110 protein-coding genes, 1 tRNA gene and 15 pseudogenes (2 of these 126 only partly in view) are annotated in these 111,016 nt (G+C 59.4%); 53 read left to right on the top strand and 73 right to left on the bottom strand.

The features are described from left to right. A protein-coding gene (locus ACN9MO_RS34150; RefSeq protein WP_425988863.1) for a nucleoside kinase crosses the window boundary here: on the bottom strand, positions 1-27 show its start. It extends 492 nt beyond the left edge of the window; the window shows 27 of its 519 coding nt (coding positions 1-27); its start codon is at positions 25-27; its stop codon lies beyond the left edge, outside the window. Between the two features lie 251 nt (positions 28-278). Beyond that, positions 279-1,175: a LysR family transcriptional regulator gene (locus ACN9MO_RS34145; protein ID WP_425988860.1), complete on the bottom strand. Its 897-nt coding sequence runs from the start codon at positions 1,173-1,175 to the stop codon at positions 279-281. 137 nt (positions 1,176-1,312) lie between these two features. Between ACN9MO_RS34145 and ACN9MO_RS34140 the strand changes: the two genes are divergently transcribed. From ACN9MO_RS34140 to ACN9MO_RS34130, 3 genes and pseudogenes are all read left to right on the top strand, one after another. Next, on the top strand, positions 1,313-2,284 hold the full coding sequence (locus ACN9MO_RS34140; RefSeq protein ID WP_425988857.1) for an MBL fold metallo-hydrolase: 972 nt from the start codon (positions 1,313-1,315) through the stop codon (positions 2,282-2,284). Between the two features lie 35 nt (positions 2,285-2,319). Beyond that, a complete protein-coding gene (locus ACN9MO_RS34135) occupies positions 2,320-2,889 on the top strand; it encodes a pyridoxamine 5'-phosphate oxidase family protein (RefSeq protein WP_113133904.1) in 570 nt (189 codons plus the stop codon). Between the two features lie 257 nt (positions 2,890-3,146). Next, a pseudogene (locus ACN9MO_RS34130) lies at positions 3,147-3,479 on the top strand (tyrosine-type recombinase/integrase); the annotation flags it as partial. Between the two features lie 56 nt (positions 3,480-3,535). Here ACN9MO_RS34130 and ACN9MO_RS34125 read toward each other — a convergent pair. Beyond that, complete coding sequence (locus tag ACN9MO_RS34125; protein WP_057248379.1) at positions 3,536-4,195, bottom strand: TetR/AcrR family transcriptional regulator; 660 nt, start codon at positions 4,193-4,195, stop codon at positions 3,536-3,538. Positions 4,196-4,283: 88 nt separating this feature from the next. Between ACN9MO_RS34125 and ACN9MO_RS34120 the strand changes: the two genes are divergently transcribed. The 3 genes from ACN9MO_RS34120 (at position 4,284) to ACN9MO_RS34110 (ending at position 5,580) form a co-directional block, all read left to right on the top strand. Beyond that, positions 4,284-4,745: an NAD-dependent epimerase/dehydratase family protein gene (locus ACN9MO_RS34120; RefSeq protein ID WP_425988854.1), complete on the top strand. Its 462-nt coding sequence runs from the start codon at positions 4,284-4,286 to the stop codon at positions 4,743-4,745. A gap of 164 nt (positions 4,746-4,909) precedes the next feature. Next, positions 4,910-5,314, top strand: coding sequence for a hypothetical protein (locus tag ACN9MO_RS34115; RefSeq protein WP_425988851.1), 405 nt, complete (start codon positions 4,910-4,912; stop codon positions 5,312-5,314). Positions 5,315-5,367: 53 nt separating this feature from the next. Further along, entirely contained in the window at positions 5,368-5,580 is a 213-nt protein-coding gene (locus tag ACN9MO_RS34110) for a nuclear transport factor 2 family protein (protein WP_425988848.1), read from the top strand. An 863-nt stretch (positions 5,581-6,443) separates the two neighbouring features. Here the strand turns inward: ACN9MO_RS34110 and purU are convergent. The 11 genes from purU to ACN9MO_RS34055 all read right to left on the bottom strand — a co-directional run bounded on the left by purU (position 6,444) and on the right by ACN9MO_RS34055 (position 16,564). After that, entirely contained in the window at positions 6,444-7,328 is an 885-nt protein-coding gene (gene purU, locus ACN9MO_RS34105) for a formyltetrahydrofolate deformylase (protein WP_057248383.1), read from the bottom strand. 19 nt (positions 7,329-7,347) lie between these two features. Beyond that, positions 7,348-8,232, bottom strand: coding sequence for a bifunctional methylenetetrahydrofolate dehydrogenase/methenyltetrahydrofolate cyclohydrolase FolD (folD, locus tag ACN9MO_RS34100; RefSeq protein ID WP_425988845.1), 885 nt, complete (start codon positions 8,230-8,232; stop codon positions 7,348-7,350). Continuing rightward, positions 8,229-9,422, bottom strand: a complete 1,194-nt coding sequence (locus tag ACN9MO_RS34095) for an NAD(P)/FAD-dependent oxidoreductase (protein WP_425988843.1) — start codon at positions 9,420-9,422, stop codon at positions 8,229-8,231. The genes folD and ACN9MO_RS34095 overlap by 4 nt, the downstream gene beginning before the upstream one ends. Positions 9,423-9,473: 51 nt before the next feature. After that, positions 9,474-10,475 (bottom strand): inositol 2-dehydrogenase, encoded by a 1,002-nt coding sequence (gene iolG / locus ACN9MO_RS34090; RefSeq protein ID WP_113133751.1) that lies wholly within the window; start codon positions 10,473-10,475, stop codon positions 9,474-9,476. Positions 10,476-10,493: 18 nt separating this feature from the next. After that, positions 10,494-11,318 (bottom strand): 3-methyl-2-oxobutanoate hydroxymethyltransferase, encoded by an 825-nt coding sequence (locus ACN9MO_RS34085; RefSeq protein WP_192495038.1) that lies wholly within the window; start codon positions 11,316-11,318, stop codon positions 10,494-10,496. A gap of 5 nt (positions 11,319-11,323) precedes the next feature. After that, positions 11,324-12,103: a TIM barrel protein gene (locus ACN9MO_RS34080; protein ID WP_112996358.1), complete on the bottom strand. Its 780-nt coding sequence runs from the start codon at positions 12,101-12,103 to the stop codon at positions 11,324-11,326. A gap of 4 nt (positions 12,104-12,107) precedes the next feature. Further along, positions 12,108-12,419, bottom strand: coding sequence for a MocE family 2Fe-2S type ferredoxin (locus ACN9MO_RS34075; RefSeq protein WP_057248471.1), 312 nt, complete (start codon positions 12,417-12,419; stop codon positions 12,108-12,110). A 56-nt stretch (positions 12,420-12,475) separates the two neighbouring features. Beyond that, positions 12,476-13,303 (bottom strand): ATP-binding cassette domain-containing protein, encoded by an 828-nt coding sequence (locus tag ACN9MO_RS34070; protein ID WP_057248389.1) that lies wholly within the window; start codon positions 13,301-13,303, stop codon positions 12,476-12,478. 8 nt (positions 13,304-13,311) lie between these two features. Beyond that, the gene (locus ACN9MO_RS34065) at positions 13,312-14,334 is read right to left on the bottom strand and encodes an ABC transporter permease (RefSeq protein WP_057248390.1); all 1,023 of its coding nucleotides are present in this window, start codon (positions 14,332-14,334) and stop codon (positions 13,312-13,314) included. Between the two features lie 118 nt (positions 14,335-14,452). Beyond that, positions 14,453-15,424, bottom strand: coding sequence for a substrate-binding domain-containing protein (locus tag ACN9MO_RS34060; RefSeq protein ID WP_057248472.1), 972 nt, complete (start codon positions 15,422-15,424; stop codon positions 14,453-14,455). Positions 15,425-15,541: 117 nt separating this feature from the next. Continuing rightward, positions 15,542-16,564 (bottom strand): sterol desaturase family protein, encoded by a 1,023-nt coding sequence (locus ACN9MO_RS34055; RefSeq protein ID WP_057248391.1) that lies wholly within the window; start codon positions 16,562-16,564, stop codon positions 15,542-15,544. Positions 16,565-16,858: 294 nt separating this feature from the next. Here ACN9MO_RS34055 and ACN9MO_RS34050 point away from each other — a divergent pair, with 294 nt between their 5' ends. After that, positions 16,859-17,887 (top strand): LacI family DNA-binding transcriptional regulator, encoded by a 1,029-nt coding sequence (locus ACN9MO_RS34050; protein WP_425988836.1) that lies wholly within the window; start codon positions 16,859-16,861, stop codon positions 17,885-17,887. A gap of 197 nt (positions 17,888-18,084) precedes the next feature. Here the strand turns inward: ACN9MO_RS34050 and ACN9MO_RS34045 are convergent, their stop codons facing one another. The 11 genes from ACN9MO_RS34045 to ACN9MO_RS33995 all read right to left on the bottom strand — a co-directional run bounded on the left by ACN9MO_RS34045 (position 18,085) and on the right by ACN9MO_RS33995 (position 28,761). Then, on the bottom strand, positions 18,085-18,996 hold the full coding sequence (locus ACN9MO_RS34045; protein ID WP_425988833.1) for a homocysteine S-methyltransferase family protein: 912 nt from the start codon (positions 18,994-18,996) through the stop codon (positions 18,085-18,087). A gap of 20 nt (positions 18,997-19,016) precedes the next feature. Next, positions 19,017-19,460 (bottom strand): Lrp/AsnC family transcriptional regulator, encoded by a 444-nt coding sequence (locus tag ACN9MO_RS34040; protein WP_057248394.1) that lies wholly within the window; start codon positions 19,458-19,460, stop codon positions 19,017-19,019. Further along, a complete protein-coding gene (locus ACN9MO_RS34035; RefSeq protein ID WP_425988830.1) occupies positions 19,457-20,203 on the bottom strand; it encodes a phosphotransferase in 747 nt (248 codons plus the stop codon). The genes ACN9MO_RS34040 and ACN9MO_RS34035 overlap by 4 nt, the downstream gene beginning before the upstream one ends. Before the next feature lie 59 nt (positions 20,204-20,262). Then, on the bottom strand, positions 20,263-21,654 hold the full coding sequence (locus ACN9MO_RS34030) for an aspartate ammonia-lyase (RefSeq protein ID WP_425988827.1): 1,392 nt from the start codon (positions 21,652-21,654) through the stop codon (positions 20,263-20,265). A gap of 13 nt (positions 21,655-21,667) precedes the next feature. Beyond that, on the bottom strand, positions 21,668-22,888 hold the full coding sequence (locus tag ACN9MO_RS34025; RefSeq protein ID WP_425989400.1) for a trans-sulfuration enzyme family protein: 1,221 nt from the start codon (positions 22,886-22,888) through the stop codon (positions 21,668-21,670). 146 nt (positions 22,889-23,034) lie between these two features. Then, positions 23,035-23,724, bottom strand: coding sequence for an ABC transporter permease (locus tag ACN9MO_RS34020; protein WP_425988824.1), 690 nt, complete (start codon positions 23,722-23,724; stop codon positions 23,035-23,037). An 11-nt stretch (positions 23,725-23,735) separates the two neighbouring features. After that, a complete protein-coding gene (locus tag ACN9MO_RS34015; RefSeq protein ID WP_425988821.1) occupies positions 23,736-24,458 on the bottom strand; it encodes an ABC transporter permease in 723 nt (240 codons plus the stop codon). A 112-nt stretch (positions 24,459-24,570) separates the two neighbouring features. Continuing rightward, complete coding sequence (locus ACN9MO_RS34010) at positions 24,571-25,341, bottom strand: transporter substrate-binding domain-containing protein (RefSeq protein WP_057248400.1); 771 nt, start codon at positions 25,339-25,341, stop codon at positions 24,571-24,573. Positions 25,342-25,382: 41 nt separating this feature from the next. Further along, positions 25,383-26,162, bottom strand: coding sequence for an ABC transporter ATP-binding protein (locus ACN9MO_RS34005; protein WP_112996366.1), 780 nt, complete (start codon positions 26,160-26,162; stop codon positions 25,383-25,385). Positions 26,163-26,290: 128 nt separating this feature from the next. Then, positions 26,291-27,700 carry an aldehyde dehydrogenase family protein gene (locus ACN9MO_RS34000; protein ID WP_425988819.1) on the bottom strand — a complete coding sequence of 470 codons (1,410 nt, stop codon included), beginning with the start codon at positions 27,698-27,700 and terminating at the stop codon, positions 26,291-26,293. Beyond that, positions 27,700-28,761: a homoserine dehydrogenase gene (locus ACN9MO_RS33995; protein ID WP_425988817.1), complete on the bottom strand. Its 1,062-nt coding sequence runs from the start codon at positions 28,759-28,761 to the stop codon at positions 27,700-27,702. Before ACN9MO_RS33995 ends, ACN9MO_RS34000 begins: the two co-directional genes overlap by 1 nt. A gap of 229 nt (positions 28,762-28,990) precedes the next feature. Here ACN9MO_RS33995 and ACN9MO_RS33990 point away from each other — a divergent pair, with 229 nt between their 5' ends. The 4 genes from ACN9MO_RS33990 (at position 28,991) to ACN9MO_RS33975 (ending at position 32,161) form a co-directional block, all read left to right on the top strand. After that, the gene (locus ACN9MO_RS33990; protein ID WP_057248404.1) at positions 28,991-29,458 is read left to right on the top strand and encodes an Lrp/AsnC family transcriptional regulator; all 468 of its coding nucleotides are present in this window, start codon (positions 28,991-28,993) and stop codon (positions 29,456-29,458) included. A gap of 263 nt (positions 29,459-29,721) precedes the next feature. Beyond that, positions 29,722-29,976 carry a type II toxin-antitoxin system HicA family toxin gene (locus ACN9MO_RS33985; protein ID WP_425988815.1) on the top strand — a complete coding sequence of 85 codons (255 nt, stop codon included), beginning with the start codon at positions 29,722-29,724 and terminating at the stop codon, positions 29,974-29,976. Beyond that, on the top strand, positions 29,973-30,329 hold the full coding sequence (locus ACN9MO_RS33980; RefSeq protein WP_057248406.1) for a type II toxin-antitoxin system HicB family antitoxin: 357 nt from the start codon (positions 29,973-29,975) through the stop codon (positions 30,327-30,329). Before ACN9MO_RS33985 ends, ACN9MO_RS33980 begins: the two co-directional genes overlap by 4 nt. Positions 30,330-30,826: 497 nt before the next feature. Beyond that, complete coding sequence (locus tag ACN9MO_RS33975) at positions 30,827-32,161, top strand: TadE/TadG family type IV pilus assembly protein (RefSeq protein ID WP_425988812.1); 1,335 nt, start codon at positions 30,827-30,829, stop codon at positions 32,159-32,161. A gap of 311 nt (positions 32,162-32,472) precedes the next feature. On the opposite strand, the gene ACN9MO_RS33970 is transcribed toward ACN9MO_RS33975, so the two are convergent. Continuing rightward, positions 32,473-34,119, bottom strand: coding sequence for a caspase family protein (locus ACN9MO_RS33970; protein ID WP_425988810.1), 1,647 nt, complete (start codon positions 34,117-34,119; stop codon positions 32,473-32,475). A 225-nt stretch (positions 34,120-34,344) separates the two neighbouring features. Between ACN9MO_RS33970 and ACN9MO_RS33965 the strand changes: the two genes are divergently transcribed. Beyond that, positions 34,345-34,420 (top strand) — tRNA-Ile (locus ACN9MO_RS33965). Positions 34,421-34,527: 107 nt separating this feature from the next. Here the strand turns inward: ACN9MO_RS33965 and ACN9MO_RS33960 are convergent. The 8 genes and pseudogenes from ACN9MO_RS33960 to ACN9MO_RS33925 all read right to left on the bottom strand — a co-directional run. Continuing rightward, positions 34,528-34,944 carry a thermonuclease family protein gene (locus ACN9MO_RS33960; RefSeq protein ID WP_244495533.1) on the bottom strand — a complete coding sequence of 139 codons (417 nt, stop codon included), beginning with the start codon at positions 34,942-34,944 and terminating at the stop codon, positions 34,528-34,530. Positions 34,945-35,090: 146 nt separating this feature from the next. Next, positions 35,091-35,282: a DUF6494 family protein gene (locus tag ACN9MO_RS33955; protein WP_057248410.1), complete on the bottom strand. Its 192-nt coding sequence runs from the start codon at positions 35,280-35,282 to the stop codon at positions 35,091-35,093. Between the two features lie 227 nt (positions 35,283-35,509). Beyond that, positions 35,510-35,638 carry a hypothetical protein gene (locus ACN9MO_RS33950; RefSeq protein ID WP_255571387.1) on the bottom strand — a complete coding sequence of 43 codons (129 nt, stop codon included), beginning with the start codon at positions 35,636-35,638 and terminating at the stop codon, positions 35,510-35,512. A gap of 53 nt (positions 35,639-35,691) precedes the next feature. Then, entirely contained in the window at positions 35,692-36,237 is a 546-nt protein-coding gene (locus tag ACN9MO_RS33945; RefSeq protein WP_162733700.1) for a class I SAM-dependent methyltransferase, read from the bottom strand. Positions 36,238-36,515: 278 nt separating this feature from the next. Beyond that, positions 36,516-36,590, bottom strand: a pseudogene (locus ACN9MO_RS33940) (HAD family hydrolase); the annotation flags it as partial. A gap of 167 nt (positions 36,591-36,757) precedes the next feature. Then, positions 36,758-37,198 carry an ion channel gene (locus tag ACN9MO_RS33935; RefSeq protein WP_246806013.1) on the bottom strand — a complete coding sequence of 147 codons (441 nt, stop codon included), beginning with the start codon at positions 37,196-37,198 and terminating at the stop codon, positions 36,758-36,760. 446 nt (positions 37,199-37,644) lie between these two features. Further along, a complete protein-coding gene (locus ACN9MO_RS33930) occupies positions 37,645-38,313 on the bottom strand; it encodes a hypothetical protein (protein WP_375293075.1) in 669 nt (222 codons plus the stop codon). A 54-nt stretch (positions 38,314-38,367) separates the two neighbouring features. Continuing rightward, positions 38,368-38,538, bottom strand: a pseudogene (locus tag ACN9MO_RS33925) (OmpA family protein); the annotation flags it as partial. A gap of 380 nt (positions 38,539-38,918) precedes the next feature. Here ACN9MO_RS33925 and ACN9MO_RS33920 point away from each other — a divergent pair. Continuing rightward, positions 38,919-40,727, top strand: coding sequence for a hypothetical protein (locus ACN9MO_RS33920; RefSeq protein ID WP_057248414.1), 1,809 nt, complete (start codon positions 38,919-38,921; stop codon positions 40,725-40,727). Between the two features lie 505 nt (positions 40,728-41,232). Here ACN9MO_RS33920 and ACN9MO_RS33915 read toward each other — a convergent pair. Then, positions 41,233-41,670, bottom strand: a complete 438-nt coding sequence (locus ACN9MO_RS33915) for a YybH family protein (RefSeq protein WP_234793078.1) — start codon at positions 41,668-41,670, stop codon at positions 41,233-41,235. Between the two features lie 602 nt (positions 41,671-42,272). Between ACN9MO_RS33915 and ACN9MO_RS33910 the strand changes: the two genes are divergently transcribed. The 5 genes and pseudogenes from ACN9MO_RS33910 (at position 42,273) to ACN9MO_RS33890 (ending at position 46,024) form a co-directional block, all read left to right on the top strand. Then, on the top strand, positions 42,273-42,494 hold the full coding sequence (locus ACN9MO_RS33910; protein ID WP_246805995.1) for a hypothetical protein: 222 nt from the start codon (positions 42,273-42,275) through the stop codon (positions 42,492-42,494). A gap of 463 nt (positions 42,495-42,957) precedes the next feature. Next, positions 42,958-43,269 carry a co-chaperone GroES gene (locus ACN9MO_RS33905; protein ID WP_057248415.1) on the top strand — a complete coding sequence of 104 codons (312 nt, stop codon included), beginning with the start codon at positions 42,958-42,960 and terminating at the stop codon, positions 43,267-43,269. Positions 43,270-43,317: 48 nt separating this feature from the next. Further along, positions 43,318-44,952 carry a chaperonin GroEL gene (gene groL, locus ACN9MO_RS33900; protein ID WP_057248416.1) on the top strand — a complete coding sequence of 545 codons (1,635 nt, stop codon included), beginning with the start codon at positions 43,318-43,320 and terminating at the stop codon, positions 44,950-44,952. A gap of 9 nt (positions 44,953-44,961) precedes the next feature. Continuing rightward, positions 44,962-45,194, top strand: a pseudogene (locus ACN9MO_RS33895) (hypothetical protein); the annotation flags it as partial. Positions 45,195-45,286: 92 nt separating this feature from the next. Beyond that, positions 45,287-46,024 (top strand): NYN domain-containing protein, encoded by a 738-nt coding sequence (locus tag ACN9MO_RS33890; protein ID WP_425988805.1) that lies wholly within the window; start codon positions 45,287-45,289, stop codon positions 46,022-46,024. Between the two features lie 271 nt (positions 46,025-46,295). Here ACN9MO_RS33890 and ACN9MO_RS33885 read toward each other — a convergent pair whose 3' ends face one another. The 3 genes and pseudogenes from ACN9MO_RS33885 to ACN9MO_RS33875 form a co-directional block, all read right to left on the bottom strand. Next, positions 46,296-46,556, bottom strand: a complete 261-nt coding sequence (locus tag ACN9MO_RS33885; RefSeq protein WP_057248419.1) for a hypothetical protein — start codon at positions 46,554-46,556, stop codon at positions 46,296-46,298. 49 nt (positions 46,557-46,605) lie between these two features. Continuing rightward, a pseudogene (locus ACN9MO_RS33880) lies at positions 46,606-46,802 on the bottom strand (hypothetical protein). A 38-nt stretch (positions 46,803-46,840) separates the two neighbouring features. Then, complete coding sequence (locus ACN9MO_RS33875; protein WP_057248420.1) at positions 46,841-47,122, bottom strand: hypothetical protein; 282 nt, start codon at positions 47,120-47,122, stop codon at positions 46,841-46,843. Positions 47,123-47,638: 516 nt separating this feature from the next. On the opposite strand from ACN9MO_RS33875, the gene ACN9MO_RS33870 reads away from it, so the two are divergent. From ACN9MO_RS33870 to ACN9MO_RS33860, 3 genes are all read left to right on the top strand, one after another. Next, positions 47,639-47,980: a hypothetical protein gene (locus tag ACN9MO_RS33870; protein ID WP_425989397.1), complete on the top strand. Its 342-nt coding sequence runs from the start codon at positions 47,639-47,641 to the stop codon at positions 47,978-47,980. A gap of 58 nt (positions 47,981-48,038) precedes the next feature. Then, complete coding sequence (locus tag ACN9MO_RS33865) at positions 48,039-48,161, top strand: hypothetical protein (RefSeq protein WP_113737019.1); 123 nt, start codon at positions 48,039-48,041, stop codon at positions 48,159-48,161. 160 nt (positions 48,162-48,321) lie between these two features. Continuing rightward, entirely contained in the window at positions 48,322-50,100 is a 1,779-nt protein-coding gene (locus ACN9MO_RS33860) for an SLC13 family permease (RefSeq protein WP_425988801.1), read from the top strand. A gap of 461 nt (positions 50,101-50,561) precedes the next feature. On the opposite strand, the gene ACN9MO_RS33855 is transcribed toward ACN9MO_RS33860, so the two are convergent. The 6 genes from ACN9MO_RS33855 to ACN9MO_RS33830 form a co-directional block, all read right to left on the bottom strand. Then, positions 50,562-51,137, bottom strand: coding sequence for a DUF1003 domain-containing protein (locus ACN9MO_RS33855; RefSeq protein WP_057248422.1), 576 nt, complete (start codon positions 51,135-51,137; stop codon positions 50,562-50,564). A 497-nt stretch (positions 51,138-51,634) separates the two neighbouring features. After that, positions 51,635-52,948, bottom strand: a complete 1,314-nt coding sequence (gene nhaA / locus ACN9MO_RS33850; RefSeq protein ID WP_112997092.1) for a Na+/H+ antiporter NhaA — start codon at positions 52,946-52,948, stop codon at positions 51,635-51,637. A 51-nt stretch (positions 52,949-52,999) separates the two neighbouring features. Beyond that, complete coding sequence (locus ACN9MO_RS33845; protein WP_192495043.1) at positions 53,000-53,812, bottom strand: transglutaminase-like domain-containing protein; 813 nt, start codon at positions 53,810-53,812, stop codon at positions 53,000-53,002. Then, entirely contained in the window at positions 53,806-54,096 is a 291-nt protein-coding gene (locus ACN9MO_RS33840) for a DUF1488 domain-containing protein (protein WP_425989394.1), read from the bottom strand. The genes ACN9MO_RS33845 and ACN9MO_RS33840 overlap by 7 nt, the downstream gene beginning before the upstream one ends. A gap of 351 nt (positions 54,097-54,447) precedes the next feature. Then, positions 54,448-54,597, bottom strand: a complete 150-nt coding sequence (locus ACN9MO_RS33835) for a hypothetical protein (protein ID WP_327078044.1) — start codon at positions 54,595-54,597, stop codon at positions 54,448-54,450. Between the two features lie 105 nt (positions 54,598-54,702). Then, positions 54,703-55,098, bottom strand: a complete 396-nt coding sequence (locus ACN9MO_RS33830) for a hypothetical protein (protein WP_425988796.1) — start codon at positions 55,096-55,098, stop codon at positions 54,703-54,705. Between the two features lie 197 nt (positions 55,099-55,295). Between ACN9MO_RS33830 and ACN9MO_RS33825 the strand changes: the two genes are divergently transcribed. Both ACN9MO_RS33825 and ACN9MO_RS33820 read left to right on the top strand, forming a co-directional pair. Continuing rightward, on the top strand, positions 55,296-55,664 hold the full coding sequence (locus ACN9MO_RS33825; RefSeq protein WP_425988793.1) for a hypothetical protein: 369 nt from the start codon (positions 55,296-55,298) through the stop codon (positions 55,662-55,664). A gap of 84 nt (positions 55,665-55,748) precedes the next feature. After that, positions 55,749-55,958, top strand: a pseudogene (locus ACN9MO_RS33820) (leucine zipper domain-containing protein); the annotation flags it as partial. Positions 55,959-56,158: 200 nt separating this feature from the next. On the opposite strand, the gene ACN9MO_RS33815 reads toward ACN9MO_RS33820, so the two are convergent. From ACN9MO_RS33815 to ACN9MO_RS33795, 5 genes are all read right to left on the bottom strand, one after another. Then, positions 56,159-56,320: a Thivi_2564 family membrane protein gene (locus tag ACN9MO_RS33815; RefSeq protein WP_176707576.1), complete on the bottom strand. Its 162-nt coding sequence runs from the start codon at positions 56,318-56,320 to the stop codon at positions 56,159-56,161. Positions 56,321-56,483: 163 nt separating this feature from the next. Continuing rightward, positions 56,484-56,753, bottom strand: a complete 270-nt coding sequence (locus tag ACN9MO_RS33810) for a hypothetical protein (protein ID WP_057248426.1) — start codon at positions 56,751-56,753, stop codon at positions 56,484-56,486. Positions 56,754-56,826: 73 nt separating this feature from the next. Then, positions 56,827-57,321 (bottom strand): DUF1097 domain-containing protein, encoded by a 495-nt coding sequence (locus ACN9MO_RS33805; protein WP_057248427.1) that lies wholly within the window; start codon positions 57,319-57,321, stop codon positions 56,827-56,829. Between the two features lie 114 nt (positions 57,322-57,435). Then, positions 57,436-58,335, bottom strand: coding sequence for an SDR family oxidoreductase (locus tag ACN9MO_RS33800; protein ID WP_057248428.1), 900 nt, complete (start codon positions 58,333-58,335; stop codon positions 57,436-57,438). A 109-nt stretch (positions 58,336-58,444) separates the two neighbouring features. Continuing rightward, complete coding sequence (locus ACN9MO_RS33795; RefSeq protein WP_057248429.1) at positions 58,445-59,185, bottom strand: SDR family oxidoreductase; 741 nt, start codon at positions 59,183-59,185, stop codon at positions 58,445-58,447. Between the two features lie 107 nt (positions 59,186-59,292). On the opposite strand from ACN9MO_RS33795, the gene ACN9MO_RS33790 reads away from it, so the two are divergent. Next, positions 59,293-60,192, top strand: a complete 900-nt coding sequence (locus tag ACN9MO_RS33790) for a LysR family transcriptional regulator (RefSeq protein WP_057248477.1) — start codon at positions 59,293-59,295, stop codon at positions 60,190-60,192. A gap of 312 nt (positions 60,193-60,504) precedes the next feature. Further along, positions 60,505-60,792: pseudogene (locus ACN9MO_RS33785) on the top strand (transposase); the annotation flags it as partial. A 1,043-nt stretch (positions 60,793-61,835) separates the two neighbouring features. Here the strand turns inward: ACN9MO_RS33785 and ACN9MO_RS33780 are convergent. The 3 genes from ACN9MO_RS33780 to ACN9MO_RS33770 all read right to left on the bottom strand — a co-directional run bounded on the left by ACN9MO_RS33780 (position 61,836) and on the right by ACN9MO_RS33770 (position 66,719). Beyond that, positions 61,836-63,566: an adenylate/guanylate cyclase domain-containing protein gene (locus ACN9MO_RS33780; RefSeq protein ID WP_057248431.1), complete on the bottom strand. Its 1,731-nt coding sequence runs from the start codon at positions 63,564-63,566 to the stop codon at positions 61,836-61,838. A gap of 530 nt (positions 63,567-64,096) precedes the next feature. After that, positions 64,097-65,707 (bottom strand): GMC family oxidoreductase, encoded by a 1,611-nt coding sequence (locus tag ACN9MO_RS33775; protein ID WP_425989391.1) that lies wholly within the window; start codon positions 65,705-65,707, stop codon positions 64,097-64,099. 214 nt (positions 65,708-65,921) lie between these two features. Further along, the gene (locus tag ACN9MO_RS33770) at positions 65,922-66,719 is read right to left on the bottom strand and encodes an alpha/beta fold hydrolase (protein ID WP_057248433.1); all 798 of its coding nucleotides are present in this window, start codon (positions 66,717-66,719) and stop codon (positions 65,922-65,924) included. A gap of 144 nt (positions 66,720-66,863) precedes the next feature. Between ACN9MO_RS33770 and ACN9MO_RS33765 the strand changes: the two genes are divergently transcribed. Further along, on the top strand, positions 66,864-67,331 hold the full coding sequence (locus tag ACN9MO_RS33765) for a MarR family winged helix-turn-helix transcriptional regulator (protein ID WP_057248434.1): 468 nt from the start codon (positions 66,864-66,866) through the stop codon (positions 67,329-67,331). A gap of 29 nt (positions 67,332-67,360) precedes the next feature. Here the strand turns inward: ACN9MO_RS33765 and ACN9MO_RS33760 are convergent, their stop codons facing one another. Both ACN9MO_RS33760 and ACN9MO_RS33755 read right to left on the bottom strand, forming a co-directional pair. Beyond that, the gene (locus tag ACN9MO_RS33760; RefSeq protein ID WP_057248435.1) at positions 67,361-68,140 is read right to left on the bottom strand and encodes an SDR family oxidoreductase; all 780 of its coding nucleotides are present in this window, start codon (positions 68,138-68,140) and stop codon (positions 67,361-67,363) included. Beyond that, a complete protein-coding gene (locus tag ACN9MO_RS33755) occupies positions 68,137-68,466 on the bottom strand; it encodes a nuclear transport factor 2 family protein (RefSeq protein WP_112997101.1) in 330 nt (109 codons plus the stop codon). The genes ACN9MO_RS33760 and ACN9MO_RS33755 overlap by 4 nt, the downstream gene beginning before the upstream one ends. Before the next feature lie 137 nt (positions 68,467-68,603). On the opposite strand from ACN9MO_RS33755, the gene ACN9MO_RS33750 reads away from it, so the two are divergent. After that, the gene (locus tag ACN9MO_RS33750) at positions 68,604-69,515 is read left to right on the top strand and encodes a LysR family transcriptional regulator (protein WP_425988785.1); all 912 of its coding nucleotides are present in this window, start codon (positions 68,604-68,606) and stop codon (positions 69,513-69,515) included. 24 nt (positions 69,516-69,539) lie between these two features. Here ACN9MO_RS33750 and ACN9MO_RS33745 read toward each other — a convergent pair. Continuing rightward, positions 69,540-69,710, bottom strand: a pseudogene (locus ACN9MO_RS33745) (Rrf2 family transcriptional regulator); the annotation flags it as partial. A gap of 35 nt (positions 69,711-69,745) precedes the next feature. Here ACN9MO_RS33745 and ACN9MO_RS33740 point away from each other — a divergent pair. From ACN9MO_RS33740 to ACN9MO_RS33730, 3 genes and pseudogenes are all read left to right on the top strand, one after another. Then, positions 69,746-70,235: pseudogene (locus ACN9MO_RS33740) on the top strand (HIT family protein). Between the two features lie 303 nt (positions 70,236-70,538). After that, on the top strand, positions 70,539-70,829 hold the full coding sequence (locus ACN9MO_RS33735) for a hypothetical protein (RefSeq protein ID WP_425988782.1): 291 nt from the start codon (positions 70,539-70,541) through the stop codon (positions 70,827-70,829). A gap of 153 nt (positions 70,830-70,982) precedes the next feature. Continuing rightward, positions 70,983-71,996: a methyltransferase gene (locus tag ACN9MO_RS33730; protein ID WP_113737996.1), complete on the top strand. Its 1,014-nt coding sequence runs from the start codon at positions 70,983-70,985 to the stop codon at positions 71,994-71,996. Positions 71,997-72,053: 57 nt separating this feature from the next. On the opposite strand, the pseudogene ACN9MO_RS33725 reads toward ACN9MO_RS33730, so the two are convergent. After that, a pseudogene (locus tag ACN9MO_RS33725) lies at positions 72,054-72,781 on the bottom strand (LysR family transcriptional regulator); the annotation flags it as partial. A 145-nt stretch (positions 72,782-72,926) separates the two neighbouring features. Here ACN9MO_RS33725 and ACN9MO_RS33720 point away from each other — a divergent pair. The 4 genes and pseudogenes from ACN9MO_RS33720 to ACN9MO_RS33705 all read left to right on the top strand — a co-directional run. Next, positions 72,927-73,589, top strand: coding sequence for a TetR/AcrR family transcriptional regulator (locus ACN9MO_RS33720; RefSeq protein WP_162261273.1), 663 nt, complete (start codon positions 72,927-72,929; stop codon positions 73,587-73,589). Positions 73,590-73,627: 38 nt separating this feature from the next. Beyond that, positions 73,628-74,131 carry a hypothetical protein gene (locus tag ACN9MO_RS33715; protein ID WP_244495529.1) on the top strand — a complete coding sequence of 168 codons (504 nt, stop codon included), beginning with the start codon at positions 73,628-73,630 and terminating at the stop codon, positions 74,129-74,131. Beyond that, entirely contained in the window at positions 74,128-74,721 is a 594-nt protein-coding gene (locus ACN9MO_RS33710; RefSeq protein WP_057248441.1) for an OmpA family protein, read from the top strand. Before ACN9MO_RS33715 ends, ACN9MO_RS33710 begins: the two co-directional genes overlap by 4 nt. A gap of 58 nt (positions 74,722-74,779) precedes the next feature. After that, positions 74,780-74,890 (top strand): annotated as a pseudogene (locus tag ACN9MO_RS33705) (IS30 family transposase); the annotation flags it as partial. 349 nt (positions 74,891-75,239) lie between these two features. Here ACN9MO_RS33705 and ACN9MO_RS33700 read toward each other — a convergent pair. Beyond that, positions 75,240-75,788, bottom strand: a complete 549-nt coding sequence (locus tag ACN9MO_RS33700; protein WP_057248443.1) for a TetR/AcrR family transcriptional regulator — start codon at positions 75,786-75,788, stop codon at positions 75,240-75,242. A gap of 111 nt (positions 75,789-75,899) precedes the next feature. On the opposite strand from ACN9MO_RS33700, the gene ACN9MO_RS33695 reads away from it, so the two are divergent. The 7 genes and pseudogenes from ACN9MO_RS33695 (at position 75,900) to ACN9MO_RS33665 (ending at position 82,154) form a co-directional block, all read left to right on the top strand. Further along, complete coding sequence (locus tag ACN9MO_RS33695; protein ID WP_218374236.1) at positions 75,900-76,688, top strand: SDR family NAD(P)-dependent oxidoreductase; 789 nt, start codon at positions 75,900-75,902, stop codon at positions 76,686-76,688. 55 nt (positions 76,689-76,743) lie between these two features. Beyond that, a complete protein-coding gene (locus ACN9MO_RS33690; protein ID WP_425988775.1) occupies positions 76,744-77,838 on the top strand; it encodes an alkene reductase in 1,095 nt (364 codons plus the stop codon). A gap of 188 nt (positions 77,839-78,026) precedes the next feature. Then, on the top strand, positions 78,027-78,845 hold the full coding sequence (locus tag ACN9MO_RS33685) for an oxidoreductase (protein ID WP_425988773.1): 819 nt from the start codon (positions 78,027-78,029) through the stop codon (positions 78,843-78,845). A 49-nt stretch (positions 78,846-78,894) separates the two neighbouring features. After that, positions 78,895-79,758: an alpha/beta fold hydrolase gene (locus ACN9MO_RS33680; RefSeq protein WP_218374234.1), complete on the top strand. Its 864-nt coding sequence runs from the start codon at positions 78,895-78,897 to the stop codon at positions 79,756-79,758. Positions 79,759-79,789: 31 nt separating this feature from the next. After that, positions 79,790-80,794, top strand: a complete 1,005-nt coding sequence (locus ACN9MO_RS33675; RefSeq protein ID WP_425988770.1) for an NADP-dependent oxidoreductase — start codon at positions 79,790-79,792, stop codon at positions 80,792-80,794. Positions 80,795-80,822: 28 nt separating this feature from the next. Next, positions 80,823-81,409, top strand: a pseudogene (locus ACN9MO_RS33670) (ATP-binding protein); the annotation flags it as partial. A gap of 508 nt (positions 81,410-81,917) precedes the next feature. Beyond that, positions 81,918-82,154, top strand: coding sequence for a hypothetical protein (locus ACN9MO_RS33665; RefSeq protein ID WP_218374232.1), 237 nt, complete (start codon positions 81,918-81,920; stop codon positions 82,152-82,154). A 402-nt stretch (positions 82,155-82,556) separates the two neighbouring features. Here ACN9MO_RS33665 and ACN9MO_RS33660 read toward each other — a convergent pair. From ACN9MO_RS33660 to ACN9MO_RS33635, 6 genes and pseudogenes are all read right to left on the bottom strand, one after another. Next, a pseudogene (locus ACN9MO_RS33660) lies at positions 82,557-83,160 on the bottom strand (LysR family substrate-binding domain-containing protein); the annotation flags it as partial. A gap of 140 nt (positions 83,161-83,300) precedes the next feature. Further along, entirely contained in the window at positions 83,301-83,831 is a 531-nt protein-coding gene (locus tag ACN9MO_RS33655) for a universal stress protein (protein ID WP_218374231.1), read from the bottom strand. A gap of 49 nt (positions 83,832-83,880) precedes the next feature. Beyond that, positions 83,881-84,660: a hypothetical protein gene (locus ACN9MO_RS33650; protein ID WP_113738011.1), complete on the bottom strand. Its 780-nt coding sequence runs from the start codon at positions 84,658-84,660 to the stop codon at positions 83,881-83,883. A gap of 116 nt (positions 84,661-84,776) precedes the next feature. After that, positions 84,777-85,808 (bottom strand): HAD family hydrolase, encoded by a 1,032-nt coding sequence (locus ACN9MO_RS33645; protein ID WP_425988765.1) that lies wholly within the window; start codon positions 85,806-85,808, stop codon positions 84,777-84,779. 163 nt (positions 85,809-85,971) lie between these two features. Further along, positions 85,972-87,684, bottom strand: coding sequence for an arylsulfatase (locus ACN9MO_RS33640; RefSeq protein WP_425988763.1), 1,713 nt, complete (start codon positions 87,682-87,684; stop codon positions 85,972-85,974). A gap of 345 nt (positions 87,685-88,029) precedes the next feature. Then, positions 88,030-89,697, bottom strand: coding sequence for an arylsulfatase (locus ACN9MO_RS33635; protein WP_057252244.1), 1,668 nt, complete (start codon positions 89,695-89,697; stop codon positions 88,030-88,032). Positions 89,698-90,026: 329 nt separating this feature from the next. Between ACN9MO_RS33635 and ACN9MO_RS33630 the strand changes: the two genes are divergently transcribed. From ACN9MO_RS33630 to ACN9MO_RS33610, 5 genes are all read left to right on the top strand, one after another. Beyond that, positions 90,027-91,910: a sensor histidine kinase gene (locus tag ACN9MO_RS33630; RefSeq protein ID WP_425988760.1), complete on the top strand. Its 1,884-nt coding sequence runs from the start codon at positions 90,027-90,029 to the stop codon at positions 91,908-91,910. Then, positions 91,907-92,548: a response regulator transcription factor gene (locus ACN9MO_RS33625; RefSeq protein ID WP_112997375.1), complete on the top strand. Its 642-nt coding sequence runs from the start codon at positions 91,907-91,909 to the stop codon at positions 92,546-92,548. Before ACN9MO_RS33630 ends, ACN9MO_RS33625 begins: the two co-directional genes overlap by 4 nt. A gap of 78 nt (positions 92,549-92,626) precedes the next feature. Then, positions 92,627-93,043 (top strand): response regulator transcription factor, encoded by a 417-nt coding sequence (locus tag ACN9MO_RS33620; RefSeq protein ID WP_057252247.1) that lies wholly within the window; start codon positions 92,627-92,629, stop codon positions 93,041-93,043. A 160-nt stretch (positions 93,044-93,203) separates the two neighbouring features. Beyond that, positions 93,204-94,712: an arylsulfatase gene (locus ACN9MO_RS33615; protein WP_425988756.1), complete on the top strand. Its 1,509-nt coding sequence runs from the start codon at positions 93,204-93,206 to the stop codon at positions 94,710-94,712. A gap of 465 nt (positions 94,713-95,177) precedes the next feature. Then, the gene (locus ACN9MO_RS33610) at positions 95,178-95,528 is read left to right on the top strand and encodes a hypothetical protein (RefSeq protein ID WP_112995989.1); all 351 of its coding nucleotides are present in this window, start codon (positions 95,178-95,180) and stop codon (positions 95,526-95,528) included. Between the two features lie 1,159 nt (positions 95,529-96,687). Here the strand turns inward: ACN9MO_RS33610 and ACN9MO_RS33605 are convergent. The 3 genes from ACN9MO_RS33605 to ACN9MO_RS33595 are packed head-to-tail and all read right to left on the bottom strand — an operon-like array spanning position 96,688 to position 101,745. Continuing rightward, positions 96,688-97,986 (bottom strand): purine-cytosine permease family protein, encoded by a 1,299-nt coding sequence (locus tag ACN9MO_RS33605; RefSeq protein ID WP_057252148.1) that lies wholly within the window; start codon positions 97,984-97,986, stop codon positions 96,688-96,690. Continuing rightward, positions 97,976-99,712, bottom strand: coding sequence for a hydantoinase B/oxoprolinase family protein (locus ACN9MO_RS33600; protein ID WP_082615931.1), 1,737 nt, complete (start codon positions 99,710-99,712; stop codon positions 97,976-97,978). Before ACN9MO_RS33600 ends, ACN9MO_RS33605 begins: the two co-directional genes overlap by 11 nt. After that, the gene (locus ACN9MO_RS33595) at positions 99,709-101,745 is read right to left on the bottom strand and encodes a hydantoinase/oxoprolinase family protein (RefSeq protein WP_425988752.1); all 2,037 of its coding nucleotides are present in this window, start codon (positions 101,743-101,745) and stop codon (positions 99,709-99,711) included. Before ACN9MO_RS33595 ends, ACN9MO_RS33600 begins: the two co-directional genes overlap by 4 nt. A 228-nt stretch (positions 101,746-101,973) precedes the next feature. Between ACN9MO_RS33595 and ACN9MO_RS33590 the strand changes: the two genes are divergently transcribed. The 4 genes from ACN9MO_RS33590 to ACN9MO_RS33575 all read left to right on the top strand — a co-directional run bounded on the left by ACN9MO_RS33590 (position 101,974) and on the right by ACN9MO_RS33575 (position 104,472). Continuing rightward, the gene (locus tag ACN9MO_RS33590) at positions 101,974-102,474 is read left to right on the top strand and encodes an Lrp/AsnC family transcriptional regulator (RefSeq protein WP_057252151.1); all 501 of its coding nucleotides are present in this window, start codon (positions 101,974-101,976) and stop codon (positions 102,472-102,474) included. Positions 102,475-103,036: 562 nt separating this feature from the next. Beyond that, positions 103,037-103,531 carry an Hsp20/alpha crystallin family protein gene (locus tag ACN9MO_RS33585; protein WP_425988748.1) on the top strand — a complete coding sequence of 165 codons (495 nt, stop codon included), beginning with the start codon at positions 103,037-103,039 and terminating at the stop codon, positions 103,529-103,531. 10 nt (positions 103,532-103,541) lie between these two features. Beyond that, on the top strand, positions 103,542-103,946 hold the full coding sequence (locus tag ACN9MO_RS33580) for an Hsp20/alpha crystallin family protein (RefSeq protein ID WP_082615932.1): 405 nt from the start codon (positions 103,542-103,544) through the stop codon (positions 103,944-103,946). 25 nt (positions 103,947-103,971) lie between these two features. Then, the gene (locus ACN9MO_RS33575) at positions 103,972-104,472 is read left to right on the top strand and encodes an Hsp20/alpha crystallin family protein (RefSeq protein ID WP_425988744.1); all 501 of its coding nucleotides are present in this window, start codon (positions 103,972-103,974) and stop codon (positions 104,470-104,472) included. A gap of 515 nt (positions 104,473-104,987) precedes the next feature. Here ACN9MO_RS33575 and ACN9MO_RS33570 read toward each other — a convergent pair. The 4 genes from ACN9MO_RS33570 to ACN9MO_RS33555 form a co-directional block, all read right to left on the bottom strand. Then, positions 104,988-105,137 (bottom strand): hypothetical protein, encoded by a 150-nt coding sequence (locus ACN9MO_RS33570; protein ID WP_037422139.1) that lies wholly within the window; start codon positions 105,135-105,137, stop codon positions 104,988-104,990. Between the two features lie 70 nt (positions 105,138-105,207). Further along, entirely contained in the window at positions 105,208-105,561 is a 354-nt protein-coding gene (locus tag ACN9MO_RS33565; protein WP_425988741.1) for a hypothetical protein, read from the bottom strand. Positions 105,562-105,675: 114 nt separating this feature from the next. After that, positions 105,676-106,071, bottom strand: coding sequence for a PRC-barrel domain-containing protein (locus ACN9MO_RS33560; protein ID WP_057252156.1), 396 nt, complete (start codon positions 106,069-106,071; stop codon positions 105,676-105,678). 215 nt (positions 106,072-106,286) lie between these two features. Further along, complete coding sequence (locus tag ACN9MO_RS33555) at positions 106,287-106,493, bottom strand: CsbD family protein (RefSeq protein WP_057252157.1); 207 nt, start codon at positions 106,491-106,493, stop codon at positions 106,287-106,289. Between the two features lie 858 nt (positions 106,494-107,351). On the opposite strand from ACN9MO_RS33555, the gene ACN9MO_RS33550 reads away from it, so the two are divergent. The 3 genes and pseudogenes from ACN9MO_RS33550 (at position 107,352) to ACN9MO_RS33540 (ending at position 110,082) form a co-directional block, all read left to right on the top strand. Then, positions 107,352-107,909 carry a DNA-3-methyladenine glycosylase gene (locus ACN9MO_RS33550; protein ID WP_113133430.1) on the top strand — a complete coding sequence of 186 codons (558 nt, stop codon included), beginning with the start codon at positions 107,352-107,354 and terminating at the stop codon, positions 107,907-107,909. Between the two features lie 131 nt (positions 107,910-108,040). Next, complete coding sequence (locus ACN9MO_RS33545; RefSeq protein WP_057252159.1) at positions 108,041-108,928, top strand: NAD(P)-dependent oxidoreductase; 888 nt, start codon at positions 108,041-108,043, stop codon at positions 108,926-108,928. A 405-nt stretch (positions 108,929-109,333) separates the two neighbouring features. Next, a pseudogene (locus ACN9MO_RS33540) lies at positions 109,334-110,082 on the top strand (IS6 family transposase). Between the two features lie 79 nt (positions 110,083-110,161). Here ACN9MO_RS33540 and ACN9MO_RS33535 read toward each other — a convergent pair. From ACN9MO_RS33535 to ACN9MO_RS33525, 3 genes and pseudogenes are all read right to left on the bottom strand, one after another. Next, complete coding sequence (locus tag ACN9MO_RS33535; protein ID WP_057252161.1) at positions 110,162-110,437, bottom strand: hypothetical protein; 276 nt, start codon at positions 110,435-110,437, stop codon at positions 110,162-110,164. A gap of 65 nt (positions 110,438-110,502) precedes the next feature. Then, positions 110,503-110,891 (bottom strand): annotated as a pseudogene (locus tag ACN9MO_RS33530) (DUF6481 family protein). A gap of 29 nt (positions 110,892-110,920) precedes the next feature. Next, positions 110,921-111,016, bottom strand: partial view of a hypothetical protein gene (locus ACN9MO_RS33525; protein ID WP_057252163.1) — the end only. 129 nt of this gene lie beyond the right edge of the window; the window shows 96 of its 225 coding nt (coding positions 130-225); the start codon falls outside the window, past its right edge; it ends in the stop codon at positions 110,921-110,923.

The following is a 111,016-nucleotide window of genomic DNA, read 5'->3' as shown; positions in this document are numbered from 1 at the left end:
TTCGATCAGATAGTTCTTGATTCCCATAGTCGCCGCTTATCGTGGACTTCGATCTGGTGAAAAGACACCCTACCTGGGAACGCTTCGCCAAAGAAATGACGGCCCCTCTCACCGCTCACATACGTTTTCCAAGCGGCCTAACCTTGGCCGAAGGAGATATTGAGGATGCGCTGCGGAGCAAAGACATGTTAGGCGCTTAGGGAAGGACAGCCGCATCTTGCAGCATTCGCACCGGTGCGCCTCACTGCCATCAACGGTGGTGCGCCTGAAGCGGGACGCTAGTAAGCCAGCTGCGCGCGTAGGCTTGGGACGATCCAGTCGAGGAAGCACCGCACCTTCAGCGGCAGGGGATCGGCTGGTCCATGGATAACGTTCACAGGTAGCGGTTCCGGTGCAAAGTCCGTCAGCAATTCGTGCAGAGCGCCGGAGCGCAACTGATCGGAGATCTGGTAAGACAGCACGCGGATAATGCCGATACCGGCTATTGCAGCCTGAATGGCAGCCTCCGTCGTATTGACCGCGAATTTGGGGCGCGGCTCGATGGCAAAGGCCGCGCCGTCCCGGCGGTAGCGCCATTCCGGCGCGGTCGCAAAGCCCTGAAAGCTTATGCCGTCATGCTGGCTGAGGTCTTCCGGCTGAAGCGGAACGCCTCGGCGGGCAAGATAGTCGGGGCTCGCGCAGATCACCCGTCGGACGGCGCCGACGCGCGTTGCGATAAGCGCGCTGTCCGCCAAGTGTCCGATCCGCAGGGCCACATCGACGTGCTCGTCTGCCAGACTTAGCTGCCGATCGGCGAGGGTCAGACGCAGGTTGATATCGGGTTGCTCCTTCAGGAACTCCAGAGCTATTGGCAGCAGATGGCGCTCGCCGAAGGCAATCGGTGCGGTCACGTGCAGCCCTCCACGCAGCGCGCCATAGTCGCCGCTGGCCTGCCGCTCTGCCGCGTCCAGTTCCTCCAGAATACGACGTGACGCGGCGACGAAGCTGCGCCCCTCATCCGTCAAGGAGAGGCCGCGGCGGGTGCGCAGGACCAGGCGCACGCCAAGGTGTTTTTCAAGATCCGCGACCCTGCGGCTGACCGTGGCGAGCGGTGCATGCAATCGCCGCGATCCAGCCGAGAGGCTGCCGGCGTCCACCACCGCCAGCAGCACCGACATCGCTTCAAACCGATCCATCGTATCCTTCCGGAAACTGAGAGGAAAGTTCCTGAAATGGCAGGATACCCTATTGGTTTCGGATATCCTAGCTTTTGCGTCGATCCAGGGGACGCCGGCCGGCTCCCCGTATTGCCAATGATCAGGAGAAAGACGTCATGCCTCATCTTTCACGTCGTGCCTTTGCCAGCGCTCTTCCTCTCGGCCTCCTTGGGGGAGGACTGATCAGTGGCGCACCGGCCCCTGCCGCCGCGCAGAATCCCGCCAAAACGCCGGTCAGCATTACGCCGCTGGCGCAGATCCGCATCGGTCGCTTCACGGTGACGGCGCTGACAGACGGGTATGCCGACATGCCCTTCGACTATTTTCCGGGACGCGCGCCGGCCGAGGTGGAGCAGGCCGCAGCCGCTCAGTTCACCGCCCGGCCGAGTGGGGTGCGGTTCCTCTTCAACCAGTATCTCATCGATGATGGCGAGCGCCGCATCCTGATCGATGCCGGTGCAGCGGGCTCGATCGGGCAGACCGGCAAACTGCCGCAGGCGCTCGGTGCGCTTGGCCTGCAGCTCGACCAGATCGACGCAGTGATCGTAACGCATATGCATCAGGACCACATGGGCGGTCTGATCGCCGGAGGCAAGAACAACTACCCAAAGGCGGAGCTCTACATCGATCGTCGCGACGTCACCCATTGGACCGACCCGGCCAAGCGCAGCGGCGCGCCCGACTATCTGCAAACCAGCTTTAAGATGGCGGAGGAGGTGGTGCGCCTCTACCCGAAACTCCAGGCGATTGACGGAGAACGCGAAATTGTGCGCGGCGTCTCAATTGTCGACCTGACCGGCCATACACCCGGCCATATCGGCGTGCGGGTCGAGGATGACGGGAAGAGCCTCATCATGGTCTCGGACATGATCTTTCCGGTCGTGCATCCGGGGGCGACCGACGTGTTCTTCCTGTTCGAGCAGGACCGTGCAGCGGCCAAGGCAATGCGCGACCGCTTTTTCCCTCGCGCCGCTTCGGAAGGCGCACTCATCGCCGCCACGCACATGCCCTTCCCAGGGCTCGGCCGTGTCGTCGCCGACCGTGGGCAGATGCGCTGGGAGGTGGCGGACTGGGCCTTGCAGGATTGAAGTTAGCTCCGGCGCTCTAGAAAGTTAGGAACGGAATGAGCAGCAGATATCTCAGTATCGCCACGACGCCCTCCGTAGCGGCCGCACAGGAGCACTATGGCAGCGCGGAGCAGTGGGCGCGGATCGCGCGCGCTCACGCAGACGAAACTGCGCAGAGCCAGCGCCTCGGTCCGGCAGAAACGGCCTTCATCGGCGCGCGCGACGGTTTTTATCTTGCCAGTGTCTCGGAGACCGGCTGGCCCTACGTCCAGTACCGTGGTGGGCCTGCGGGCTTTCTCACCACGGTTGACGCATCGATGCTGGGCTTTGCGGATTTTCGCGGTAACCGGCAATACATCACGACAGGCAATGTCAGCGCCAATGACCGCGTCTCACTGTTTCTGATGGACTACGCGCACCGGCGGCGCCTGAAAATCTATGGTCACATGCGCGTCATCGATGCAGAAGACGATCCGGTGCTGGCGAAAAAGCTGACCGTACCCGACTATCCCGCTCGGGTGGAGCGTCTCGTCCTCATCGCGGTGGAGGCGTTCGACTGGAACTGCCCGCAGCACATTACGCCGCGCTTCACTCTGGCTGAGCTGGAGCGTTGGCGATTGGAGTAACCAGATGTTGTTTTTCCTCAGTAAAGGCTTCCAGGCCATTGACCAGCCGGATGGTCATGCCCCCTCAAGGCAATAGATACATGCCGGATTGGCGGCTTAAAAGCGTTGCAGCACGAAAGCCGCTGGTCCGCTTGCGGCCCGAGGGCTGCCAGCCTCAATCGTTTCTATTTCGGCCAATTAAGGCCAAGGAGAAATGAAATGGGAAACTCTCGATATGATGCTGCAGCCCGCGGCCGTGCCGCATGGAATGCGGGGAAGACATGTCGGCCAGCCTATTGGCGTGGCTTGAGAGACGCGGTGGCACCGTCGATGAATACGCTTTCCCAAGTCGGGTCGATCACTCGCGGCACATGAGCACGCGACAGTACGCCCGTCTGGTTGATGAATGGGTCACAGCGATTGGGCTTCGAGCATCGGACTATGGCACGCACTCGCTGCGAAGAACGAAAGCGGCCATGATCTACAAGGCAACCGGCAACCTGCGCGCCATCCAGATATTGCTCGGGCACACCAAGATCGAGAACACGGTCCGATATCTCGGTATGGACATCGAGGATGCGTTGCTTTTGGCTGAGCGAACCGAAATATGAACATGGAACGGTCATTCGCTCAAAACGGATGACCGCTTCGTCGGCTGGTTCTTCATTCACGAGATCCGATTTGGGGTGGGAAGCGGAACGGCGGCTACGGCCAGTCGAAGGAGGCGCATGAAGAGTTTCATGCCGTCTTGAAGGCTGGAACCGCCGCCTTGGGCGTGCTTGATCCCATCCATGGCAGCGACAATGAGATTGGCCAGCTGCGCAGGTGGCACTTGCAGAGGTTCAAGATCGATTTCGCCCTTCTGCGCAGCAGCCAATATGGTTTGCGTCAGCAGGTTCAAAAGCTTCTGGCGCGCGTCGAGCGTAATATCGGCCGCCAAGGCCACGTTGGCGGCAAATAGCTCATCTGCATCAGCGCTGCCGCCAAATGGCGCAATCAACTCCCGCTGAAAAACCGCCATGGCCTTGGCAATGCGATCAAAGGCACACCCGTCGCTCGCCAGCACCGCTGCCACTTCATCCAAGGCCTTGGCGTGGGCGCGAACTGAACCGGCCCGAAACAGCTCTTCCTTGCTGCTGAAGCTCAAATAGAGCGAGGCGCGCGAGATCGACGCCGCACGGGCAATGTCCGCCATTGACGTCTTGCGAAAGCCAAAGCGCACAAACACCGGCAAGGCTGCGTCCAGGATCAGGGTTATTTTTTGGTCGGGCTGCATGATGGGCAGATTGACACCTTCAGTCCAGACTGTCAAAAGACGATTGGACATTTAGGGTTCAAGTGTCTAATCGGTATGACCGACTGATGCGGTCAGAAGGACATTCGATGAAAACAGAGACGACGCTGCAAATGCAGCGGTGCTGGTTACCGGCATTGGTGGGTTTCTCGCCGGGCACGTCGCCTTTCAGTTCCTTAAGCAAGGCTATCGTGTGCGCGGTAGTCTGCGCCACATCGAAAAAAGTGACAGCGTGCGACGTCTGCTTGGCGCTCATATTGGCAAGGATGCTCTGGAGCGGCTCAGCTTCGTGCAGGCAGATCTTGATAGCGACGATGGCTGGCCTGCAGCTGTCGAAGGCTGTCGTTATGTCATTCATACCGCGTCTCCCTTTCCTCCTGGGTTTCCGGAAAATACGGACGCTTTGATCCAGACCGCCCGTGAGGGCGCTTTGCGGGTGCTCCTTGCGGCGCACAACGCGCACGTCGAGCGGGTGGTCCTCACATCCTCGATAGGTGCCACCAACCATGGCGACGGGCAGGCCCCCTTCATCGAAGAAAATTGGACTGACCCGAACGGTCCGCGGGCAACGCCCTATTACTAGTCAAAAACTTTGACTGAGCGTGCTGCCTGGGCCTTTGCGCGCGACGTAGGGCTCGAACTGACTGTCATTAACCCGAGCATGATCCTGGGGCCGTTGCTCGGAGCGAATTTCGGGACATCCGTGGGACTGATCCATCATCTGATGACAGGACAATTCCAAGGTATTTGTTTGGTTTCTCAGTGGTGGATGTGCGCGATGTGGCGCGGGCTCACGTGCTGGCGATGACGCAGCCCGAAGCCAAAGATCAAAGGTTTATCGTTGGCGGGCGCTTTTTCTGGCTCAAGGATTTGGTAGCTGTCCTGGCTGCGTCCTTCCCAGAGTACGTCTCACGGCTTCCTTCAGGTGAAGTTCCCGATGAGGTGGTTAGGGCGATGGCGGAATCCGACCCCCATGCACGAACCATCGTTCATGAACTCAATCGTGACCTGAGTGTCAGCGCAGCAAAGGCCCGGCATGTCCTGAACTGGCGGTCGCGCTCAGAGGAAGAGGCTATACGGGCTAGCGCCCAGAGCCTGATTGACTTGGGCTTGATCGCAGCCATGCCGCCGACCGCCGCAGCCTCCGTATAGTCGTCACTTATTTAGAGATCGAGCGATCTCGCCTTTTTCAATTGGAGAATACCATGACGACCCGATCCCCCGATACTGTCGAAACCTCCAGCACAATAGAGTTTTTGCGTGAAACGGAACGCGCCAGACTGCGCGCCCTCGTCGTCGCTGATCTCGACCGGGCAAGAAAGCTTCACGCACCAGACTTTCAATTGATCACGCCAATCGGCGTGGCCCTTTCCAAAGACGAGTATCTGGGGTCTATCGCATTGGGCAAAATTCGATAACTGACAGCCTGCCGACATTGCGGTGCGCCTGTACGACACCGCTGCGGTCATCCGATAACGCGCCCAGTTGGAGGTCTTGTTCAGTGGGCACAAAGTCCCTCTCAGTGATTACTGGCACACCGACGTCTACGAACAGCGTGATGGCCAATGGATGGTCGTCTGGTCTCAGGCGACCAGCATCAGCGGATAGTCGGTGCCGCAGCCACGACAGGGGCCTGAAGTTTAGTGCAGACCGTCAAGCCGTCTACGCAGACAAATCGGCCATTTAGGTAATTGCAAGCAGCTTTGGGGTCTACGTTTTTGGAGAGCGAATGGCCGAATTGCGGTCGCTTACTGAACGGCAGTTTTCTGCCGGACGCTGCTCCGAAGCAGACTGTCAGCAAGCGGCCCCAAAGCCGACTTTTACACAGAAGAGTGGGCAACGAGCTGAGGTTCGGGGTGGATGGAATTCGACTCGCGGTCACGTCGCGGAGCAAAATTCTCCGAACTTCTCATAGCCCTGGCTCCGTTGGACGAGGTGGTTTCTAAATGCGGAGCGCATCCTCGCAAAGTCTTCGTATCCGCACTGCCGTGCCAAGCGATGCACAGACGACGTCGACACGGAGCACGACACTGCGACAGACTTCGCCGTGCCGAACGCGACGAGGTCGGGGTGCTGGAGCAAGGCCCGCATGGTCTGCTTCAAGCCGGCCGGTAGTACGATCTCGCGCCTGATAATTCTCACCTTGATCTCCTCGACACTGAGGGTTGGCGTTGGCACCCCGCGTTGAGTTCCTGTCGATTTTTCACCGGTTTGGATACTAGCCATTGCATCGCCCTCCGACGTGATTGGCACCTGATCAATTCGGCCCGCGCAGGCCCACTCACCCCATGCGCTCTGATGCGTAGCCTCCAGGCGAAGCCGGAAACACCACGGTTTTGTTGCCGTTGAGGAAAACACGACCGTGAATGTGAGCGTGGATCGCCCGAGCCAGGACCTGAGCTTCAACGTCGCGCCCAAGGCTCACGTAGTCGTCGTTCGATTGACCATGGGTGACGCGGACGATGTCCTGTTCGATGATCGGGCCTTCGTCGAGATCGGCGGTCACGTAGTGGGACGTGGCGCCGATGAGTTTCACGCCGCGTTCGAGGGCCTGCTTGTAGGGATTGGCCCCTTTGAAGGAGGGCAGGAACGAATGATGGATGTTGATTACGCGGCCGGACATCTCCCGGCACATGCGATCTGAGAGCACTTGCATGTAGCGTGCGAGCACGACCAACTCCGCCCCGGTCTCTTCGACAATGCACATCTGTTCGGCCTCGGCCTGAGCCTTGTTCTCCTTCGTCACCTTGATGTGGTGGAACGGGATGTCGTGGTTCACAACGACCTTCTGGTAGTCCAGGTGATTGGAGATGACCGCGACGATGTCGATCGGAAGAGCCCCGATTTTCCACCTGTAGAGCAGGTCGTTCAGGCAGTGGCCGAAGCGCGAGACCATGATGATCACCTTGCGCTTGACCTTCTCGTCGAAGAATTCGAGTTCCATGCCAAAACGGTCCGCAATCGGCTTAAACCCATCCTTCAGCATTTCTAGCGCCCGCCCCCCTTCGGAGCGGAAACTGACACGCATGAAGAACTGGCCCGTATCAGCGTCGTCGAACTGTGCGCTGTCGGTGATGTTGCATTGCTCTTCCGCCAGAAAGGAGGAGATAGCGGCAACGATGCCGCGGGTGGATGCGCAGCGCACGCGCAGGGCAAAACTCGACATGGACTTTCCTCTCGATCGATCAGTTTGCGGCCGACGCCAGGCTGCGCCTGAACGCCTCCAGCGTATTGGATAGAAGACAGGCTATGGTCATGGGCCCGACCCCGCCGGGAACGGGCGTAATGGCGGTAGCGTGTCCTGCCTCCGAAGTTGCCACGTCGCCGACGAGCCGCACGCCATCCGCGTCGCTCAGCCGGTTGATGCCGACATCGATGACGACAGCACCCGGCTTGATCCAATCGCCCCTGATCATTTCCGGCCGGCCGACGGCGGCGACCAGAATGTCCGCGCTCCGGCAGATGTCCGGCAAATTGCGGCTTCGGGAATGGGCGACGGTCACGGTGCAATTTTCCGCAAGCAACAACTGCGAAAGCGGTTTGCCGACGATGTTGCTACGACCGACCACCACGGCGTGAAGGCCCGACAAATCGCCAAGACGGTCCTTGAGAAGCATTATCGATCCGAGCGGCGTGCAGGGCACCAGCGATGCCTGCCCGGTCGCAACACGCCCGGCATTGAGGACATGAAAGCCGTCCACGTCTTTCTCGACGGCGATTGCATTGATGACCGTGTCGGCTTCGATTTGCGCAGGCAGCGGCAGCTGAACGAGAATCCCATGAACCGAACGATCATCGTTCAAGCGTTGGACGAGCGCGACGAGCTCAGTTTGCGTCGTCTGCTCCGAAAGCCGGAACTCCAGGGACTTCATCCCCGCTTCAACGGTCTGGCGATGCTTGTTGGCGACGTAGACGCGGCTTGCCGGATCGTCGCCGACGAGAATGACCGCGAGCCCCGGAACCTGTCCGGACATTTCTTTTAGCTCGGATACCTCGGCTGCGATCTTGGCCCTGAGCTGCGCGGCGAAGTGTTTGCCGTCTATATGGTGGTCCGAAACGGTGTCCATCATGCCGCAACCTTCAAAAGCGATTTCAATTCTAAGCCCGGATCGGCGAGCGCCTCGGGAGCGCAGAAAGCGCCCCTCTCGATCAGCTTCTCGGCGAGGCGGATGTCACGGGCGACGGAGGTTCCAGGCCCTATGCCTGCCGCCGCCTGAAGAACGTGGTTTTCGTCCAGCTCGAAACGCAGCCAACCGCCATCGGCCAAGTCGCGGCGCGCGGACCGCCGTGACGGGTCATGCAAGCCGACGGCCTGCAGGCCGAGATCGAAATGATCCGACCAGAACCATGGTAGTGTCTCGAAACTTGCGGCCTCCCCGAGCATCGCTTTGGCGGCGTGGGCGCCTTGGTCGCATGCGTTTCGCCAGGTTTCGAACCGTGTGCGGCCGTAGCGTGGATGGTCGATTACTGCGCAGTCCCCCGCCGCGAAGATCGAAGGATCCGACGTCACGAGCCGGGAATTGACCTCGATCCCATTGGCACATGCAAGCCCGGCCGAAACAGCAAGACCAACCTCCGGTTCGATGCCGACGGCAGCGACCACGAGATCCGCTTCGATCCGCGCACCGTCAGCGAGCACCACGGACTTGTGTTCTACGCGCTCGATACGGACGTCGAAGTCAAACGTCACACCGGAGCGGCGATGACGGCTCACGATCACGTCGGCGATTTCGGCGGGCACGCCTCGACCAAGCGCCCGTGGTCCGGCCTCCAGAACACGAACCGTCATGCCGCGGCGGGTCAATTCCGCCGCCAGTTCTAGACCGATGAGGCCTGCGCCGACGAGGAAGGCGCTACCCCCGGCGTCCGCCTTGCCGTAGATCGCCTCGGCGTCGCCAAGGGTGCGCAGCATCAAGGCATGACCTGCGGGATCGCAGGCCAACCGCCGCGGCCTCGCCCCCGTCGCAAGCAGCAGACGGTCGTAGGCCAGGCGTTCCCCCGTCGTCAGGATGACCGCTTTCGTTTCCCTGTCGATCCCCTTCGCGGTTCGCCCGAGCACGACCTCCAATCCGGCAAGGTCGACCGCGATCGGGCGATGAAAAAGGCCCGTTTCGCCGTCGGGCTTGGAGAGGGCCGGCCGGTCGTAGGACGGCATATGTTCGCCACCGACGAGGGTTACGTGCCTCTCGCCCGCGTCTCGCAAGGCTGCAGCAGCGCGCAAGCCGGCTTCGCCCGCGCCGATGATCACATGGTGCGTCATTGCGTTTTCCATCATGAGGAAGCGGCCCGAAGACCGCTTGAGGTCAGGGGCTCAGCCGAGAACGGATCGAAGCGAAACGGGGGCACCCATTTTTACAGACAACGTGGCTGCCTCAGCCATTGCCAAGGCGGCGACGCCATCTTCCAACGTCACAGGCAGCGGTTTGGAGCCGCCCACCGCTTCGACGAATGCCGCCCATTCCGCCGCATAGGCGGGCATATAGCGCTCGAGGAAGAAATAGGTCGGCTTTGCGCCGGTTACGCCCTCGGTTGTCGACTTCACGACGGTGTTTTCGAGCATGTTCTGGGCCTGCAGTAGCCCCTTGGAGCCAAGCAACTCAAGGCGCTGGTCGTAACCGTAAACGGCGCGGCGGCTGTTCTTGATGACAGCAATGCGGCCATCGGCGTAGGTGAGCGTCACCACAGCCGTGTCGACGTCGCCTGCCGAACCGATATCTGAATCGACGATGGACGAACCGACCGCGGTAACAGTGATCGGTGGTGTACCCATGATGAAATTCGCCATGTCGAAATCGTGGATCATCATGTCCCGGAAGAGACCGCCGGAGACCTTGATATAGGCGACAGGCGGTGGCGCGGGGTCGAAGGAGGTGATCGACAGAAGTTCCGCCTTGCCGATTTCGCCTGCATCAGTTGCCCTTTTGAGCGCCGAAAAACTGGGATCGAACCGGCGATTGAAACCGATCATAACGGGCCGACCGGTGGACGAAACCGCCTTCTGGCAGGCCTGCGCCCGCGCGAGGCTGAGATCAACCGGCTTTTCGCAAAGGACGGCCTTTCCAGCGGCCGTTGCCTTTTCAATGAGATCGGAATGGGTGTCAGTCGACGTGGCGATCAGCACGGCATCTATCGACGGATCACCCAGAATAGCCGCCGTGTCGCGCGCCTCAGCGCCGTATTGGGTGGCGATCTTTTCGGCAGCGGCCATGTTGATGTCGGATACGGCAACAAGTCTGCTGCCGGAATGGCTGGAGATCGCCGTTGCGTGTACGCAGGCGATGCGACCCGCGCCGAGAAGGCCAACTTTAAGCATTTGATTTTCCTTTACTAATCAAAGACCCAGTTCGGTCTTGAATGCGGTCAATTCGGTGTCGGTGATTGCGACGTTGTGCTGGGGCTGGGGATAGACGCCCTTGTTGACGTCATCGATGAACTCGCGGAACGCAGCGACGCGCTCCTTCTGCAACCGCTCGAATTCGGCCGAGAAATTGCGGTAGGTCTTGGCGTGGCGCGGCCTATGGCCATTGGTATGGCCAAGCACATCCTCGGCGAAGAGATATTGGGCATCGGCTCCTGGACCGGCGCCCATGCCGAGCATGATCATCGAGGTGTTTTTCGAGATCAGCTCACCGACCCTGTCCGGCACGACCTCCAGCTCCGCGCCGAAGCAACCGATGGCTTCGAGTTGCTTGACGTGACGGAAGACCTTGACCGCCTCGGCCGCCGACTTGCCGACCGCACGGAAGCCAGTCCACGTGATGTAGGATGGGATGAGCCCGACGTGGGCCACGACCGGCACATGGTTGTCGCAGAGCACCTTCTGAATTTCGAGCGAGGCGGCGCAGTAGAAGCAGTCGCCGCCCATGGCGGAAAAGTGAAAGGCGGCACGCAGATAGTCGTCAGCCGTTGCAAGCGGGCGGCCCTCGAACTTGCCCCAGCCGCCGTAGGGCAGACCAACCTGCACGAAGCAGCGGCCCGCCGCCTCGCGCATTTCGGGCGAAAAGAAGCGCCCTTCGATCGAGAGCATGTGGATACCGGCGGCATCGGCCGCCGCCGCTTCCTCGAGCGTCGTGACGTAAAGCATGGAGATCTTTTCGCCGCGCGCCTTCATGGCGCGGATGTCGGCTACAGTCGGACGGGTATTCTTGTGGACCATCGAAGTTACACCGTGAACGCGTTGCGGAAGGATTCAAGCGCGAGTTCCGGATCGCCGGAGGCAAAAGCCTCCATGCCGACCGGTCCGGCGTAACCCATGGCTTTTAGAGCCGTGGCGATGCCCTTCCAGTTGACCTCACCGGTTCCGGGCTCAAAGCGGCCAGGCACATCGGCCACCTGGATTTCGCCGATAAAGGGCAGGCACTTGCGGCAGAGTTCGATCAGGTTCCCCTCGCCGATCTGGGCATGGTAGAGGTCGAGATTGAGACGCAGACGCGGGTGATTGACGCTCGCGACCAATACCAAAGTGTCCTCGGCCCGACCGAAGGGTACGCCCGGATGGTCGACGGGAAGGTTGAGGTTCTCGAGCGTGAAGGTGACGCTCTCTTCCTCTGCCATGTCGACGACACGGCAAAGCGTGTCGCGCGCCTTCAGCCACATCGCCCCTGTTACCACCTCGATGGGCTGGACTGGGAGCCCACCTTCGCCAAGGCCGGTCCCGTGCAGATTGAGACGCTGCACACCAAGCCTCTTTCCGATACGGGCCGTCTGTCGTGCGGTTTCAAGGAGTTCGGCCGCTCCGTCGTCATCGGTGAGCCTCCCGCGGAGATAGCCGTTCATGATGGTGAACGTGGCGCCGGTGGCCTCCAGTTTCGCCAGATCGTGGTCCGGCCAGTTCCATAGGCCGACGCCAAAACCCATTTCCTTGAGACGCGAGGCCCTCCATTCGATGGAGCGATCCCGCCAGATCATTTCCGCGCAAGCGGCCAATGCAAACTGTGTCATATCGTCAGATCTCTACGAATACGTCGCCGTTCTCGACCTTTACCGGCCAAGACTTGAGGTTGATGCAGGCAGGCGCGCGCGTCGCCTCGCCGGTCTTGTAGTCAAAATGCGCGTTATGCTTCGGGCATTCGATGATGCCGTCCATGACGAGGCCATCGGCAAGGTGCACCCGTTCATGCGTGCAGATCCCGTCGATGCAGAAGAACTCGTCTTCCGGGCTGCGGATCACCAGAAATGAGCGTCCGCCGTGATCGAAACGGAGCAAATCCTCAAGCTCGACATCGTCGGTTGCGCAGGCGCGGGTCCAAGTCCCCATGTCTTCATCCTTTGGCATTTCATTTTGTGCGTTTCGGTTCTTCGGAGTGCGGCCGGCTAGACCGCCGCACCGGCAATCTGGGGCGCGTGCCCGTCATGGGCGGTCATGTAGCCGTCGATCTGGGCTTCGAGTTCTGCCATGGTCTCGCCTCCCGCCATCAGGTCGGTGATTTCCTCGCGCGTCTTCTCGCCCTTGCGGAAATCGGCGGCGATCGCGCCGCGGATCAGCACCGCGAAGTGGTCACCCACGGCCATCGCGTGCATGACCTGATGGGTGATGAAGACGACGGCGAGGCCCCGGCGTTTTGCCTCGTTGACGATCCTGAGCACATGGGTAGCCTGTTTCACCCCCAGGGCGGCGGTCGGCTCGTCGAGGATCAGGACCTTCGCGCCGAAATGGACGGCACGGGCAATGGCGAGCGATTGCCGCTCCCCGCCTGAAAGGCCACCGACCAGCCGGTCGCCGTCATCGATCCGGGTGATCCCGAAGTCCTGGATGGCATGGATGGCTATCTCGTTTGCCTTCTTCCGGTCGAATACCTTGAATGGCCCCCAGCCTCTGGTCGGCTCCACGCCGACGAAGAAGCTGCGACCGATGCTCATTAGCGGGAACGTGCCGCCGAACTGGTGAACCGTCGCGATGCCGCGGCTGCTGGCGTCGCGCGGGCCGTTGAACTCGACGGCCTTGCCGTCCATCTCCATCGTGCCGGATGTCGGGCGGTAGACGCCTGAAAGCGTCTTGATTAGCGTGGACTTGCCGGCGCCATTGTCGCCGAGCAGGCACAGCACTTCGCCAGGACAGATGTCGAGCGAGATGTCGTTGAGGACATCGATCGGACCGAAGGACTTGCAGATGTTTCTGAGCTTGAGGATGGGCGCGGACATGTCGGACCTCACTTCTTCTTCGGCGAGTAGGAGAGCGCCATGCTGCGGAAGGTGTTGTTCATCAGCACGGCCAGAAGCAGCATCACGCCGATGATGAGGCTCGACCAGTTGCGGTCGAAGGACGTGAAATAGATGCCTTGGTTGACGACGGCGAAGGTGATCGTGCCGAAGAAGATGCCGATGATGGAGCCGAAGCCACCGGTGAGCAGCACGCCGCCGACGACCACCGAAATGATCGAGTTGAAGATGAAGGACATGCCGGCCGAGACCTGAGCGGAATTGAAGAGTATCGCCTGGCACATGCCGACAAAGGCGGCGCTGGTGGACGACAACACGAAGAGTGCAATCGTCAGACGAGCCGTCGGGATGCCGGCATTGCGCGCGCTGATCTTGTCGCCGCCCATGGCGAAGATCCAGTTGCCCCAGGGCGAGTAGTGAACCACGTAGACATAGAGCGCCGTCAGTGCCAGCCACCAAAAGATGATCACCTGGAAGGTGTTGGCGACGAACTGGCCGAAGAGGTACTTCGCGAGCGCGGGCGCCTTGAGGGCGACACTGGTGGTTCCGGTGAGGAGAACGGACAGTCCAAGAACGAGGCCTGCAACCGCAAAGAGGGTTCCGAGCGTGACGATCAGCGACGGCACATTGGTGCGGACCACGAGGATCCCGTTCACCAGACCGACAAAGACGCCGAGAGCGAGCGAGGCAGCTATTCCGAGCCAGATCGGCAGCTCGTAGTAGCCTGAGATGATTGCGACCGTCATGGAGCCGGCTGGGATCATCGAGCCGATGGAAATGTCCAGTTCACCGGCGATCATCAGAAGACCGATCGGGAAGGCGACGATGCCAAGATTGGCCGCGACGTTCAGCCAGCTTGCCGCACCCGCCGGCTTCAGGAAATCGATGCTTCCAAAGACGAGGAAGAAGGCGAAGACGCCGAACAGGCCGAGAAAGGCGCCGGCTTCCGGTCTGCGGAAAAGTCCGCCGACGGAAAAGCCGGAGACGTTAGAAGATGTTGACGTTTGCCCCATGGCGAGTGGTTGGCTTGCGGTTTTCGAGCTCATGATGGTTCCCCTTCCCGGCTTTGCCGTGTTGTAACGGGCCCGCTCCCTGGAGGAGGTGCAGGGAGCGGCCAGCGAGCGCGCGGGTTTAGCGTGCGCCCTTGGAGACGCCGGAGAGCGTCGACTCGATGTTCGATGCATCGACGATGCCCGGACCGGTCAGCACCGGCTTGACCGGAAGATCCGTGCCGAAGTCGATGTGAGACGCGAGCAGCGAGACTGAGAGCAGTGACTGAAGATACGGCTGCTGGTCGACGGCAAAGAGCTGCGCGCTGTTTTTGATGCGGTCGAGGCCGGCCTCGTTGAAGTCGAATGAGCCAAGCTTGACGCTCTCGACCTTGCCGGCCTGCTGGATGCCGCTCGCCGCCGCGTCCGCGTCACCGGCACCAATGGTGATGACGCCGTCAATCGAACCGTCCTGCGTCAGCGTCGCCTTGACGGCTTCGGCAATGGCGGTGGGATCACCGAAACTCGTTGCTGGCAGCGGCAGCTGTTTGCCGGTCCCGCCCGCCTTGGTGATCCCATCGATCACGCCCTTGCAGCGGGCTTCCTGATTGGCGCTGCCCGGAAGCGTGTTGACGCAGAGCACGTTCTTCTGGCCGTTCTTGCCGAAGTATTCGCCACCCGCGATACCGGCGAGGTACTCGTCCGAACCAACATAGTTGATAGCGCCTAGCTCCTTCGCCTTGTCGAGCGAACCGGCATTCATGAGGATGATCTTGATGCCACTGTCGGCGGCGGCCTTGATCGCCTCGTCCTCTGCTTCCGGCACCCAGTTGGGAACGACGAGACCGGTGACGCCCTGGCTGATGGCTGTGCGCACCAGGCCTGCCGCATCCGGTCCGAGGTTGTCGTAAGTCTGGAGCTGCAGATAGGTGACCTTGCCGCCGTTGGTTTCGACCACGAAGCGGGCATCGTCGACCCCCTTCTTGATCTTGCTCCAGAAAGCATCGTCGGTCTTTCCGCCGACAACGGCGATGTCGGCGGCGAGCGCAACGCTTGCGGCGGTGAGACAGATCGCAACCGAGGTCGCGAAAGCTTTCGTCATGGTGGTCAGCATTGTCATCGGGTTTTCCTCCCTTGCGCCGGATGGCGGGTTAAAATGCTAGAAGTCTGGGTCACGGCGACCGTTCGGCCTTGGGAACCGCCTCCTCGCGGAGCCCAAGCCTTGGTGAACTCACGAGTTCGCGCGCGCCGTCTTGGCGTTCATGCGCTCCTTCTTCTTGGCGAAGCGCGCCTGCATCTGGACGTCGCCATCCTTGGTGCCGTCGTGCCAGGTGCCGCACCACTTATCGAGCGGGATGAGACCGTCCCCGCCATAGTTCACCTCGAAGTACTTGTGGTGCAGGTAGTGAGCGTAGGCATGGGTATCGAGCGGGGTCTCTTCCGTAACCTCGAGCTTGTCGAAACCGATGTGCCCGTTGACCGCTCCGAAGCCGGCGATATGAAGCTGGAACATCGCCACGATCGGATTGGAGGGGATCACCAGGTGCCAGAAGGCCACGGCATGGTAGAGGAAGCCCTCGACCGGATGCATGGAGAGCGAGGACCACGGCGAAGGGTTCACCGAATTGTGGTGGACGGAGTGGATCCAGCGATAGAGCGGGCCCCAGTGGATCAGCCGGTGGATAATGAAGAAATGCACCTCGTGGATCATGGGGGCTGCCGCAACGAGAAACGCGAGGTAGTACGGATTTTCTGACCAGCTCAGCCACGGCACCCAGCCGTTGGCAAAGACCCAGAGGAACAACACCTCGACCAGCGTCCACAGCGGTATCGAAAAAAAGAACGAGCGCAGGAAGTTGTCGATGTTCTGGCTCTTGAACCAGAAGACGTCCGACGGCTGCTCGCTTGGAAATTTCACATTGTATTTGAAGCGGTTGCCCTGTTTGCGCTTCACGTAGAAAAAGAGCTCGACCGAACCGTAGAAGACGAAGATCGCCGCCGCGTTCACCGCGTAGAGCCACAGCGCCCATTGCCAGTCCAGCGCCTTCATCACCTCGACATCCGGAACGACATAGAACCAGTAGAGGAGCGCCGTTGCCATGTGGAAGGCGTTCCACGGCCAGATATATTCAGGCAACCATCTGAGAACGGACGGAATCTTCGGGGGCCAGGCCCAGAACGGCGCAACCTCGATGCGCCCGTTGGGCGCCCAGTCGCCGCGCTTGTTACGGGTTCCGTAATTAAGATCATCCATCGTCATGCCTCCCGACAAGCGTCTTGCTGCTCGCAAGGAAGAAAAGGCATCGACGTTTACTCCGGGCACAGAGCTGCTCTCTTCGGGCGAAGGCCCAAAGCACAGAATCCCGCGATGTCGATTGCATTTCTCTCCCAGGCGTTTGGGCTTCTGTTTTCCCCACACGCCAATCTCTGAAACGAACAATGGCAACTTGACGGGTGTTAAATCAAGGCGCAATTGTCTCTCATTAGATGATCGTGTCATTCATCTCATTTCCTAGACGAAATGATACATTTTATATCACGGGGGCCAATGAAGAGACCGACGATCCGCGATCTCGCAGAAACGGCGGGCGTGTCGATTGCCACCGCGAACCGGGTTCTATCAGGCGCGGAAAATGTCCGGACGGCTACGCGGGAAAAGGTTCAGGCGGCCGCCGAGAGCATCGGCTTTTACGGCTTGGGTGCGATCCAGGCGCGCAATGCCGCCGCGCGCCCGAAGTACCGTTTTGGCGTGATCCTTCTTCAGCCGCATCGTCCCTTTTACCAACTCGTGGCACTCGCCTTGTCGCAAGCCGCAGCTGCAGTCGAGGCGGTCGAGGTCGAATTGAGGATCGAGCATCTCGAAGACCTGGCGCCGCAGAACACCGCGGAGCGTGCCTTGACACTCGCCAGCGAATGCGACGCGCTCTGCATCACCACCGCGGTGCATCCTGTCGTCACTCAAGCGCTTGAAGAAATCCAGGGCCGAGGGATACCGGTCTTTGCATTGATCTCGCAGCTCGCGGCAACTGGTCAGATCCATTACATCGGCCTCGACAACTGGAAAGTCGGCCGCACTGCGGCCTGGGCCTTCGACCACATCTGCAAGAAGCCCGGCAAGATTGGCCTGCTGATGGGCAATCCGCGCTACCGGAATCAGGAGATGAACGAAACCGGCTTCCGCTCGTATTTTAGGGAACACGCTCCCCAATTCCTGCTGCTTGAGCCGCTGTCGACCTTCGAATCCTCCGCGGTTGCGCAGGAAATGACTGAACGATTGTTGGACCAGCATCCCGATCTTGCCGGCCTCTACGTGGCGGGCGGCGGCATCAGCGGAGTGCTTGCCGCCCTTCGTACGACCGGACGGGCCGGCACTCTGGTTGTCGTCGGCTACGAACTCATGGACAACGTCAAGAGCGCCCTACTCGATGGTGCTCTGACGCTGTCGATTGCCCACCCCCTGGAACGTCTCGCCAACGAGGCGATCAAAGGCATGATCGCTGCCGTCGCGTCGGAGGGCGCGAAAGCGAGCTACACGAAAATTGTCCCTTTCGAGATGTACACGCGCGAGAACCTCTGAAAACGCACCATGCAAGCAATTGTCCTAGCGCGGTTCCTCACGACGCATTATCTGCCGTACTGAGATTAGAGCGTGCACTTCAGGACGCTGCCCAGATTTCGATGCGGACAAAGTGACCGAGAGCCTCGGAGGCCAACCACGAATCTGTCGCCTTGAGGGGAATCGAACCGGTGATCCATGCACTCCGAAAAGGAAGGCTATCTTTCACCCACCTTGAACCGGGCAGAGACGCAACGGATGTGCGATGCCCCGACACCGCAGCAGCCACCGATGATCGTCGCGCCGCTCTCTGCCCATTCACAGGCGAAGCTGGAGTAGCCGTCGACAGACAAGTCGTTGCGAACCGCATGAAGTGTCTCGTTTGCTGCGCCTTGCTCCTCAGTGGCGAGCGCATTGGCATAAACACCGATCTCGATGGTGCACCGTTCCTGCGCAAAAACGGAGGCCGCCTCTTCGACGGCGCGCCGCATGACTTCAGGACGGCTGCAATTGAAGAGCAGTGCTGCCGCACCAGATCCGGCGATCCAGCGCGCGGCCTCCTCCACGCTTTCGCCGGAGCGTAGCGCTGCCGGCCTGCGCTCGGCACCCGGCTCGTCATCGAGCGTGAATGATATCCAGAGCGGTCTGCTGGTGCCGGCCACCGCGATCCGCACCGCTTCGGCTTCAGTCACCAAGCTGAGTGTTTCCCCGAGCCAGACATCCACCGACGGCGAGAGTTCCTCAACCAGCGCGCCGAGGTAGTCGTGCACGCGGTCCGGCATGAAGCGCTGCGGCTCGTAGGAGCCAAAAATCGGCGGCAACGATCCGGCAACGAGCACTCTTCGGTCCACACTCGCGTCGGCCGCCTCACGCGCCAGACGTCCGGCAAGGGACATCAGCCTGCGGCCCTCTAGGCGGAACCGCTCCTCGCCAATGTGGAACGGTACCAGCGCGTAACTGTTGGTGGTGATGATGTCGGCGCCTGCGGCAATAAACTCCTCATGCACGCGCCGAACGATCGCCGGGGTCTCAATCAGCGCGAGTGCAGACCACTCCGGTTGCCTGAGGTGCGCACCGAGGCGGAGAAGCTCGCGGCTCATGCCGCCGTCGAGGATTCTTACGGATTTCATGGATTTCCTTCCCATCCCGGTCAGCGCTTGATCATCGAGGACAATGCGAATGCCGTCAGCGTGTCCCGAACACCGGGCAGGACGGACACTTCCTGCCAGATTTCACGGATGCGGTCCGTCGCACTCGCCTCGACCCGAACAACGAGGTCGAACTCGCCGCTGATGACGTCGCAGGAGACGACCTCCGGCAAGCGCTTGAGTGCCTGGATAACCTCACCACCGCGCATGCGGTCATGACGGTAGACAAACATCAGTGCGGTGACCCCCGCGGTGCGCGGCTTTCCCTCGCCTGCGACGATCGTGTACCCCAGGATGAGGCTATCTCGCTCCAGTCGCTCGATCCTTTGGCGCACGGCATTGCGCGAAAGGTTCACCTTCTCGGCCAACTCCGCATGGGGGATCCGGGCGTTGCGGGTCAACTCGGCGAGAATGCGCTCGTCCGCCCGATCGAGGATGCGCTTCATGACCGCATCTCCTCGACAACGACCTTCGCAGACCGGAAGGCGCATTGCGCGGCGTCTTCGAGTTCGGCAAACCTGCCACACTGCGCAAACGAGGTCGCCGCGGCCGCCATGGTGAAGCCCGGCAAGGCCTGTTGCTCTAGCTCGCTGAGGCTACGAACTTCTGTGTAGCCGGTCAGTAGCGCGCCGGCGAGCGTCCTGTCGAGCGCACCGTTTGCCTTCGCGGTCCAATGCAGCAGCACCTGGGCGAGTTCGGTGATCAGAACGTCGTCGCGCCGCAGTCGGAAATTGATGACACCACTCACCTCTCCGTCGAGAAAGAACACGTTGTCGCGATTGATAGCGCCGTGAACAGCTCCACTTGGCAACTCGTCCGACACTGCCTCCACTGCGCGCCTCAGCGTCTGGTGTATCCGCGCGACGCAGATACCCAGTGCGTGGCACTTGCCGGTGGTGATCTCACTTGGCCGCGCCCCGGGCACAAAACCAACAACCGCGACGAGCTTGCCCGACACGGTGATCGTTGCCGCACCCGCATCCGTGCGGAGGGTCGCGGGACAGGGAACGCCAGCGGCAGCAAGCGTCTCCATCGTACGGAACGCGCGCTCAAGATCAAACGGGTCGGCGAAGCTCTCGAACAGGGTAATGATGAACTCACCGCGCTCGGAACGGAAAAGGAAGGTGGTCTCCGCATCGCCATCGGCAATACCGATCACCGAGGTCAGGCGCCCAAGGCGATAGGCCATCGCGATCTGATTGCATTCGGCCTCCGATAGATCTGTAAAAACAGCCATTGTCCGTCCCTTCAGCTTTTGACGACACCAGCGCCGAAAATCGCGTCGATCTGGGCAGCACTCAGCCCGCTGTCGCGTTCGACCGCCTCGCGCAGCGGGATGCCTTCTGCGAGCGCCCGGCCGGCAAAGGCAGTGGCCTTTGCGTATCCGACGAAGGGATTGAGAGCGGCAGCAAGGACGAGGGACCCGTCGTAAAGCGCCTGACAACGTTTGGCATCCGCCTCTATCCCGTCGATGCACCGGGTACGAAGCGCGTCAAGGCCTCTCACCAAAAGCCGCAGCGACTGCAGGATGTTGAGCACGATGACCGGTTCCATTGCGTTAAGCTGAAGCTGGCCGGCGCTGGCAGCAAGTGTGACCGTCAGGTCGTTGCCGATCACCTGAAAACCAATCTGGTTTACCATTTCGGGGATCACCGGATTGACCTTGCCCGGCATGATTGAGGAGCCGGCCTGGAGGGCCGGGAGCAGAATCTCACCGAAACCGGCGCGCGGACCGCTCGACAGCAGGCGAAGGTCATTGCAGATCTTGGAGAGCTTCACCGCTGTGCGCTTCAGCGCCCCCGAAAGCGTCACGAACGCGCCCGTGTCGGATGTCGCCTCGACCAGATTTCGCGCTGGCCTCACCGCAATCCCGGACATCATGGAAAGGTGCGCGCAGATCGCCGCCGAGAACCCAGGCGGCGCGTTGACGCCGGTGCCAATCGCCGTGCCACCGAGATTGACCTCGCGCATCAATTCAGCTGTGCCCAGAAAATGCGCGACGTCCTCCTCCAGCGTCTCGGCAAAAGCTTCGAACTCCTGGCCGAGGAGCATCGGGACAGCATCCTGAAGCTGCGTCCTGCCCACCTTGACGATGCCTGCGAAGGTGTCGCCCTTCGACCGCAAGGCAGTGACCAAGGCCTGCAACGCCGCGACCAGCACTTCGCCTTCCCGCAACACGGTCAGCCGGATGGCGGTCGGGTAGACGTCGTTGGTCGATTGGCTCAGGTTCACGTGATCGTTCGGATTGACCACCTCGTAGCTGCCGACCGGCCGCCCCAGCGCCTCAAGCGCCAGATTGGCGATGACCTCGTTGACGTTCATGTTGGTCGAGGTCCCCGCCCCGCCCTGCATCATGTCGATAGGAAAATGCGGCGCAAGGATTTCCCCGGTGATCAGCCTGTCGCACGCCCGATCGATGGCCTGCGCGATCGCAGGATCGATAAGACCCAGCTCCCGATTGGTCGCCGCAGCGGCCTTCTTGACCATCGCCAGCGAGCGGATGAACTCGGGGAAATCCTGGAGCCGGATGCCGGAAACGTCGAAGTTCTCCGTTGCTCGGCGCGTATGGATGCCGATCATGGCATCAGCCGGCAGTTCCCGTCGGCCAAGATGATCGGTTTCGATGCGCATTTTTGTCATGGTCAGCCCTGCCTCACTCGGAAATGGCCTGCTCAAGGTCGTCGATTAGGTCGTCTGTCGCTTCGAGACCGACCGACAGGCGGAACACGCCGTCGCCAGCAAAGCGGCAATAGTCCTCGAGCTGTTCACCGGTAAGCTGGTAGGTGGACTTCATCATTTCATCCGTTTCGAGCAGCACGACGATCGAGCGCTGGTGGCCGAGCGAAAAGGCATAGTGGGCAATCTTGAGGCGCCCGGCGAGTTGCTGGGCCATCCTCCCCGGATCCTTCACTTGAAAGGTCACGATGCCGCCGAACACGTCCATCTGGCGCTTCGCCAGCTCATGTTGCGGATGGGAGGCAAGCCCCGGATAAGTCACGGCCACGACCGAAGGATGGTCTTGGAGAAAGGCCGCGATCTTTGAAGCGGACTCGGAGATCGTCCGAATGCGGGGAAACAGTGTGTCGATGCCGCGCAAAATGAGCCAGGCGTTCATCGCAGGCATCGATGCGCCAAGGTAAACGCCGGCGCGCGAGCGAATTTTCTCCACCAGTTCCTTACGGCCGCAGACAACGCCCCCCAGGGCATCGCCATGGCCGTTGATGAATTTCGTGAGAGAATGGATGACCAGGTCAACCCCCAGCAGCAGCGGCTGCGTGGCGACGGGGGTCGCAAGCGTTGAATCGACCGACATCAGTGCGCCATGCTTTCTGGCGAGTGCGGCAATAGCCCCGAGATCGGTCAGGCGCAGGATCGGATTGCACGGACTTTCGCAATGGACGAGCTTCGTGTTGGGGCGGAAGGCGGCCGCCACATCTTGAGGACGTGCCATGTTCACCGGCGTGACCTCGATGCCGTAATCCGGCAGGATGCGCCGTGCAAGTTCGTTGGCGCCTGCATAGCAGACGTCGCTGAGGATCAAGTGGTCACCCTTTTTCAGGAAACTGAGAAACGTGGCGCCGATGGCTGCCACGCCCGTTGCCGTCGCAACCGCGTCGTCGGCCCCTTCCAAGGCGGCGAGCCGCTTTTCAAGCTGGCGAACCGTCGGGTTGGTCCAGCGCGCGTAAAGAAATGGCAGAGCCGTCAGATCATCGACGCCATCTGCGGAAAAGGCTCCGTTGCCCGGTTCAAGCAGGTTGTTGACAGACATGGAGATGTTTGGGGCGATCGCCTTGGTCGACGGATCGATGACAAGCCCGGCGCTCAGCGCCAGCGTGTCGCGGCTGAGATCTGCCCTTGCGCCAGGCGCCCTCATGCTGGGCCCGTGCGTTGGCAGGTCTGAAAGTTTCGAGATAGTCATCGCGTCCTCCTGCGATTTGGGTCCCGGAGGTTTCCAGGAAATGGCCTTACGGGCGGCGCCATCGATCCTTTGAACATCGGATTTGGAGTGCGCTCCGAGCTTCAACGCCGTATCGGCACCTGCATTTCGACGACCCGAAAGGCGCGCGTGATGAGGATGGTGAGGCAGACGTAGAAGAGCGTGACGACGACAAGCGGCTCGTAGACCAGGAGCGTGTCCTGCCTGATCTTGTAGGCGACGGCGTAGAGATCCATCACCGTGACGGTGAAGGCGAGCGGCGTCGCCTTGAGTTGCAGAACCACCTCACCAGTGATTGTTGGGAGCGCGATACGGATCGCCCTCGGCAGCCATATGCGTCGCAACAATGTCCATCGGCCCATGCCAAAGGCCTGTCCGGCTTCCAGCTCGCCCTTCGGGACTGCGAGCAGCGCACCACGCAGCACCTCAGCCTCGTAAGCTGCATAGTTCAGCGTGAAGCTCACCGCCGCGAAGAAGAACCCCTCGCGCACGATCGGCCAAAGGAAGCTCGAGCGCAGCCCCGGGATCATCGGGAGCAGCGACCCGATACCGTAGTAGAGCAGCCACAATTGAATGAGCAGTGGCGTGCCTCGTAAACACGTGCAGTAGCTTTTGGCTACCCAGCGCAGCCAGTGCGGACCGCTCACCTGCGCGAACGCAAGGCCGATCGCCAAGACGAAGCCGAAGCCGACGGAGATCACGAGCAGCAACACGGTCTGTGTGGCGCCGGCTACGATCAGCGGCCAGTAGTTGGAAACCCATGAGAAATCCATAGTCCGTCCCTTCAGGCTGCTTTTGGCTGACCGCGCCGGAAATAGCTTTCCAGACTGCTGAACATGACGTTGGAGACGAGCGTGATTGCCAGGTAGATCAAGGCTGCGGCGAAGAAGAACAGGAAGTAATGTTTGGTGTTGCCTGCGGCCAGGCGCGTGGCAAGCGCCAGCTCCTGATAACCGACCACGGCGATCAGGGCGCTATCTTTGGTGACCGACATCCATAGATTGGCCAGTCCCGGTAGAGCGTTCGGCATCAACGCCGGCAGAACTATCCTGCGGAACCGCAGCCAAGGTCGCATGCCGAAGGCATTGGCAGCTTCGATCTGGCCGGTCGGCACAGCGAGGATCGCGCCGCGCAATACCTCGGTCATATACGCGCCCTGAACGATCCCGAGCACGACAACGGCGGCGAAGAAGCCGTTGATCTCGATCGGCGGCAAAGCGAATGAGGACAGCAGTCTGTTGATGCCGTCGGTTCCGGCGTAGTAGAGGCCAATGATGAGGATCAGTTCCGGAATGGCACGAACGGCCGTCGTATAGAAATCAAGCACGGCGGACACCGGGCGGCTGCCCTTGAGTTTTCCTGCCGCACCCACAAACCCGATCATGATGCCGAGCACGTACGCGCCAAGCGAAATCAGGATAGTCGAGGCCGCGCCTTGAAGCAGCACCCCGCCCCATCCTGGCGGATAGGGAGAAAGCAGTTCCAGAATGGATGGACTTGTCGGCATAGGAAATGGTTCCTCGGCGTCCGAGTCGCTGCGGCTCGCACACTGTTCTTTTTGAGGGAGTATTGTCCGGAGTGAGCTGAAGGGGCGCCACGTCGACGCCCCTCCGCTTCAATCATTCGCCGTAGGGATCGAAGTCGAAATACTTCTTGGAGATTGCGGCATATGTACCGTTGGCTCGAACGGCGGCGATTGCAGCGTTCAGCTTCGCGAGCAGCTCGGCATCGTCCTTTCGCAAGCCACCACCAATACCCTGCCCAAGGACCTGCGGATCGTCCTTCACGTTGCCCTTGTCCTCGCAGCAATCCTTGCCGAAGTCCGACTGCAGGAAGGTCATCAGCGGAATGGAATCGCCGAAGACGTAGTCCACACGACCGACAGCGAGATCCTGGAACGCCTCGTCGAGCGTGGCATAGGTCTTCTCGGACGCCACGCTCGCATAGTGCTTCTTGTAGTATTCCGTCTGGATCGTGGACACCTGGATGCCGACGGTCTTGCCGGCGATGTCGTCGACGCTGGTGCCGCCCCTGCCGTCCTGCGCGCCGATCAATTTGCTCGGTGTATTGTAATACTTGTTGGTGAAGGCGATCGTCTTGCTGCGTTCATCGGTAATCGACATGGACGACCAGATGACGTCGAACTTTCGCGACTGAAGACCGGGGATCAGTCCGTCCCACGACATGTCCACGACCGAGCACGTTTCCTTCATTTCGGCGCAGACGGCATCCATCAGTTCGATTTCCCAGCCCACCCATTTGCCGGTCGCGTCCTTTGTAAAGAACGGCGGGTAAGCTTCGTTCATGATGCCAAATCGCACGTCGGCGGCTGCGCTGCCGGCAGAGGCGATAAGGATCGTGCCGGCGACAAGGAAGGATGCGGTCTTCATGTAGGTTCCCTTTCTCTCTTATGATTGGCGGTCGCGCACGTTCAGTGGCGGGACGAGCTTGTGAACTCGCGGCATCGGGCGCTGGCCGGAGCGCCGAAAATCTGTTCCGGTCGGCCCTCTTCCTCGACGCGGCCCTGGTGCAGAAACATCACGTGGCTGGAGACGTCTCGGGCAAACTTCATCTCGTGGGTTACGAGCAGCATCGTCCGGCCTTCTTCGGCGAGGTCGCGAATGACCTTCAGCACTTCGCCGACGAGTTCCGGATCGAGTGCGGATGTCGGCTCGTCAAACAGCATCACCGACGGATCGACACACAGCGCCCTTGCAATCGAGGCGCGTTGCTGCTGGCCACCCGACATGAAAGCCGGATAGACATTGCGCTTCTCGTAGAGGCCGACCTTCTGCAGGAGTGCTTCAGCCTTCTCGACTGCCTCCTTGCGCCCCATGCCGAGGACATGAACGGGCGCTTCGATGACATTTTCCAGCACTGTCATGTGCGCCCAGAGATTGAAGCTTTGGAAAACCATGCCGAGGCCGGTGCGTAGACGCTCCACCTGACGCCGGTTGGCGGGATGGGCGCGACCGTCCGATCCCGTCTTCATTAGAACCTCTTCGCCGTTGATAACGAAGCGGCCCCGATCGGGGATCTCAAGAAAGTTTATGCAGCGCAGGAAGGTGCTCTTGCCGGATCCAGACGAGCCGATCAGGGAGATAACATCGCCCTTCCTTGCAGCAAGCGAGATGCCCTTGAGCACCTCGTGCGTGCCATAGCTCTTGTATACGTCGTCGACGCGCAGCGCGCAGGAGATGTCCGTTTTCATGCGTTCCCCCACTTTTCGTGGCTTGTTGCGGTGCAGTTTAGCGATCGCGTGCGCGGCTTTGCCGCGCAGTTAGCTGTGTATGAAGCGCATTTCCGCAGATTTTGGCGATGGCTAGCGTTTTCTCCGCATCAATTCCGATTGATGCAGATCACCTTCGGCTGAGTCATGTCTTCGTATGCGAAGCGCACGCCTTCGCGCCCCATGCTGCCATGCTTGAAGCCGCCAAACGGCATGGCGTCGAAGCGATAGTCCGAGGAATCGTTGATCATGACGCCGCCGGCCTCGATGCCGGCGGCGGCCTCTAGTGCATCTGCCAGGCTGCTGGTAAAGATGCCGGCGTGCAGGCTATAGTCTGGTTCATTCGCCATGCTGATTGCCTCCGCCAGCGTATCAAAGCGCTCGAGTATCACCACCGGTGCGAATGCCTCTTCCCGCCAAAGGGGGTTGTCGTGCGCCACGGCTTCAAGCACCGTCGGATGGTAAAGCGCACCCTCGCGCCGGTGGCCGCACAGGAGCGTCGCGCCAGCATCGAGCGCGTGCTGGACCGCCGCTTCCGCCCGTTCGGCCGCAGCCGCCGAAATCATTGGGCCGACATCCGTCTCCTCACGGTCCGGGTCCCCGCAGCGAAGCCCGGCCACACCCATTATGAAGGCCTCGCGGAAACGATCATAACAGGCGGTCTGTACGAGGATGCGTTGCGTGCCGATACAGTTCTGGCCGGCCGCCCAGAAAGCGCCCGAGATGCAGCCCTCCACCGCCTTGTCGAGCGTGCTGTCTGCCATGACGATGACCGGAGCGTTGCCACCGAGATCCATTGCGAGCTTCTTCAGTCCGGCGGAGCGAGTGATCGCCTCGCCGGTCGCAAAACCGCCGGTAAAGGAAACCATCCGCACATCCCTTGCCGACACGATGGCGCGCCCGAGATCCGCACCGCCAATGGCAACAGTGACGATCCCGGCCGGCAAGCCTGCTTCAGCCAGCGCATCGACCAGCTTGAGCGCCGAAAACGGTGTCAGCTCCGAGGGCTTCAACACGACGGCATTGCCACCGGCGATAGCCGGACCAAGCTTGTGGGCGACCAAGTTCAGCGGATCATTGTAGGGCGTGATGGCTGCGATGACACCGAGCGGTTCGCGCGTGAACCATCCCTGGCGCGCCTCCGAACCGGCATAGGCGTCGAAAGGAACGATCTCGCCGGCGTTTCGCCTCGCCTCTTCTGCAGAGAGCTTCAACGTGTTCACGCAGCGCAACGTCTCCTTGCGCGCCTGAACGATGGTTTTGCCGGCTTCGCAAACGATGGTGCGTGCGAAATCCTCACGCCGCCCCTCAATGAGCCGTGCCGCCTTTTCCAGAATGGCGGCGCGGTGGTGCCGGGGCAGCGCCCGCGCTTGCGCGGCCCCGCGTCTCGCGCGGGCCAGGAGCGAACCGACATCGTCCGGGCTGCTGGCCACAACGGTTCCGACAATCGCGCCGTCAAAAGGATTGAGAACGGTGATCTCCTCCGCACTCGATGCGATCTGAAGCTTCGGGCTGACCATCAAGCGGCCTCCTTCGCCAGGCTGCCGCGTGACCCGCGGTGGATGGCAATGATGTCGGAGAGGAGGGCATAGGCGGTTTCGACGCGGCCAGCGCCCGGTCCGGTAACCGTCACGGCGCCGAGGAGGTCCGTAGTGAAGGAAACGGCGTTGGTGGCGCCGTTCACCGCGCAGAGCGGATGGTCGAGGTCCAGTCGGCGCGGTGCCACGGACGCCTCGATTTCCCCATCCTTTCGGCGAGCCGCCGAGCCGATCAGTTTCCAGCGGCATCCGTCCTTGGCTGCAGCCTGGATGTCGGCCGCGGTGAGCGATGAAATCCCCCGGCACGAGACGTCGGAAGGCTTGAGCGCGGCGCCCAGCAGTTCATTTGCCAAGATGACCACCTTTAGTCGGACGTCGTATCCTTCGACATCTGCGGTCGGGTCTGCCTCGGCGTATCCGAGCGCCTGCGCCTCTTGCACTGCCTGCGCGAAGCCGAGCCCGGCCTCCATGCGACCGAGGACGAAGTTCGACGTACCGTTCAGAACGCCTTGAAAAGCGCTCAGTCCGGCGCCGGAAAGCGTATTCTTGGCTAGGCGGATGACGGGCGTGCCGCTCATCACCGCCCCTTCGTATTCAAAGTGAACGTTGTTGCGGCGGGCAAGGGCCACAAGCTCGCGAGCGGCGAGCGCCACCGGGCCTTTATTAGTGGTCACGACATGTTTGCCGCTCTCGAGCGCCCAGCGGCAGTGGGAAACGGCCGGTTCGCCATTTTGAGGATTGGTGAAGGTGGCTTCAGCGACGATTCCGGCGGGGGCCTGCCGGATGACCTTCTCATTGTCAGCCTCGGCCGATCCGCCGGAAAGGCGGGCAAAGCCCCCCTTTTCGAATTTTGTTTCGACGAGCGTGCGCGGATCGATGCCGTTTTGCGAAATGACCGAACCGAGGTTGAGGTCTGTAACCGCAACGATGTTCAGTCGAAAACCGAGCTCCGACTGCCAGAGGTCGTTTCGCTCGGCCACAAGCTGGGCAAGGGCGCGATTGACCCCGCCGAAACCAATAAGAGCTATGTTGTACTGTACCATGTCGGTTCCTCATCATGGGCGATGGGGGAGAGCATGACGACCGGGACCGGCAGAAGGAAGATTGCGAAACGGCCAAACAATAGGCCGCAATGCAACGCAGCAGTGACAAATGCGCAGAATCCACGCAAACCGAGCGGCAACGAGAAGGCCTCAAGCCGGCAGAAATCGGCACCTTCGTCGCACGCCCCCGTGCATAATGTCCGCCAGGCACTTGAGCAGAGATGACACCATGGATTTGATCGACGACTTTGACCGCAAGATCTTGAGCATCATTCAAGTCGATTGTCAGATGAAAGCCGAAGCAATCGGCGACATCGTCGGCCTTTCGGCCTCCGCCGTGCAGCGTCGCCTAAAGCGGATGCGCGACACCGGCATCATTACCGCAGAGATTGCGATCGTCGATCGCAAGGTGGTCGGGAACCCAATGACGTTCATTGCCGGAATGGAAATCGAACGCGAAAACTACGACGCCCTATCAAAATTTCGAGTGTGGTTGGCGAAGCAAGAGCACATTCAGCAGGTCTATTATGTGACCGGCGCAGTCGACCTTATCGCCATAATCACTGCGCGCGACGTAGGCCAGTACGACGAGATTACGGCCAACCTGATGTCCGAAAACCCTCAGATCAAGCGCATTCACACCAATGTCGTCTTGAAGGATATCAAGACCGGCATGTACGTCCCGATTGCGGATTAACTCGGGGGCGCGAGCATGGCCTGAAGTGTTCTCACATTGGGCCGCTTTCAGCACGCTGGGTATTTGCCTGTCGCCTCTTTTCTACCAGGAAAGCGACGAACGCACGGACCTTAGCAGCGTAACGGGTGCGCAGGTAGAGGTCGAACCCATCGAACTGCGGACACGAAGGCCCCAACACGCGGACCAATGCGCCGCGGGGTCAGGTCGCATCAGCATCGGAAATAACGCTTGCAGAAATAGCAAGCACCACTATATTTGCTAGCATGAACAGCAAGCAGAAAAAGACCCTCGCGGCGGTATTCAGAGATCCGGTCTCAGGAACCGTTGATTGGGCCGCTATAGAAAGCCTGCTTGTAGCTGCCGGCGCGAACGTCATCGAAGGAAACGGGTCGCGCGTTAAGTTCGAAAAGGACGGCATTATCGCGAGCTTCCATCGTCCTCATCCAGACAAGGAGGCAAAGCGTTATCAGGTTCGCGATGCTCGCGAGTTCCTGATGCAGATTGGAGTAGAACCATGAACACTATGACTTACAACGGCTATCACGCTCGCATTGAATTCGATGCGGAGGACGAACTGTTCTTCGGTAAGATTGCAGGCATTTCTGACGTAGTCGGGTTTCACGGGGACAGCGTTGGTGAACTGAAGAAGGCGTTCCATGAGGCTGTCGATGATTACCTCGAGGCCTGCAAGAGCATCGGCAAAGAGCCTCAGAGGCCCTATTCAGGCAAGATGATGTTTCGTGTTGCTCCTGAAGTGCACCGCCGAGCTGCCCTGGCTGCAGAACTTTCGGGAAAGAGTCTCAATCAGTGGGCCGAGGAGGCATTGGAAGAAGCCGCGGCGCACTTCGCTGAGGCTCGTCTTTCGGCGTAGCGCCCCATTGGACGCAGATGGCCACAGACTCATTTCCGGCCATTCGCTTCCTCGCAGGGCTGGCATTCCAGTCGATACATTATGCGATCCTGGACGCACAACCGGAAACAAACTCGGCACATGAACCCGATGACGTTGCGCAGCTTGTTTCTTGACAGCGTTGGCGCGGCAAGCGGCCGTTCAAGGTCACGTGGCTTCGTCAGTATTCCTTCCAGATTTGCTCGACTTTATGTTGTGGCGGCCGTCACCGTAACTCGGCATGGTTGCGCCTTCGTTCTGGTCTCTGACTATCTTTGTCCCCATAATTTTAGGGTTCCTCATTGACTGACGTTGAAAAGCAACCAGCGTCCATGGAATTCGCGGCCCATTTGCGTGGACAAGCGACCAATGCTTTTCGCGGAGTGATTGAACCTGCACTACATCTGTTCGCCTTTAACGACTTCTTAGCTCGGACAATATTATCTATCCCTAATGTAGAAATGAAGGGATCGGGGAAGATGCTGAGCAATCTGAAGACCGGGTTTGTTCGCTTCCTGAAGGACGAAAACGGCAATTTCGCCGTCATGACAGCTCTGGCGCTTATACCGCTGCTTACCGGCGCTTCCATCGCCATCAATCTCGCCCGGATCAATCTCGAGGCCGCCAAGATGCAGGACGGACTCGATGCGGCCGCCTTTTCCGCGGTCAAGTCCTATGGCGACGACGGTGATGAAGCCACGGCGAAGGACCTGGCGAACAAGACCTTCTTCGCCAATTTCGGCACGCCTGAAATCGTCGACGAGCTCGGTTCGGAGAGTTCGGCGCCTGTGGCCTCCAACGCAGTCAACCTTGCGTTCGGCTCCCTCGGTGTAGAGACGACGGCGACAGCGACCTATCAGCACAAATACCCGCCGCTTTTCTTCGGTCTTCGACCCTATACGATTGATCGCGTCAGCGTCGCCGCCCGCATGCCGGGGCGCGAAGCCTGCATGCTGGCACTGAGTTCGACCGCAACCCGAGCTTTCGAGGTTAGCGGCAGCGCCACGGTCGATACGTCCGGCTGTACCATCACCTCGAATTCGACCGATCCGCAGTCGATTTATCTCAGCGGTTCGGCCACGCTCAAGACCGAGTGTCTTTATACGGCCGGCAAGGTCTCGGCGACGCTTGCCCATCTCACGCTTGCCTGTCCCAAGGCGGTGGAAGAGGTAGCCCCGATCCGAGACCCGTTCCTGTCGAAGAAAATGCCGACGACAGGGAGCTGGGTGAGCCTCGCGGGATGCGGCCAGAACTTCGTCGGCGGCGGTAGCGGCAATGGCGACTGCAACGGTACGAGCAAGACGCCGAACAACCCGCCCGCCGGCTATACCGTCGAACTGAAGCCCGGTACCTATGGTGGCCTGGAAATCAAGGGCAAGGTTCTTTTGCGGCCGGGTTCCTACATCATCGATGGCAACCCGCTCAAGTTCGCCAGCCAGTCGGTGATCACCGCTGAGGGCGTCACCTTCTTCTTGATGAATGGCGCCCAACTCGACATTCACGGCGGTTCGACCTTCAAGGTGACACCTTCGCTTACGGGCGACTGGGCGGGTTTCTCGATCGTGGCCGCCAGGAACAATACGGCGACGGCGACGATCAACGGCAACAGCGCCTCATCGCTTGCGGGCATCATCTACATGCCGGCATCGAAAGAGATCCAGTATGCCGGCAGCGGCTCTGCGAGCGGCGAATGCGTGCGCATCGTCGCGCAGGAGATCACCATGATCGGCAACAGCAGCTTCAAGCTGGATTGCAAGGCGACGCTTGCCGACAACACCATCAACAATCCGGGGGCAATCCGTCTGCTCAGATAACAAGAACCTGATAGATGGGCGATACGGGAGACACTCTCCGAAATTTATGTCGCGCCTGGTCCCGACTTTCGTGATGCCGGAAGTTCGAAAGATTGTGCTGTTTCCGGGCCGCACCTTCTTACTGGAATGCGCTCCTGCGTAACAGCACGCACGCTCGGGGGCGGGTTGGAAAGACGTGGCTGCCCCCGTCGCCCGGATATCTTGTAGTGCGGTGCCGGCGGCAACGTTGACGACAACAACGGTCGGCCATTGTCTTACCGGGTCGACGGATGCCCGTCATGGAAGCCCCAGGGTCAGTCAAAAGGTTCAGCTCACATCCTGCTCATGGTGATAGTTCCTGAGCAGCCGCTGCCCGCCCCGGTTCCCTTAAACCTGCCCTTCCCTTTGTCCCCCTTTATCATCCCGGTGAGAATGTTGCCGCCTTTCCTGCCCTTATGAACGAATGTGTGGCTAATACTGACAGATCCGTTGCTGGCGATTTTTCCCGAGAAACCAGAGGCGGACGAAACTGCACCGTTTCTTACGAGAACGGACGTCGAGAGTTCGCGCCAATCGCCGCAGTCCGTCGTTGCATGCCTTGTTATCTTCCACATGCCATCGAACACACTTAAGCCCGCTGCCACGCAACGGTTGTCGCGGACCTCCATTCCGCTGCCACAGACAAGCGGGCAGACACGACCACCCGCCGCTTTCAGACCGTTCAAAAGCTCCTCGGTCGGTGTGAGCGATGCAAGCTTGAGCCCGCTCCGTTCTGCATAGGCTTGCAGCGCCTTCCGACTGCCGTTACCCCATTTGCCGTCGACCTGCTCCAGGCATCCAACACGCACCAGTTCCCGTTGGGTGGCCAGCCTGAGTTCGCCGGCATCCATTTGGCCGGTCGCAGCACCTGCTTCCGGTGAGCCTGATGTGGTTTGCTCGATTGTCGCAAGTTCAGGTGGTATGCCCGTGACTTGAGGTAGGGCGGCACGGTTGCGGTCAGTCTGTCCCAATCCGGCTGTCTGCCCTTCCGTTTCGCGCGCTTCGATCGCCGCGATCTTCAACTTCGCAAGCGTGACGAAGGCGCCGCTTGGGTATTGCTGAAGGTACGCTTCGAAAAAGTTCTTTTGGGTCGCATCCTTGATGGAATTCCAATACGCGAGCTCCACGCTTCTGTCCGTGTCCGATGTGACCGCCGGGCTTGTTGCCACCTCGGGAACTTTCGACGGATTGAGAACAACCGGGCCTGTCAGCGAGGAGCTGTCCCAGGGAATCTGCTTGCCCTCGGTGACCTGCAACACGGCGCGACGCACCGCAATCAGGTCATCCGTGATGCTCTGCCCGGGAGTGCCGAGGTGTTCCAGTAAAGCCGTCGTGAACGGGGAGTTCCGCCCAACGCCGTCAAGGGCAACATTTCCAGGCTGTGTAGCGAACGCAATGAGGGATCCCACCCCAGTGTCGAGTTTCGCCAAACCTCTCCCGACCACCATAGATCGCGTTCCGAGAGACCGGGCCAACGTGGCGGCGAGCGGATTGTCGCGGCAAGCGTCGAGGAACACCAGATTGACCCTGGCATTGCGCTCCATCGCGGAAAGCACGAGCTCGATCGGCAGCGCCTCAAAATCCAGATCATTGTTTGATTTAAGCTGCGCGTCGATCGGGATGATGTAGTTGCCGCCGTTTACCTGAAGCCCGTGACCGGCATAGAAAAAAAGCGCTACGTCTGCGCCTTCGACCTTGCCCACGAAATCTCGGATCGCCCGCCGCATGCCCGTCAGCTCGAGGTCCCGGCCGGTCACCACCACGAAGCCCAGTCCTGTCAATTTCGACGCCATGTCGCGGGCATCATTCTGCGGGTTTGCGAGTTGTGGCGCGTGTTGATAGGCCGAGTTCCCAATGACCAGCGCGACACGCTTTTCGGCCCACGCGTGAGAGCTTAGAAAAAGGAGCAAGAGCACGACAGCGGCACGAATGTAATGCATGAAAGCCAGCCCCACCAACTATGCTTCCAGGCCGAACCGAGCGTTTGACAGGCACACAACGGAACTGTCGCTGTCACTTCATCGAAGCAGCCCCAAGGACCGTGACGAAAAGATCAAGAATGATCCTGCCCGTGCATGTAGTCAATCGGGGTCGAAGAGCATCTGAAGCATTGGGAACGACAGTATTGCTGGCGCTTAAGTGAGCCAATTCTTGTCGGACTGGTGGGGCCTGCAGCTCAATGGTTAGAGCCGTCTGCTTATAACCGACTGGTTGCAGGTTCGAGTCCTGCCGGGCCCACCACACCATACTGGTCGTTAAATGGCACGAGGCAAACCAGCAGGAGCGGTCGACGGCTTGGCCATGTGGCCGCGTGTGCCTGCCCTTTGTTGCCGCGCTTCGATTACACTTCATCCGCACCACGACTGCTTAAAGCCTACCCAACGGTGCGCCAGCCCTTCGTCGACCAGCTGGGCGCCAAGCGACTGCCCGCCGCGGTAGACTTCGCGCAGTTTTCGGCCGTACTTGTCCTCGTCGCGCAGACCCGCTTTCAGGCAGAAGGCACCGGCATTCAAAAGAGATTGCAGGCGGTTCTTCGCTTGCTCGCCGAGCTCCTTCTCCCCCGCGCAACGCGGCTCGCCGATCTCGGGCGTGTCGATGTCTGCGATGCGGTACTTGATGCCGTCAAGCCAGAATGTATCACCATCCACGACGCACGTTGTCCGAGCGCCCGATCCGCATATGGGGAAGGATGCGGAAATGATGTCTTCTGGCGGCACGGTTGCCCATCCGTAGGCGACACCTATCACGATGCCAGCGAGAGGCATGACCGGCGGCATGTCTTTTGGGAGGGAGCTCCTTGCTTAACCGCTGCGCTGAACGGCGGTTCAAGTCGCATCAAGAGCGAGTTAGTGTCGGCTGGCCTAAGGCCGCATTCGCGCGCGGATGGTGGTTTCTGAAGGCTTGATGTTTCTTATGGAAGTTCGATCTCGCCAGTCACCTCGTGGCTGAGGTCGGTACCTTCCGCCGTCAGCGTCATGCGGACCTTCAGCTTTTGGCCGCCGGCCTGCCCTTCGCGCACCGTCTCCTCGATCTTGCGCTGCGAGGTGATGCCGACTTCCTTCAGGAACTTGCGGATTGACATGTTGAAGGCGTCTTCGCTCATGGCAGAACTCCAATGTGTCCAGAAGGGATTGTAAGGGAAGGCGGGTGGTCAAGGAAGCAGGACGGTGAGGCGTAAGCGTTGGGGATGGCCGTTCATCGGCGCGGCGCCGCTTCCCGCTCCGCCCAGCAGAGTTGCGCCGGGAGGACCGTTGCGGCTGGGTGCCACTTTGACGAAATAGGCCCGGAATTGCTTCCTGCGGACGGCGATCAGATCAGAGCCGACCAATGTCAGCAAATGTTCGCGACGTCCGCGTCATTGTCGCCGAGCAGCAGGTTGCGCTGATCGATCCCGTCCGACGGCCGGTCGTCCGGCACGTTGCCGCCCGCGAGCTTCGCGAATGTCGGGAAGACGTCCATGATCGAGAACATCGCGTGGGAGAGTTGTGGCTTAATCCGTTGCGGCCGGCGGATCACGGCGGCCCATTGACGTAGAGAAAATACGTGTCTTTGGGCGCGCCCGGTGGACGCGGTAGCGAACGGGTCCCCGCAAGTTCGAGCGGCAAATCGGACAGGATGATGGCATGTGGCGAAAGGACCGCCGGGAGGCATCGGCTCAGCTTGGCGCTTGTCGCAATATTGTTCGCTTCGACATACGAACCCATATCCGCATGTGCCAGGATGACCTGTCCGCCAAAGCGGGTGGCTCCGGAAGCAAGCGTGTCCTCGATGTCGCCGAGCAGCAAATAATTCTGTGGCGGCGTGCAGTCGGCGAAACAGTCGATCTCGCGATCCAGCACATAGATCTCGCGCTCCGGGAGGTGGATGCGCAGGTGGTCGTAGGTGCGACCGTGACCCAGGCCCATCTCGAACACAATGCCCGGCCGGCCGGCTATTTCTCGGAAGGCCCATTCGAGGCAGATGCGCTGGGCCTCGAGGCGGAAGAGCAATTTTTCGAGCCGGGAGTCTTTACGTCTCCGTTCAGCACGCGGTTCGTTCAATCTGGTGTCCGTCGGCATAATTTTCGTCCTTGGCGCGGTTGCTATTATTCGTCAGGTGGCAGGTCGGTTGGCATCGGCTACGACAGATCAAACCCGGTACTCCGACGGCCAGTTCTTCCGCGCCAGCGACCGGGCCGCTAGATCTAGGCGGAGCGACATCAACCCGCATTATGGCAGGGAGCAGGGATCGAAATTCTACTTCGCGAACATTGGGAAAGACTGATACGACCCTTGGCATCGCAGGCACCTATTTCAATTCCGCAGCCTCTCCGGCCCTTGCTCTGATCAATTCCGCCCAACCATCTCGCCGCCGCGAGAAAAAGGTCTGGATCGGGCTTGGCATATTTCACCATGTCCCGCGTGATGACAGGGAATGAGGAGGCATCTACTGGAGCGTCGCAATGCTCATCGACGCCGTCCATATTTTTCGCGGCGTGGTCGTCGCGCTGTTCCCCTTTCAGTTTGAACCGTGGACATTCCACGAGATGAATGCCATTTCCAACATGTGACCGCAGGCGGAATTTCGAGGGCGTCGGCCTCATGACTCCGCCTTGTCCTCGTCTGTACGCTCCTGCCTTGCCTGCAGTCGGTCGAACCTCCCGAAGTCGGTCATGATGCTGACCAGCACGCTCCCCGTCCAACCAAAGGTGAACAGGCCGGACATTGCTATAATCGGGCCGAGCAGCCGCCATCTGTCTGGAAGAGTGACGCTGCCCTCGCCGAGCGTGGTGTAGCTCTCCAGGACGTAGTAGTAGCTGTCCCGCATCGAAGGGATGATCTCCTTCACATAGAGGGGAACCGCCCATATCAGTGTCTCTGCAAAATGCAGGAGCGCTAGAGCGGCGATTGTCGCCGCCAGCATGATGTTGAGCCGCCAATGCGGCGTGGCGCTGGTTACGTGCACCCAAGATTCGTTGAACTGCCGACTGATAGACCGGATCCCGGCGCCGTGCACGAAGATGACGACGATCAAAAACAAGGTGCCGACGAATATTTCCAGAACGGGCTTTGGCGTAGAGATGACTTCCACTCGTTGCATCCTTGATGTTTGCCATCCGTAGGCGCGGCAGTCTGCAGGGGTGTCGCTGATCAGGGTAGTGGCGACCATCACAGAACTCGATCGTTCGAAGACAACTACGTCTGGACGAGCAACAGTCCCAACACCGCGTGTAATACGACCGCGCGCAGCAGCAGTTCGCCGACCAGGCCGCCTTTGACGAAGAGGATCGCCAGAAGGCTGGGCCAGCACATTGTACGTCACCATCGCAGTGAGCGCCGGGTGTGGAGCGAGGGCTAAACTGCTTCCCGAATGCTGTTACTCTGAACAGCAACGTCAACGGCATGGCTGGGTCTCCATCGGCTGTCAGGATCTGCGGCCAGCGCCCGCCGATGTTTGCCTAGTTTTGCGTCCCTCCCCCTGAGAGTTCAGTAGCAGGGCGGATAGGGGTAGTACCCGCATGTCGGCGGGCGATAGTACGGGTGATATTCGGACGCCACAGCAGCCGCTCCCAGCACGGCCCCCGCTGCGACGGCTCCCCCATAGGCCGGGTGCGCATAGTAGGCGCCACGCCAGACAGGAGCACGAAAACCAGCGCCTCCAACCGCAACGCCGCCATAAGGACCGCGTGCCGCAAACCAGTCGATGAATAGCGACGCGGGGCCATCTGCTCCGGCGAGATCGCCTTCGAGGACCGCGACCTCAAAGGTCAGGTTTGCGCCTTCGAGTTTCGGCGTCTTCAGGACGACCACCGCATCGGCAACGGAATCTCCCTTGGCACTCAAGACCGATATCGTCGCATTGGGCGGGTCCTTGGCGAAGCTGTCCCCTCCCTCGCCCCATTGATTGATGAATTCGGAGGTCAGGACATGACCTGCAGAGCGCACCGGGCGGTCGGCGAAGACGATTGAAACCGCGGAAATACCGCTCATCGTCAGCTTGCCGTTCTCAAGCTTTGCGCCTGCGGAATTGAGGACAGCCAGCGACGGCACCATTTTAGATTTCGTCGCCCCGATCGTCTTCTGGGCGGGAGCCGAGATGGCGTCCTGCCCGAGGGCCGGCGACGTGGAAACGAAGGCCGCCGCGAAAGCGGCCATGCAGATATGTGAGATCCTAGGCAATGTTCGTCCTCCGGTTGGGCCACGAGCCCGCTACTTCAAAAGTCCCAGGTTGATCAACTGGACGCGCCGGTTGTCGGCCGACCCCGGATGATCCGGATCGATCGGCCATTCCTCTCCGGCACCCACTGAAAAAAGGCGGTCGGGGGAAACCGCAAAAGTGGTCGAGAGCGCCTCATTGATAGCGTCGGCGCGTTTCTGGCTGAAGTAGGCGTGGCGTTCCTGGGCAGATGCCTCAACCACAGCAACTGCGAGGATGGTTGAGGAAAGCAACAATATGACCCGGTTGGACCTGCGCATGTCTCGCCCTCGATTAAGGTTTGACTTGGAGATGGAAGGTTTCCCATCAACCTGTGAACTGCGAAGTCGAAAGTGCAAGGTATCTAACAGTAACCTACAATCCGGCAGGACGTAGTTTCGGTAGATCGTGTGCCGGCCATTTCGACAGGAGCACGTTGCTTCGGATCAGGAGAACTGGACGCAGCCAGTATGTTCACGGGCCTCTCTGGACGAAGACCAGTTTCAGCAGTAGGTTGCATTCGAAAGTGAATATAATCTGTAGTAAAGTGGCTGAGGTGCAAGCCATGCAGAACGAATTGTCAGCCTGGGACGAGGCTGCGTCGCCCCCATCTCGCCCTGCTCCGAGCCCGGATGACATCCGCGCTCAACTCGACCGCATCATTACCAGCCCCGAATTCCCGCATGTTGGTCGTAGTGCCGCGTTCCTGACCTATGTCACGGAAGAAGCTCTCGCGGGTCGTGCGGGGCGGCTCAAGGGCTACTCCATTGCGGTCGAGGTGTTCAAGCGGAGCGAAGGGTTCACGCAGGACGATCCCGTTGTCCGGATCGAGGCGGGACGCCTCCGTCGCATGCTGGAGCGCTATTACTTGGTCGCGGGCCAGTGTGATCCGATAAGGATCGACATCCCCAAAGGTGGATACGCGCCGTCTTTCGAGTGGAACGGCGCATTCGAAGCTAGTTCTGCGGAGGAAGCCAAGACACTTGCAGTGCGCGGCTTTCGCGTCCAGTTGCGCCGTATGACCGCAGTAGGGATCGGGGCTGGCGCAATGCTCGGCATTAGCATTGCCGCTTTCGCCTTGTCCTCTCTCCTGTTGCCCGGCCGGTCGAACGCCCTCCTCTCCGAGGGAGGTCCGACGCTGCTCGTCGCCCCGTTCACCGATCTTGGCGATGGGCCACAAGCGGAGCTTTACTCGGCTGGCCTGACCGAGGAATTGCTGACAGTCCTCCCTCGCTTCAAGGAAATCCACGTGTTCGGGCGTGAGACGTCCAAATCGCTGTTGCCGGGAGTGGCCGCCTCTCAGGTGCGCGGCGAGCTTGGTGCGCGGTTCCTACTCGCCGGGGGCGTGCGTGTTGCAGGCCAGCGGGTGCGCGTGACAGCACGTCTGGTTGATACCGAGACAGACAAGATTCTCTGGTCCGAGACCTACGACGACGACATTCACAGCCGCGATCTGTTCAGTATTCAATCCGACGTTGCCAACAAGGTTGCGACCACGGTCGCTCAGCCATATGGAATCATGGCCCAAGCGGATGCCGTCAACCCTCCCCCTGACGATGTTGGCCTATACACCTGCACGCTTGGTTTCTACGCCTATCGCGCCGAGTTGACGGTGAAGCAGCATGCGAACGTGCGGAGTTGCCTCGAGAACGCCATCGAACGCTACCCAACCTTCGCTACGGGCTGGGCCATGCTCTCGATCATCTATCTCGACGAGGAACGTTTTCGGTTCAACACAAGGTCCGGCACGCCGACGCCGGTCGAGCGCAGCCTAGGCGCCGCTCGGCGCGCAGTTCAACTGGATGCGGGCAACACCCGTGCCCTGCAGGCTTTAATGACTGCGCTGTTTTTCAACCAGCAGGTTCCGGAGGCGTTCAAAGTCGGCGAACAAGCGTTGGAGACCAACCCTAACGATACCGAGCTTCTGGGCGAGTTCGGGACTCGCGTTGCCCAAAGTGGGCAATGGGAGCGTGGGGCAGCTTTACTGGATCGCGCAATCGAGCTCAACCCCAGCGGCGGTGGCTACTATCACGGGACACGTGCGCTCGCCGCCTATATGTTGCGTGACAACCGAACTGCAGTGATCGAAATCCGCCAGGCGGATCTGCAGACGTTTCCGCTCTATCACGCGGTTGCAGCAGTCATTTACGTGAACGCGAACATGATGGACGACGCCCGCCGGGAGGCCAAGCAATTGGACGAGATGCGCCCCGATTTCATTCCGAACATCGTGGCTGAACTGAAATCGCGCAACTTCCAGCCCGCTGATCGGGCGAGAATGGTCGCCGACATCAGGAAGGCCGGGCTGCCAGCGGTGGACGAAGTTCAGGCATCGATGCTGCTTCCGAAGGGGGCCCCGGTCTCTCGGCCCTAGGGGCTGATCCACACAAAGACGGCCGTCACGACACAGGAACATACCATAATTACGGGCGCTATACGCCTTTGAGAGATAGGTTTTTTCGCCGAAGTAAGCTTCGGATGTGTTGGGTTTCAATCGAGAGCGAACCGTGGGCAGCATTGGTGGTTTGGTGTCAGCTCCAGGGAGCTGGTTTCGCTGTGTCGACATGCTGATCGCGACGACCCGCGCTGGGACGTGATCGGTGAACCGAGAAGCTCGCGAGCTTTTGCTCACCGCCGCCGGCTGCAACCGAAACCCCATTCCAGTCAATACACTATGCGATCATTTTAGCCCAGAACGTGAACATCCTCGCAACAAAGCCGTGCACAGGGCTCGAGAAGAACGGCTTCTCTCGACCCAGAGCGGCCGCCCGATGCTGCGAGCCCGATGACGCGGGCGACCTTGGCAGAGAACGGAGAATAGCCGCGCTGCCGCAGCAAGGGGGTACGGATCGAACCGCATCCCCAAACCGCAACCGCGTCTATCGGCGGAGTACTGAATCGGCCGGCTGAGCCGTCGTTATCGGATCGGCATGACGATGAACAATCTTCCAGAGACCGTCCTCTGGGCGAAAGACGCTCGTCACTCGTAACGCCAGAGGCGTGACATCACTCCGACCGCCAACCTTGGACCTGAGCCGCTCTACTTCGACGAGGTATGCCAGCTCAGACGTCACACACTTCGCTATGTTCTCGAAGCCGATAGCGTCGCCGTCCCTGTAATGTGATGCCGCATGCTCCATCGTCTCAACGACCTGCTTCCATCCATGCACGAAAGGGCCAAAGGGATTGCCCAATGTTACATCGTCTCGTTGGGAAAAGAGCTTCGCCGCAGGCGCGGGGTTTCCTTTCATGAAAGCATCGAGAGCCAGGTGGTATTTTTCAACTGCTTGATCGAAGTCATTGGCGTCAAGGGACACGCCATCCTCCCTGTCGTTTTATCTCTGATGCGGACTGGCGACTCCCGCAGGTCAACATTCCGTGTGTCCGCAACAGGGAGGCAATTTCCCTAACTGCGGCGCAGTGCAAGTTGGCTTAGTCAGCATAGCATGGGCGCCAGACAAGGTTCGCGACAGCGTTTTGAGACGGCCCGGTAAATGGCCGCTCTCCTCCCGCTCGAGACGATCGTCGCTTGCCCGAGCGACATGGCGGCAAGCCGACAGCGAATCCCTCGCCTTGAAGGGAATCGTACAGCAGACCCGCGTATTCCTTGACTGCGAATGAGCGCGGAAGTCCGAACGGCTCAACGCACCCAAAACATCATCGTTTAGGAAGACCAGGTGCAACTACCGGTGCATTTTGACTCACGATGCAGGCCAGCCAGCTCTGCTCAGCTTCCAGGCCGACATTTTGAGCCACGAATGCCCCTTGCGACCCAGGGCCCTGCAACTGGCGGAGATACGGCGAAGGGGTACGCGAATTCCAGAAGTTAACTAATACAATCCTAGAATGTGGGGAGAATTGGTGCGTTCGGTTTTGCAAAAGCGTCGGGACTCTGACTGGGAGTTCGAGGGGGAACGACATGGCGTCAGCCAAGCAGTACTTTGAGCGCTTTATCGCCAGGCTTCACCAGCCGGAAAGGGAAATCCCGTCGAATGTACGGCGTCTTGCCAATCTAGCGCTCGCGAATTTCGACGCTTTGGCCCAGACCTCACGCCATCGCAGTCAGCGTTCCGCTTATCTGGCCAGGCTCGTTTGTCCGGCCCCGGACGAGGCGCCCAGTGCTCAGCTTCGCCGCGGCTAACGGGGCTTGGCCATGGAGACGCTTGCGGCATCCGGCGCTTCGGCCGTTCCGTGGTTTTCGCACACCGGAGCCCTTCGATCTCCAGAAGCGTATCATCCTTTTCTATGGCCCGAGTGGCACCGGCAAGACCAGTTTTTCTCGGCCGTGGGTGGAGCCTTTTCGTGCCTCGGCTTTCCCACCTCCACGAGTCGATTGGGGTCCACTCAAAGGCGTAGTCAAGGTTTTTTACGAAAAGATATTAAAAAAGTTTTAGTTAGACAAATAAAAATGTGTTGTGTGTAAAGTAATATCCGCATAACTCCCAGAATTACCCCGCGCCGTCTTGGCCAGGATTATCGTCTTATATTTTACAATATTATTCCTTGTGTAAAATAATATTTCTTGACACTCCTATCAATCGAGTGCCAATCGTGCTATGTAAGGATTGCAGTCGCCCTATGCGCCGACCGCAGAAAGAATCTCCATGAAATTCCGTCCACTCCATGACCGCGTCGTCATCCGGCGCTCGGAAGGCGATCTCAAATCCAAGGTCGGGATCATCATTACCGACATTGCCCAGGAAAAGCCGCAGAAAGGCGAGGTGATCGCCGTTGATCTAGGCACGCGTAATGAAGGCGGCAAGCTGATTCCGCTCCACGTTAAGGCCGGTGATACGATCCTGTTCGGCAAATGGTCCGGCACCGATGTCAAGATCGACGGCGAGGATTTGATCATGAACGAGGCCGACATCATGGGCATCGTCGAAAAGACCGTCGCGGCCAACAAAGCTGCCTGACGGTCGATTTCCGACCCCACAACCTCACGACCGAACTGGACGAACATAATGTCTGCCAAGGAAATCAAATTCTCCACGGATGCGCGCGATCGCATGCTGCGCGGTGTCGAGTTGCTCAACAACGCCGTCAAGGTGACGCTGGGTCCCAAGGGCCGCAATGTTGTCATCGAGAAGGCCTATGGCGCGCCGCGCATCACCAAGGACGGCGTCGCCGTTGCCAAGGAAATCGAGCTGGCCGACAAGTTCGAGAACATGGGCGCGCAGATGGTGCGCGAGGTGGCCTCTAAGACCAACGACCTCGCCGGTGACGGCACCACGACGGCGACTGTGCTCGCTGCCTCCATCCTGCGCGAAGGTGTCAAGCTCGTCGCCGCCGGCATGAACCCCATGGATCTCAAGCGTGGCATCGACCTTGGTGTCGCTGCTGTCGTCAAGGAAATCCAAGCGCGGGCCAGGAAGGTCAAGTCCTCGGGCGAGATTGCGCAAGTCGGCACCATCGCCGCCAATGGCGACGCGACAGTCGGCGAGATGATCGCCAAGGCGATGGACAAGGTCGGCAATGAAGGCGCCATCACCGTCGAGGAAGCCAAGACTGCCGAGACCGAACTCGACGTTGTCGAGGGCATGCAGTTCGACCGCGGTTATCTCTCGCCCTATTTCGTCACCAATGCCGAGAAGATGCGCGTGGAGTTGGAGGACCCCTACATCCTCATCCACGAAAAGAAGCTTGGCAATTTGCAAGCGGTGCTGCCGATACTCGAGGCGATCGTGCAGAGCGGCAAACCGTTGCTGATCCTCTCCGAGGATGTCGAGGGCGAGGTTCTGGCGACGCTGGTCGTAAACAAGCTGCGCGGTGGCCTGAAGGTCGCTGCCGTCAAGGCGCCGGGCTTCGGCGACCGCCGCAGGGCCATACTGGAAGACATTGCCGTCCTCACGGCCGGCCAGATGATCTCCGAGGATCTCGGCATCAAACTCGAGAACGTTACGCTCGACATGCTCGGCCGCGCCAAGCGCGTGCTGATCGAGAAGGACACCACCACGATCATCGACGGCTCCGGCGATAAAGCGACCATCCAGGCGCGCATCCAGCAGATCAAGGCACAGATCGAGGAGACGACCTCCGACTATGACAAAGAAAAACTGCAGGAACGCCTGGCGAAGATCGCCGGCGGCGTCGCGGTAATCCGCGTCGGCGGCGCGACCGAAATCGAGGTCAAGGAAAAGAAGGACCGCATCGACGATGCCCTAAACGCCACGCGCGCCGCGGCTGAGGAAGGCATTGTTCCTGGCGGTGGTGTTGCCCTGTTGCGCGCCAGGTCGGTCCTGGTCGGACTGACGGGAGCGAATGCGGACGTCACAGCGGGCATCTCGATCGTGCTCAGGGCGCTTGAAACCCCGATCCGGCAGATCGCCGAGAACGCCGGTGTCGAAGGCTCGATCGTCGTGGGAAAACTCACCGACAGCAGGGATCACGATCAGGGCTTTGACGCGCAGACGGAGACCTATGTCGATATGATCAAAGCGGGCATCGTCGACCCGGCGAAGGTCGTGCGGACCGCTTTGCAGGACGCCGGCTCAATCGCGGCACTTCTGATCACTGCCGAAGCGATGATCGCCGACATTCCCTCAAGAGAATCCGCCCGGCCGGCCGGTAACGGCGGCATGGGTGGGATGGGATACTGAGAACAGTGCCTGGATCGTTCGGTCAGCACGGCTGGGCGGCGGAGCCCAAACAGAACCGTCTCGATCGCCCAGCGTTTCGAGAGCTACCAGCAATCCAAGAGTTTCTTGTATGGGCCTGCGTCGCCACGGCGGTCGCCACAATGATCATCGGATTCAGCTGGGGCGGCTGGGTGACGGGCGGCACGTCACGCGCAGCGGCGCGGCGAGGGGAATTCTCGCTCGGCCCAATGCTGATGGCACTGATGCGGGCGAACAAGAGTGCTGGCTGGAAAGCCGGATAGTGCGATGGCGAAGCGGCTGCTAAGCTTAGACGATTGGACGAGAGGAGCAAAGCATGCCGTCTGAGCCTCGATCACCACGCCTTGCGGTCCTTATCGACGCCGACAACAACTCGGCAAAGATCGCCGACGGGTTGTTCGAAGAGGTGGCAAAGATCGGGGAGGCCAGCGTCCGCCGCATTTACGGCGATTTCTCGGGCACGCGTTCCAAGGCATGGGCGGATGTGCTTGCGAAACACGCGATCATTCCGCAGCAGCAATTCGCCTACACGACCGGCAAGAACGCTTCAGATATCACGCTCGTGATCGACGCCATGGATCTGCTGCATAGTGGTCGTTTTGATGGCTTCTGCCTCGTTTCGTCCGACAGCGATTTCACGCGTCTGGCCGCCCGTATTCGCGAGCAGGGCATCGACGTTTTTGGCTTTGGCGAACAAAAGACTCCGGAGAGCTTCCGGCAGGCCTGCCGCCGATTCATCTACACTGAGAACCTGCTCCCAGGCGCGGTGAAAGACGAACAGAATGCCGGATCAGCCGCAAAGTCTTTGCAACCGGTGAGCGCCGCCGTGCCGTTGATAAAAAAAATTCTTGCCCAAGAAGAAACCGAGGAAGGGTGGGTAAACCTCGGTACCGTTGGCAAGCAACTGCTCAACTTGGCACCAGACTTTGATCCGCGTACCTTCGGGTTTCGAAAGCTCAGCGACCTCATCCGAAAAACAAACAAGTTCGAGGTCCAGCAGGCGGAGGGTAGACCCGTCAGCATTCGCCTGAAGCAAGGAACCAAGGCCCAGTAGCGATTGCAGGCATACGCCCTCCAACCTAAATTCGCACCAGACGCCAAAATCAGCCGTTGCGGTCGCCGGGTTCAGAGATCAAGTATTCCTGAGAATGCACATATCGATTCTTCCGCTAACGCCTGGGAGTGCAAACGGCCGTATCAGCTCCGTAGCGGGCTCTGCAGCATGGAGTAGCGATCTCCGACATAATTGGGCTTCAGCCGACGGTATGTTAAGGACGCGCCGTACCGCGGGGCCTCCCGTCAAAAAAAGCGCTACGGGTGTTTGTTCACAGGTGGAGGCGATCGCCGGCCAGCTTGGGGGTATTGAGAATACGCAGCGCCCGCACCGCATTTTTAGGGCTGAGCCCCTCCATCTTCCAAGGGCCTATTTCTGCGGTCTCTCCCGTGAAGACGTGATAGATCGAATAGGTTCCGTCTCCGTCGAAACGGCGACCATACTGATCGAGCTGTCCGGATCTGTTCGGCGCGCCCCCTTCGGATTCCCATGCGCTGATGACGAGCGCGTGTTCTTCGTGTTTGCTTTTCATCTGCGGCCCTCCTTGCGGCGGTCGCCTGTGCCACGACTGGCGACGCTGCTCAGTTATCGGGCGTCATGCCCCGTTCAATCGGCCGCAGATTATCTTCGTTGCTCACCCGCTCTTGGCCGAGTTCATCATTGCGGATGCGATACCGAGGCGAGTTGTCCGTGAAGGGGAGTTTGGCGATGATGTGATCGTTTCCGCCGGACGGGGTGAAATATTTGCGCGATCTTTAAGGCGCGCCAACAGACCGATCGGGAATCAATGCTGACGCATTAACGTTGCGGTCACGGTTAGGGTGACGGCGAGATTGCGGCTTCGTGGCGATCGACGGCTATGAGGCGTTCAAGTTCCTCGGGATCAATCGCTACCAGACGCATTCGGTACTTGTTCGCGGCCGTGGCTGGTATCGTGATAAAGGTCGCCACACGGCGATAGGCGAGCCACGAGATGCCTTCGATCAACTCCTCGTCCTCATCGACTTGGTAGTCGCCAGGAGCCACTATCTCACCGAGCTTTGGCATCCAGAATGGTTGGTCGAAATGGACTGTTCGATGTTTCGTCCGGGCAAACATGCTGCCCTCCTTTTCTGTGGCATACGTCGGCGAGATTCAGCCAGGATCGGCCGTTTGCCGCCAATAGCAGCGCGAACAGCTACCGTCGCTACAGCCTCATCGGACGACGCTCGTAACGACGGCCCCGCACCTGAACATGCGGAATCGAGATTGGTGAGTTTGGCGGGCCTACTGCCTCTGATGGAGCAAAAAGCCAAGCTGGCCTCAAAACCATCATAAATCTGTATGCCTTGAAAACGGCTTTACTATGTTTATTGATTGAAAATCTGTTTTAGCGAAAAAAAATGTTCGGAATTTATAAATATAGTAGCGCTGATAAAATCGAAATTTGTCGTTTTCGGCCCAAGATCATGCACGATCATTAGTTGAAATATATTCTTGAATGAGGATTTTAATTGGTTGTTTACATTAATTCTTTTAAAGCGCACTGTAAAAAATCTGGGTTACCATTGGCTCCTGGTCGGAGCGCGGGCCCGCAACGATCCCGATAATCACCTGATTAGAGGGAATGCAATCATGACACTCGATCAAATTCTTGAACGGACAACGCCCTACGCGATTGGTTTAGTTGTCGGGCTTATCGCCGCGCCGATCATCGGCTTCAATGCAGGATGGATTACCACCACGACTGCCCGCACTCAGGCGTCCGACGAGGCCAGAGTGGCTGCGCTTGCGGGCATCTGTTCAAGTGCGGCAGGGCGAATGGCAACTGCCAGCAGCACGGACCTCGCAGCACTTAAAGGCTACGACAATCGTGCGAAGCGCGACGAACTGGTAGCAACCATTATGACCGATATCCAAGTTCCAGCGGACATCCTCGGCAAGGTCAGCACGAGCTGCCGTCGCTCACTATCCTGAAGCGCAGCAGACGCCGCGTAATAGGTAGACCAACCAGAACGGAAAATAGGAGATCACAATGAAAAACTTCATCCCCGCCCGCTTCAGTACCTACGATTTCACGCGCCTGTCCGTATCGCTTGCGTTTACGCTGGCGATTGCTGTGATTGTCTATTCGGTCCTGTTCGGAAGCATCCTGTAGTCGTCTATACGTGCATCCGCTCTACGAAGCTGGAAAACATCCTGGACGGACTTTCGAGGTGCCGCGCTGTTGAATGAGGCTGGTAAGTTATCCCGACATTAGCTCTTCCAGGCGAGTAAAATGGACCTGGCATTGGGAAGAGTAGGTCGGGACTTTATCCATGACACAGGCTCAGGCGTTCGCATTCGCCATTCTGATCAGCCTGATGGTCGCTTTCATATGGGGACGGCTCCGCTACGACCTCATTGCAGTTCTCGCGCTGCTTGCCGCAGTTTTCACCGGTATCGTGCCGCACAAGGCAGCGTTCTCCGGCTTCGGGGACGATATTGTCATCATTGTAGCCAGCGCGCTTGTCGTCAGCGCCGCGATTGAGCGCAGTGGCGTCTTAGAGGCATTGCTCCATCGGGTGGCGCCCAGCGTGACCTCTGTGCAGGGTCAGGTTGTCATTCTCGTGACGACTGTCTCGGTTCTCTCCATCTTCATTAAGAACATCGGCGCACTGGCGATGATGATCCCAGTCGCATTCCAGATGGCGCGCCGGTCGAAAGCTTCCCCCTCGTCTTTTCTCATGCCGATGGCGTTTGGTTCCTTGCTTGGCGGGCTCATGACCCTCGTCGGCACATCGCCGAACATCGTCGTCTCCCGAATGCGCGAGGAACTGACGGGCCGCCCATTCAACATGTTCGATTTCACCCCCGTCGGCATAGGGCTTGCCGCAGCGGGAGCAGTCTTTCTGGCGTTTGGCTACCGGCTGCTTCCCAAGGAACGCAAGGCGGTCGCGACAATGGAGAAGGCGCTGAACATCAAGGACTACATGACAGAGGCGCGTGTTACTGCCACTTCGTCCGTCATCGGCAAGTCGATCAGCCACCTGTCGATCTTGTTGGACGAGGAGGTCCTTGTCACTGGCCTCATTCGCAATCGGGTCGAGCGCGTGACTCCACTGCCGGACGTCGAACTCCGCCAAGGGGATATCGTTCTGCTGGAGGGAGACCCCCAGGCGCTTGAGCGAGGCATCAGTCGTGCACGTCTGGAACTGGAGGGGCACGACCGCCCCACGGAAGCGAAGGGAACCGACGAGGAAATTGCAGGAATTGAGGCGGTGATCGGCCCGAAATCAGTCTTGATCGGGCAAACCGTCAAGCGTTTGGCGCTGCATGATCGCTTCAACATCAATCTGCTCGCAGTAAGCCGAAGCAGCGAGCGCTTCACTGATCGATTGCGCGACATCGTGTTAAGATCAGGCGACGTTCTCGTTTTGAAGGGCGATCTCGTGCTTCTCCCGAACAGGTTGATGGAACTCGGTCTTCTTCCGTTGGCCGGGCGCGAAATCCGCTTGGGGAATCCCCGAAAAGGTCTGATTCCGGTGGTGGTCCTGGCTGGTGCCATGGTGCTAACGGCATTCGGCCTGTTGCCCGTCGCCACGGCCTTCTTTACGGCTGCTGTGCTGACGGTACTGCTCGGCTCACTTTCGCTTCGGGAAGCTTACGAGGCTGTCGATTGGCCCATCCTGATAATGGTGGGCGCTCTCATTCCTGTCAGCGAGTCGATCCGTGCGACCGGTGGTGCCGACCTTATCGCCGGAGGCCTTGCTCAACTTGCTACCACCTTGCCCCCCTATGGGGCCCTTGCAATGATCATGGTGGTCGCAATGGCAGCAACCCCGTTTCTGAACAATGCAGCCACCGTTCTCGTAGTCGCCCCGATCGCGGTCACCCTTGCTCAGCGCCTTGGCTACAATCCGGATGCATTTCTGATGGCAGTCGCGGTGGGGGCGGCTTGTGACTTTCTCACGCCTGTTGGACACCAGTGCAACACCCTGGTGCTGGGCCCCGGCGGCTATCGCTTCGGCGACTATTGGAAGTTGGGGCTGCCGCTCTCGCTCATTGTGGTCTTAATCGGCGTGCCACTGATCCTGTGGTTTTGGCCGCCCGTTTAGTGCAAGCGTCGTTTCAATTCCGATTTCAGGTTCACCGTGGCGTCAGCCTAAAGTCTGCCCGTCGGGACCAGAATGAGCAGATCGATCGCCACGACGCCGAGGCGCCAATGCCGCCGTGTCCGCCCAATAGAAATACGATAAGACCGAGAGCGCCGAATTTTCAGCTTTCCGACGCCGGGAAACAAGATTGAATTCATGCGGAGTACGGCACCGATGGATTGGTGGGAACCCGGTGCCCTTAATTGGGGCGCGGAGGAGAAGCCACCGGGATAGCTTCCCATTTTCTCGCCATGACCATGGACAAGTGACGGGCCGTGAAGCGCTTGTGAGTTCGTTCTTTGCAGGCTAGCGAATGTCTCAAACCATGGGCCTTGCTGATTGCGGTCCACCTGTTCGACCCAAGGTAGCCAAGGGAATTGTCATTCGTCCGAATGACTATCTGAGTGACATGCGCCAACGACCTATTTGCTGCGATTGATGAGAAGTCCTGCCAGCAGCTCGATTTGTTGCTGCTGCTTGTCAATCAGGGATTTCAGTTCAATGTCGCGCATCTGATCCACCTTGTCATGCAGCGCCATGATCTCAATTTCCGCCTTCAGGTTAACCTCATAGTCGTGTGTCGCATCGACCCTATCTTTGATTGAGTGCCTGTTCTGGCTCATCATGATCACGGGTGCTTGAACGGCTGCCAGCATCGATAGAATGAGATTGAGAAAGATGAAGGGATAAGGATCGAAGGCGCGGGTAGTTGCAAGTACATTCGCTCCGACCCACAGCGCGAGTACTAGCGCGAAAGTCATGATGAAGGTCCACGAGCCACCGAACTCGGCCACTTTGTCTGCCAAACGTTGCCCGGACGTCAGCTTCTCGTCAAAAGAGCGATTCGGGTCCCGCGTTATTGCGCGTCGGGCGAGATGGCGTCGAAAAACCGCGCGTTCCCGATCCGTAAGCAACGCGGCCGGCCTTCCCAAATAGCGGCTCGCACGGTCGGCAATCTCTTGCCGTTCGTCGATGTTCTCTTCTGTTTCCCTGGACATACCTTCCTCCACGATTCAGGCGCCCACCAGTTGCAGCCTTCACCAAATCGCTGGTTCCGCAACGGAGCAACAGTCGCATGCAAAACGGTCACTCCAAAGCTTGAACCATTACTCCACCCAGCTCTTGCGTCAGGTTGGCGACGATCCACGCAAGGAGGAAGGATCCCGAGCCTGGTTCGGAAGGTGGCGCGCAGACCAGCACGTCACAATCGGAATATTACTACGCTTTTCAATCAGGTAATCCGGACTCTGTGAGGTTTAGCCGAATGAACTGCGCTCATGCTCCCGCGATCGAGGGGCAGTGGCTGTTCGAACATCGCGAAGACGGGCTGCTACTAAGCCGCCGCGTCTATCGCGAGTTGAGGGCAGGCAATCGCCGATCCAGACAATAGAACGCGGATCGGCATCCTGCTGCGGCGTGGGGGTCCTGACCATAACGGCCGTGGGGCCGGCCGGAACGCAGATCGGCAAGGGGCCCGCCGACGGAGCGAACTGGACTACCGTCTGCCAGGAGACGTCAGCAAGGTCAATGCCAGGAGACCCAGGGCTGCCGAGATGACGGAAGCGCCGAGAACGCCGAGCTTGACGGAGTTCAGAAGCTCGGGCTCGAAAGCAAGGTCGGCAATGAACAGAGCCATGGTGAAGCCGATCCCGGCCAGCAGGCTTCCGGCTGCCAACAGACTCCACGATAGCTCGTCTGGACGAGTCCCAAAGCGCAGTTTCACGGCGAGGAAACTGAAGAGCACAATGCCAACGGGCTTGCCAACCACGAAGGCGGCGAAGATTGCGATCGTGAGGGGAATGTCGAAGTTTGCGTCTCCTATCGGAACGCCCGCGTTAGAGAGGGCAAAAAACGGCATGATCATGAATGCGACCCAGGGATGGAGAGCAATCTCGAGGCGCTCGATCGGCGACAGTGCCTCGCGGGTCGCGACGTCTGCCCGATGGAGGTCGCTGCGTGCCGCGGTGTCGCGGCTCCAATGGTCGCCGGGCGGATGAGCGATCACCCGGTCGAGTATCGCATGGAGGCGGGTGTCGCTTACCCACCTCCGCGCCGGCGTCATTAAGCCAAGAATCACTCCGGCGAGCGTCGCGTGGACGCCCGATGCGTCGAATGCCAGCCAGATGCCGCCACCTATCGCGAAATAGACCGGAATGCTGCGGATGCCCAGACGCGCGATTCCAGCTACGACGGCAAGGCCGAGACCGGCGGTTCCGAGTGCGACCCAATTCAAGGCTTCGCCATAGCCGATCGCCACGATCAGGATGGCGCCGACGTCATCGAAGATCGCAAGTGAGAGCAGGAACAGCCGCAAGCTCCCTGGCACGCGCGAACCGAGCACCGCAAGGCACCCGATGACGAAGGCCGTATCCGTGGACATCACAGTGCCCCAGCCGCTCGCACCCGGCCCGCCGCCGACAAGCAGCGAAAACAGTCCGGCCGGCACAGCCATTCCCCCGAGAGCGGCGGCGATGGGTAGAGCGGCTATTCGCGGATTGCGTAGCTCCCCCAGCACCAGCTCGCGCTTTAGCTCAAGGGCGATGACGAAGAAAAAGAGCGTCATCAGCCCGTCGTTGATCCAGTGCTTCAGAGAACGATAGGTCTCGATGTCGCCAACTCTGACGCCCGCGGACATCTCCCATAAGGCGAGGAACGACGACGACCAAGCTGTGTTTGCGAGGCCCAGCGCCAAGAGCGTGCTGAGCAGCAGAATAAGGCCCGCCGTAGCCTCAATGCGGAGGAATCGCATGAATGGCTTAGTAAGCCGATCTGCGGGTTCCCTGGGAAGCTGTGAGAGGCTGTCCTTCATGCCGTGAACCGCTCCTGCGTTTTGATCGCGACTGGCAATGTTCCCAGCGGGCTATTGCAAGGCCGGCACCTCATAAGTCCACACCCGGAACGACTTGAGGACGTGTGGCCCGAACGAGTTGATGAGGGGGACATCGGCCGCGTCACGGCCGCGCGCAACCACGATCCTGCCGACACGCGGCGTATTGTTGCGCGGATCGAACGTGTGCCATCCATCGTCCAGGAAGACCTCGAACCAGGCACTGAAATCCATCGGGTCGAAGACCGGGACGCCGATGTCGCCGAGATGACCGTTGATATAGCGCGCGGGAATGTTGAGACAGCGGCAAAGCGTGACCGCAAGATGTGCGAAGTCGCGGCAGACACCAACGCGCTCATGAAAGACTTCGAAGGCCGTCCGCGTCGACCGGGCTTGCATGTAGTCGAAGCGGATATGGTGGTGGACGAAATCGCAGATCGCTTGCACACGACCCCAACCGGGCGCGACCGTGCCGAACATGTCCCAAGCGCTCTGACTGAGACGGTCGGTTTCGCAATAGCGGCTGCCCATGAGGTAGGTGAGGCAATCGTCCGGCAACTCCGGCACTGGGAGCTCCTGGGCGGCTGGCAGCACTTTGTCCGGTTTGCCGTCGTCCTCGATTGTGGCATCGCCCCATATCGTCAGGTCGCCCGCCGGCGCGACAAGCCGCCGGCATCGGTTGCCGAAGAGATCGCGATAGGTCGATGTCGGCACATCGGGGGCGGTGAATATCGTTTCAGGAACCCGGATATCGGCCGCGCGATCCTCGTGGACCGACAGCAGGCATACCAACGCGGTCGGTTGTTGGAAGTTCAGCGTGATCTCATAGCCGTAGCGGATCAGCATCTGAATCCATCCTGGCGGAAATCGGCGGCGGTCAGTGTGTAGGAATCGCGGCCACTGGAATAGGCCTTGCGTACGACTTTGTAGATGGAAAGGCGCAACGCGTCGAAAGCAGTAAGGAGCTTCGATTCCGAGATTTCCGACCTGCCCAATTCGGCATCCGCCATCACGAGCGCCTCGGCCTCGACGAAGAACCGCACCTCGAACATACCGTCATGGCCGATGAAGCGGACGGCGTTTCGCTTTTCATCGACGCTGCGGCTCGGATTCGGAAGTAACAGCGTCATCATTAGCGAACCTCTGTTTCGCGCGACGCGGGCCGCGTTGGTGCCGATACGCTGATCCGCTTTATCCGCCGCTCTATATAGCGAAGGTTGTCGTCGACAGGCGCCGGTGCGCCTATGGAGACGTGATAGATCCTCCAGGGGCGATCCGTTTCAATGTGGCGGCCGTATTGATGATCCATTAGCTCGGGTGCTGACGTCCCACCTTCATTTTCCCAAATGCTGATCGCAAGTGCATGTCGCCCGGCTTCAATTTCATTGCGGCGAGCGTTCATGATGGTGGCCTTTCATCAAGATTTTCGATGGAGCCGAGCCTGCTTGAATGGATCGTGCTTCCATCACCGTCGGCGATGGTCATGGCTGTGGCATGTCGAGCGTCCTCGAAAGCTCCAGCGCAAACTCTATCGCCTCGTCGAGATCGGCAGCTTCCACGCTCTCGCGGTCGAGGACCGCATGCGCGTCGTCCACATTTCGGATCCGGTAGAACTCAATCACGATCTTCATCGCCATGCTCTCCGTTCTGCAGAAGCGTCGTATTGTCAGTGCTTGCCCTTGCCGAACGATGCTTTGGCGGTCGCGGCGGCCCTGACCTGGTTGCCGAACTGGCTTTCAAGATTGGGCGAAGCCTTTTTCTGCTTCGGCTTTCTGATTTCGCGATGGCTGCGTTTCTGTCCGTTGGCCATGACCGAACATCCTTTCGGTGAGAGTTGCGCCGTCATCGGCCGACGCCATGCACACCGGTTCGAGCCTGCCCTTCGTCGTCGCCCGATCATGACGTTCGTCGTCGTTTCGAATGCGGTATTGCGTCGAACCGTCGCTCGGCGGGCGCATGAAGGTGAAGTGGTAGATGTCCGCTGGCAGAGCCGATCCACGATGCTCGCCCTTCAGCCGAACGGCTTGACCGACGGTAAAGAGATGTGTTGCTGCGTCGCGGCGGGTCGGGTTGCCATTGCGCTGCAGAATATCTGTAGCTTTCATCATTGGCCTCAAATGGGCTTTAAACAAGGTCCTCGGCGTCTTTGTTTTCGGCCGACAGTAAGGAGAGGTCTCAACTGGATACAATTCACTCCCTTAATCCGCACGGTTTGCTGCTTGAAGGCCTCCCATCCGTCTGCGCCGGCGGTAGCAGTTCGCCAGGAACCAGGAACTATGAGACGCAGGCGGCGTTTAGATTCAGAGGCCTCATGCACTGGGAGGTGATGATGAGAAAGCACTCCCGAACGATATCGCCTGAGGTGCGCGCGGCGATCGGCGCCTTTCTGAGCGCGTGTCAGAAAGAAGCCCGGCCTTTTGCGACGTCTGAAGCCCTAGGTGCAGTGCGGCGCGTATTCCCTGATCTGGATATTTCAGACACGGATCTCATGGATGCAATCACCAGCGAAGCATCCGTGGCGGGTTTTGACGTCGACACTCCGGATCCTGCTTCCGCGGCGCGGAGGAGGGTTTCGCTTGAAGAATGGGATAATGAAGGCGGCGCGCCGCGCAGCGAAACTCAAGGCAGGAGTGGTGATGACACGCAGGGCAGAAGGCGGCGGGCAAGACCGACCAAGGACCGGAATGAGTTGCTCTAGCTGTGAGCTTTCAGGAGGCTGTCCGTTCGGAGCGGACCGTGGAGACTGGAGTTACCAGGCTTCAGCACGCACCGGAGGGTCGGAATGAACATCCACAAGAACGCCCGTTCGGCGCCATTGCGTCGAGAGGAGATGGCACGATCGGTCAGCGAAGGCCGTCTTTCCAAGGCCGAGGCGGCGCAGGTCTACGGCGTGTCGGCGAAGATTGTGGCGCGGTGGATCGAGCGCTACCAGTGCGATGGACGCGCCGGCATGGCGGACCGCTCGTCGCGGCCGGGCCGCATGCCGCGCCAGCAGGGCTTGCCGTCACCTCGGTCTCAAGCACCGGCTCAGCAGTTCGACAATTGAGCCTTTTGCGATTTGCAACCCCGGCTGGCGCGCAGGTTTGTTGACGCCTTCGCCAATCCGCACCGCAAAGGCGGGAAAGCGGGCTGAGAGCAACTCCCGGCCGGTGGCGTCGGCTGAGTCGAGTAGTGGCAAGCCCCGTGCACTGATCAGAATACGTCCAGCGAGCTGAGCAACAAGACTATGCCGACGACTACAACGACGATCTGAGCCATCTGCTTCATCGTCGAGTCAATCGGAAGTTTTTGCACGAGGTACAGCACCAAGGCGATGACAAGGGCCGTGATCAGGATGCTGATTATGATGGACATGCCCCAGGTCCCTTTGAAGGAACTGCCTTCCGGCAGTGAAGGTGTAAATATGGCTGAGTTCTATAAAGGGAAGAGCGGCATGGACGCGGCGGCATCGAGGCCACGTCGACAAAGGTTCGTTCAGCTCCAGGTTGGTGCCGTACCCTTCGCCGTCCCCGGAGGTCTAATTATCTATCAGAAACCAGGCGGCAAACAGACTTGCGATGGCGGGAACGGAAAACGCGAGAGCGAAGATCGGAAGTTCCTCTGCGATCGAATAGCCGGCACGGTAGACACCGATCCAAAGATTGACGACAGAAATGATCAACCAGATGGCCAGGAAGACGCTTAATGCTGCACCCGTCAAAGGTTTTGTTGTCGTCCACAGTTTGGAAAGCAGCATTATGCCGGCGCAAACAAAGAGCCCCGCCGCAATGACTTTGATGGTATGCATTTCACGACATCCTCTATTTTGATGAGAGACCTCGCCTCCAATCAGCCGGCGACCGGACGCGAGGAATGTTCCTTTACGCCACCTGCCGCTGAAGGCGGGATGCCCACCAGGCCGCAACGGAACCGAGACCACTGACGGATAGGAGTTCGGCGACTGCGAGGAGACCTGGTTCGAGATGCGCTGCAAAGAAGGTGATCAAGCCGAGGAAGTAGGCTGGAATGTTGTTGAGTGGAGCGGCCACTCGCAGCGATACAACAATCATCGCAACGACGAACACGACAATCCCGAAAGCCAATGGCCCAGTCGCGGGGACTAACATTCCTACTGCCAGCACGGCTGCCACTCCCATGGCTATTCCGGCCGCCAGGCAAAGATAGCTGCAGAAGGCGTCCTTTGCAGAGTGCCCACGCGTGTAGAACGCGACCCATCCCATAAACATTGCCCAAACCGGCCACCCAAGGCTTGCTGAAGACGTGGCCACGAACGCGGCAACTACGGCGGCGATTAGCGTAATGGCATGGAATCTCAGGGTCGTCAGGATGGGTTTGTTTTTCGATTTGTCAGTCATCTCGTTTTCCAGTTTTCATCGGTGGTGGGAAACCCGCAATCGGGAGGTGATAGTGCGCGATCTGGAGGAGCAGCCCCACCGTAACGATTGGGACTGCTTCAATGTTTGCGATGTTTACAGATTGGCCGGCTTCAACAGGTCCTGCAGGCCGATGTTGCGGAACATTTCCGCCCGCACGCGATCGGCAACGCCATTGACGATCTCAGCACCATCCTGTGAGGGATCGACGTGAACACGGAAGGGCCGCTTGCCGAATGGCATGTCGATCACGTCGACGATTGCGACAGCCACCGATCCGGCATCCGCATCGGCGGGCTCAAGCGCTGCAAGACCTTGCAAAGCCTGTTCCGGAACGCCTTTGTAAGGGCCTTCGTTGTATTCAGCTGCACGCACTGTGTCGGCCGGCGAGCCGGAATGAGCAAAGTGATTGGTGCCCTTGGTAAACGCACCCGGAACGATGATGGATGTCTCAATCCCCCAACGGGTCAACTCGGCTGCGTAAGATACAGCAAGCGAATCCATAGCCGCCTTCGCTGCAAAATAGGGAGACAAATACGGTGGAGTGCCGCCGCGAGTGCTCGAAGAGGAGACCCAAACGACCAGACCCTTGCCTTGGCGGCGCATGTGAGGAAGTGCGGCGCGGTTCACGCGCTGTGTGGACAGAACGTTGATGTCGAAGAGTTCGGCGAACTGCTCCGGCGTGAACGCTTCTGCCGGCCCGAAGGACATATGACCGGCGTTATGCATAACGACATCGAGGCGACCGGCATCTGCGATGATCGTGGCAATTCCTGCTTCTACCGATGCGTCGGAGCCGACGTCCAGTTCCACGGAGCGAAGGTCGACGCCGTTGTCTTTGGCGAAGGCCGCCGCGTCGGCAACGGCCTTGGCGTTTCGTCCGGTGGTAGCGCGCATCCCGGCGTAGACAGTGTGGCCGGCCTTGGCGAGCGCGCGGGCCGTGAGGGCACCGAAACCGCTGGAGGCACCGGTGATGACGATAACTTGCTTAGTCATGGGAACTATCCTTCGTATCTGTCAGATTGGGGGAATGTTGGGCGGTAAGGAGGGGCGAGTGTTCAAACCCGCCCGGCTCACTGATTGAAATCTGGGGAACCGACCGAGGTCACGCTACGCCGCCATTGGCGCGAACGATCTGGCCGTTAACCCAGCCAGCGTCAGGGCCGGCGAGGAAAGATACAACGTTGGCAATGTCGTCCGGTTGGCCGAGGCGTTCGAGCGGCGGCATTTTCGCGAACTGGGCGACCAGCTCATCGGACTTGCCGTTCAGGAACAGCTCGGTCGCGATGGGGCCGGGAGCCACAGCATTGACCGTGATGTTGCGGCCACGCAGTTCTTTGGCGAAGACGTGGGTGAAGGCCTCAACGGCGGCCTTGGTGCCGTTGTAAACCGCGTAGCCCGGCATGTTCAGAGCCAGCGTCGTCGAAGAGAAGTTGACAATGCGGCCGCCGCTCTGGAGGCGCTTTGCAGCCTCCCGCATCGTGTTGAAGGTGCCCTTGGCGTTGATGGCGAAGTGGCGGTCGAAATCTTCGTCGCTGGTTTCAGCAAGGGGCAGTGTCTTCAGGATCCCGGCGTTGTTGACGAGTACATCGATGTGGCCGAACGCGGCTTCCGCCGAGTCGAACATGCGAGCCACTGCAATCGCGTCGGACACATCAGCCTGGGCGCTGATTGCCTTGCCGCCCTTAGCTTCAATCTTGCGGACGAGATCCTCAGCAGGCGCTGCACTGCCCGAATAGTTGATGACAACCGTGAATCCGTCGGCTGCAAGGCGCTCAGCAATTGCTGCGCCGATTCCGCGGGATGCGCCGGTAACGATGGCGACCTGGTTCGTGGTGATGGACATTTTGTTCTCCTTTGCGCTCAGCGCTTGTTGACAAGGAGGAAGATGTCACTATCCGTTCTGCGGATAATCATGCATTATCCGCCAATACTATGCGGGGACAGCGAACAATGGACAGGCTGGATGCGATGCGAATTTTCAGCCGTGTGGTGGAGCGCAAAAGCTTTACTGCGGCCTCAGAGGATCTTGGGCTTCCACGCTCCACCGTCACGGATGCCGTCAAACAATTGGAGGCGCGCCTTGGGGTGCGCCTTCTGCAACGAACAACCCGGCATGTCAGCTCAACGCTCGACGGTGAAGCCTATTACCAGCGCTGCATCTTAATCCTTGATGACATCGAGGATGCGGAAGGAGCATTTGCAGGAGCGGTCCCGAAAGGACTTCTCCGCGTTGATGTACATGGGACGCTTGCGCGGCACTTCGTCATGCCGAACCTTCCCTCTTTCTTTAAGTCATATCCGGATATCGAACTTTACATGACTGAAGGCGATCGGTTTGTGGATCTCGTTCGCGAAGGCATCGACTGTGTTCTGCGTGTTGGTGAGCCACAGGGCGGAGATATGATCGGACGACGTGTCGCCGTGCTGGAAGAGGTAACATGCGCCTCGCCCGACTATCTGAAGCGATATGGTACGCCGCAAAGCGCCGATGCGCTTGATGGGCATGTCATGGTTGGGTTTCGGTCATCAGCGACCGGCACACTGATCCCTTTGGAGTTTTCAGTGAACGGCAAAGTCATCTATCGTCAGCTTCCGACGATCGTTTCGGTCAATGCCGCGGAGAGCTTCATTGCCGCAGCCAGACAGGGTCTCGGACTGATACAAATTCCGCGCTATCACGCCCAGATGGAACTCGACGCTGGCTCGTTGGTCCACGTCCTACCGAACATTCCACCCACACCTACGCCAGTGTCACTTTACTACCCCCGCAACAGGCAATTGTCTCCGCGGGTCCGAGTGTTTATTGACTGGTTAGCCGGCGTCTTCCGTGAAGCACGGCTCCAGGAATAGTCGGCCCCGCACGCCCTGTCAGGTTGAAGGATCGAGTGTAATCGGACCACTCCAACGTTGCGGGACCGGTGTCTCTCACAAAACCCGGCTCACCGCCCTTGAATGAACAACTGACGGCATCATCGGTCGCGGTCGCGAGGGAGAAGAATGGAGCCGCCTGGATCTCGGCAATTTTATCCTCCGAAAACTCATGATGAACCCGGACCTTCTAAAGCCTGTCCACTAACTACCATCAGAAAGGCGCCATGGCGCCGTGCGATCATCGAAGGCAGGACGGCACGCGTGACATGCAGCGTCGCGGACAGGTTGTATGAGTTCATCCGCCGCTTCCTGCTCGATGTCCTGCCGCGCGGCTTCCACCGCATCCGGCATTACGGTCTGCTCGCCGGCAGTTCCCGAAAAATCAGCATCGCGCTCGCTCGCGAACTCCTGCACGTCGCCGCACCAGCCGACAACGGCACACCAGGCGAACCGGATGACTTCCGCCCGCCATGCCCCTGCTGCGGCGGACGCATGATCGTCATCGAGGTATTCAAACGCTGGCGGCAACCACGTGGACCGCCAGACAAGGCAACAACGAACCGGGAGAGTGCGTCATGACCCGGCATGGCAGATCCATTCATATGGTCTACTCAACGCAGAGCTGGCCAACGGGAAGGCCTGCGCAACTGCCTATGGCGATGGAGTTCAGCCGGGCAAATGCGCTCCAAGTCACCACGAAAATCTCGGCAACAACCCTGGCAAATACCACTCTGGACCCGCCGGGACTGACAACTGTCGCTGCGATCTCCCGTCCGCTGGAAGCGCCGATCCACAAAAAGCCCATAGCTCAGAGAATGCCGACCGCGGGTTCCTGCATGAGAGGCTTTCGTACGCCTGACGGCACCCGAAACCCTTCACCATTTGAGCCGTTGAACTAATCATGGCGGCCGCCCGAAAGCGGACACCCTGCAATTGGACCACGTGGCACACTGCGCCCAAAAGCGGAACAAAGGGCTTTGCCTGGGAAGGCGCTTCCGAAGCTAGACTTTCTGCGCAAGGGCACGCGCCTTACGGCCCGCCTGGCTTCAGACCCTGCGCGCGTGAGAAGCGGCGACCGGATCGCCGACGAGACAGACCTTCGGGATTGGCTCGGTGGCTTCACCAAGGTGGCTGTGTCGGAGGAGTCGGTGGGTCTTGGTGGGTATCGAAAGGTACTCATAATTCTCGTGTCTTCTACGGGCAAGATGACGAACCTAACGAAGATGGCGACGAAGACGAGCTGATTGAAAGCTGGACTCCTCGCTTTCGTCGGTAATGGCGAATTACGGCACATACATCCCCGCTTCCGTAAGGTGGTGCCTCCAGAGTTCGCCCAGGCGAATAGGAAGAGCGCTGATGGCCCGTGGGCCGTAGCCGCGCAGGTCACTCTTCTCGTGTACCTACTGCCACTTATCGCACGGACGTGTTCGCGCTGAAAGGTGGAACCGCTATGAAGCTGTTCCACTGGGACAGGCCGCGCTGTCGGCTGACATCGACCTCACCCATCTCCCGATTCGCGGCGGCAGTGCCCGGTCTTTTAAGGGAGTGGCGCACCCGACAGGATGAAACTGGGCACCGCTATGTAATCGCTGCCCCTATCGATTTTTGAGCTCACCTCTCGTTCAATCTGGCAGACCTGCTTTGCGATATCCGTCGACGAAATGGTCACACGTGACCTGATCTCGAAAGGGCTGTGAAGCGACCCAATGGCTGATTGTGAAATGTGGATTGCTCGCCATGAACAGCTCGCCTTCCTGATGGGCCTCGTCCGTTCGTCCCAGTTGTGCAAGGCTCGCTGCAAGCACGCGCCGCGAAATTGTTTGGTAGGTAGCCTCATTGCGTAGCGTGACGACTGCCGCCTTATACTGGCAAGCGGCGTACTGCGCGAACCCCAGATTCCAATAGTACCATTTGGGGGGATGTGGGTTCAGGCGGAGCGCCTTTTGGACCTGTTCAACCGCGGTGGCCGGCTTACCGCTCAACACCGAAAAGTCCGACATGTCCGCCCAGGCATCGGCGTAATTCGGGTCAATCTCGAGCGCGGTCGCGAACTCGGCATCCGACTCGGGCCAGCGCCGTTCATATGCCAGCAAGTGGCCAAGGACGAAGCGGCAGCCGGCCTCGTTCGGGTCGAGCTTCACCGCTTTTTCAGCTATGGCAACGGCCACAAGCCGGTTGGGTACTTCTGGCTCGCCCCACTGCGCCCAAGCCTGCCAGAGATCAAATGCCAGGAGCCGATGCGCCTCCGCATAATCCGGGTCGAGAGTGATCGCCCGCTGCAACAGAACGCGCGATTCGCGCGCCGCCGCCGGCGAAATCCCAATCAGCCCACGCCCGCGCACGCAAAGATCATAGGCTTCCATGCTGTTTGGCCGGCTACGGGGCGGCTGTGTCACCAGGCGGCCGATCAGAGCCTCGACGATCCTGGCCGTCACCTCGTCCTGCACAGCGAAAATATCTTCAAGATCGCGGTCAAAGCGGTCCGCCCAAAGATGATTTCCGCTGATGGCATCGATCAACTGAACGTTGATGCGCACACGACCGGCAGCGCGGCGGGCGCTGCCTTCCAGCAAATAGCGGACGCCAAGATCACGGGCAATCAGCCGGATATCGATCGACTTTCCCTTGTAGGCAAAGGTCGAATGGCGGGCGATCACGAACAGGCTGGCGTTCCGCGACAGATCGGTGATGAGATCTTCAGTCAACCCGTCTGTGAACACATCCTGTTCGGCGTCGCCGCTCATGTTGGTGAAAGGTAGTACGGCGATCGATGGTTCTGACGGCAGAGGCAACGGCTCAGGTTCGCCTTTCCGGTCGGCAATTGCCGAATGCCGCACCCTGTAGACGCGCACTGGCTCAGCTATGTTCTTCAACGACTTCTGGCCTAGGTCGTCAAAATCGGTCTCCACCTTCCGCTTGACTTGATCGTAAACGCTGCCCGATACGCAGATGTCTCCAGGTTCGCCCAATGCCTCCAGCCGAGCGGCAACGTTGACGCCGTCGCCATAGAGATCGCTACCATCTACGATGATATCACCGAGATTGATGCCGATGCGCAGGATTACCCGCCGGGAGTCCGGCAAACTATCGTTGGCCTCGGCCGTGCCATACTGGAGATCGACTGCGCACTGGACGGCATCGACCGCACTGGCGAACTCGACTAAAACGCCGTCACCCATGACCTTGACCAAGCGACCTCTATATCGCGCGATCAGGGGAGCCAGAATATCGCGCCGTCGGGCCTTCAGGACCTTGAGGGTTCCTTGCTCGTCCGCTTCCATGAGACGGCTGTAGCCGACCACGTCCGCGGCCAGAATGGCGGCAAGACGGCGCTGCACGCGTTCTTCGACCATTGAGGTAGGTGCCTCAGGAAATTCACTCGTACATATGGTATTGGGATCATCCGGAGATGTCCATCGCAGTGTCCCGGATCCCAGGTTTTGTAGTGGACCGTTGGAGATTGGCGCACCGGACCAGATTCCAACCGCACGTGATAGGTCGAAACGTGTTCAGCATGTTCGTTTTCCCTGCGTCGCTATCCAGAACCAGACGGTCTGCTGTGTGCCCCAACCCGGACCCTGGCGGTAAGAACGCTGATGTCCGCTTTTCGTGGTGGTGGCCTGGCAGCGGACGGTCCGCTCACGGCTCCAATTGAGACGCTCGGATCATACTGGCCAGCATCCGCTCCTACAACGCGAAGCCGGCAACATGCCGCCCGGTCCGGATGTCTCTATCCTACGCCTTGAAAGGATATGAACCGTCGACCTGTTCACTGCGCGTGAATAAAGCGGGAATGGGGAGCGTTTGCGAGCCGAAACTATAGGCTGATACTGTGAAACTCGGCGATCCGCGTAGCGAAGCGCCGAGCTCCTCTTTATTGAAATCAGACGGACTGAGCGACGGGTTTGCTGTGAATGGTCAAACCATGTGCCGCCCGGATTAAATCCGCCGCGCGCTCTCCGATGACAACGCACGGCGCCATCGTGTTGCCGGTAGTGATCCGCGGCATGATCGATGAGTCCGCGATGCGCAGGCCATCGATACCATAGACCTTGAGCTCATTATCGACCACCGACATGGTGTCGCGTCCCATCTTGGCGGTGCAAGATTGATGCCAATAGGTAACGGCCGAGCGCCGGATAAAATCGATCATGCCTGATCTGTCGCGCGGACCTGGAGCGGTTTCGCGACTCACCAACGGTTGGAAGCCATCGCTATTTCCGAGTTCGCGGCATAATTCCACTGCGGCCAACGCGGCTACCATGTCTTCCGGCTCACTAAGTGAGTTCGGTTCGATCAGGACGGGATCGTTTACATCGGGACCAGAGAGCCGCAGCCGACCGCGGCTTTTAGGCTGTGCAAGACCGTTGAACATCGTCCAGCCGTGCTCTGGGGTTTCGAGGCCTGTGTCTGGCGGCGAAGGAACCGCAAACTCTAATTGGCACTGGAGGATGTCTGGCTGGGACAGACGCGCGTCGCTTTTCCAGTAGATGTTCGCCTCGCAGCCACTACCGCCGATTGCTTCCGGTTTCCGGTAGGCCCAGGTGCAGCCGAATGCCAGATGATCCTGATGATTGCGACCAACGCCTGGCAAGTGTTGCACGACGGGGATCCCATGAGATTGCAGCTCGTCTTCCGGGCCGATACCGGACTGCATAAGGACCTTTGGTGTGTTGATCGCCCCCAGTGACAGCACCGTTTCGCAATGCGCCATGAACTTACGCGGCCGACCATCGACCAGAGCTTCCACCCCTCTTACCCGCTGACCATCGAAGACAAGACGCGTAACAAGCGCTTCGGTTATCACCGTCAGGTTCGGGCGCGACAGCAGCGGACGAACATAGGATTCAAACACGGTTTCCCGCTTGCCATCCCGGATGCGGAGTTCAGCGATCGATGCGCCTCCGGGGGCTTCCATCATCTCGCCGTTCGTTGAATCGAAGACCGGAACGCCCATGGCTGACGCCGCGTTTAATAGGGCCTCCGCCACTGGCTGTGGAGACCGAGGCTGCGACACATATGCTGGCCCACCTGCTCCGCGACGCGTCGGGTCGGGAGTGCCTTGCCAGTTTTCTATCCGACGATAGTAGCGGAGGATCGACTCATACCCCCACGCATCATCACTTGCCTCTGCGGCGAAGTGATTCCAATCTTCCTTATGTCCCCTCGCCCACACCATGACGTTGATGCTCGAACCGCCGCCAAGTCCTTTGCCCATGCTGAGAGGAAGTCGTCGGCCATCGAGACCAGGTGCCGGTTGTCCGACAAAGCCCCAGTCCCGGCTTGATCCGAGGTTGAGCGGCCACTGCGCAGGGTCCGTAACGGTCTCGGGTACATCATTTCCGCCGGCCTCTAGCAGCAGAACGCTCGCGTTTCCATCCTCTGCCAGTCGCGCTGCGACAACCGAGCCGCTGGACCCAGCACCACAGACGATGAAGTCGAAGACGTCACCGGCCGGCTTCTGTGGAAAGGACGGATTTGCCGGTAAGGGCATGTCATGGGGGTGCAGTTTCACGTGGTTATCTCCGTGAATGGATTTAATTAGAATTTACGAAGTGCTGAGACGCCGGCCGAGGAGGGATGCTTTAAATCTCGGTCAAGATCTGGCGTCCTACTAGGTTTCTCGCTTTGTCGCTGGGACGCGTGTTCGGTAGGCCCTGCTTAGCGTCATCGGGACCGTACGGACTGTCCCGATGACGCAAAGGCGATCATTGCTTTTTTGCCGACGCGGTCTTGGCGGCCTGATCGATGGTATCGGCGATGACCGCCGGCTGCGTCATGAACAGCGCGTGGCTTGCCGACACCTTGGTGATTTTGGCATTGATGCGCTCAGCCATGTGGATCAGCATGGCCTGATCGAAGGCCTTGTCCTCGGTGGCAATAACAGCCCAGCTGGGCTTAGTGCGCCAAGCTGCATTCTCGAGCTTCGTGGCGAACGCCGACATGTTGATCGGGACCTGTGCGTCCCTCATGAACGCAACATCGGCATCGCTTACATCATGAGCGAACCCAGCCTTAAACTTTGCCGGGCTGACATAGCCGAAACCATCCTTTGTCGTCTCGATGACGAACTCCGCTGCTGGAGCGAATCCTTCGTATTGCTGAGCCGATGTCTCGCCGACATCTGGGGAGAGAGCGGAGACATAGACGAGGCCCGCAACCTTCGGATAGATGCCAGCTTCCGTGATGACGGTTCCGCCCCAGGAATGTCCGACGAGAATGACAGGACCATCTTGCCGCTCAAGCGCACGTCTGGTGGCGGCAACATCGTCTGCAAGCGACGTCAGAGGGTTTTGCACGATGGTGACGCGATAACCGCGTTTCGTCAGATTGTCGTAAACGCCCTTCCAGCCGGAACCGTCCGCAAACGCGCCGTGAACCAGAACGACGTTTCTTACGGATTGATCTTTGGGAATGGTGTCGGCGGCATTCGCCGCTGGTAGCGCAACCGACATTGAGGCTGCAGCTGCGATTGCGGAAACGGTGGTGATGGACTTGCGTGTCATTGATCTCTCCTTTGGCTGTATGCGATAATTGTTATCGCGATATCTCTCAGCTTTCATATCTTGAGATGCGCGTCAACATGATTCTTATCGCGATATTGGTTTTCGTGATATTTTCGATTATATGAATGAGTACAGGAGTTCAAAATGACCCAACGCTATAACGATCCCCCGCCTCTGCCCGACCAACTTTGCTATGCGATCTACACCGCCGGCATTGCTATTCAGCGCGCATACAAGCCCTTTCTCGACGAACTTGGGCTGACATATCCCCAATATCTCGTCCTGAACGTCCTCTGGGCTCAAGACGAGCAGACCGTAGTTTCAATTGCCGACCGACTTGCTCTGGAATCCAGCACGCTCACCCCGCTTTTAAAGCGTCTTGAAACAGCCGGACACTTAAGTCGGACACGCAACCTGAACAACGAACGGCAGGTACTGGTTGGGCTGACAGACCAGGGTCGTGCCTTGCAGCACAGGGCAGGCTGCCTCAGCGATACCCTGCTTGCAGCCTCGACCCAAACACCACCGCAACTCGCTGCCTTGAACCGCGACGTGCGGTATCTTCGTGACGCGATTTACTCCCAGATCGGCGGGTGGGACGCACCCGCCTGACCTGCAATGGCGGTAGAGGGCCTAGATGCTCAAGCGGTCGGAACAGTCCCACCGTCGATCACATGCTCTGTTCCCGTAATCGACGTTGCTCGATCCGAGGCAAGGAACGCGATCAGATCAGCGACCTCCTCCGGCGCGGCCGGTCGTCCCAGCGGTATGCCGCCGAGCGAGTTCATGATGACCTGCACCGCGTCATCGTAGCTGATACCGGCTTGCTCAGCTATGCGCAGGGCCAGACCATTGGACCCCGGGCTTGCGATCCAGCCGGGAGAAACCCGCACCACCCGTACTCCCTTCGGAGAGACCTCTTTGGAGATGCTCTTGCTGTAGGTGTTGAGGGCCGCCTTGGCTGAAGCGTAGCCGGTCGTCGCCTCCGGTAGCGGAAGATTTCTCTGGATCGAGGTGACGTGGATGACGACACCACTTCCCTGAGCGACCATGCCAGGGATCAGAGCACGATCGAGCCTGACCGCCGGAAAGAAGTTGAGGTTGAACTCCTTGTCCCATTCCTCGTCGATGAGCGCAGCAAAGCCGCCTGATGGAGCTGACGAGCCGCCCAGTACGTTCACAAGAATATCGAGGCCGCCGAGCTCCCGATGCACCGCGTCAACGACGGTTTGTACCCCCGTCGTGGTGGTCAGGTCGGCTTCAACGAATGCCGCACCGGAGAAATCTGCCGGCTTGGTGCGTGCGGTGGTCAGCACACGGGCGCCAAGCTCCTTGAAGAGGGCCACGGTTGCGGCTCCGGCGCCCGAAGTGCCGCCGGTGATCAGGGCGCGACGCCCCTGCAAGGTGAGGAACGGGGTCATACGGTGATCTCCAGTTCGGCGACCTTGTCGCCCACGAGGACGAAGAAGAAGCGCAGATCGATCGGGCTGCCTGGGAACGTGCCGACCGCATGGGCCGTCACCTGGGTTTTCCCGTTTTCAGTGGCGATGAAGAAGGGCGCTACCGTGTAGCTGTATTCCTGCGAAGCCTCTGCCATCCACTTGCGAATGGCATCACGGCCCCTGTGGGTCTTGCCCTTATCCTTCACGATGCCGTTTTCGGTGAAGGTGGCAGCAATAGCGTCGGGGCTGCCGTCCCGGTCGGCGTCGAAATAGGCTTCGATGCCCTTGGGTAGTTTGATTGTCATTTTGGTCCTCCATCAATTTCCAGCCTTGCCGGCTAGGGGCCTCGCCCCCTTTGGAGGTCGACAAGGACAACCTAGGGCAAGATGGTTGACACGATAACTAGGATAAAGAAGGATGAGGAATTACGAAAAGAGGGATAATGACGCGATCTGTACTCGCCGACCTGGACGCCGTTTTAAGCATTGCTCGCCTCGGGTCGTTTCGGGCAGCCGCGCTCGAGCTTGGCATGTCCACGACAGCACTTAGCAATGCCATCGCAAAGCTTGAGCAGCGCCTGGGCGTTCGCCTGTTCAACCGTACGACGCGAAGTGTTTCGCTCACCGATGCGGGGAGGACCTTTGTCGAGCGGGTTGGGCCGGCGATCACGGACATCCACGATGCTATGCTTACGGTCCAATCGCTTCAGGAAACTCCGACAGGCACATTGCGCATCAATGCCTTCGCGACAGCAGCCCGGGAGGTGATCGAACCGCTCATCTTGTCGTTCATGCAGCGCTATCCTCAGGTGCATATCGATCTGGTCACGGAGGGACGGATCGTCGACATCGTTGCGGCGGGCTTCGACCTAGGCCTGAGGCCAGCCGATCTGGTGCCGAGCGACATGATCGCCGTCTCGCTTGGTTTGAAGCGCAGTAATGCCGTTGTCGCATCACCAGACTTCCTGCGCACTCATGGCAGTCCAACCGTACCAACCGACTTATATCGGTTTCGCTGCATCCGTGCGCGTCTGCCCAACAACGCCTTGTTTCGGTGGAAATTTGAAAAGGGCGGGAACGCTGTCCAGATCGATGTGCAGGGCTCAATAACCCTCGACGAGTCAAGCCTTGTCAGGATAGCGGCTCAAAATGGAGTTGGGCTCGGATACGTCATGGAGGCGGATGTGCGCGATGACATTGCGGCCGGTCGACTGGTGCGCGTTCTCGAGGATTGGACCCCTTCCTTGGCACCGCTCGCGCTGTATTACCCTGGCAGAAAGAACCCGCCGGCCGCCTTTAGTGCGTTCATTCAGGCTGCGCGCGAATTTGCGAATGGGCAATCGCCCGGTGCATAAATCAACGTCTCGTCGACGACCGCGCACGGACTCCAGGAACTCAGCGTTCGCAAGGTCCTGAACAACCTTCAACATATGGTTTTGCGAGACAGAGGACGTGTCCGATATCTCCCGGATCGAGCTAAGCCCCGATGGCCGTGATCCCAAATAGATCATCAATCGCATTGCGTAGTCGGTATATTTGGTGAGCCTCATCGGGGTGTCGTTCGCAAGACGGACAGGCTAAAGGCATGCCTGAAAATCGCGACGTCCCAGAGCAGTATCACATTGGCGAGACAACAGGTTGGTCTGTGAACCACCGTATCAATTCGTCGCTCCCCGGCTACCTTATGATAAGTTCGAAGACTTTCACCAACGACCTGAGCGACCTCCCCAGCGAAGCGTTATGCTCACTTGGCTTGCTGTTCGCAAAGGTCCAAGATGCATTGAAGCGTGTATTAACGGGTTTACATCGGCCGCTACGGGCATGCGCCGGAGTACCCCATCCATTTCCATGTCATCCCAATATACGGGTGGGTTGAGGAGCTATTCTGGAAGGATGACCGATACCGGCTACTAGAAACTTTCGCGGAAGGGCCGGGAGAGACCCCTACTGACGGAACGGAACTGACGCTATTCGTCTGGCGCGAGTTCTGCGAACGAGCTGCTCCCCCGCCGATCAAGGGGCCCTCTGTTGCCGAAGCTACTGAGCTCTTGCGTCGGACAATCCAATTTTCCTAGCAGTCATCCAACGCTCGACCAATTTCATTTCGCCCCCTACCGAAACCGACCCCGTGCTGCCTCCGATCGGAGCCACATTGCCATGTGGTCGGATACAAAATCGGCACTGCCGCCAAATGTGGGTTTTACTTCGTCACTTCAAACGGCAAAATGTCATATGCTAGTAAGCTTTAGCCGATAGGCGCGACCTAATTTTCCGCTAACGATTTCAGCGAAACGCCTACTTTGCCAAAGCGATTGCACAATCGAACCTCACCGGCTGCTCGAGCGATTTCGGATGAGCAATGGTCGACGGCGCGACGCATGGCGCGCGAGCTGGACAAGATCCTCGACCACTTCGGTCCACGACAGCCTGCCGTTGCTCGAGCGGCGGCCGAGCTGCGCCTGTCCACCCGCCAGGTTTACAATCTGCTCGGCCGGTATCGCGTCGAGTGGACGATCACGACGTTACTGCCCCGCACCACCCAAACCCGGCGCAAGCGGCTTGCGGGCGGGACCGAGGAAATCATCAGCACAACACTGCGCGAGCAATTCCGCCTACCACCTGAGATCACTCACCTCGCTTTTCGGGTGGGCTTAGCTAGTGATTCTTGATTAATTGCAGCCCATCGCGAAACGCTCTATTTTCCTGGCAGGGTGTCCTCGACGAGACGGAACGTCCTCGGCTTCGCAGCGCCGCCGGACCGCTTCGGTTTCCGCACCAATCCCAGGCGCAGTTCGACGACCCGATCCACGAGGAGACGAGCGATGGGCGCAACGACGCCGGACAACATCATGCAGCTCGGTATGGGGTTTTGGGCCTCCAAAGCCTTGCTCAGCGCCGTCGAGCTCGGCGTCTTCACCGAGCTCGCAGCCGGACCGGCCGACCTGCCGGACCTGCAGGCCAGGCTGAAACTGCATCCCCGCTCGGCCCGCGACTTCCTCGACACCCTGGTGGCCCTGAAGCTGCTCGAACGCGAGGATGGCCGCTATCGCAATGCCCCGGATACCGACCTCTTCCTCGACAAGGGGAAGCCGTCCTATATCGGCGGCATCCTCGAAATGGCCAATGCCCGGCTCTACGGTTTCTGGGGCTCGCTGACCGAAGCCCTGCACTCCGGAGAGCCGCAGAACGAAGCCAAGCACAGCGAGGACTTCTTCGCCGCGATCTATGCGGAGCCGGCACGGCTGCGCGGGTTCCTCGAAGCGATGAGCGGGATCAGCGCAGGTGCGGCGCAGGCGATCGCCGCCAGGTTCGACTGGTCGAAATATACGACCTTCGCCGATGTGGGCGCGGCGCAGGGCATGGTGCCGGTGGTGATTGCGCGAGCCCATCCGCATCTCCAGGCTATCGGCTTCGACCTGCCCGCCGTGCAGCCGATATTCGACGAGTTCATCGCCCGGCAGGGCCTCGCTGACCGCGTCCGCTTCCAAAGCGGCAACTTCTTCGACGGCCCGATGCCGAATGCGGATGTGATCGTGATGGGGCATATCCTGCATGACTGGGATCTAGCCGAAAAGAGGATGCTGCTGGAAAAGGCCTTCGCCGCGCTGCCCAAAGGCGGGGCCGTCATCGTCTACGACGCTGTCATCGACGACGAGCGCCGCAGCAACGCCTTCGGCCTGCTGATGAGCCTGAACATGCTGATCGAGACCCGTGGAGGTTTCGACTACACTGGCGCCGACTGCCAGGCCTGGATGCGCGACGCCGGTTTCGTGTCCACACGCGTCGAGCCGTTGCTGGGGCCGGACTCGATGGTGATCGGCTTCAAGCCCGACTGAGCGGAGAACGAGACCCGGGGCGCAAGATCGGTTGCCTTGCGCTGACACCGCAATCGCCACAAGGTCATCGGGCATGTGCGCAAGACCGAGACCGCGTCTCACCGCATCGAGACGCATTGCGATGTTGTTGAACACCATCTTCCCCTCGACCCCATCCTTTTCGAATTCCCACGCCAGGATATTGCCGTAGGTCGGCATGCGGATCTGGATGCAGTTGTGGGCCGTGAGGTTCTCCGGGACTTCCGGCCAAGGGTGCTGGCGGAAAGAGGACGGAGCGTCGACGACAGCCATGCGCATCTCGCGTCCGATCTTGACCGCGATCATGTCCTTGGCGAGTTGCTCGCCGAGTCGGCCCCCGCATCGTAGCGCTCGGCAACGATGCCGGTCAGGCCGTAGTCGACGGTGATCTCGACGTTACATCGGGATTGTCGGGCAGAAACTTCTCGAGAGCAGGTGTAAGGACCGAGATCGCGGCGTGCTCGCCCGTCGTGATCCTGACCGTCCCCGCGGGCTTGTCACGCATCTCGCTGAGCGCCGCAAGCTCCGCCTGGATTTCCTCAAAGCGCGGACCCGCCGTCTGGAGAAGACGTTCGCCCGCAACCGTCGGCGATACGCGGCGCGTCGTTCGCGTCAGCAGACGCAGGCCAAGCGCGTTCCTCAAGCCCCCGGACTGTCTGGCTGAGCGCGGACTGCGAAACTCCGAGCTTCACTGCCGCCCGCGTAAAGCTTTCCTCGCGCGCGACCGCTACGAAAGCGACCAGATCGTTGAAGTTCTCCTGCGGCACTCCGGAGGGCTGATGGCTGTGCCCGTTCGAAAACCTGCCTTGTTGCCTCCACGATCAAGCCGCCACCTTGTGGCGGCCGAAAATGGTTGCAACATAAAACATCATTGATATGATGTTTTATGTTGCATATGGAGAGGAGACGGACATGCAAGTGGCCCCAAAGCCGGTGCGCGCCCAAGGCAGAACACAGCAAGAGCGGCGCGAGAAAACCAGGGCGGATCTGCTCGAGGGGATGATGTCGGCGCTGATCGAGCTTGGCTATGCACGCACGACAACCGGCGAGATCACACGCAGAGCCGGTCTGACTTCTGGTGCACTACAACATCATTTTCCGTCTCGGGAAGACCTCATTCTTGCACTCGTCGATTATCAGTTCGAGGCAGTCCGCGCGCAGCTCGAGATATTCGCGAATGACAACAACGCCGAGTCTGATTGGAAGACTTTCATTGAGTTGCTGCGCGACATTTATGCCGGTCGTCGCTATATGGCGATATGGGAAATTGTGATGGGAACGCGCGCGGACGTGCATCTCCATGCATTACTCATGCAGCACAGGATCCAGTCGCAGGCGACCCTCGAGAGGCTTTGGAGCACGGTCTTCAAGGCTCTGATTCCAGATAAACGCAGGCGCTCCGACCTCATGCATTTCACGCTTTCCACCCTGCGCGGAAGTGTATTTTACAACGTAATCGCGCCAGATGCTCAGTTCCTAGAACGGCAAAAAGAAATGCTTTTTTCCGTTCTGGAAGCAGAGATGTGTGACCGGGAAGGAACCGTCTCCGTAAGCCCGATCATGATCCATCCATAGCCTCATTCACACCCATTTCTGAAAGGAGGGAATTGCGCATGCGTTTAAATAAATCCGGTTTGCGTATCGCCGTCACTTGCTTCGCTTTGGCGATCGGTGGGGTTGGCGCCGTCAACACAGCTCAATCGCAGGCATTGGCTACATCCAAACCGCCATTGGCAACCGGGATAACCGATAGCGGTGCTGCGGAAGCGCAAGTCACCGACGCTATTCGCGACGGTGATATCCTTACGATCAAGATTCGTTTTGCCCCGATCGTGCCGGATAAGATGGAATCTATCTACGCCCAAATTTCCGATCAAGACTATGAGAACAACTTCTATGTCCTTGCGGGTGACAAGAAATATCTCCTACTGAGAGATAGCCAGGATACACCGCTGGCAAGCCCGCAGCTTTCCATTCGAAACACAAAGGATTCCCCGGTGTCCGGGACCTGGTACGGACGGTTTCCTGCGCCGCCGAAAGACATTACGGAAGTATCTTTGACTATTCGCGGTGTAGAGACGATCGATGCAATTCCTATTGCGGACAAACAGCAATGAGCAGGTTTGTGACAATAGTCGGCCTTGCGATCATTGTGTCGGTCGGACACGTGAACGCTCATGCGTCGAATTACCAGCGTGAAGTCAGAGGCCTCAAGGCGACCGTCCTGAGCTTGAAGGGCCTCGGGTCCGAAACAAAGGGCTCGGTTTCAGCACTGTTGGCCAGAGTCGATAGCCTCGTCTCCAACCGCAACGGCCTGACGGCACGACGGGAAGGCAAGGCCATCAGGGTTTCGATGTTGGGTGACGTGCTATTCGATTTTGACGCGACAGATATAAGACCCGCCGCCGAGCCGACATTGCAGGAGATCGCGCGCCTCATCGCTTCCACGCCGGGCGGCAGAACCTTAGTCGAGGGGCATACGGATTCCAAAGGGACAGTCGCCTACAACCAGGTTCTCTCCGAGCGTAGGGCCAAAGCGGTAGCAGCGTGGCTGGAGGCCCACGGTGTCGGCAAGACAAGGCTGGCGGTCGCCGGCGTGGGAGCCGACCATCCCGTTGCACCCAACGAGGATGGAGATGGGCTGGACAATCCGGAAGGACGCGCATTGAACCGACGCGTCGAGTTCGTGTTTCAGGACATCAAATGATGTCATGACGACCATCACTGGCCACGTCGCGGTGAAAACTTGTAGGATCCGCCGCGATCAACGCAACCTCATCCAGCTTGCTCGCCATCTCAACGACCAGCCGAGAAAGTGCCTCAACTACAGAACGCCGGCCGAAGTGTTTCGGGCACATTTGCAAGAGGGAGGCTGAACCCCTACCCTGAAAACCGGCATGTTGCACTTCAGTTAGGATCTCCCATACGTGAACATCACAGCAACAAGCCCCTAAGGCGACGTCCACGCTTAAGTCTGTGAACAGCATTGCGCCCCATTTCCGCCGTTGGGTCGAGTTCTCACACTTCCTGAAAGGAGACGGTCTGCTACTCCAAAATCCATCGTTTCCACTAGGTTAAGTTCCCACTTTGCCTAGGATGGTCTGTCAGAGAGCGAAACATTGATTTGACGGGTCGTCGGTCCAGATTCTTTCAAGGCTCTAGAGAGCCAATCGTTGACTGGGCGGAGCTAGGTGCTCTTGGTCCGCACACTCTGTTCCTCGCGATCTAGCTGACACGGGTATCGATCCAGGCGCGCGTCTGCTCCAGGATCTCGTCGGAAAGCTCGTGATCATCGATTGCCCGCGCGAGGATGACTGCCCCCACCATTGCTGCCCAGCTTCCGATCGCTGCGCGGCGCTTGTCGTCCGAACCCCGCTCCGGCAGTGCCTTCTCGATACGGGCGATCTGCGTGCGAAGACCCTCTGTCATGGCGGCCTGCGCTGCAGGTGTCTGGTGGCGAATGGCTGCGGCCAGACCTGCGGTGGGGCAGCCATTGGCCGGATTGTCACGGTGACGAGGTGCCAGATAGGAGCGGACGAATGCGCTGAAGTCGCCGTCTCCTGCGCTATCCGCAGCAAGGGAATGCGCAAGCGTCTGCGCGACAAGGTCGTCCTTCGAGTTGAAATGGCCATAGAAGCCGCCATGGGTCAGGCCGGCTGCCTTCATGACTTCCGCTACGCTCACGGCATCGAACCCCTTGTCCTTAAACAACCGGCTGGCGACGTCCAGGATCCGGCGTCGGTTCTCCGCCATCTGTTCTCGGCTGACCTTCATTTTCAAAATTCTCCGAAGCCGTCGTTGACATTTACATGATGGCCATCATATTTATTGGCAATCATGATGGTGATCATGAATATAGTTTCAATTACAGAAAAGAGCAATCCGATGAGCCAAATTCCTGCAGTTCTCATTACCGGCGCCTCGACCGGCATTGGCGCAATCTATGCCGATCGGTTTGCGCGGCGAGGGCACGACCTCGTGCTGGTCGCCCGCGACGCAGCGCGAATGGAGGCGGTGGCAAGCCGTCTGCGTCAGGAAACCGGTGTGACGGTCGACATCCTCCAGGCTGACCTGACGCAAACCACTGATCTGGCCAAGGTCGAGACACGGCTGCGCGACGATGCTCGCATCGGCATCCTCGTCAACAATGCCGGAACGGCCATCGGTGGAACCTTCGTCGAGCAGAGCACCGACGACACGACCAGACTCGTTGCGCTCAATACGACGGCACTTGTTCGCCTTGCCGGCGCCATTGCCCCGCGGCTTGCCAATGCCGGTGAGGGGGCGATCGTCAATATCGGTTCAGTGGTGGGTTTGGCGCCGGAGCTCGGGATGACGGTTTACGGCGCGACCAAGGCCTTCGCCCTATTCCTGTCTCAGGGGCTCGGCCTCGAACTTGGACCGAAGGGCGTTTACGTCCAGGCGGTGCTTCCCGCCACGACCCGAACCGAGATTTGGGAGCACGTCGGCGCCGACGTCAACGCCATGAACAATGTCATGGAGGTGGGCGACCTGGTCGATGCGGCGCTGGTCGGTTTCGACCGTCGCGAGCCGGTGACCATCCCGCCGCTTCACGAAGCCGGTCAGTGGGAGGCCTTTGAAGCCGCGCGCAAGACCATGTTCGCCAATTTCGGCAACGCACTTCCTGCCGAACGTTACCGTACGCGCACCTGAATCCTACGCATTCAACTGATCAATACCGCTGCAGCGGTGACACCATAGGTAGATCATGACCAACAACACGCTTTTCGAGCCCTACGCTCTCGGCTCCATGACCCTTTCCAATCGGATCGTCATGGCGCCCCTGACACGCAACCGCGCCGGTCCGGGCTTTGTGCCGGGGGACATTACCGCAGAGTATTACCGCCAGCGCGCTTCTGCCGGGCTGATCATTTCCGAGGCTACCCAGATCTCGCAGCAGGGGCAGGGCTACCAGGACACACCCGGCGTCTATACCCCGGCGCAGATCGACGGTTGGCGCAAAGTCACTGCTGCCGTACACGAGGAGGGTGGGCACATCCTTCTTCAGCTCTGGCATGTCGGCCGCATCAGCCACGTCGACCTTCAGCCCAACGGTGCTCAACCGGTCGCGCCCTCGGCACTTCGGGCAGACACCAAGACCTTCGTCAACAATGCCTTCGTCGACGTTTCGCAACCCCGTGCCCTTGAGCTCGATGAACTCGCTGGAATCGTGACCGATTTCCGTCAGGCAGCAGCCAACGCCATCAAGGCCGGTTTCGATGGTGTCGAGGTTCACGGCGCTAATGGCTATCTACTCGACCAGTTCGCCAAAGACGGCTCGAATGTTCGGACAGACAAATATGGCGGCTCCGTAGAAAACCGCGCCCGCCTCATGCTGGAAGTCACGGCTGCAGTCGTCGAGGAAATCGGCGCTGCGCGCACAGGAATCCGGATCTCGCCGGTCTCGCCCGCCAATGGCATTTCGTGCAGTGATCCCCAGGCTCAGTTCGACTACATCGTCGATCAACTCGACGCGCTTAACATCGCTTACATCCACGTCGTCGAAGGCGCCACCGGCGGACCACGCGACGTCGCACCATTTGATTTTGGCTCGCTACGCCGCCGCTTCAGCAAGACTTACATCGCCAACAATGGATATGACCTCGAACTCGCGACGTCGCATCTTGCCAATGACAAGGCGGATCTGTTCGCCTTCGGACGCCCGTTCATCGCCAATCCGGATCTCGTGGAACGTCTGCAAAGCGGCGCGCCGCTGGCGCAGATGATTCCCGCCACGCTCTATGGCGGTGGCGCGGCGGGCTATACCGATTATCCCAGCTTCGCCGAGGCATCAGGAAAGTGAAAGGCTTGGGGCCGTACTTCGGTGCGACCCCGAGCGTACCAGGGGTTTTGGCTTCATCTCCCGGATATCCTGCTTGAGATTAATGATGATGTACGTCATCTAAAATATATCATGATGGCCATCATGATTAAGCTCCGACAACCTTAAGGCTTGCGGCAAGATTTCGCGAGCCAGATAGAGAAAAAGCTATGGCTACGTTTGAATCAAAAGGACATAAGACCGCGTTTGTGACCGGGGCGTCCAGTGGCATTGGCAGGGCGGCCGCTTTATTGCTGGCCCGGGCAGGCTACCGAGTGATCGGCACTAGCCGGAAGGCGGCGCCGGACGAGATACGCGAAGGCATCCGGATGATCGCTTGTGATGTGACGTCTGATACGTCCGTCTCGGCTGCTGTGGCGCTGGCACATCAAGAACTTGGCCGTATCGACCTTCTGGTCAACAATGCCGGCTACGCCGTGCCCGGTGCGGCCGAGGAAAGTTCGGTGGAGCAAGTTCGCTCGCTGTTTGACACCAACTTTCTGGGCGTGGTTCGGGTCACGAACGCGGTTCTCCCTATCATGCGCCAACAGGGCTGCGGCAGGATCCTGAACATAGGCTCGGTCATGGGTTTGATTCCAGGTCCTTTCCGCGCCTATTACGCCAGCAAGCACGCCATCGAGGGCTATTCGGAATCGCTGGACCACGAGGTACGGCCGTTCGGCATCCGCGTCGCTGTGATCGAGCCTTGGGCGACGAAGACCTCGATTGAGGCCAACTCGCCGCAAGGCGATCGGCCGGTTGCGGCCTACGGCCAGACATTGGACCGATACCGCGCGGCGTTCGATGCCATGGCCGGCGGTGACACGGCGGACGATGTTGCGGCTACGATTCTTACGGCGGCGCAGGCCAAGGTGCCGCGGCTCCGCTACCCCTCAGGCAAGGCTGCCCGCCAAACCTCTTTTGCCCGGCGTTTTCTACCACGCGCGCTGTTCGACCGTATCTTGCGCAAGCAATTCAACATCGCCTGAGATCGCAAGCTCCAATCATCGGCTCGCTCGCGGGCAAGGCAGGACCACCATGATAAACGCATCCAAAGCGACGACATCAGCACAGCGCTACAGCGACGCCCCCAACCGCTTCATCACCGTCGGGAAAATCCGATTTGCCTATCGGGAGCTTGGTCCGCGCGGCGGGGTCCCACTGGTGTTGCTAAATCACTGGGGAGCGGTGCTGGACAATTTCGACCCGCGAATTGTCGACGCGCTGGCAGCCGCACATCACGTGATCGCGGTAGACTATCGGGGGATCGGCCTTTCCAGCGGATCGGCTCCGGTGACCATAGATGAAATGGCCCGCGACGCGATGGAGATGATCGGCAAGCTGGGATTTGGCACGGTTGATCTGATGGGCTTTTCGCTGGGCGGCTTCGTCGCACAGGATATCGCACTGAAAGCCCCCGGTCTGGTACGCAAGCTGATCTTGACCGGCACTGGCCCGGCCGGTGGAACCGGAATTGCAAGGGTGGGGGCAGTGTCCTGGCCACTGATCATCAAGGGCCTGCTAACGCTGCGCGACCCGAAAACCTATCTGTTCTTCACCTCGACCCCCAATGGTCGCCGCGCAGCCAATGACTTTTTGGCGCGTCTGAAAGAGCCCAAGCTGGATCGCGACAAAGGTCCGACACCCCGTGCCTTCCTGCGCCAGCTTTCCGCTATTCAGGCCTGGGGCCGCCAGGCGCCGCAGGATCTGGGCCGGATCCGTATTCCTGTTCTTGTGGCCAATGGCGATAATGACATCATGGTGCCCACATTCAACAGTCGCGACATGGCCCGGCGCATTCCAGATGCTGAACTGGTGATCTACGAAGACGCTGGCCACGGCGGGATCTTCCAATACCACGCTAAGTTTGCACCGAAAGCCTTGGCTTTTTTGGCTGCCTGACCTGACAAAAGTTTCACACTGGAGAAAGCCCGTGAAAGCCTTCGTCGTCGACAAATACAAGAAGAAGGGCACGTTGCGTCTGGCCGACATGCCCGATCCCCGGATGGGCGCGGACGATGTTCTGGTGCGTATTCAGGCCACCGCGGTCAACCTTCTGGATTCTAAGGTGCGGGACGGCGAATTCAAGCTGTTCCTGCCGTATCGTCCGCCCTTCATTCTAGGCCACGATCTGGCGGGAACGGTTGTAAGCGTCGGCGTGAATGTGCGGCAATTCAAAGCGGGGGATGAGGTTTACGCCCGTCCGCGCGATCACCGGGCTGGCACATTTGCAGAGTTCATTGCGGTTGATGCCGCCGACGTGGCGCTGAAACCTGCGAGCCTTTCCATGGAGCAAGCCGCATCGATCCCGCTGGTCGGACTGACCGCCTGGCAGGCGTTGGTCGAGGTGGGCAAGGTCAAGCCCGGCCAGAAAGTGTTCATTCAGGCCGGTTCCGGCGGGGTTGGGACCTTTGCCATCCAGCTTGCCAAGCATCTTGGCGCCACTGTGGCCACCACGACCAGTGCGGCGAATATTGACCTGGTCAAAAGCCTCGGCGCTGATGTGGTGATCGACTACAAGACGCAGGATTTCGAACAGGTGCTGTCTGGCTATGATCTGGTGCTGAATAGCCAGGATGCCAAGACGCTGGCAAAGTCGCTGAACGTGCTGAAACCGGGTGGAAAGATGATCTCAATCTCCGGCCCTCCGGATGTTCCCTTTGCTAGATCTCTGGGGCTGAGCCTGTTCCTGCGCTTTGTAGTGCGGATGCTGAGCCGGGGCGTTCTGAAGAAGGCGAAAAGCCGAGGCGTCGAGTATTCCTTCCTGTTCATGCGCGCAGAAGGACAGCAGTTGGCCCAGATCGCCAAGCTGATCGACTCCGGTGTGATCCGTTCGGTCGTGGACAAGGTGTTTCCCTTTGCTCAAACGGCGCAGGCCTTGGCCTATGTCGAGACCGGACGCGCCAAGGGAAAGGTCGTGGTCACCTTCAAGAGGTAGGTCTATGGCCTGCTGCCGGTTATGGGATTTCGCTGTGGCGCAGGGGCCTCTTCTCACCAATCTCGGCATATTTGTGTGAGACAACAAGTTTCTACGAGCGCAGTTGACAACTGCCCCAGTGGTTCAGTTCATCAAATACGACGAACATGGGCAAAAGGTGAACATACTGGTCTGGGATGACCACCTTCTGAATCCCATGGAGGTTATTGAGGCGATTTGGCAGGAGGTACCTGATTTCAAAGAGTCCTACGAACTGCCCGACGGACACTTTCGTCAGAATGCGCCGGCGTTTGACGAAGTGGTGGTGCGCGAACTGTTGGTCAATGCCCTAGTTCACCGGCCCTGTACGCAACGAAGCGACATATTCCTGAACTTGCACCCGGATCGACTGGAGGTCGTGAATCCGGGGTTGCTTTCTCTCGGCGTCACCGCACAGAACGTGCTGCACACCACCGTGCGCCGCAACGAGTATTTAGCTCGACTTTTCCACGATCTCTGGCTGATGGAGCGGGAAGGCAGCGGTTACGATAAGATTTATGAGTGCTGCTGTCTCATGGTCGCCCGGCGCCCGAACTGGTCGAGGGTCACGATCGAGTGCAAGTGGCGGCCCAACGCTCGGGCGCTTCCGTAAGCTAATCCCAGAACGGCAACGCGCCCAAGAGCAGCGCCAAGATGGGGCGGCCACAATTGTCGTTGGAAAGCAACAAGCAGCCTGTTTTGGAGGCGCAACAGGGTGTTTTGCGACGATATCAACCAAGCATCTGTTTTCCAGAGCCATTCTTTCGCTCACTCACCCAGCTTCAGCGCCGAAACGGCACTCTTTGGAACTTGCATTTTGGCAACGTTCGCTAGACTGTCAGCCCCGTTTGCGGTCGCCGGCTTCGACCTCACCTGCGACCGATACCGATTAATCCGCCGCGAAGATCTCCCGAGGTCGCTCCCCAACACGCGTCTCGAAATTGCCTGTTTATGCTCGCACTATTCATGGTTCGTGAACGCGTGAGCGGCTTGCTGCTATGCACCTTTAGGTTGCGCAAGCTTTCGGAACCGGGCTGCCCCAAAGAGCGGCTACGGTGTCGGAACGGACGCATCAGAAGCGCTGTCGCCAACGTAGGAGGGATTAATGTATGAGAAACGTAGAATTTTGTTCGCGGGGATCATCTCCTCCATAGCAATTGCCGCTCCCCTTTCTTCATTTGCACAAGAATGCGACGGAGATTACTACGCAGGGATTGGTGCTAACCAACATTATGCTAGCGACAAGCGCCAACCCACGAACGCCTATCTCTTTAAGCATAAGGCTACCCAGCAACGGCTTCAAAAGACTGCAGGCGCCGCTGAAAACCGGCCGCCGACTTAGCCAAAGACCCATGCCGATGGTCCGTAGCCGATAAGGCGCACCAAACTACTCCGCGTCGAGGCGCTGGCGGAAATGGCGGCGTTGCGCCACAGCTTCGAACAACGTCGAGCCGGGAAACCTCGATGCAACGGATCAGTCGGTCCCGCAAGCATTTGCGCCGTTCGGCCGCGCGCGACAAGTGTCGGCGATTGGCATTGACCTACGCCGGACAATAGATTGCCACTGCGCGACAGAAGCGGAGAAGGCATGCTTCGCAGAAAGCCGAGGCGCTTGCACTCGACAGCGCGGATCAGTCGGCGCGTCGAGTTTCTGGCATAAGACGAGCTTCAGGTCCGCGACCAAAATATTGACCGACCGCAGTGGCGGCGTTCAATCCGCCACCCAGTCGGAGACAAGCACCCATCAAGGCCGCGCCAATCGCCGGAGCCCGCACCGTCCCGACCGCGCCAGCGACTGGGCTGTCGATGATGTTGTCTCGGGACGCTGTCGAGTCCTGTTTATTCCAGGCGACACTAAGCCCGATCTTCGGATCGACGCCACGGACTGGACGGAGCTCGAAGGTGCGGTTCAGAAGATCCTTCGTCCATTCCGGGCAAAGCCGATCCCCAAGCCGGCCGAGACCAGAGAGACCAGCGAAAAAGTATCGTCACAGTTATCGGCGATGTTGCCGGTTAGACAAGGTGTCTCGAACATCTCCGAGAAATAGCGATGTCGATCTCGCTGCGAAGGGCCAGCGGGCTCGTCTTTTCCACCGCAAGCAGATAGCGCTCGTGCGCGATCGAGAAGAAGCGCAAGGAGCCGATGTTTTCGATCGGACGGATGAAGCCGAGATTGATCTGGCCGTTCTCGATCGAGCGAATGATGTCGCTGGTGGAGCCGCTACAGCGGGAAACTTCCGGCCGATGCGCGCCAGGAATGCCTGCAGCACACCCGTCGTCGCGGGATAGACAGTTCCGATCTTGATCGCTCGCGCCGCCTTGCCGGCCACCGAGCGCGCCACCTGGGCCATAGGGGATCGTCGCTGCGGTCGGCCGCAGGTGCGACACCGGGGTGCGGCCGCTCACCTCGAGGAGCAGCTTCTGATGGACGGCGAGGGCGAAGTCCTCCGCTTCGTGCACAGGGATCATGAAGGATCCGGAGCCGCCGCTATTTCCTGTATATCAGGACGGGGATGGTCGAATGCGTAAGAACCTTGGCGGCGACGCTGCCGATGATCAAGGCGCCGACACCGCCGCGGCCATGCGAAGCCATGACGATCAGATCGGCGCCGATATCCTGCGCTTTTCTGATGATCTCGAGGTAAACCTCGCGCGCGCTGGTTTGATCGGTCACGCAGCGAACGCCGGCCGCTTCGGCCCTGGTCCGAGCGGCGCGAAGCGTCTCTGAAGCATGCACTTCGGAAAGCGCCTCATATTGCGCCCGGGTGTTGCTGATTTGCTCCGCATCCAGAGAAACGAGGTGAAAAGGCTCCGTCACCATAAAGATGGTGATTTTCGCGCCCACTTCCTTTGCGAACGTGATGGCGGCATCCACGGCCAGCGTCGCGAGCGGTGAGCCATCGGTAGGTATGAGGCGCTCCGTATCGTTCTGGAACAAAGGTCTCGCTGCACCCGGCAGCGTGACCAAAGCATCGGGCAGAAAAGCAACTGAGAGAACCCAATCAGCCGAGCTTTCCATTTTTTGTTCGTGGCGGCTGTGTTCGTGCTGACTACAACAACCTGCCAGGTTAGTAGCAAGGCGGGTACGGATAGTAGCCGCATTGCGGCGGGTAGTAATACGGATTGGCTGCTGCAGCGCCGACGGCGGCACCAGCCACCACCCCCGCGGCAACCGGAGCGCCGCGATACCAAGCCCCGTGATAGACGGGTGCGTGCCAATAGGCACCTCCGACATGGGCGAAACTGGCGTCCCCGACACGCGCATAGCTTCCATGAAACCCGCCGGCACCAAAGTCCCCACCGCGGAAGCCACCTCCGCCAAAATCACCGCCGCCAAAACCACCGGCGAAATGATCAATGAAAACCGCAGCGGGTCCGGCCGCACCACTCAGACTTCCTTCGAGAACGGCAATATCGAATGTGAGCGTAGTACCTTCCAGTTTTGGAGATTTCAGAGTGACCACGACGTCACTGACGTCCGAGCCGCCACCTCCCAGCACCGACACCGTTGCGTTTGGAGGGTCGACAGCGAAGTTGTCCTTGCCCTCATCCCACTGCATGATGAACTGTTCGGTGGTTACATGTCCGGCGGCCCGCACCGGTCGATCGGCAAAGACGATCGAATTTGCCGACACACCAGTCAGAACCAATTTGTCACCATCGATCTTGGCGCCATCCGAATTGATGACCGCAAGTGACGGCACCGGACCGGTGGGCGCGACCGTTCCGATCGCCTTGCCCAGCGGCACATGCTGCTTCTTCGTGGAATCCTGGGCGAGTGCAGCAGTTGCTGCCAGTGCCAGGCCTCCGACAACGGCTATCAAGCCGGCGACATGATTGATTTTCATCGTGGATGTCCTTCGAGTTTGGGATAAGCGGCAGGGCCGCCTGTCCTGATGGCCTCACGAACGTGGATGGACATTGACTGCACAAGCAGTGTCGCACACGATGCACGCAACGCAGTCTACTTCTTCGGAAAGATCTCTTTCCAATCTGCCTTCATGTCGACCACGGTCCATTTGTTTATCGCCGCTGCATCGAGCGCCTCGTCGAGGCGGCCGAATTCCGTGTCGCGATCGTAGGCGTATTCACGTTCGGCATCGGTGTGATGAATGAGCATGGCGAAACGGACGCTCCCACCCGTCATTGTCGTCCATTGCAGCATTTCCAGGTCGCCGTCGGAATTGCCGAAGGCGGCGATCGGGCGGCGGCCGATATGCTCGTTGATGCCGACCGGCTTGCCGCTCTTGTCATCGATGAAGTTGACCTGCGGCAGGCGAAACAGGGTCGGCATCCCGTCACGCATGTCGAACTGGGTTTTGATCGACGAGCCTACGACCTGCTCGGGCGGGACGCCATAGACCTGTTCCGACCACGGCCGCATGAACTCGATGCCGCCGCCGGATACGATGAAGGTCTTGAAGCCGTTGGCGCGCAGATAGGCCAGCAGTTCAAGCATCGGCTGGTAGACGAGCTCGGTGTAGGGACGCTTGAAGTGCGGATCGCGTGCGGTGGCAAGCCAATCGGAAACGACCTTCTGGAACTCGTCGCTGGTCATTCCGCTATGGGTTGTCATGATGAGCTCGATGAGGCCCTTTTCGCCGGATGCGGCAAGGGTCTTCATGTCGCCTTCGAGCACTGCCTTGAACGGCTGCGTGTCCTTCCATTCCGGATGGGACGGAGCCTCGGCCTTCACACGGTCGAGCGCGAAGGCGAGTTGGGTATACATCGGATGCTCCACCCACAGCGTGCCGTCATTGTCGAAGACGGCGATGCGCTCAGGCTCCGGGACGAAGTCGGGCGTGTTCTCTGTCGTCACCTTCTCGACAAAGGCGACGATGGCCGCCTTCGGGGCGGTGTCGTTCCATGACGGCAGCGGATCGGTCTGGGCCTGTGAAGGATCGCCGGAGCAGGCGACAGCGATCGGAACCAAGATTGCCGCGAGCGTTACGAACAGTCGACGACGGCCGCGCTCGAAATGATGGAACACTCCCATGTCGTGTCTCCTGTTGTTGGCCGAGCAGTTGCCGCGGTAACGGCAAGCGCCTTGGGGGTCGTTCCGCTACTTTCCCGTGAAAAATACAGAGCGATCCGCAGCGCGTCCGGTTGGCAGGCGGCCGTCCTGGGCCGCCCCGCCATGTCGTACGCCCATTGGCGCGTCAGTCGTGACCGGTCTTCATTTCCCGGACCTGCTGCATGACCTGCTCCAGATTGTAGCTTGCCGGGTCCTGCATCGGCGGGAAGTCGACGTAGGTCTGGAGGTGCTTCAGCCACAACTGCTGCCCGATGGGTAGCATGTTCCAATCGTAGACGTAGGCGGTGGACGGTGATGCGATGGCTCCGCCCGTACCGAAGAGCGTCTTCAACTGTTGTCCTACCGAAGTCTCGAAAGGATCGCGCTTGATGTTGACGACCTGCGTCCAGGCGTAGGGGACCACGCCCGTGATAAAGCCAGCCGGGTCGTCCGACACCATCGCGAAGTACATCTTCCAGTTCTTGTATCGCACTGCCGACGGCTCCTTACCGGAGTAGTACAAGAAGTGGTCGCGCGCGGATTTTTCCGACTTGCCTTCCAGGTAGTCGCGCTGGTTGACCCCGTCGAGCGTGGTCTTGGCGATGCCAGGATACTCGCCCTTCTCGATCCGCGCCTTCAGCTCGTTGCCCTTGGGGCCGCCGGCAATGTCGACCAAGGTGGGCAGCCAGTCGAGAGCGGCGAACATCTCGTTCTTCACCGTTCTGGGCTCGATATGCCCGGGCCAGCGTACAACCAGCGGCGCGCGCATGCCGCCTTCCCAGGTGGACAGCTTGCCGCCCTTGAAGGGGGTGGTGCCGCCGTCGGGGAAGGTGATCGTCTCGGCGCCGTTATCGGTGGTGAAGACGATGATGGTATTGTCGAGCTCACCCATCTCCTCAAGCTTTTTCAGCACGTAGCCGATGTTGTCGTCCATCTGCTTCATGCCGGCTTCGTTGACGCCCCAGTCCTTGCCGCCAGGCTCGCCGACCATGGCCAGGTACTTGTCCGGGAGCACGGTCGTGATGTGCATACGGGCCGGGTTGTACCAGACAAAGAACGGCTTCTTCGTCTTCTCGGGATCGTTGCGGTCGAGGAAGTCGATAACCTTGGCCGAGATCTCCTCGTCCACGGTCTTCGATCGCTCCAGCGTCAGCGGGCCCTGATCCTTGCAGCTTTGGTTCGCCGCAGTCCCGTCGGACGATGTGCACGCGAGCATCGGACGCGGTGGCGTCAGGCAAGTTGTCGTCTTGGGATCAACGGCCGCGGGATCCTCTGCAAGTCCTGGGATCGGCGTGTTCTTGCAAGGCGGCGCGAGTGTCTGCTCGGTCGGTGTCCTGTTGATATCAGGGAAGCTTACTCCCTGCATGGCGTCGAGGTGATACAGATACCCCCAGAACTCCTGGAAGCCGTGCGCGGTCGGCAGGGATTCAGTGTGATCTCCGAGATGGTTCTTGCCAAACTCGCCGGTGTTGTAGCCGAGATCGAATAGGAACTTGGCGAGCGAAGGCGTGCCGGTCCGCAAGTAGGACGGGCTTCCGGGAATTTCCGGTAGGACCATGCCGACGCGCACCGGCTGCATGCCGGTGAGGAAGGCAGTGCGTCCGGCCGTGCAGCTCTGCTCGGCGTAGTACGTCATGAACTTCGCACCCTCATTGCCGATGCGGTCAATGTTGGGCGTTTCTCCCACCGCAATGCCTTGATGATAGATGCTCGGCTGCATCCAGCCGATGTCGTCGCCCATGATGAACAGGATGTTCGGCTTTCTCGTCTCCTGAGCTTGCGCCGGGGCGATCGCGCCCCAGAGAAACGCCACAGTCGTCAACGCACCGAGACTGTAACTAAGGTTTTTGCGGATCATTTTCAGCTCCTCCGGTGAATACACATCTTCCGTTCGGAAGATATCCGTTGCGGTGGCCTTCGCGCTGGGGGGCCGCGCGTTAAGGGGGGGGCAAAAAAGGCACTCCGGACGCATGAGAGGGCAACCCATCGAAATTCGGCGTGCGCGTTTAAAACCTTGTATTGACGGATGCGCCGGAAGGACGCCGGAGCATTCGCGTCTGCTATCCGTTGAAATTGGAATTACGCCCAGTTCACGTAATCGCTGCCTATGCGAACGCCACTCGTCTCGCTGCCTGCGCGTTCTGGAATCCGCCGACAGGACGAAAGTGGCGGCCCCAGTTTGCCCAGGGCCGCCGCGCGAAGGTCAATTGCCGGTCGGCAAGGGAATGTTCACGCCTCCCTTTGCAAGCTCCTCGCGAACCCACTGGAAGCGCTCATAGTTCGAAAGCGTGAGCGGACCTGTGTATCCAAAGCTTTGCAGCTTGCGCGGAGGGTATTCCACGTAGGTGGCCATGATCTTCTTCAATTCTTCACCCATGACCACGCCCATCCAGGTCCGCTCGGTAAAGTTATTCATGAAAATGTCGTAGCGCTCCTGCGGGTCCTGCCACAGGTCAAACACCTGAGGCACGGTGGCGACATATTTCTCCGCGCCCTTCCAGCCGAGGTTCGAGTCGACGGCCAGCCCACCGGTCGAGGCTCCGTCATCGCCACGGATGTTGAACGCGAACTTGTAGTTGTTGACGCGAATCGCTCCGGGGGAGAGCTCGTTCTCGGTAAAGTAGAACCATGATTTGCGCGCAGACTTGCCGTTGCCAAGAAGGATCGGCGACATGTCATAGCTGTCGAAGATGATTGGCTTGTCTTCCCGGTCCTTATCGGGCAGCGGCACCCCGCCAATTGCGGCGAATGTCGCCATAAGATCGAGGCCGCCGACGATGTCGTGATTCTTTGCCCGCGGCTTGATTTTGCCGGGCCACACGGCGATCGCGGGAACGCGATTGCCGCCCTCGCGCAAAGTGCCCTTGCTGCCGCGGAACGGCGTATATCCGGCATCCGGATAAACGTCCTGCCAGGCTCCGTTGTCCGTCGTGTAAAAGACCAGGGTGTTACTGTCGAGACCGGTTTCACGGAGCTTGTCCATGATCCTGCCGATGTGCGTGTCGAGTTCCACGACTGAGTCCGCATATTTGCTCTTCGATAGGGACTTGTGCTGGAACTCGGGAGCAGGAAGGTTCGGCTGGTGCACCTTCATGAAATTCACGTTGATGAAGAACGGTTGATCGGGCTTCTTGGCAGCCGCATCAAGGAATTCGAGTGCCGCCTTTTCGACATAACCGTCGAAATAGGGGATGCCGACAACGCCCTCCTTGCCGTCGATCACCGGCGTGTCGACGTACTGGCCGTTGATCTTGAAGTCCTCGGTCACCGGCCCGCCGGCTTTGCCGGACAGCGCTCCTTTGGTCACCTTCTGGAACATGGCCCTGAGTTCCGGATCCATGTCCGGGAACCAGGTCGGATCGGCATAGGTGTAGGCGTTGAGGTGGTAAAGGCCGACATATTTCATTTCGTCGTAGCCCTGTGCGGTGGGCATCGCATAGTCTGCCTCGCCAAGATGCCATTTGCCGGTGAAATAGGTTTGGTAGCCGCCTCGCTTTAGAACGGACGCAAGCGTCCATTCGGCTGCCGGCAGACCACCACCCTGGCCCTGGAAGGCCACGGTGGTCATCCCGCTGCGGTTCGGAATGCGCCCGGTCTGCATGGCTGCGCGGCCAGGCGTGCAACTTGGCTGGGCATAGAAGGAAAAAAACGTCATGCCTTCGTCGGCCAATCGGTCAATGCTAGGAGTTGGCATGCCGCGACCTTCGCCGCCGCCATAGGGACCCAGATCGCCATAGCCCGTGTCGTCGGAGACGATGAAGAGAATGTTGGGCTTCGTTTGTGCTTCCTGGGCTTGCAGGGGGAATGCGGTACACCAGAGAACGGTTGAAGCAGCCAATGCTCCAACACCGCAGATGATCCTACGCTTCATTTCGAGTCCTCCGTTGAGATCTCCGGTCGAACGGTGCTTCACCCAGGCGCACGGAGACAAACGCCGCGGTGCGCTTACTCACTCAAAATCAATCGAAACAACTGGAGCAATATCGAAATTCTGACGCCTTTCGATCGGAACGGCATCCACCCCGAGCCTCCGTGCGGGTTACGAACGACACTCGTGGCGAGCACCCTACCGAACGGCGAGCCGCAGCGATATTGTACCTTGGGGCAACCATTACAGATTGTGATCTTCTTGACTCCATTGGGTGAGTTGTAAGGGCGACGCGGCTTTGCTATTTGTCGATGAGCTTCTCGGGGCAAGGGATGGGCTTGGTGCGCAATTGGAAGACACGATCGCGCCGGCTCGGGTGGCGAGCGGCTCTCTGCTGCATATTTCTTGTATCGATTGCTGCGGTGCCATCCGCGTCTAAGGAGATCGTGGGCCGGGATCCACGTGTTCTCATTCTCTACCCATATGACGAACGAATAGCCGCGACGACCGCGGCCGGAGAGGCCGTGAGGACGCGTCTGCTCGACGCGACCAAAGGAAGGATCGATCTCTTCTCCGAATTTCTCGATCTTTCGAGATTTCCGGAGTCGGAGCACGTCGGCCGAATGTCCGGATATCTTTCGGCCAAGTATGCGGATCGTCGCCCTGATGTGGTGATTGCGCTCGGCGAAGAATCGGCGCGGTTCATCTCTGCGAACCGCAAGAACCTTGCGGACGGTGCAAGGATAATCGTCGCCGGCTTCAGCAGATCCACCGCCGAAGAAATGGGCCTGCCCAGCGATGTGGTCGGAGCCTTCAGCGAGTTTCACATCGTCAAGACTGCGGAGATGGCGCGCGGACTCCAGCCGGCGGCGCGTCATCTCTTCATTATCGGGGGCTCATCAGAATTCGACCGTTCGTGGCTCGCCACAGCGCGGGCCGATCTTGCGGCTTTCTCCAGGGATTACGAGACGACCTATCTGGAGGACTTGACGATCGACGAGTTCACCAGGCGGGCCGCCGAATTTCCAAGTGACAGCATCGTCCTGGCGCTAACGATCTTCAAGGATCGCGACGGCCGCAATTTCGTTCCGCGCGAAGCGGTCAAACAGATTTCGGAGACTGCCAACGCCCCGATTTACGGTCCGTATCTCACTTATATCGACTACGGTGTCGTCGGGGGCAGCGTGGTCACGTTCGAGTCGCTGGGAAAGACCGTGGCCGACCTCGCACTGGATGCCATTGCTGGCAAGCCCGTTTCCAGTCGCGAGTCCCCCCAAACCTATGTCGCAGACGCGAGGCAGCTCCAACGCTGGGGGTTGTCGCAGAAGAACCTTCCTCCGGGCGCAATCCAGACGTTCAAAGAGCCGACCTTCTGGGAACAGTACTGGCTCGCCACAGTCACCGCACTTGCCGTCATCACGGCACAGGGCACCGTCATCTTCGGACTCCTTGTCGAACGCCGCCGCCGCCGGGCCGCGGAGACCGAATCACGCCTTCGTCTCCTCGAAGTGGTTCATCTCAACCAGTCCGCGACCGCCGGCGCGCTCTCCGCATCGATCGCCCACGAACTCAACCAGCCGCTGGGTGCCATCCGCAGCAATGCCGAGGCGGCGGCAGTCATCCTTCAGTCCGAGCGGCCCGATCTCAAGCTGATCGAGCAGATCCTTGTTGACATTCAGGACGACGATCAGCGCGCACATGACGTCATTTCCCGGATGAGGGGTCTGCTTAAGAAACGCGGCGAGATCGATTGGCAGGAGTTCGATCTCAATGACGTGACGACGAGCGCGATAAGGATCCTCCACGGCGAGGCCGCGCGAAGAGGCGTTGTTGTCAGTTCCAACCATGCCCCACGGGAGCTGCCGGTCCGAGCCGACAAGGTTCATGTCCAGCAGGTCATTCTCAACCTCGCGACCAACGCGATGGACGCAATGGTGGACGTGGTGACGGCTGAAAGGAGGCTGATGCTTGAGACAACGCTGACGAGGGAATCCAAGGTGGAGCTGTCGATTTCCGATACGGGCAGCGGCATCCCCGACGAACAACTCGCCAGTGTTTTCGAGCCGTTCTATACTACAAAGCCCGCCGGGACAGGGCTTGGGCTTTCCATCGCGCGAGCGATAGTCGAGACCTACGGCGGCAAGATCTGGGCGGCCAACCGCCCGGAAGGCGGAGCAGTTTTCCGCATTGTGCTACCTCTCGCACGAAGTGGGTGAAGCAATTGGAACCCGTCGTTCATATCATCGATGATGACCAATCCTTCCGCACCGCAGTTGGAAGGCTGCTTTGGGCGTCCGGTTTCCGCGTGGCTCTCTATGAATCCGGCGATCAGTTTCTCGCGCAATTTCCGGACTGCGAACATGGCTGCGTCCTACTCGACCTTGGTCTACCTGGCCTAAGCGGGCTGGAGCTGCAGGATAGGTTGGCCGAGAAAGCGCCGCTGCTACCGATCGTGTTTCTGACGGGGCAAGGCGACATCAGGGCAAGCGTTCGAGCGATGAAGGCTGGCGCTGAGGATTTCCTGGAGAAGCCGGCCCCGAGGGAGGCGCTGCTGGAGGCCGTCGAGCGGGCGTTGCACCGATGCGAAACACGGTGTCGCGAGCAGGATCGCATTCATGGACTCCGGGCGCGTCTGGCGAACCTGACGCCGCGGGAACTCGAAGTTTTTGGCCTGATCGTCCGGGGCAAGCTCAACAAGCAGATTGCCTATGCGCTCGGTACCTCCGAACGGACGGTCAAGGCACACCGTCACAACGTCATGGAAAAGCTGGGGGCGCGGTCGCTGGCGGAGACGGTGTCGATCGCCGAGAGACTAGGGCTTGTCGATGCCACGGCGGATCCGCTGCGACGGTAGCTCACAGAACGGACCGCTTCACCAAAGGACAATAGCCAGCCCTCGACGTCGGTCATATCGTCATGATCGGGGCTGGTCATGCTTTTCGCATTGGCTCCAGAAAGGCGTCAATTGGAAAGCCCACCCCGCACCGTCGCTGTCGTCGAAGACGATCCGAGCATGCGCAGGAGCGTCGAACGATTGTTGAACGCAAATGGTTTTGCGACCGAAGGACATTCGTCCGCGGAGGCCTTTCTCAGGCGTGCCAATGCAAGCCGGATTGGCTGTGTGGTGCTCGATATCCACTTGGGTGGCATGTCCGGCGTCGAGCTCTGGCACCGCCTCAAGGCCTCCGGTGTCAATCTCTCGGTCATCTTCATAACCGCCGTGGAGGATGAGGCCCTCGAACTGGAGGCAGTCAAGTCGGGCTGCGTGGCGTATCTGCACAAGCCGTTCCCAGCCGAATTGTTGATCAGCGCCGTCAACAGAGCATTGACCGCTTCGTCAGGCGATTGAAGAGGTTGGACCCGCTTCTCCAAGGGGCGATAGGCAGGGGTTGTATTTTGGCGCATGACATGAGGGCAACGGAGAGTGCATCGCGGCAGGCAATAGGAGCGGCGATCAGACGCTAACGTTGCGGCGTTTCGGATTGATAGCCAACACGTGGAGACGCAGCATGAAATGGCTCAGATTTTGGCGGCGAATGCGCGAAGCATTGGCGATCGGCTCCTGTCTCATTGCTCCTTCGTTGCTTGTCGAAACCGCATTTGCGCAGCAATCGGCGCCAAACATCCTGTTCGTTCTCGCCGACAACATCGGCTACGGCGACATCGGCGTCTACGGCGGCGGGGAGCTGCGCGGGTCGCCGACGCCGCGCATCGACCAGCTCGCCGCAGAGGGCCTGCGGCTGACGCAGTTCCTGGTCGAGCCATCCTGCACGCCGTCGCGCGCCGCTTTGATGACAGGTCGCTATTCCATCCGCTCCGGGCTATCGCTGGTCGCGGTCGCAGGCACGCCTTTCTCGCTGCCGGACAAGGAAATCACCATGGCGGAAATGCTGCACGACGCCGGCTACGCCACGGCGATCTTCGGCAAGTGGCATCTTGGCGCCCAGGTCTATAGCCAGCCGCAGAACCAGGGCTTCGACGAGTTTTACGGAATCCCTCCTGGTGACACCTGGGACGCGTTCGGGATGATCCGCCAGGGCCATCAGACCAAGTCCATCGACGTCCCGCTCGACAAGGGGCCGCACATCGTCGAGGCCAAACGGGGAGAGCCGGTGAAGCTGGTGAAGCCCTATACCGAGGAAGTGCGTCGCGGGATCGACTGGGAACTGGTGGACCGCGGCGTCGATTTCATGCGGCGCCAAAAGGCGGCCGGCAAGCCGTTCTTCTTGTACCTGCCGATTTCCCGGACGCACTTTCCGAACCTGCCCTCGAAGCGCTTCGAAGGAGCTTCCCGCATCGGCCAGTTCGGCGACTCCCTGATGGAGGGCGACGCGATCGTCGGCACGATCCTCGACGCATTGAAGGATCTTGGCATTGAGGAAGACACCATCGTGGTCTTCGCCTCCGACAATGGACCAGACGGCCCCGGTGCGAGCCGGTTCGGCACCGACATGCCGGATATGGGAACGACAGGACCCTATCGTGGCGCGCTGGGCGACGTCAGCGAGGGCGCGATCCGCACCGCCGCGGTGATCCGCTGGCCGCAACGGATCAAGCCGCGATCCTCCTCTGCGATGTTCTCGATCATGGATTTCTTCCCGACATTCGCGAAGCTTGCGGGCGGCAAGGTGCCGGACGACCGGCCGTTCGATGGGATCGACCAGAGCGACCTGCTGCTCGGCGACAATGACAGCGGACATCGCGAGCATTTGCTGACCTTCGTCGGCTCCGACCTGGTCGCCGTCCGCTGGAAACAGTTCCGGGCCTATTTTGCCGACGTAGCACCTGGCCGCAGCGGCGCAGGCGGTGCAATCTTGATGGGCGGTGTCGGATCAAGCGCTGCGCCGATGAATGGCTACCCAAAGGTGTTCAACATCGAGTCGGATCCGCACGAAGAGCACAATATCGGCGAGATGTATAACTGGGTCCTCGGGCCGTTGTTGAAGGCTGTGGAGGAATACAAGGCTACCCTCGTGCGATCGCCCAACCCGCCGGCCGCGAACATGACAAAGTTTTGAGGTCAGCATCTCTGGAGTAAAATCGACGTGCCGTCCGAGGGCTGGCGCAAGCGCGGCAATCGGCGCCAACCCCGGCGGCCATACGTACCATGCAACGATATTATTGCGGTTACCTGGCGGCACTGCCGCCACCAGACTAAAGCCTTGCTACGATCGACACGATAGACGCCGATCTCAAAACCCGGCCTGGCAACTGACGACAGTGGGTTCCCGGCTTGTCGATGTTTTCACTCCGACCTTCTGAAAGCAACGGGACCGGCGCAGCCTTCGAAGCCCTTTTCCGGCGGATGCGCGAACTAACGCCACCGAGGGCCCGGGTGAGCAAGTGCATCGGCCGACGACTTCCCCTAAGGACAATATCGCTCAGTGGAGTTTCACGTAATCTCAGCTGCGACGAGTTGTTTGAGCAGCCGCGCTTGGTTGCCGCTCCGGTCACCAGCGCAAAACCTAGGAAGGAGCATGACAATGAACCGCATTGCGACTTTTTCTATGCTTGCCTGCCTCTCCGCCCTGAGCTTCACTGGGATCGTGTACGGTCAGGGTGCCGCAATGGACTGGCCCAAAGAGATTGAGCAAACTGTACGCAGCTACAGCGGCGACAAGATCAATGTCGTCGATGTAAGCACACTTGCGGAGCAGAACCAAACGCGCATGTGGGTCGAGCATGCCACGCCGGAACAACGTGCGGCGCTGCTCGAGGCGGTCAAAGCGAACAAGTCCTTGGCTGAAAAGCTGAAGGCGCAGAACGTCGAGATGGACAACATTGGCGGCGCTGAACAGGCGACTGACGGCGGGCTGACGATCTACGTTCGCTAACCCTCCCGGGATCAGTGAAGCGGGGTGCGGAACACCGATGGTATTCGCGCCGCACCCCGCTCCATCTGCGGCGGGCATTCAGTACTGGATTCGCCAATTCAAAGGATCTAACACCGGAGTTGCGAAAAATTCTGTCCAAGAAGAAGACCGATTTCGCGCGCTTCGATATCGACGTTGATGAGGTGCTCATTGGCAAAGCTCCCAAAACGCTCCTGGTCACCTGGGACAATTCTACATTTAGTGAACCCGAGGAGATGCAGTCAGGACCTTTTCTGATCGGACTACGCAACGCTACGTCTCAGTTACCGCCATTGCGGGGCCCAAGCGCTGCAGTTTTCCCCGACCCAGATCCTACCGTTTTGACAGTCCTCCAAGCGCCCTGCTCGAGCGCATTCATTATCGATGTGGGAACAAATGAAGCAAACGCGATCCGTGATTTCTTGAAGGCTCAGCAAAAATCGCTTCGCGGTCCTCACAGTGTCGCCGTGGCGACGTTCGGCGCCACTAGGGGCGAGGATCAGGCAATGCCCCGTCATGCTACCCGATACGGCTGGTCAGCCCCAGCCGCTGTCGGAGTTTTCACGGACATCAGCAGCGCACTCGCAGAGCCGCCAGCGCCGCATCAGCGCGGGGCAACCGCGCCCGCATAGAACCCGCCGTCGCCGCCGTATTAATCTTCTCTGACACTGCTCGGACCGCCGGCCGTCTGGGAGCATCCGACGAGCGCGGAGAGTACGAGCAACAATGTGACAATACGCATTGGGTCTGATCCTTTCTTGCCTGCCGCACACATAGTCATCGGCAAAGGCCCGGACAACCAGGCGACAGCACGACCTTCAACCAAAAGGTGGCGGCCGCGGCAGGCGCGGGATCAATCGCATCACCACATTCTTCATCGGCGATGTCGCGCTCGACGCATTACACCGCTGTCCGCTGGCCCGGCCGCCCCGACAAGGACATGGTCAGGGCCTCTTCGTTGTCGAGCTTTCACCGGCGGCCCCTGCGACAGTTGTCTCGATGCGTCTGTCGCCTTGAGCCGAATCGAATCCGCGGCCGGCGACAAACGTGTTGCTATTCGAGAATCTGGGAATCCCGGTTCCGCGTGGAGAGGTGCTGGGCAGCGGCTGATCGCCCCTACCCAGCACGCTTTCTCGCGATGCTAGGCGGCAGTCGGATCTTCGCTCCTGCGCCTATTTGCCGGAAGCAGGTCCCGATTATGGAGCAGCAAGAAAGCGAAAACGGAGGCGGCGAGACCTTCAAGAGCCGGGACCGGTACAATAAACCCAGCCGTCATAACACTCCCACTCCCAACCACGGTCCCGAGCAACCAGGCTCCAAAGTTCTTCGTTTTGAACTGGATGGAACCATTGGCAAGCTGCTGTGGGGCCGAGCGATGGACGAGATACGCGGAGACATAGACGCCTGCAACGGGAATGGCTGCAACACCCATCCAAACGAGAAAGGGAACGAAGTAGGCCGAGGCGTTGAAGTAGGCAGCAAGCCAGGCACAAACGAACCCGATCAAGCCCAGCCGCCAAATGGGCCATTTCGTGAGCACAGTCGCAAGCGTCAGCGTTGACGAGTAGAGGTTTCCGGTGTTGCTCGACCAGGTCGAGAGCGCGAGGACGACCAGGGCCAGACTCGGCAGTCCTAGCTTCATCATGACATCCATCGTATCGGCCGAATTGACCACGAGAGCGGGGATTGCGGCGATCAGCATGATGAGGGGATAGCCGATAGCGAGTGCGAGAACCGAACGGGTCGCTGCCTTTCCATCTCGAGCATAGCGGGTGAAGTCCGGCGCGAGGACACCCGCCAAAATGACCGAGCCGACGACAGCGGACAAACCATCTACGACAGTGAGAGAACCATCGCCGCTCTTGAGAACAGCCGCGCCGATACGACCGTCTCCAAACGCCAGAAACAGGACGTAGATCATGAATGCAAAGAGCAAAGGTACGATCAACGAAGCGAAGCGCTCCATCATTCGGAATCCAAACGTTCCCGTCAGGGTCATCAGGACCAGTGCTACTGTCGAGTAGGCGATCGGCGGGATCGAAACTCCGTAGGTCGCAGCAACTGCGCTGCTTAGCTGGACACTCAACAGGTCCGCCACATTGGCGAACCAGCCAATGAGCATCGCCGCGAACATTAGATTAAGCGCCTTTCCGCCAACCTGGCCAAATACCATTGTCAGAAGGACGTAGGTCGAGACGCGAAGCCGCGCACCGATTAGAGACGTGACAAGAGCGAGGAGCGCGGTAATACCGCACCCGACAGTGATGATGAGGCTGCCGTTCAGTAGCCCCTGAGCTAATACTATCTGTGACCCCATCGTAAAGACCGGCAAGGTCAAGCCGAGCGCGATAAGCACAGTAGCAATCTTTAACCCGGAGAGCGTCTCCGCTTCAGGAACGGGACGGAGCAGGAAATCTTCTACGATATCGTTATCGCGCATGCTTCACCTCCGACATCTCAGACCGGCGCTGCCTCAGTGCCTCTTCGATGCGTCCCAAATCGACGCCATAGCTGCCCGCGGCTTCCTCCGCGGTGAAAAAGCCGTTGACGACGTCATCGGCGATCCGCATTGGGTCGCGGTCACCAGGATCGCCCCATCCCCCACCATTAGCGGTATACATGGAAATCAACGTTCCGGCCTCCAACGGGCCCACGTCGCCCACTCTGTCATCAAAGGTGTGTTCCGCCCCATCCGGGAACGTGACGACTGTCTTTGACCGACCTGCGTCGCCGCCACCTGCCAGGCCCCAAAGAGGGTTTGCATTGTTCTCGGTCGAAACCTGCAAGTAGGCCTTGTCTTCGGTCACCATGAGTTCGCGGATCACACCAAATCCTCCGCGATACTTTCCGACGCCACGGTTTTCTGGATTGAACGTGTAGCGCGTGAAGCGAACTGGGTAACTCGCTTCCAAGATCTCGATCGGAGAATTCGGAGCATCGCCGTTACCGAGGAACATGATCCCGCTCGGCCCGTCATCGAAAGGGAATGCACCGCCGCCGCCATCGACCGGCTCGGCGCAGATGAACGGCTCATGTTCACTCTCCCCTGTTCGCACCAGATGGTAGGCATACATCTGGTAACTCGGAGCAGGAATGCGGTGCGGAATGGCACGGGCTAAGGCCTTGAGAACGACGTATTCCACCAGCTCCGCAACATACCCATAGCTGTCGCAAGGTGCGGGATACTCCGGGCTGACGATGGAGTTCCGCGGTGCTTTGACAGTGGCGACACGCAAATGCCCGTCATTCGTCGCATCGTCGGGCATAGTCACGCATTTAAGAACCGTCGCGCAGAGCGCTCGGGTACCAACGAGCGGGTGGTTGACCGGCCCTCGTGCGACGGGATCGGAGCCGTCAAAGTCGATTTCGATCTCGCTGCCTCGGATCGTCACCGTTGCGGCAATGCGGTGGCGCTTGCTGCGTTCGACGCCGTCATGATCGAGATACGCCTCGCCATGGTAGACGCCATCCGGAATCTCGCTGACTTCGCGCCGCATCCGGGCTTCGGAGTTTTCGAAGATTTCTTCGATTGCACCGTTCAGCGTCTCAACGCCATATCGACGGCACAGTTCCTGGAACCGCATGGCGCCGGTATTGCATGAGGCGATCAGCCCGTTGAGATCGCCATTGACTGCTTCTGGTGTACGAACGTTACGCAGGATGAGCCGTAGCATTTCCTTGTTGAGGCGGCCGGCATCGTAAAGCTTCAAATGATTGAAGATCAGGCCTTCCTGGTGGACGTCGGTCGTCGATGGGCACCATCCTCCTGGTGCAAACGCACCGATATCGGCCCAGTGCGCCATGATTGCGGTGAAAGCGACCAGTCGTCCTTCGAAGAAGACCGGCATGTAGAGAACGGTGTCGCTGATGTGCGTTCCCGTATCATAGGGCTCGTTCGCGAGAATGATGTCGCCTTCTTCGAAGCCGTCCGGACCGAACACTTCGAGACCTTTTTGGATCGTGGGTGGCAGGCAGCCGAGAAAGCCCGCGAGTGCCGCACCTTCGCCGACCAGGCGACCGCGGGCGTCCGTCAGCGCGACGCCGAAGTCCTGGACCTCGTAGATCAAGGGCGAGTGCGCAGTTTTGATCAGGCTGGTCTGCATTTCTCCTGCCGCGGCGCGCAGCGCGTTTCGGATTACTTGTCTTGTAATGGGATCGATGCTCACTTCAGCTTCTCCAAAATGAGGTTGCCATAACGGTCAACGGTCGCCTGCTGCCCAGGATTAACGACAACCGTACTGTTCCACTCCTCGATCACAGCCGGGCCCTGGATTACGTCATCGCACCTTAGCCGTGCGCGGTCGTGCAAAGCGAACTGGAGCTGCGCAGCCTTTGAACCAAAATGAATGTCGCGGCTGCCGATCAGGCTGGCTTCATCCGAGGCGCTCCGTGCAAGCACTTCGCTCACCTGCGGCTTTTCGGTTTCCCCGATCGCGGCAAGGCGAACCGCCGTTATTTCGACCGGACTGTCGCGAAGGATGTGGCGGTACTGGCGTGCGTAGGCCTCTTCGAACCGGGTTCTAAGGCCAGCGAGGCCGGTCGTCTCTGATGAAATTTCGTCAGCGAACACCGAGACTTTAATCGTATGCGCCTGACCGGTGTACCGCATCTCACAGAAGCGCTCGATGCGGATCGATGCGGCAGTCGTCGTGGCGAGAGCCGCGCGCGTACGCTCCTCCATTTCGCCGAAAGCGTCTGCCAGCAGTGGCCCGGTCTTGTCGTCCAGGGATGTCAGAAGCGTGCGCGAGACGTCTTCGCGATAATCGGCATTCAGCAGACCCCAGGCGGAAAACACCGCTGGCATATTCGGGACGATTACCGACTTGAACTCAAGCTCATCGAGAAGACCGCCAGCAAACAGGCCACAGCCGCCGCCAATGCACAGCATAGCGAACTCGCGCGGATCAAAACCGCGTTCGATTGTCACCTGGCGAATGGCGTAGGCCATGTTCGTCGTCGCTATCCGCACAATACCGGACGCGGCTTCTTCAGAGCTGAGGCCCAGATGCGAAGCAATCTGGTTCTTGATCGCCGCTTCAGCGGAGTTCGTGTCGAGGGCAATACGCCCGCCCATGTACACGGCAGGATCAAAATAGCCGAGCGTCACCAGAGCATCAGTCAAGGTTATCTGCGTACCGCCGAAGCCGTAGCAGATCGGACCCGGTTCGGCCTGTGCGCTTTCAGGACCGACCCGCAGGCCACCTTCCTCATCGATACTGACGATGCTGCCGCCACCCGCGCCGATCGAGACGATATCGATACTCGGCTGCATGATCGGGCGACGATTGATGCTGACGTCGCTGCGCTCCGAATATTGACCTTCGCTAATCAGCGAGACGTCGAACGTCGTCCCGCCGAGATCGCCAACGACCATATTCCCTTGATTGATCAGGCTACTGAGGCGCGTTGCTCCAATAACGCCCCCGGCGGGCCCGGACTGGACCACCCGCACTGGGACCTTGCTGGCGATTTCTGTGGAGGTGATGCCGCCAGTGGACTGCATCACGGTCAAAGCGCCCGAGAAACCCTCCTCTGCAAGGCGACGACCAACTTGGTCCAGGTACCCGCTAAAGCGAGGTCGGGTGAACGCGTTCAGTACGGTCGTGCTCGTGCGCTCGAATTCCCGTCGCTCTCGAACAATATCCGACGAAATCGATACGAAGATATCGGGATAGAGCTTCCCGATGAGGCGGGTTGCCTGTAGCTCATGCTCGGGATTGGCGTAGGCATTGAGGAAGCACAAAGCGATACTGACGACGCCTTGCGCAACCAGTGTCTCGACAGACGCTATCAGTTCCTGCTCGTCGAGTGGTTCGACGACGACGCCACGGAAATCGACCCGCTCGGACACTTCCATTCGAAGGTACCGCGGAACGAGCGGTGTGGCTTGCTTGTAGAAGAGATTGTAGATCTCCGCTCTGTTGCCGCGGGCGAGTTCGAGAACGTCCCGAAATCCCTTCGTGGTGATGAGCCCGACACGCGCACCTTTCTCCTGCACGATTGAGTTGAGCACCATGGTGCTTCCATGAACAATCGTCGGCAGAGAGGTGATATCCGCCTCGAGCGCCCGGATGCCTTCCACAAGACGACCGCTCAATGTTCCGGCCGAACGGACCTTTTCTGTGCGAACCTCACCCGTCAACTCGTCATGATAGACGAAGTCAATGAATGTGCCGCCAACATCGACTGCTAGACGCAAGATCTACCTCCTTAGTTTGCAAGAGGTCGGCTCCGCCGGCTGCGTCCTTCGCAACCCGGATGTAAATGAACCGTCCCTGTTCCCCATCAGGCCGATTTGACTTCGGCCCGTTTTCTCAGAAAAACTTAGGAGAAGAGGCGGCGAATGAAATCTCGAATATCGGATGCGATGCCGCCATAAATTTCCTGGCGGACGGGCGGAAGAGAAGATTGTTCACAAGGACCTAAAATGACGAAGAAGTCGATCGAGCTCGATCAAATCAACCGCAAGATTCTGATCGAACTCCAGAGAGATGCCCGGATAACCAACCTGGAACTCGCAAACCGCGTTGGTCTTTCGCCGAGCGCTTGCTTGAAAAGAGTGCAGGCATTGGAAGCGGCGAACTGCATTCAGGCCTACATCATCGCAACCGATCTCGATCGCATTACCCACAATGTGCAAGCCTACTTCATGGTGCACATGGACAATATCCGGCCCGAGACCATTACCGGGTTCGAGCGCGCATTCATCGGGTTCTCGCAGGTCGTCGACTGCATGCGCGTTGGTGGGGATCCGGATTTCATAGCCCTAGTCGTCTGTTCGGACATCCCGGAAATCGACCGGCTGATTAACGAGATGATGGCCGCCGATATAGGTATTCGCTATATCCGCATGCACGTCATCTTGAGCAGACCGAAATGGTTTGTCGGCTACCCGCTCGAAGCGATGAAATGGAAATCGGGTACGTGAGGGCAAGCTCTACCTTCCTGTAGAGGCTCAGTGGAACTCAGACGGAGAGCTCGGAAGCTCCGTTCCAGTCGATACATTATGCGATCCCAGACGCACATAACATGAACAATCGCAGGAGCGTACCAAACGTCACCCCTCCCGGATGGCGGCTGGTGTTTAGACGGCTGACGCCGCCCGAGCACGCATCGCGTGTCCGCGAGCCCCAGAGGAGCTGATCGAGGCACCGGCTAGGAAACGATCAAAACCCAAAAGCCAGGCCGCGCGTTCGGTGAGATCAGAGCCCGCCCGAGCAAAGAATGAACTACTCTCAAGCAACGTCGGCCCTTGAAACGCGCGTTTTGCTCACCTACCTCATTTTTGCCGGATGCCCCTCTCGGGTCCTGGCACGGGAACGATGGTCCACTCATGTGTTGGACCGGGTTCGGTTCATATCGCTTCGCAAGGAGGATATGGTCCGGCGTCTGCCCGACCCCCCACCTTCTTGCGTAACGCGGTGTGCGATCGACCGTCTCGGTCTTCTCATCGTCTGGTCCCGACCGCCTCCGATCCATTCGGCTCCGGCATGCACGTGCTTGGCACGTCGCAAGCAACATGGCTGATTAAGAAACGAAGGAGGATGCACATGCTGGTATCGGATTTTGGCCGCATCGGGTTCGACCCGTTTCTGGAAATGCGGCGCATGCAGCAGGAAATGAATCAGCGCTTGTCCGACATGACAGCCAAAGCCGCCCAGGAGTTTCCACCCGTCAACCTCTGGATGGGTGAGGACAGCGTGGCGGTGACTGCTGAATTGCCTGGGATCGCGCCTGACGATGTCGATCTCACGGTTCGCGAGAACACGCTGACATTGACGGGCGAACGCGGATCCCCGGCGCAGGACGAGAGGTCCGTCTGGCACCGGCGCGAGCGAGTGTACGGAAACTTCTCTCGAACGGTGCAATTGCCTTTCCGCGTCGATCCGGAACAGGTCGAGGCGCGCTTCGCCAACGGGCTACTCGAAGTCGAACTGCACCGGCCTGAGACGGATCGGCCGAAGAAGATCCAGATCAAAGGATAAGGAGGCAAACATGGCTCAGGAACTGAAAACGACCGAGCGCCGGGCCCCAAGCAAGCTTGACGGTGGCGAACCGACCCATTCGCGCCCGCTGTTTGTCCCGCGCACCGATATCTATGAGACAGAGGACAATGTCGTTGTTCTCGTCGACATGCCCGGCGTCGCCTCGGAGGGTGTCGACATCACGCTCGAGAAGCGGACGCTGGCGATTCGCGGCTACGCGACGGACCAGCAGCATGACAACTATCGCCAAATCTACGCCGAATATGGCGCGGGCAATTATGAGCGCGTCTTCACCCTGTCCGAGGATATCGATCGGGACAGTATCGAGGCATCGCAGAAGAACGGCGTCCTACGGCTGGTCCTTCCGAAGGCTGCGCCGGCCAAGGCGAGAAAGATCCAGCTGAAGATGGCGTAATTCGTCCGGTGAAAGGAGGTTGACCATGCAGATTAGAGATCTGATCCCCTGGGGCAATACCAAGGGAAGCGAAATTGCGAAGTCAGACGAGGGAAACCCCGTCTTTTCTTTGCAGCGCGATGTGAACCGTATCTTCGAGGATTTCTGGAAGCGGTTCGATCAACCGTTCGGCACTTTCGGGCGCTGGGAGACCGGTGGGCCGCGAACGGACATCGCCGAAACCGAGAGTGCGCTTGAGGTTTCGGTGGAACTTCCTGGAATCGATCAGAAGGACGTCGATGTTTCCCTGACGGACAGCGCGCTCACGATCAAGGGAGAAAAGAAGAGTGAGCAAGAAGAGAGCAAGAAGGGGTATCACTTGTTGGAACGCTCATACGGGTCGTTCTACCGCTCGATTCCGCTACCGTCGGGCGTCGACACGGACAAGGCCGCCGCGCAATTCAAGAACGGTGTCCTGACTGTGACGCTCCCAAAAACGGAGGAAGCGCTGTCGGCTGTGAGAAAGATCGAGGTGAAGGCGACCTGACATCCGCTTCACGGTCGTGAGATGCGGCGGACGAAATCCGTCGCATCTCTTACGATTACTGCATGTGTCTCGTCCGAGGATACGCCATGAGCGAAGCGCGGGCGCGGGCGAGATCTTCGCGGGCGACGGTCAGCATCTCGTCTGCCGTCTCCAGAGCCGCGAAAGCAGCCGCAGTCGGATTGGGCCGTTCCGCAGTGATGCGAACCCAGGCGCGATCGATTTCAGCAAGAGCCGCGCGCACATTCGGATCGCTCGTTCAATGGCATCGTAGAGAGCAAACTCCTCTTCGGAGACTATTCGCGAATTATCACCGATCATCGATCTTCTTCCGACCACACGTCCACGTGCATGCTCGAATGGCAAAACTATCACCAAGAGCGCGCATTTTAAACAGTCAGCGTGGCGACGTTGCGATCGTAATTGGGTGAGAACCCTCGGGACCGAACCGGTGGAAGTCGCGACCATGGAAACGGCTGATGAACGCTGGGTCGACTGCCTCCCCTCTGCCTTGGGCTTCAGTTTTCCTGAACGGACACGCCATTCCGGTCAAGCCGCAGTTCAACGCCGGCCGGCTTCGTTTCCTCGCGATAGAGGTAGACGCCGAGGACTATAACGGCGACAACCAGGCCGCCGATGATCAGGTAGAGAGTGTTGTTTTGCTGCATGAGAGCCAATCTTGCCTTTTACAAGTGGAGGGAAGAGCGATTATCCGACCCAAGTTTTGATGAGTTTGCATCAATAACGGCGACGCGGATCCGAAAAAGTCAGCCCGACACCCACCCCCAGGAGGAAACTGAGTATGCCGACCCCAAGGAGCAAAGTCGCTGTGGTGCCCGGGTTCTTTCGAGCGGCCTCTGATACCGCCCGGGCCTGCGTGCCCATTTGCTTCGCCGCCCCCGCCGCCGATTTCGACACATCCTCGTAAAGATCGGCTGCCCGCTCGCGCGCTTGATCCAACACGCCGTTCGTTCGATCCGCAAGCAGCTTGTTGACCTTTGCCACTTCATGGCGAAGCGTCGCGATCTGCTTTTCCAGGGCGTCCTGGGTATCGCCGACAGCCGGAGCGGCGGGCTTCGAGAGCTTGGCCATTCAAAGCGTCCTTAAAAAGGCCTTGTACAATCCACGTGTCGCGGAAAAATCCTTGGCCCCTTGCGAATGAAAAGGTCAGTTCCAGAACCTTTTCATATTTGGTCGTCGCCCGGATTAGCGTTCCCAGCGGCCTTCGTATTTGAACTCAGGGGCCGCCTTGAGCTGATCCTTGGTCGCGTCCATCACCGCCGTCCACTTCTTGTCGTTTTCGACATAGGTGATTTTGACGGACTTCGGGCTCACGATCACGTAGCGATCGCCCATCCCGAGAAACCCGCCGACCGATACGATGTAACCCGTCAGCTGATCTTCCGACAGGATCAGATCCTTGATTTCCCCGATCGTCTCGTTGGCATTGTTGGTGACATTGAGATTGACCAGGTTATAGCTCAACACATCGGTCGGCTTGGCGGTAACGAAGGTTTCCGTGGTGGCGGTTTCCGCCGTCTGCGCGGCAGCCGCTCCAACCATCATCGTTGTCGCTGCAAGAGCAATTAGAATGCGTCGCATGGTCCCACTCCTTTGATGATGTTCAGGAACCCGAAAACGCCGTGACGGTTGTTAAAGTTCCAACGTCCTCAGTGAATTACGGATGATTTGCGCACCCGGTAGTTCGACCAAGAACCACGGAGGGTGCGCAACTGCTTGTGCGTCGATCACGCACAACGGACCGGTGGAAATCCAACCCCGCCGACGGCGGGTTTCGATTATGCCAGAGAGGACCCTTACCAATCATCCTGTTTGCTGTACCAGTCGTCAATGTCGCGCTTGGCGCGGTCCTTCTCAAGACCATAGCGTTCCTGGATTTTGCCTTCGAGCTGATCGCGTTTCCCGGCGATCTCGTCGAGATCGTCGTCGGTGAGCTTGCCCCACTGCTCCTTGATCTTACCCTTGAACTGCTTCCAATTGCCTTCGACCCGATTCCAATCCATGTGCGTTCCTCCCTGAAATGGTGCCTGTACTAACAACTCACATCGGCGGAATTGGTTCGATCGATCGCCAGAGAATTTGTCAGAGCGCGGTTTAGCGGGCTCGCACTTCGGCCGATAAGCGGATCTTACGGGCCCGCGTGCTAGGAAACCGCTGAAAGGGATTGGTGAGGGAGACGTACGAACCAAAAGAGCAAAGGTTTGTTGCCGGCCAAAGTTAGGCGAGATCGGCCGTTGGCGGGGGGTACATAAGATCTGCGGAGGATGACCCGCGTGATGTTGACGGTGGCTTCGCTGCGCTCGCGCCTATTCGTTCTAATAATCGATCCTTCGGAACGATCAGCCGAACGACGAGACCCTTAGGGTCCCAGATGCGAATGATCTCTCCGCGGAACTGTTTTTCGACAGTGAGCTTGCCAAGCTTTGTCCCGAAACCCTCTGTCTCGGTCTGCGCGACTGCAGGCCCTCCTCGCTCGGTCCAGACCAATTCCAGCGTTTCGCCACGGTCCATATTTGGCGGCGCTCGTTGCAAACCATGCACGACAAGAGCAAGACCGGTTATGGCCGTCCGTGACACCCAAAGGTCGCACCTCGTATCGTCACGCGATGCCCCTGATCTGTTTTCCAAAAGATGCGGTGGCGTCGCTACGATCCCACTGCCGCTGGCAAAGGGAAGAGGCTGAGGCCCACCCTCTGGCCGCGAGCAGCACCGGAAGCGCGTGTTGCGTGCGGAGGTGAATTCCGCCGGTCGACAGCGTGGTGATGTGGCACTGTGAATTGCCGCCTGATCCCTTAAATCGATTCCTATCCAAGGAATCATCCAGTAGACCATCATGCAAAGATGGAGGCTAGGACCCTGCGGTGCATCGATTGAGGTGGGATGCCAAGTTTTTCGTGCGCCCCGCCGTCGAGGTGGCGGCGGACCTGATCGGCGCCGAATTCGCGGTGTCCGGCGTCGGCGGAATTATTGTCGAGACCGAGGCATATCTGCTCGATGACGCCGCGTCGCACAGCTTCGCCGGCGCCACCGACCGAAATCGAGCGATGTTCGGTCCGCCGGCGCACACCTATGTTTATCTCTCCTATGGCCTCCATTGGTGTCTCAACTTCGTTTGCTTGCCCGGCAGCGCCGTCTTGATCCGCGCGATCGAGCCGAAGTGGGGCATCGAGGCGATGCAAGCGCGGAGGGGTGTTAGTAAGGACAGGCTCTTGTGCTCCGGGCCGGGACGCCTCGGCCAGGCGCTGGCGATCAATAGAGCGCAGGATGGCCTGCCGCTTTGGCAGGAGCCGTTTCACCTCCACCTACCGGCTCAGCGTCCGCCGATCTCCAGCGGTATCCGTGTGGGAGTTACGAAGGCGGTGGAACACCCGTGGCGTTTCGGGCTCGCCAACTCGCCCTTCGTCAGCCGTAAATTCTAGCGCGGAAACGCCTGCGCCGTTTTTAGCCTGATCCCGAGGCTCGACTTGTCGGAATCGATCGCGTTCAATGACTCTCGGGCCCCGACCCAGAATCATCGTAATCTCGATAGCCAATCAGTGGAGGCGACCAAATGACGAAATCAAATGTGGGCTTCATCGGGCTCGGGCTGATGGGTCAGGGCATGGCGGCGAATATCCTGAAGAAGGGCTCGCCGCTTTGCGTGATGGCGCATCGCAATCGCGCGCCGGTCGACGCGCTGGTCGCCGAGGGCGCGACGGAGGCAGCAACACCGCGCGATATGGCCGAGTGTTGCGACATCATCATCCTTTGCGTAACCGGCTCGCCGGAAGTCCTCTCGGTGATTGAAGGCCCGGACGGCATCGCTTCCGCCGGCAAGCCGCTCACCATCGTCGATTGTTCGACCTCCGATCCCTCCGTCACCACAAAACTCGCTGCGAACCTTGCCGGCAAGGCTATTACCCTCATCGATGCGCCGCTCAGCCGTACCCCGGCGGACGCCGCCGCCGGTACGCTCGATGTGATGGTCGGCGGCGCGGACGAGGACGTGCGCCGTGTCTGGCCCGTGCTCGAATGCTTCGCCGGCAGAATCGTCCACACAGGCCCAACCGGCACCGGCCACACGATGAAGCTGCTCAACAACTTTCTCTCGATGGGCTATGCGGCGCTCTATTCCGAGGCGCTGATGCTCGGACGCAAAGCGGGGCTCACCCCGGAAGTCTTCGACAGCGTCATCCGAGGGGGCCGCATGGATTGCCCCTTCTATCAGACGTTCTTCCGCTGGGTGCTGGAGCGTGACCCGAACGCCCACAAGTTCGCAATCCGCAACGGCTTCAAGGACATGAGCTATCTCGCCGGCTTCGCCAATGCGAGCGGCGTCGCGAACCCGATCGGGGCCGCAGTCAGGAATTCCTTCGCCCAGGCGGTCGGAGCTGGTCGCGGCGAGGAATACGTGCCGATGCTGTCGGATTTCGTCGCCGAGGCGAACGGCATCAAGTGAGAGGCGGCTGTTAACGGCGCGGCTTTCTCCGGCGTCGAGCACGACATCGAAGCGTCTATGCGCGCTCTCACCCGGATCGCGGACACGCAAGGTTTAGGCGGATCTGCGGATGCATAGGAATTGGCGCAGAGCTCTTCATGAGTTCCGCCGCCGTTATCTACATGTTGCCCCTCGCTTTTCGGCCGAGGCAGAAAGAAACGGCCGCATTCTTGGTAACCGGAGCAAATTGCGTGGCAGACTTATCGCCGGATTGGCTGACGGGAAGTGTGCATAAGTGAAGGCTGGCCGTGTTGGGTGGCGCCAGGGGGATTCCGCGCCGGGGGCAAATCATGCGTCCATTGCCAAGAAGCTACTTGCCTCGCCCGAACATGCCGACACGCCTTCCCTGAAGGCGTTGCGTGGGTGATGTCGCGTTGTCGGTGGCTTAAAGGTTGGCGGATATTTTGGGGGGATGAGCGAACCGACCATCAGCTACAAGAACCACCGCTTTCCCCCGCAGATTATCGCGCGTGCGGTCTGGCTGTACTTCCGGTTCCCTTTGAGCCTGCGGTTGGTCGAGGAAATGCTGTTGGAGCGTGGCATTGTCGTGTCCTACGAAACGATACGGCGGTGGGCCGCAAATTCTGCGCGGCTTATGCGAAACAGTTGCGCAGAAAGAAGCCGTCGCGAAAGGATATCTGGCATCTGGACGAGGTCGTGATTTCCATCGGCGGCCGCAAGTTTGGCTTTGGCGTGCCGTTTACGAGGACGGTTACGTTCTCGACGAGGTCGTCCAGGAGCGGCGCGATACCAAAGCTGCCAAGCGATTGCTGGTCAGGCTGCTGAAGAAGCAAGGCTTGGCGTCGAAACGGATCGTCACCGACAAGCAGCGCTCATATGGAGCTATAAGACGCGACGTGATGTCGGCTGTAGAACGCCGCTCGCACAAGGGGCTGAACAATCGCGCGGAGAATTCTCACGTGCCACTTCGAAAACGAGAGCGGATGATGCAGGGATTTCGATCTTCCGGCGGCCTGCAACGTTTCATCTCAGTCTTTTCAGCAGTCCGAAATCTCTTCGTCCCGCCGCGCCAGAAACGCTCAGCCCTCGCCACCCACATTCATCGGACCCGCGCGATGGCGCAGTGGAATGCCGTGGCCGGCGCAACAGTCTGAGGTCACAGACCAAAGCCTTGTCCGGGCGTTGATGAAGCAACGTGACATCGCCGATCGCAACTAGCGTACGTGCACCCGGTCAGGCTCGGTCGTAGGTAAAGGACGTCAGCAAGGTGGTTACGAAATTGCTCGCCCGTTCCTTGACGAGCAACTCGGTCCACTCATTGGTTCCTCGAAGTCTTAGATCGGTATAGATGCTGTCGACGGCGGCCTCTTCGATGCGTTTGATGTGCGCCTTGAAATTTGCCTCGCCGCCGGCACGGTACATGTCACGTATGACCATGCGCAGGATTTCCTGGATTGCGATTTGCCACGACGTGTTGATCGCCTGGAGTTCATTCGTATCCGGTGCCATCGGGCTCCCTTTCGTTTTGAGTGTCCCGAGAATGACATCGCCATGCTGTCGGGTGGCAGCAAAAGCTATCCTTGTCTTGCCTTGCGATTGGCATAGCGCCGGTCGCGGTTGGCCTTCCGCACCGCCTCATCTTCGATCACCTGCGCTATACGTGCATTTTCGGCGATCGCCCGCGCTTCGGTTTCGGTGACTGCCGCCGCCTCAACGGCTGCCTGCCGCGCTGTCGGCTCGGTTCGGCTCGGTCTCGATACGCTTTTGCTCCTCAAGCTTCAGACGCTCGCGTTCAACACGCCGCTCTTCACGAGCGGTGGCAATGGCTGCGCGCGGCCTGCCTTGCCATCCTAGCTGGTTCCGCCGCAGTCCTTGCCGCTCGGTAGGCGTTCAGGAGAGCAGTTTTGGCGTCAGCGGATGCGGCTCGGCGGTCGGAGACTTCGTTTTTTCTGGCGTTCTTCATTCTTATCCCAATAGTGAGCGCAGCAGAGATCAGCGCGCCTTGGCGCGTTTGGCGATGAGGTAGGGTGGCGCCGACAAGCGGTCGCCCAACTCCTTTGCAAGACGTGCCTCTCGAAGCCGGAGAGA

Source organism: Ensifer sp. R-19 (genome assembly GCF_049905105.1).
Classification (GTDB): domain Bacteria; phylum Pseudomonadota; class Alphaproteobacteria; order Rhizobiales; family Rhizobiaceae; genus Ensifer.
Note: the sequence above shows the minus strand (reverse complement) of the source record. Positions and strands in the feature narration are given on the sequence as shown.

Bases quoted from the DNA above. Each gene is read 5' to 3' on its own strand.
- ACN9MO_RS34000 (WP_425988819.1), bottom strand. From the start codon at position 27,700: ATGGTCAGCCCGAAGCTTCAGATCGCATCGAGTGCGGAGGAGATCACC.
- ACN9MO_RS33730 (WP_113737996.1), top strand. From the start codon at position 70,983: ATGGGCGCAACGACGCCGGACAACATCATGCAGCTCGGTATGGGGTTT.
- ACN9MO_RS33805 (WP_057248427.1), bottom strand. From the start codon at position 57,321: ATGACTGACAAATCGAAAAACAAACCCATCCTGACGACCCTGAGATTC.
- ACN9MO_RS33855 (WP_057248422.1), bottom strand. From the start codon at position 51,137: ATGTCCAGGGAAACAGAAGAGAACATCGACGAACGGCAAGAGATTGCC.
- ACN9MO_RS33695 (WP_218374236.1), top strand. From the start codon at position 75,900: ATGAGCCAAATTCCTGCAGTTCTCATTACCGGCGCCTCGACCGGCATT.
- ACN9MO_RS33840 (WP_425989394.1), bottom strand. From the start codon at position 54,096: ATGACGCTGTTACTTCCGAATCCGAGCCGCAGCGTCGATGAAAAGCGA.
- ACN9MO_RS34025 (WP_425989400.1), bottom strand. From the start codon at position 22,888: ATGAGGGCGCCTGGCGCAAGGGCAGATCTCAGCCGCGACACGCTGGCG.
- ACN9MO_RS33635 (WP_057252244.1), bottom strand. From the start codon at position 89,697: ATGAAGCGTAGGATCATCTGCGGTGTTGGAGCATTGGCTGCTTCAACC.
- ACN9MO_RS33610 (WP_112995989.1), top strand. From the start codon at position 95,178: ATGAACCGCATTGCGACTTTTTCTATGCTTGCCTGCCTCTCCGCCCTG.
- ACN9MO_RS33795 (WP_057248429.1), bottom strand. From the start codon at position 59,185: ATGTCCATCACCACGAACCAGGTCGCCATCGTTACCGGCGCATCCCGC.
- ACN9MO_RS33905 (WP_057248415.1), top strand. From the start codon at position 42,958: ATGAAATTCCGTCCACTCCATGACCGCGTCGTCATCCGGCGCTCGGAA.
- ACN9MO_RS34015 (WP_425988821.1), bottom strand. From the start codon at position 24,458: ATGCCGACAAGTCCATCCATTCTGGAACTGCTTTCTCCCTATCCGCCA.
- ACN9MO_RS33960 (WP_244495533.1), bottom strand. From the start codon at position 34,944: ATGCCTCTCGCTGGCATCGTGATAGGTGTCGCCTACGGATGGGCAACC.
- ACN9MO_RS33780 (WP_057248431.1), bottom strand. From the start codon at position 63,566: ATGGTCGAAGAACGCGTGCAGCGCCGTCTTGCCGCCATTCTGGCCGCG.
- ACN9MO_RS33970 (WP_425988810.1), bottom strand. From the start codon at position 34,119: ATGCATTACATTCGTGCCGCTGTCGTGCTCTTGCTCCTTTTTCTAAGC.
- ACN9MO_RS33975 (WP_425988812.1), top strand. From the start codon at position 30,827: ATGCTGAGCAATCTGAAGACCGGGTTTGTTCGCTTCCTGAAGGACGAA.
- ACN9MO_RS33570 (WP_037422139.1), bottom strand. From the start codon at position 105,137: ATGCAGCAAAACAACACTCTCTACCTGATCATCGGCGGCCTGGTTGTC.
- ACN9MO_RS34040 (WP_057248394.1), bottom strand. From the start codon at position 19,460: ATGAAGCGCATCCTCGATCGGGCGGACGAGCGCATTCTCGCCGAGTTG.
- ACN9MO_RS33995 (WP_425988817.1), bottom strand. From the start codon at position 28,761: ATGGTACAGTACAACATAGCTCTTATTGGTTTCGGCGGGGTCAATCGC.
- ACN9MO_RS33710 (WP_057248441.1), top strand. From the start codon at position 74,128: ATGAGCAGGTTTGTGACAATAGTCGGCCTTGCGATCATTGTGTCGGTC.
- ACN9MO_RS33605 (WP_057252148.1), bottom strand. From the start codon at position 97,986: ATGCGCGATAACGATATCGTAGAAGATTTCCTGCTCCGTCCCGTTCCT.
- ACN9MO_RS33860 (WP_425988801.1), top strand. From the start codon at position 48,322: ATGACACAGGCTCAGGCGTTCGCATTCGCCATTCTGATCAGCCTGATG.
- ACN9MO_RS33630 (WP_425988760.1), top strand. From the start codon at position 90,027: ATGGGCTTGGTGCGCAATTGGAAGACACGATCGCGCCGGCTCGGGTGG.
- ACN9MO_RS33845 (WP_192495043.1), bottom strand. From the start codon at position 53,812: ATGCTGATCCGCTACGGCTATGAGATCACGCTGAACTTCCAACAACCG.
- ACN9MO_RS33980 (WP_057248406.1), top strand. From the start codon at position 29,973: ATGAACACTATGACTTACAACGGCTATCACGCTCGCATTGAATTCGAT.
- ACN9MO_RS33560 (WP_057252156.1), bottom strand. From the start codon at position 106,071: ATGCGACGCATTCTAATTGCTCTTGCAGCGACAACGATGATGGTTGGA.
- ACN9MO_RS33585 (WP_425988748.1), top strand. From the start codon at position 103,037: ATGCACGTGCTTGGCACGTCGCAAGCAACATGGCTGATTAAGAAACGA.
- ACN9MO_RS33620 (WP_057252247.1), top strand. From the start codon at position 92,627: ATGCTTTTCGCATTGGCTCCAGAAAGGCGTCAATTGGAAAGCCCACCC.
- ACN9MO_RS33790 (WP_057248477.1), top strand. From the start codon at position 59,293: ATGGACAGGCTGGATGCGATGCGAATTTTCAGCCGTGTGGTGGAGCGC.
- ACN9MO_RS34055 (WP_057248391.1), bottom strand. From the start codon at position 16,564: ATGGATGATCTTAATTACGGAACCCGTAACAAGCGCGGCGACTGGGCG.
- ACN9MO_RS33875 (WP_057248420.1), bottom strand. From the start codon at position 47,122: ATGTTTGCCCGGACGAAACATCGAACAGTCCATTTCGACCAACCATTC.
- ACN9MO_RS34070 (WP_057248389.1), bottom strand. From the start codon at position 13,303: ATGTCCGCGCCCATCCTCAAGCTCAGAAACATCTGCAAGTCCTTCGGT.
- ACN9MO_RS33765 (WP_057248434.1), top strand. From the start codon at position 66,864: ATGACCCAACGCTATAACGATCCCCCGCCTCTGCCCGACCAACTTTGC.
- ACN9MO_RS33955 (WP_057248410.1), bottom strand. From the start codon at position 35,282: ATGAGCGAAGACGCCTTCAACATGTCAATCCGCAAGTTCCTGAAGGAA.
- ACN9MO_RS33750 (WP_425988785.1), top strand. From the start codon at position 68,604: ATGACGCGATCTGTACTCGCCGACCTGGACGCCGTTTTAAGCATTGCT.
- ACN9MO_RS33615 (WP_425988756.1), top strand. From the start codon at position 93,204: ATGAAATGGCTCAGATTTTGGCGGCGAATGCGCGAAGCATTGGCGATC.
- ACN9MO_RS34125 (WP_057248379.1), bottom strand. From the start codon at position 4,195: ATGTCCAATCGTCTTTTGACAGTCTGGACTGAAGGTGTCAATCTGCCC.
- ACN9MO_RS33990 (WP_057248404.1), top strand. From the start codon at position 28,991: ATGGATTTGATCGACGACTTTGACCGCAAGATCTTGAGCATCATTCAA.
- ACN9MO_RS34050 (WP_425988836.1), top strand. From the start codon at position 16,859: ATGAAGAGACCGACGATCCGCGATCTCGCAGAAACGGCGGGCGTGTCG.
- ACN9MO_RS34135 (WP_113133904.1), top strand. From the start codon at position 2,320: ATGAGCAGCAGATATCTCAGTATCGCCACGACGCCCTCCGTAGCGGCC.
- ACN9MO_RS33590 (WP_057252151.1), top strand. From the start codon at position 101,974: ATGACGAAGAAGTCGATCGAGCTCGATCAAATCAACCGCAAGATTCTG.
- ACN9MO_RS33885 (WP_057248419.1), bottom strand. From the start codon at position 46,556: ATGAAAAGCAAACACGAAGAACACGCGCTCGTCATCAGCGCATGGGAA.
- ACN9MO_RS33910 (WP_246805995.1), top strand. From the start codon at position 42,273: ATGGCGTCAGCCAAGCAGTACTTTGAGCGCTTTATCGCCAGGCTTCAC.
- ACN9MO_RS33655 (WP_218374231.1), bottom strand. From the start codon at position 83,831: ATGGAAAGCTCGGCTGATTGGGTTCTCTCAGTTGCTTTTCTGCCCGAT.
- folD (WP_425988845.1), bottom strand. From the start codon at position 8,232: ATGATGGACACCGTTTCGGACCACCATATAGACGGCAAACACTTCGCC.
- ACN9MO_RS33700 (WP_057248443.1), bottom strand. From the start codon at position 75,788: ATGAAGGTCAGCCGAGAACAGATGGCGGAGAACCGACGCCGGATCCTG.
- ACN9MO_RS34060 (WP_057248472.1), bottom strand. From the start codon at position 15,424: ATGCTGACCACCATGACGAAAGCTTTCGCGACCTCGGTTGCGATCTGT.
- purU (WP_057248383.1), bottom strand. From the start codon at position 7,328: ATGTCGAGTTTTGCCCTGCGCGTGCGCTGCGCATCCACCCGCGGCATC.
- ACN9MO_RS33810 (WP_057248426.1), bottom strand. From the start codon at position 56,753: ATGCATACCATCAAAGTCATTGCGGCGGGGCTCTTTGTTTGCGCCGGC.
- ACN9MO_RS33775 (WP_425989391.1), bottom strand. From the start codon at position 65,707: ATGCCCTTACCGGCAAATCCGTCCTTTCCACAGAAGCCGGCCGGTGAC.
- ACN9MO_RS33580 (WP_082615932.1), top strand. From the start codon at position 103,542: ATGGCTCAGGAACTGAAAACGACCGAGCGCCGGGCCCCAAGCAAGCTT.
- ACN9MO_RS33535 (WP_057252161.1), bottom strand. From the start codon at position 110,437: ATGGCACCGGATACGAATGAACTCCAGGCGATCAACACGTCGTGGCAA.
- ACN9MO_RS34110 (WP_425988848.1), top strand. From the start codon at position 5,368: ATGACGACCCGATCCCCCGATACTGTCGAAACCTCCAGCACAATAGAG.
- ACN9MO_RS34140 (WP_425988857.1), top strand. From the start codon at position 1,313: ATGCCTCATCTTTCACGTCGTGCCTTTGCCAGCGCTCTTCCTCTCGGC.
- ACN9MO_RS33720 (WP_162261273.1), top strand. From the start codon at position 72,927: ATGCAAGTGGCCCCAAAGCCGGTGCGCGCCCAAGGCAGAACACAGCAA.
- ACN9MO_RS33715 (WP_244495529.1), top strand. From the start codon at position 73,628: ATGCGTTTAAATAAATCCGGTTTGCGTATCGCCGTCACTTGCTTCGCT.
- ACN9MO_RS34095 (WP_425988843.1), bottom strand. From the start codon at position 9,422: ATGACGCACCATGTGATCATCGGCGCGGGCGAAGCCGGCTTGCGCGCT.
- ACN9MO_RS33690 (WP_425988775.1), top strand. From the start codon at position 76,744: ATGACCAACAACACGCTTTTCGAGCCCTACGCTCTCGGCTCCATGACC.
- ACN9MO_RS34085 (WP_192495038.1), bottom strand. From the start codon at position 11,318: ATGGTCCACAAGAATACCCGTCCGACTGTAGCCGACATCCGCGCCATG.
- ACN9MO_RS33755 (WP_112997101.1), bottom strand. From the start codon at position 68,466: ATGACAATCAAACTACCCAAGGGCATCGAAGCCTATTTCGACGCCGAC.
- ACN9MO_RS33640 (WP_425988763.1), bottom strand. From the start codon at position 87,684: ATGATCCGCAAAAACCTTAGTTACAGTCTCGGTGCGTTGACGACTGTG.
- ACN9MO_RS33815 (WP_176707576.1), bottom strand. From the start codon at position 56,320: ATGTCCATCATAATCAGCATCCTGATCACGGCCCTTGTCATCGCCTTG.
- ACN9MO_RS34145 (WP_425988860.1), bottom strand. From the start codon at position 1,175: ATGGATCGGTTTGAAGCGATGTCGGTGCTGCTGGCGGTGGTGGACGCC.
- ACN9MO_RS34035 (WP_425988830.1), bottom strand. From the start codon at position 20,203: ATGGCCTATCGCCTTGGGCGCCTGACCTCGGTGATCGGTATTGCCGAT.
- ACN9MO_RS33835 (WP_327078044.1), bottom strand. From the start codon at position 54,597: ATGAAGATCGTGATTGAGTTCTACCGGATCCGAAATGTGGACGACGCG.
- ACN9MO_RS34030 (WP_425988827.1), bottom strand. From the start codon at position 21,654: ATGACAAAAATGCGCATCGAAACCGATCATCTTGGCCGACGGGAACTG.
- ACN9MO_RS33890 (WP_425988805.1), top strand. From the start codon at position 45,287: ATGCCGTCTGAGCCTCGATCACCACGCCTTGCGGTCCTTATCGACGCC.
- ACN9MO_RS34075 (WP_057248471.1), bottom strand. From the start codon at position 12,419: ATGGGGACTTGGACCCGCGCCTGCGCAACCGACGATGTCGAGCTTGAG.
- ACN9MO_RS33800 (WP_057248428.1), bottom strand. From the start codon at position 58,335: ATGACTAAGCAAGTTATCGTCATCACCGGTGCCTCCAGCGGTTTCGGT.
- ACN9MO_RS33555 (WP_057252157.1), bottom strand. From the start codon at position 106,493: ATGGATTGGAATCGGGTCGAAGGCAATTGGAAGCAGTTCAAGGGTAAG.
- ACN9MO_RS33665 (WP_218374232.1), top strand. From the start codon at position 81,918: ATGTATGAGAAACGTAGAATTTTGTTCGCGGGGATCATCTCCTCCATA.
- ACN9MO_RS33575 (WP_425988744.1), top strand. From the start codon at position 103,972: ATGCAGATTAGAGATCTGATCCCCTGGGGCAATACCAAGGGAAGCGAA.
- ACN9MO_RS34080 (WP_112996358.1), bottom strand. From the start codon at position 12,103: ATGACACAGTTTGCATTGGCCGCTTGCGCGGAAATGATCTGGCGGGAT.
- ACN9MO_RS33565 (WP_425988741.1), bottom strand. From the start codon at position 105,561: ATGGCCAAGCTCTCGAAGCCCGCCGCTCCGGCTGTCGGCGATACCCAG.
- ACN9MO_RS33545 (WP_057252159.1), top strand. From the start codon at position 108,041: ATGACGAAATCAAATGTGGGCTTCATCGGGCTCGGGCTGATGGGTCAG.
- ACN9MO_RS33770 (WP_057248433.1), bottom strand. From the start codon at position 66,719: ATGACACGCAAGTCCATCACCACCGTTTCCGCAATCGCAGCTGCAGCC.
- ACN9MO_RS33920 (WP_057248414.1), top strand. From the start codon at position 38,919: ATGCAGAACGAATTGTCAGCCTGGGACGAGGCTGCGTCGCCCCCATCT.
- ACN9MO_RS34005 (WP_112996366.1), bottom strand. From the start codon at position 26,162: ATGAAAACGGACATCTCCTGCGCGCTGCGCGTCGACGACGTATACAAG.
- ACN9MO_RS33760 (WP_057248435.1), bottom strand. From the start codon at position 68,140: ATGACCCCGTTCCTCACCTTGCAGGGGCGTCGCGCCCTGATCACCGGC.
- iolG (WP_113133751.1), bottom strand. From the start codon at position 10,475: ATGCTTAAAGTTGGCCTTCTCGGCGCGGGTCGCATCGCCTGCGTACAC.
- nhaA (WP_112997092.1), bottom strand. From the start codon at position 52,948: ATGAAGGACAGCCTCTCACAGCTTCCCAGGGAACCCGCAGATCGGCTT.
- ACN9MO_RS33645 (WP_425988765.1), bottom strand. From the start codon at position 85,808: ATGGGAGTGTTCCATCATTTCGAGCGCGGCCGTCGTCGACTGTTCGTA.
- ACN9MO_RS33825 (WP_425988793.1), top strand. From the start codon at position 55,296: ATGAGAAAGCACTCCCGAACGATATCGCCTGAGGTGCGCGCGGCGATC.
- ACN9MO_RS34065 (WP_057248390.1), bottom strand. From the start codon at position 14,334: ATGGGGCAAACGTCAACATCTTCTAACGTCTCCGGCTTTTCCGTCGGC.
- ACN9MO_RS34010 (WP_057248400.1), bottom strand. From the start codon at position 25,341: ATGAAGACCGCATCCTTCCTTGTCGCCGGCACGATCCTTATCGCCTCT.
- ACN9MO_RS33685 (WP_425988773.1), top strand. From the start codon at position 78,027: ATGGCTACGTTTGAATCAAAAGGACATAAGACCGCGTTTGTGACCGGG.
- ACN9MO_RS33985 (WP_425988815.1), top strand. From the start codon at position 29,722: ATGAACAGCAAGCAGAAAAAGACCCTCGCGGCGGTATTCAGAGATCCG.
- ACN9MO_RS33650 (WP_113738011.1), bottom strand. From the start codon at position 84,660: ATGAAAATCAATCATGTCGCCGGCTTGATAGCCGTTGTCGGAGGCCTG.
- ACN9MO_RS33680 (WP_218374234.1), top strand. From the start codon at position 78,895: ATGATAAACGCATCCAAAGCGACGACATCAGCACAGCGCTACAGCGAC.
- ACN9MO_RS33945 (WP_162733700.1), bottom strand. From the start codon at position 36,237: ATGCCGACGGACACCAGATTGAACGAACCGCGTGCTGAACGGAGACGT.
- groL (WP_057248416.1), top strand. From the start codon at position 43,318: ATGTCTGCCAAGGAAATCAAATTCTCCACGGATGCGCGCGATCGCATG.
- ACN9MO_RS34045 (WP_425988833.1), bottom strand. From the start codon at position 18,996: ATGAAATCCGTAAGAATCCTCGACGGCGGCATGAGCCGCGAGCTTCTC.
- ACN9MO_RS33865 (WP_113737019.1), top strand. From the start codon at position 48,039: ATGAAAAACTTCATCCCCGCCCGCTTCAGTACCTACGATTTCACGCGC.
- ACN9MO_RS33735 (WP_425988782.1), top strand. From the start codon at position 70,539: ATGGCGCGCGAGCTGGACAAGATCCTCGACCACTTCGGTCCACGACAG.
- ACN9MO_RS33950 (WP_255571387.1), bottom strand. From the start codon at position 35,638: ATGGACGTCTTCCCGACATTCGCGAAGCTCGCGGGCGGCAACGTGCCG.
- ACN9MO_RS33870 (WP_425989397.1), top strand. From the start codon at position 47,639: ATGACACTCGATCAAATTCTTGAACGGACAACGCCCTACGCGATTGGT.
- ACN9MO_RS34020 (WP_425988824.1), bottom strand. From the start codon at position 23,724: ATGGATTTCTCATGGGTTTCCAACTACTGGCCGCTGATCGTAGCCGGC.
- ACN9MO_RS33930 (WP_375293075.1), bottom strand. From the start codon at position 38,313: ATGGCCGCTTTCGCGGCGGCCTTCGTTTCCACGTCGCCGGCCCTCGGG.